Raw genomic sequence first — 112,521 nt, forward strand, 5'->3', positions numbered from 1 at the left:
TGACGCCCGACGACGTCGTGCTGCACAAGACGCCGTTCGGCTTCGACGTGTCGGTGTGGGAATTCGTGTGGCCGCTCGCGACCGGCGCGAAGCTCGCGATCGCCGCGCCCGGCGACCACCGCGATCCGGCCCGCCTCGCGGCCGCGATCCATGCGCACGGCGTGACGGTGCTGCACTTCGTGCCGTCGATGCTGGCCGCGTTCGCCGCGTATCTCGACGATTTTTCGGCCGCCACGCAATGCGACAGCGTGCGCCTGATCGTCGCGAGTGGTGAGGCGCTCGCGCCCGAACTCGTCGCGAAGGTCGCGCGCCTCGTGCCGAACGCGACGCTCGTGAACCTGTACGGGCCCACGGAAGCCGCGATCGACGTGTCGCACTGGACCTGCGGCCCCGACGACGTCAGCGCCGTCGCGGTGCCGATCGGCCATCCGATCGCGAACCTGCAACTGCACGTGCTCGACGCGGCCTGGCAGAGCGTGCCGGCCGGCGCGACCGGCGAACTGTATCTGGCGGGCGCGGGCCTCGCGCGTGGCTATCTCGGCCGCCCGGGGCTGACCGCCGAGCGTTTCGTGCCCGATCCGTTCGTGCCCGGCGCCCGCATGTATCGCACTGGCGACCTCGCGCGGCGTCGCGCCGACGGCGCACTCGACTACCTCGGCCGCGTCGACATGCAGGTGAAGCTGCGCGGCCAGCGGATCGAGCCGGGCGAGATCGAGGCGCTGCTGCGCGCCGCGCCCGGCGTGCGCGACGCGGTCGTGATCGTGCGCGACGAGCAACTGATCGGCTATGTCGCATGTGGCGACTCGGGGCCGCTCGACCGTGCCGCGTTACTGGATTCGCTGCGCGCGCAGTTGCCGGCTTACATGGTGCCGTCGCAGTTGATCGAACTCGACGCGCTGCCGGTCACGCCGAACGGCAAGTGCGACCGCCATGCGTTGCCCGCGCCGGTGCGCGAGGCGATCGCGGCCGTCGAGCTCGCGACCGACACGCAGCGCGCGCTCGCGGCGATCTGGCAGCGCGTGCTGCACGTGGACGCGATCGGACGCGACGACGATTTCTTCCTGCTCGGCGGCCACTCGCTGCTCGCGACTCAGGCCCATGCGCAGGCGAACCTGCACTGGGGCCTCGCGCTGCCGCTGCGCACGCTGTTCGACACCCGCACGCTCGCACGCTGCGCGGACGCGATCGACGCGGCCTGCGCGGCACGCGGCGAGACCGACGCGGCGAGCGCGATCGATGCGCTGCTCGGCGAACTGGAAGCCCAATAAGGATAACGAATGACGAAGGCTCAACCCGACTGGCTCGCGCTTGCGACGCGCTTCACGCAACTGCCGGACGCGCAGCGCGCGGTGTTCATCGACAAGCTCGGCGCGGCCGGCATCGACTTCCGCATGCTGCCGATCCCGCCACGCACGCCGCGCGCCGACCGCGTGCCGGCATCGTTCGCGCAGACGCGGCTGTGGTTGCACGCGCGGTTGATCGACGCGCCTCACGCGTATCACATTACCGAACGGCTCGCGCTGACGGGCCCGCTCGACGCGCATGCGCTGCGGCTCGCGTGCGACGCGCTGATCGCGCGCCATGAAGCGCTGCGCACGACCTTCGACGAAGCGGAGGACGGCGTCGCGCAGACGATCCATCCGCCGCTGCGCTGCCCCTGGCGCGAGACCGATCTCGAAGCGTTGCCCGACGCGCAGCGCGTCGCGCGCGCCGAAAGCGTCGCAATGGCCGATGAAGCCGAGCCGTTCGATCTCGGCGCGGCACCGCTCGTGCGCGCACACCTGATCCGCTTCGACGCGACGCAACACTGGCTCGCGCTGACCGTTCATCACATCGTGTCGGACGGCTGGTCGTCGGACGTGATGCTGTTTGAACTCGCGGCGTTCTATCGCGCGTATGCGTCGGGGGAACCCGTGCCGCTCGCGCCGCTGCCGATCCAGTACGCGGACTACGCGCTGTGGCAGCGCCGCTGGCTCGATGCCGGCGAGCGCGATCGGCAGCTGGCGTTCTGGCGCGAGCGGCTCGACCCGCAGCGCGGCGTGCTGACGCTGCCCGGCGCGGCCGCGCGGCCCGCTCGCCGCAGCGCGCGCGGCGCGCGTCACGTGTTTTCGCTCGACGCGCGCATCGGTGCGCGGCTGCGCGCGTTCGCAGCCGCGTCGGGCGCGACGCCGTTCGCGGTGTTGCTCGCGGCGCTCGACGCGCTGCTCGCGCGTGCGACCGGCGACGCCCGGGTCTGCGTCGGCGTGCCGGCCGCGAACCGCGAGCGCGCGGAAACGGCCGGCCTGATCGGCTTCTTCGTCAACACGCTCGCGATCGACGTCGACGTGCCCGCGCACGGCGATTTCTCGTCGCTGGTCGCGCGTACGCAGCGCGCGCTCGTCGATGCGCAGATGCACCAGGACGTGCCGTTCGAGCAGATCGTCGACGCGCTCGGCGTGCCGCGCAGCGCGAGCCACCATCCGCTGTTCCAGGTGATGGCCGCGTACGGCGAGCGCCGCGCGCTGCCGGCGCTGGGCGCGGCATCGGCAACCTTGCTGCCGTCCGGCACGCCGTCCGCCAAATTCGACCTGACGCTTTCCGTCGAGGCGACACCCGACGGCACGTTCGATGCCGCGTTCATCCATGCGCTCGACCTGTTCGACGGCGACGCGATCGCGCGGCTGGCCGCGCGCTTCGTCACGCTACTCGCCGATGCGCTTGCGCGCCCCGAGGTGCCGATCGGCGATCTCGACTGGCTGCCGGCCGACGAACGTGCGCAACTGTTCGCGTGGAACGCGCCGGCGGGCGCGGCCGAAGCCGAGCCATTCGTCCCGGTCCACGCGCGCATCGCCGCGCATGCGCACGTGCGGCCCGACGCGCGCGGTGTCGCCGACATCGATCGCGCGCTGACGCGCGGTGAGGTCGACGCGCGCGCGGCACGCATCGCGCGCAACCTCGTCGCGGCCGGCGTGCGGCCCGAAATGCGTGTCGGCGTCGCGCTGCGGCGTTCGGTCGACCTGCTGGTCGCGCTGATCGCGGTGCTGAAGTCGGGCGCCGCGTTCGTGCCGCTCGATCCGGCCCATCCGCGCGAACGCCTCGCGCAGATCGTCGACGACGCGGGCATCGCGCACGTGCTGACCGACGGCGCGAGCGCCGCATCGCTGCCCGAGCTGCCTGCACTGCGCGTCTGGCGCGCGGACGAAGTCGACGCACTCGACGAAGCCGCGGACGTTGCCCTGCCGGACGTGTTGCCCGGTCATGCGGCATACGCGATCTACACGTCGGGCTCGACCGGCAAGCCGAAGGGCGTGATCGTCGATCACGCGGCGTTCGCGCGGCATTGCGTGGCGATCGCCGAGCGCTATGGCGCGGGCGAGAACGACGTGTTCCTGCTGTTCCAGTCGGTCAACTTCGACGGCGCGCATGAAGGCTGGTTTTCGCAATACCTGTCAGGTGCCGCGGTGTCGGTGACGGCCGACGTGCTGTGGCCGCCCGCGCAGACCTGCGCGATGATGATTCGCGACGGCGTGACGATGACCTACGTGCCGCCCGGCTGCGCCGCGCAGCTCGCCGAATGGGCGCTCGTGCACGGCGCGCCGCCGACGTTGCGCTCGTTGACCGTCGGCGGCGAAGCCACCTCGCGCGAAGCGTTCGCGATGCTGCGCCGCGCGATGCCGAACGTGCGCGTGGTCAACGGCTACGGCCCGACCGAAACCGTGATCACGCCGACGCTGTGGATGTTCCGCCCCGGCGACGATCTCGCGAAGCTGGGTGACGCCGCGTATCTGCCGATCGGCACGCTGGTCGGCGCGCGCACCGCGCACGTGCTCGACGCGCGGCTCCATCCGCTGCCGGTCGGCGTGATCGGCGAACTGTACCTGGGCGGCGAGGGGATCGGCGTCGCGCGCGGCTACCTCGATCGTCCCGCGCTGACGGCCGAGCGCTTCGTGCCCGATCCGTACGGCGCGCCGGGCGCGCGCCTGTATCGCACGGGCGACCTCGTGCGGCGTCGCGCGGATGGCGTGTTCGACTTCATCGGCCGCGTCGATCATCAAGTGAAACTGCGCGGGCTGCGCATCGAGCTCGGCGAGATCGAGGCGCAGCTGGCCGCGCACGACGCGGTGCGCGAAGCGTGCGCGGTCGTGCACGGGCAGGGCGCGCAGGCGCAGCTCGTCGCGTACGTCGAGCTGACCGCCGACGCGCAGGCGGCCGCGCAACCGGTCGAAGCCGCGACGCTCGACGCGCATCTGCGCCGCACGCTGCCTGACTACATGGTGCCTGCGCAACTGATCGTGCTCGACGCGCTGCCGCGCAACGCGAACAGCAAGGTCGACCGTGCGCGGCTGCCGGCACCCGTACGCGTCGAACGCGCATACGAAGCGCCGCACGACGGCGACGAAACGGCACTCGCGGCGATCTGGCGCGACGTGTTGAACGTCGAAGGCGTCGGTCGCCGCGATCACTTCTTCGAACTCGGCGGCCATTCGCTGGCGGCGGTGCGCGTCGCGACGCGCGTCGCCGAGCGGCTCGGCCGCGACGTGCCGGTGCGCGCCTTGTTCGAAGCGCCGGTGCTCGCGCAATACGCACGCCACGTGGCCGATGCGCCGCGCGCCGCGCACGCCGGTGCCGCCGTACCGGGCATCGCGGTGGTCAAACCCGATGCGTTCGGCGTATGGCCGCTGTCGCCCGCGCAGCTCGGCCTGTGGTTCCTGTGGCGCGCGCAGCCGGACAGCGCCGCATACAACATTCCGGTCGCGCTGCGCGTGCGCGGCCCGCTCGACGTCGATGCACTGCGCGCCGCGTTCTCGGCTGCGGCGGCCGCGCACCCGGCGCTGCGCACGCGGCTCGTCGCGCGCGACGGCATGCCGCCGGGCCAGCGGATCGACACCGCGCCGCCCGTCGCGCTGCCGCTCGTCGACTTGTCCGAGCTGCCCGATGCGCTCGCCCGCGCGGCGGCGCTGACCGATGCCGACGCACTCGCGCCGTTCGATCTCGCGGCCGATGCGCTGTGGCGCGCACGCGTGCTGCGGCTCGGCGCGGACGATCACGTGTTGTCGGTGACGATCCATCACATCGTGTCGGATGGCGAATCGATCGAGCTGTGGCTCGACGCGGTGCGCGCAGGCTATGTCGATCTGGTGCGTGGCGGGGCGGAACCGGTGTCGACGCCGCCTCAAGACATGTCGCAGCTCGTGCTGCCCGGGCCGTGCCACCCGGCCCGCGTCGCGTACTGGCGCGACGCGCTGGCCGACCTGCCGCCGCCCGTGCTGCCACGGCGAGCCAATGCGCCGGCCGTCCCGCAATGGCGTGCGGCGCGCATCGCGTTCGAATTCGACGCATCGTTGATCCGTGCCGCGCGCGACGCCGCGTCGGCCGCGCACGCGACACTGCCGATGCTGCTGCACGCGGCGCTCAACACCGCGCTGTTCCGCGTGACCGGTGCGGCCGATCAGCCGGTCGGCGTCCTGGCATCGACGCGCGAGCTGACGGGTGATGCCGCGCGCGATGCGCTCGGTCTTTTCATCAATTCCGTGGTCGTGCGCACACGGCTCGACACCTCAGCCTGCCGCTCGGACGTGCTCGCGCAGGTGCGCGATACAGCGCTCGCCGCGTATGCGCACGCCGACGTGCCGTTCGCCGACGTCGTCGCCGCGCTGCGCGCGCCGCGTGCCGCGCAGGCCAATCCGCTGTTCCAGGTGATGTTCAACTACCTGCGCCCGACTGGTGCCGCCGCACGCGACTGGGCCGGCTTGTCGCTTGCCGAGTTCGATGACGTGCGTCATCGCGTCGTGTTCACGCTCGAGCTGGACGTCGTCGAGCATCCGGACGGCCGCGTGAGCGCTGCGTTCTCGTATGCGGACGAACTGCTCGACGGCGATTTCGTCGACGCGCTCGTCGACCTCTATCACGACGAGGTCGCGCGTTTCGCCGGCGCGCCGGAAGCGGCGCTCGGCGCGCCCGACGCGCTGTTCACCGCGCCGGCGGCGGTCGCAGCCGCACCGGCCGGCGGCGCGGCGATGCAGGTCATGACGACATCGTGCGCGCCGGACTCGGCAGCCGCGCTCGCCGCGCTGTGGTCGGACACGTTCGCGACGGCCGCGCCCGCACCCTGTGCCGATCTGTTCGAAGCGGGCGCGACTTCATTCGACGTGGTGCGCTTCGTCGATGCGGCCGGCCGCGCCGGGCTCGCGCTGACGGTGGCCGACGTATTCGCGTCGCCGACGCTCGCGGCGCTCGGCGCGCGTATCGATGCGTCGGCCGAAACGGAGCAGGAGGTGCGCGATGCTGGCTGAAGTGCGTCCGGACGGATTCACGATGCCGGATACGTGCCGACTCGCGTTCGCGGACGGCCTGTTCGCCGTACGCGACGACGCGGAGATCCGCGTCGCGCAGGGCGACGGCATCGGCGCACAGTTGCTGCGCGCGCAGCTCGCGGCCGACGGCACGCTGCGCCTCGTCGCGTACAACCATCGCGCGGCACCGGGCGACCAGCGCCGTGCGCTGCTGGCCGCGCTCGCCGCCGCGTTTTCCGACGACGCGCGCCGCGCGGCGATCCGGCTCGACCCGGCCGCGTGGCCGGCGGTCGCGCTCGATGCGCTGCGCGCGAGCGGCGTGCTCGGCGACGGCGGCCTGTGCATGCGTGAAGGCTGGGCGCAGCAAGCCGATCTGTGGCGCGTCGGCACGCCGCTGCCATGCGCGACGCTGCCGATGCTGACCGACGGCCGGCGGCATCCGCGCCGGCCACCCGCGCCGCGCGGTGACGTGTATGCGCGCGACCTGCCGGCACTCGGCGTGCGTTTCACGCTGCGCGGCTGGCAGCCGGGCGAGGACGCCACGCGCCTGGCGAACTGGTTCGACGCGCCGCGCGTGCGCGACGGCTGGCCGGGCACGCAGCCCGGCGCACACGGCACGGCGCCCGATGCCGATCCGCACGTGAGCCCGCTCGTCGGCTGCTTCGACGGCGAACCCTTCGCGTACGTCGAGGCGTTCTGGCTGAAGGAAGACCCGCTCGCGCCGCACGTCGGCGCGCGCGATTACGACCGCGGACTGCGGATGCTGGTCGGGGAATCGCGCTGGCGCGGCCCGCATTGCGTGGCGGGCTGGCTGCCGTCGGTCGTGCATTACCTGTTTCTCGACGATCCGCGCACCGAAGCGGTCGGCTGCGCGGTCCCGGCCGGCCGCGCGCGGGTCGTCGACACCCTCGCGCGGCACGGCTTCGCGCGGCAGCGCCGCCTGGCGCTTGCCGACGGGCAGCCGCTGTGGATGCGCACGCTGCGCGAGACCTTCTTCTCCGGCCGTCACGTCTGACGGGCCGGATTCACCGACAAGGGAGCTGAGAGACATGCAGAGAGAAACCGTATTCGACCTGATCGGCGTCGGCTTCGGGCCGTCGAACCTGGCGCTGGCCGTGCGCCTCGCGGAACGCAACGGCACGCGCCCGTTCGCGCATTGCTTCGTCGAACGCCAGCCGGAATTCGGCTGGCACCGCGGCATGCTGCTTGACGACTGCCGGATGCAGATCTCGTTTCTGAAGGATCTCGTCACGATGCGCGATCCGAAGAGCCGCTATACGTTCATCAACTACCTGTTCGAACGCGGCCGGCTGAACGAATTCGTCAACCTGAAGAACTTCTATCCGACCCGCATCGAATTCCACGACTATCTGAGCTGGGTCGCCGACGCGTTCGACGAGCACGTCCATTACAGCGAAACCGTCACGGCGATCGAGCCCGTGCGCGGCGACGGCGCGCGGATCGACGCGCTGCGCGTGCTGTCGCGCGATGCGGCCGGCCGCGAGCGCCAGCGCGTGACGCGCGCGCTGTCGGTCGGCGTCGGCGGCACGCCGGCTGTGCCGGACGCGTTCGCCGCGCTCGGCCGTGATCGCGTGATCCATTCGTCGTCCTACCTGACCGACATCGACCGGCTGGTCGCAGCGCCGGACGGCGAGCGCCGCCGCGTCGCGGTGATCGGCGCGGGGCAGAGCGCGGCCGAGGTGTTCATCGACCTCGCGCGCCGTTTCCCGCACGTCGACGCGAGCCTCGTGATGCGGGCAGGTGCATTGAAACCGGCCGACGACAGCCCGTTCGTCAACGAGATCTTCAGCCCCGAGTTCACCGACGTCGTCTACGCGCAGCCGCACGACGCGCGCCGCGCGCTGCTCGAGCGCTATCGCGACACCAACTACGCGGTGGTCGATCGGCCGCTGATCGAGCAGATCTACGAAATGCTGTACCTGCAGCGCATCGACGGCACGCCGCGCCATGCGCTGCTCGCGAACAGCGCGATCGAGGCCGCGGTGCGCACCGCCGACGGCCGCATCGAGCTGACGCTGCGCGACCGGATGAACGGCGCGACGCGCGTCGAACGCTTCGACGCGCTCGTGCTCGCGACCGGCTACCGGCGCGACACGCATTCGACGCTGCTCGAAGGGCTCGCGCCGCATCTGGGCGATGCGCTCACGCGCGGCGACGTCACGCGCGACTACCTGCTCGCCACGCCCGGGCACTTCGCGCCGCGCATCTACCTGCAAGGCTGCTGCGAAGACAGCCACGGCCTGTCCGACACGCTGCTGTCGGTCCTGGCGCGCCGCGCGGACGAGATCTGCGCGTCGCTCGAAGAAGGGACCGCGCCCGCCGATGACGATGGCGCGGCCCGGGCACTGCATGAACAACGACATCAAGACGGGGCGAGCGCGGGCCGCATGGCTTTCGCTCTTTGACAAAGGCGCGGTCGGAGACCGCATCGGAAAAGTGGAGCAGAGAAAGATGGAGTGGGCAACAGGCACGCGTGTGCGTGCGATCGCAGCCGCGGCGAGCGTGGCGTTCGGGATGGCGGCAGGGCACGCATACGCGCAGACGGCGCCGGCCGTGAACGCAGGCGCCGCCGCGTCGGCCGGCAATGTGCAGAACGGCGCGACGTCCGGCACGCTGCCGGCGATCAACGTCAACGCGGGCTCGGAGGGCGACGGCACGGTCGGGCTCGTCGCGAAGCGCAGCAGGACCGGCACCAAGACCGATACGTCGATCAACGAAATCCCGCAGACGATCAACGTCGTCACCGCGCAGCAGATCGAGATGACCGGCGCGACCGACGTGAACGCGGCGCTGCGCTACGTGCCGGGCTTCTCGTCGTACGGTTCGGACAACCGCTCCGACTGGTACGCGGCACTGCGCGGCTTCACGCCGACCGCGTACGTGAACGGCCTGCAGGTGCCGAACACGCTGAACCTGTCGAGTTGGCGCGTCGATCCGTACCTGATCGACAGCATCACCGTGCTGCGCGGGCCGACGTCGGTGCTGTACGGTGCCGGCGACCCGGGCGCGATCATCGACGTGCAGACCAAGACGGCCGACGGCGAACGCGTGCGCGAAGCCGGCGTGCAGTTCGGCAACTACGCGCGCAAGCAGTTCATGATCGATGTCGGCGACAAGCTCGACGCGGATGGCAAGTACGCGTACCGGTTCGTCGGCGTCGCCCGCGACGGCAACGCGCTGACGGGCCCGAACAACGACCAGCGCGTCGCGCTCGCGCCGTCGTTCCGCTGGCGCCCGGACGCGGATACGTCGCTGACGCTGTCCGCCACGTATCTGCAGGACTGGGGCGACATCTCGTCGAACTTCCTGCCGGCGCAAGGCACGGTGCTGCCGAACCCGAACGGTCAGCTCGACAAGGACGTCTATGGCGGCGACCCCGATTTCAACTACTACCGCAAGAAGCAGTGGTCGCTCGGCTACCAGTTCGAGCGGAACCTGAACGCGATGTGGACGTTCCGGCAGAACGTGCGCTGGATGCACCTGTCGCTCGACAACGGCTCCGTGTTCGGCGCGGGCTTCGCCGACGGCAGCCTGACCGACATCAACCGCTGGGCCGGCGTGTTCCAGACGAACTACAGCCGCTTCGACATCGACAACAACCTCCAGGGCCGCTTCGGCACGGGGCCGCTCGAGCACACGCTGCTGCTCGGCTTCCAGTACAACCGGCAGACCGCTACCGACAGCGAATGGCTGGCCGCCGCACCGACGCTGAACATCTACAACCCGGTCTATACGCCGGTCACGCTGTCCGTGTTCTCGCCGCCGAACACCACGTACCGCACCAACACGTACACGACGATGAACACGTTCGGGCTGTACGTGCAGGACCAGGTCAAGTGGAACCGCTGGACGCTGACGCTCGGCGGCCGCGAGGACTGGGTGAACCAGCGGATGGACGACCGCGAGGGCGGCACGCAGTCGAAGGCCGACATCACGGCGTTCACCGGCCGCGTGGGCCTCACGTACCAGGGCGACTACGGGCTGTCGCCGTACATCAGCTACGCGACGTCGTTCAACCCGCTGATCGGCGTGAACCTGTATGGCGGCGGGCTGCCGCAACCGACGCGCGGCAAGCAGATCGAGGCCGGCTTGCGCTGGCAGCCGCCCGGCAAGAACCTGATGCTGAGCGCGGCGATCTACCAGATCAACCAGACCAACGTGCTTACGTCGACGCCGCTCAATCTCGATCCGTCCGGCACGACGTCGGTCCAGACCGGCGAAGTGCGTTCGCGCGGGATCGAGCTGAACGCGACCGGCAAGCTCACGCGGAACCTGTCGCTGATCGCGTCCTACGTCTACCAGGACGTGAAGAACGTGAAGGCCAACGACGCATCGCTGAACAACTGGCCGGTCGACATTCCGCGGCCGCGTCAGATGGCGTCGCTGTGGGCGGACTGGACGTGGCACACGGGGCCGCTCACGGGCTTCGGCCTGGGCGGCGGCGTGCGCTACCAAAGTGCGTCGGCCGGTGCGGCGGACAACTCGCTCACGGTCGCGAGCTACACGCTGTTCGACGCGGGCGTGCATTACGACACACGCAACTGGCGCTTTGCCGTGAACGGGACGAACCTGTTCAACCGCCACTACATCAGCGGTTGCCAGTCGACGAGCGTCTGCATTTTCGGTACCGACCGCACGGTGATCGCCACCGCGAAATACAACTGGTGACGCCGCGCGCCGCGGCACGCCGGTCGGCCCTCGGGCCGGCGCGGGCGGGTCGCGGTGCCGTCGTCCGCTTTTCCATGACGCCTCCATGCCGAAGAAAAATCTCGTCTACATCCAGTCGCTGCGCAACGGCGCGGCCGATCGCGCCGGCCAGCCGGTCGCTTACCAGGGCGGCACGCGCTACATGAAGGCGCCGCTCGAATTCCTCGTCGAGCGCCTGAATGACTCATCGCTCGGCGAACGCTATGCGCTCCAGGGTGTGATCGTCGACGACGACGAAGGCTCGCCGTCCGATCGCGCGAAGGTTGCCGACTACGGCTTCGCGCGCACGCCCGGCCGCCCGTGGATCCTGCCCGATGGGCTGACCGTGCAGGGCCGGCCGGTCGACGAACTGTTCTGCACGATTGCATCGACGTACCGCCGGTTGCCGCGCGACGCGCGTGAGCGCGTGACGGGCAAGCAGGCGTTCGAGCGCCGCCTGCTCGAACGCCTGCTCGAACTCGACGCCGACGTGGTCGTGCTCGACGGGCTGCTCGTGATCCTCGACGAGCTCGTGCGTCCCGGCGCGCGCTTTCATCGTCGCATCGCGAACATCCATCCCGGCATCACGGCCGACGATTCGCCGTACCAGAGGCGCGGTGCGTGGGCGACGCTCGACGCGCTGCACGGCGCGCGCGGCGAACGGGTCGACTGGGCGACCGGCGCGACCTCGCGCGTCGAACCCGTGACGATGACGGGCGCTTCGTTCCACTACGTCGACAACGGCATCGATTCGGGCGAGGTGATCTGCGACGTGCTCGACACGCCGATCGCGCCGGACGACACGATTCTCGAACTGCGCTGGAACAACTTCCAGCGCAGCCTGTTTCCGGCGCTCGAGCGGGGGCTGCACATCCTCGCCGATCGCCACGACGCGGGAGCACTGTGATGGAAGACACGCTGACGAAACCGGCCGACAAGGAAGCGGACGCCGTCGAAGGCGAGGTCGCCGCGGCACTCGACGGCGCCGCGCACGGGCAGGAGCCGCCCGCCGCCGAGCGCACGCTCGAGACGTGGCGGCCCGACGATCCGCCGGCCGCGCTGCTCGCGGAGTTCGTCGCGCTGTTCAATACGGAAACGCGGCACGATGCGGCGACGGTGTCGGTGCCGCTTGGCGGCGCCGATCCGGCGGCTATCGCGTCGTACGTCGCGCGCGCGGTGCGCGACGGCGTGATCGATGACGCACGGATCGCGGGCGACCGGCTGCGCCTCGCCGCATCGCGTGCGACGTTCTGGCAGAATCCGCGGCCGTGGCTGAAGGCGCCCGCATCGGGCGGGATGCCGCTGCGCTACACGATCACGAACGGCCACCGGCATCCGGTGCGGCCGCCGTCGCCGGCCGGCGAGATCTATTCACGCTACATGCCGCAGGTCGGGATGACGTTCAGCCTGCGCACCGTCGACATCGCTACGCATGCGCAGTTGTTCAGCGACTGGATGAACCTCGATCGCGTCGCGCATTTCTGGGACCAGCGCGGCACGCTCGACGAACACGCCGCCTATCTCGCGGAGCGGCTCGCCGACCCGCACATGCATCCGATGATCGGCTATTTCGACGATACGCCGTTCGGCTATTTCGAGTTCTACTGGGCGAAGGAGGACCGGCTCGCGCCGTTCTACGACGCGCACGACTACGATCGCGGGTTGCACTTGCTGATCGGCGATTCACGCTTCCAGAGCGCGGGCAAGCTGCATGCGTGGTGGAGCGGGGTGCTGCACTACATGTTCGTCGACGAACCGCGCACGCAGCGGCTCGTGGGCGAGCCGCGCGTCGATCACGTGCGGCATATCGCGTACATGCACCGGCTCGGGTTCTACACGCTGAAGGAGTTCGACTTCCCGCACAAACGCGCGGCGCTCACCGTAATGGAGCGCGAAACATTCTTCGACACTTTCCGGTTGCCGTGACGGGATGGGATGGGCGCGCGAAGTGTCGATGCGTCGATTCGCACATGTCGACGTTTCGCGCGACTTGAAAGGGGGCACACATCGGCCGTTCGGGATATGGATCGGGCGGGCGGCATGAGGAAGAATGGATCGCTCCCTCAATGCAGACAGGTCGTGACGACATGGCAAGCACATCCGCAGCAACATCAAGCGCAATCCCCGGCTCGCATGCCTCGACGTTGACATATGCTGGCATATGTCTAGAATGGGCGCATCGTACTCCCATGGAGTGGCTCATGCGCACCGTATCCATTTTCAAGAACGCCAGGAACCAGGCAATCCGCATCCCGAAGGACATGGAATTCGAGGGTGTGACGGAACTCGAGATCCGTCGCGAGGGCGACACGCTGCTGCTGCGTCCGGTGCGGCCGACATGGCTGTCGTTGGCGAGTGAACCGCTGGCCGATGCCGACTTCCTCGTCGAGCGCCCGGCTGTCATCGAAGCCGGTCGTTTCGACCTGTCCGGCACGGATGGCGACGCACAAACGGAGTCGGGCCGGTGACCACGCTCTACATGCTCGATACGAACATCTGTTCGTTCATCATGCGCGAGCGGCCGCCCGCGGTGCTGTCCCGGCTGCAGTCGTGCGTCAACGCGCAGCACCGGATCGTCGTGTCGGCGATTACCTATGCCGAAATGCGATTCGGCGCGGTCGGCAGAAAGGCATCGCCGAAGCATGCGGAACTCGTGACGGCGTTTGTCGCGCGGCTGGACGGTGTGCTGCCGTGGGATACCGCGGCGGTCGATGCAACGGCTGCGATTCGTGCCGACCTTGCCACACGCGGGACACCGATCGGCGCGAACGATGCATCGATCGCCGGTCATGCGATCGCGGCCGGTGCCGTGCTCGTCACGAACAATGGTCGCGAATTCAGCCGCGTCGCGGGGTTGTCGCTCGAAGACTGGGCGGCCTCGGCCTAGGGCCGTGAATGTGCGATGGCGTTGCGGTCGCGCGGCCGCACGTCACGTCCGGGGAACGGGCGAATCGGTGAGAAAGGCGTCGCGGAATGCGTCGAGATACCGGTCGGCGTCATCGCTGAATTCGCCCGGCAGCAGCGCGAACGCGCGTGCCTGCAGATCCTGTCCGAGCGTCGCGTAGATCGCTGCGTCGGATAACAGCGCGCGGATCGCATCGTGCGTTTGCGGCGAAGCAATCCGCCTTGCATCGCGCGCCAGCAGCGCGGCCGCCGCCAGTTCAGGCTGGAAACCGTGCCGCTCGAGCAGGTCGGGCGCGACGTCCCAGATCCGCTCGCGATTACCCGCGTCGTGAAAATGCGTGAGCAGGAACAGCAAGTCGTACGCGTCGCTGTTCTGGCGTGCGCGCCGATCCTTCCACGCGAGCAACTTCAACACCGCAAGGGCCGGCAGGCTCGCCACCGGCACCTCGATGCCGGCCGCGATCGACACGACCAGCGCCGTATCGACCGCCTCCTGAAAGCCCAGCACGTTCAGCACGAAATCGCCGCCCGGTGGCCACGCGATTTCGCCGGGTGGCGCCTCGAGCGGCCCGAACGGCACGAGATCGAGCTCCGTGCGAAAGCCCTGCGTCCCGCTGTCGAACAGCAGTTTCTGCTGATGCTTCGGCGCGCGTGCGAATTGCTTCGTCGCGACGAGCGCATCGACGAGCCGTTCGTGAAACGGCCAGCTCACCGCGCACACCGCGACGTCGACGTCCCGCGTCGCACGCACCGGCCGGATGCCGTGGACATGCCACATCAGGATGTCGCGCGCGGTCGCGCCGGCGACGACGAATGCCGCGTCGAGCTGCGCGCAAGCCGCACGGACCGCCTGCAGCAACGCGACCGCCGCCGGCTCGAGCGGCCGGCGCGCGTCGACTTCAAGCGGGCGGGTGGGCGAGGTATCGGTCATGGATGTGTTCGGCGGCGGCAAGATTGCGGCTGTCTCCGGACGAGACGAGATCCGCGTAGATCAGCAGCGGCGGCACGAGCGGCACGTCCTGCTCGCGCCAGTCGAGCGCCGGCGACGGCGGCCAGAATGCTTCGAGCAGCTCGACGTCGCCGCGCTCGTCCGGGCGCAGGCGCGCCTGGAGCAGCAGGCGGTTCGACACGGCGCCGTGCGTATAGACGGTGACCGCGGCCGGCTTCAGCTCGTGCGTCAGCAGGTCGGCCGCAGGTTCGCCGCCGAGCCGCGCGTCGAATGCCGCGAAATCGAAACCGCGCCACCAGTCGGGCGCGAGCGCGGCAAACCGCCGGCTCGGCAATTTCGCGCGCAGGCGGCTCGGGTACAGTGCGACCCATTCCTGCACGAAGCGCGGCCAGTCGGTAAACGCGCGTTCGCCGTTGCGCCGCTGCGCGATGAGGCCGCGCGCGATCAGATCGTCCATTGCGAGATTGACCGTGCCGAGCGCGACGCCCGACGCGGCGGCGATCGCCCGGAGCGGTTGCGTGACGAGGCTCGGCTGCGTCGCGAGCGCGAACATCACGGCGAGCCCCTTGGGCGTCGTCGCGCGCGATGCCTGCCGGCGTGGCGTGCGTGCAGGTTTCGGCCGGCCGGAGATCATCACCGTCGCCTCCGGCTGGATCAGGCACGCGTTGCCGGCGGTATCGATAAACGGGATGTCGTGCCCGATCAGGCGGGCGGCCAGTTCGGCCGATAAATACGGCGCGACCAGCATCAGCGGCCGCTCGGCGGACGCTGGAGGAGCGCGGCGGCGCAACGCGGCGAGCGCGCCGTGCAGCGATTCGACGCCGACGCTCACAACCACAGGCATCTCGAATGTTTGCCCGGCAATGCCGAAGCGGATCATCGCGTCGGCATGCGCGTTGTATGCGGCCGGCATGCGCACGGGCCGTGCGTTGAAGCGCCGGGTCGCGCGTTCGAACGCGGCACAGGCTTCGTCGAGCACATGCTGTTCCGTTATCGGCAGGGTGGCGTGCTGGGGCATCGGGCGGATCGCTTGTTCACTTTTTCACGAGTGTATGCAAAAAATGTACATCCGTCAAAAAATGAACAAAGACGCTCAACCAGTTGATATGACGGAATTATTCCGGAATGACGAACGGCGATCAACGCGCACTCCAACCTGAAAAATCGAGACGGAACACGCAGTCTCGCGAATCCCGCTCGTGGGCGGCAGTCGCCCGCATGACCGTTTTCTTCCGCCGTGCGATTCGTCGTGCGTCCCGACGATTGACAGGCAACCTCAGGTTGTCGCCGTGACGACTTTCTGTCTTTTCGGTTGCCGTTCAACCGACTATCCTTGCCTGCACATTCCCCACGGAACCCAGGAGACGACACCGTGACGCACAGCGTGATCCCCGCAGGCCTCGCCGACGAAATGATCGAGATCCGGCGCCGCATTCATGCCCACCCCGAGCTGGGTTTCGAGGAATTCGCGACGAGCGACCTCGTCGCCGGGCAGTTGCAGGCGTGGGGCTATACGGTGCATCGCGGGCTCGGCGGCACGGGTGTCGTCGCGCAGCTGAAGGTCGGCAACGGTACCCAGCGCCTCGGCCTGCGTGCCGACATGGACGCGCTGCCGATCCACGAATCGACCGGCCTGCCGTACCAGAGCACGATCCCCGGCAAGATGCACGCGTGCGGCCACGACGGCCACACGGCGATGCTGCTCGCGGCCGCGAAGCACCTGGCGCGCGAGCGCCGCTTTTCCGGCACGCTGAACCTGATTTTCCAGCCGGCCGAGGAAGGGCTCGGCGGCGCGAAGAAAATGCTCGACGACGGGCTGTTCGAGCAGTTTCCGTGCGACGCGATCTTCGCGATGCACAACATGCCGGGTTTCCCGACGGGCAAGTTCGGCTTCCTGCCGGGGCCGTTCATGGCGTCGTCGGATACCGTGATCGTCGACGTGCAGGGGCGCGGCGGCCACGGCGCGGTGCCGCACAGGGCGATCGATCCGGTCGTCGTGTGCGCGCAGATCGTCGTCGCGCTGCAGACGATCGTGTCGCGCAACGTGTCGCCGCTCGACATGGCGATCGTCACGGTGGGCGCGATCCACGCGGGCGAGGCGCCGAACGTGATTCCCGACCGCGCGCAGATGCGCCTGTCCGTGCGCGCGCTGAAGCCGGAGGTGCGCGACCTGCTCGAGACGCGCATCAAGGAAGTCGTTCATGCGCAGGCGGCCGTATTCGGCGCGACCGCGACGATCGACTACCAGCGCCGCTACCCGGTGCTCGTCAACGACGCGGAGATGACCGCGTTCGCACGCGGCGTCGCGCGCGAGTGGGTCGGCGAGGCGAACCTCATCGACGGGATGGTGCCGCTCACCGGCAGCGAGGATTTCGCGTTCCTGCTCGAGAAGCGGCCGGGCTGCTACCTGATCATCGGCAACGGCGACGGGGAGGGCGGCTGCATGGTGCACAACCCCGGTTACGACTTCAACGACGCGGCATTGCCGACCGGCGCATCGTACTGGGTCAAGCTGGCCGAGACGTTCCTGGTGTGACGCCGCGGCACATCGATGCGGGCGCCGCCGCCCGTTGCATACCCGCGTGGCCGTGAAACCGGGCGCGCGGGATGCGCGCCAATTTGACGCTCCTTGACATCGACGACACGGTGCGCGTGCTACGCTGCGCGCGACGCCGGATCGGCTCGATGAATACAGGTGTGGACGACATGCGAAAACAGTTTCTGACCGTGCTGACGGCTTGCGCGGTCGGCGTTCTGGCGGCCGGGTGCGACGACCAGAAGGTGGCTGACGCGGTGAATGCGATCAAGCCCGATCCGATGGCGTTCGGCAATCTGCAGCCGGGCGTCTCGACGACCGAGGACGTGCTGCGCCAGGCTGGCAAGCCCGAGATGGTCAGGCAGGGCGAGGACGGCTCGCAGCGGTTCGAGTATCCGCGCGGCCCGTACGGCACGAGCACGTACATGCTCGATTTCGGGCCGGACGGCCGGCTCGTGTCGATCACTCAGGCACTGACGGCGGCGAACATCGCGAAGGTCGTGCCGGGGATGTCGAAGGACGACGTGCGGCAACTGCTCGGCAAGCCAACCGAGGTCGCGCAATACGCGTTGAATCATGAAGAAGTGTGGAGCTGGCACTGGGCCGAGGGCGGCGTATCGGGCGACGCGATGTTCAATGCGGATTTCTCGCCCGACGGCACCGTGATCCGGACTTCGCGCTCGGAAGCGCCGGGCCGCGAAACGCACTGACATCGCGGCTGCGCGGCATCGGCCGGTTTTTCGTCAGAATGCCGTGCCGCCGAACAGCGCGGCCGCCATTTCGGGATTCGACGGCCAGTACATGTGCATGTACGTCGCGACGATCGGGCCCGCGCGATAAACGGCTTCACCGCTGCCGGGCGCGCCGTCGGGCCGCGCAGCGGTCGCCACCGGTGCCAGCGGCGTATCGAGCCGCGAATAATGAAACGTATGACCGTGCATCGGCCCGGTGCGCGTGTCCAGCTGCTGCATCCCGAGCGCCGCGAACCGGCGCTGCATCGTCGCATGGCCCGACAGCAGGCCGAGCATCGGCGTCGTCGAGCCGTCCACGTCGGTCAGCGATTCGCACAGATACACCATCCCGCCGCATTCCGCGACGATCGGCCGGCTGGCCGCCGCGTGCGCGCGAATCGTCCGCGCGGTCACGGCATTCGCCGCGAGCGTCGCCGCATGCAGTTCCGGATAGCCGCCCGGCAGGAACAGCGCATCGCAATAGGCGGGCACGGGTTCGTCGGCGAGCGGCGAAAAGAACCGAAGCTGCGCACCGAGCGCATCGAGCAGCGCCAGATTCGCCGGGTAGATGAACGAGAACGCCGCATCGCGCGCGATCGCGATCCGCTTGCCGGCGAGTGCACGCGGCAGCGGAGCGCGGACGTCCGGAGCCGCGAACGAAACCGCGGGCGGCAATTCGGCGAGCGCCGTCTGCTCGAGCACGTCGGCCACGCGCTCGAGCCGCGCATCGAGGTCGTCGATGTCGGCCGGCTGGTGCAGGCCGAGATGGCGCTCCGGCAGCGCGATGCCCGCATCGGTCGGCACGTGCCCGAGCCAGCGCAAGTCGTCGGGCAACGCCTGCCGCAGCAGTTCCGCATGCCGCGGCGACCCGACGCGGTTTGCCAGCACGCCGTGAAACGGCACCTCGGGGCGAAACCGCGCGAGCCCGAACGCGATCGCCGCGAACGTCTGCGCCATCGACTTCGCGGCAATCACCGCGACGACCGGCACGCCGAACGCGACCGCGAGATCGGCGCTGCTCGGCGTGCCGTCGAACAACCCCATTACACCTTCGATCAGGATCAGGTCCGCGTCGCGTGCGGCATCCGCGAGCAGCGCACGGCAGCCGGCTTCCCCGACCATGCCGAGGTCGAGCGCATGCACGGGGGCGCCGCTCGCGCGTTCGAGCAACATCGGATCGAGAAAATCAGGCCCGGTCTTGAACACGCGCACGCGCCGGCCGAGCCGCCGGTGCAGCCGCGCGAGGCCGGCCGTCACCGACGTCTTGCCCTGGCCGGACGCGGGCGCGCTGACGAACAGCGCGGGGCAGGCCGGCATCGCTCAGAACTCCACGCCGGGCTGCGCCTTCACGCCTTGCTCCTTGTACGGATGCTTGACGAGCCGCATTTCGGTGACGAGGTCGGCCGCATCGATCAGTGCATCCGGCGCATGTCGGCCAGTGACGACGATGTGCACCGCATCCGGCCGCCCGACGAGCGTCGCGAGCACTTCGTCGAGCGGCAGATATTCGTACTTCAGCACGGTGTTCAACTCGTCGAGGATCACCATCCGGTACTCACCGCTTTCGATCATCCGGCGTGCCTCGTCCCAGCCTTTGCGCGCGGTCGCGATGTCGGCGTCGCGGTTCTGCGTGTTCCACGTGTAGCCGTCGCCCATCGTCACGAAGTCGCATTGCGCGACCGCGCCGAGGAAGTCGCGCTCGGACGTGTGCAGCGCGCCCTTGATGAACTGCACGACGCCGAGCCGCATGCCGTGGCCGAGCACGCGCACGGCCATGCCGAACGCGGCCGTGCTCTTGCCCTTGCCGTTGCCGGTGTTGACGATCAGCAGGCCCTTTTCCTGGGTGGCGGCGGCCTGCTTTTTTTCATGGCCGGCGCGGCGGCGTTCGGTCATCCGCTGATGGGATTCGGCATCGGTCTTCATCGGGAATCGTCCTGTCGAAAGCGAAACAAAGGGTTCAGAGCGGGCCGGCGAGCGCGACCGTCACGCCGCCCAGGATGGATTTGGGGCCGAGCAGCCGGCCCCGCGGCGCCGCGAGCCGAGCGCACGGCTCGGCCACGCCCGCGACGCCGAAACGCGCAAGCGCGGCAGCCGACGGGCCGCTCAACGCCGGTTCGGGGCACTGCGCGAGCTGCGCCGCGTCGAACGCGACGAGCGGCCAGCCGCGGCGGGCGCACAGCGTGCGCAGCGGCCGGGCACGCGCCTTGTCGGCAAGCGTCGCGACCATGGCCGGCTCGGCATCCGGGTAGTGCGCCAGCGCCGCGCGGATCGCGGCATCGAGTTGCGCGGCCGTCACGTCTGCGCGAAAACCGACGCCGAGCGCGACGCGCATCATGCACGGCCGCCGAGCGCCGCGCGCACTGCCGGATCGTCGGCGAGCGCCGCGACGCGGCCGATCACGACGATCGCGGGCGAACCGATACCGGTCGCGTCCACGCGTTCGACGACGGTGTCGAGCGTCGCGAGCACGTGCCGCTGCCCGTCACGCGTCGCGTTCTCGATCGCCGCGCACGGCATGTCGCCGGGCATGCCGCCGTCGCGCAGCGCGGCCACGATCGCGTCGAGCCGGCGTATGCCCATGTAGATCACGATCGTCATCCGCGTCGCGGCCAGCGCGCGCCAGTCGGGCTCGTCGGCACCCGCGCCGTGGCCCGTGACGAAGATCACGCCCTGCGCATCGCCGCGATGCGTGACCGGAATGCCGAGCGCGGCCGGGGCCGCGATACCGGCCGTGATGCCGTGTACGACCTCGACCGGGAAACCCGCCGCGCCGAGCGCGAGCAGCTCCTCGCCGCCGCGGCCGAACACGAACGGATCGCCGCCCTTGAGCCGCGCGACGCTGCGGCCTGCGCGCAGATGCGCGAGCATCGCGGCGACGATCGCTTCCTGCGGTGTCGACGCATGGCCGCCGCGCTTGCCGACGTGCTCGATGCGTGCGTCCGCGCGCGCATGGCGCAATACGTCGGGGTTCACGAGGTCGTCGACGAGCAGCACGTCGGCCGCGGCGATCGCTCGCACGGCCTTCAGCGTCAGCAGATCGGCGTCGCCGGGGCCGGCGCCGACGAGCCAGGCGCGGCTCATCGGACGCGGCACGGCGCACACCGTGTCGTGGCAGTGGAAAGGGGACGGCGAGCGGCGCATCGGCGGCCGGCGGACAGGCAAGGCATGATGGATCGGGCGAAGCCCACGCGAACGCGGGCGGGAAGCGCACCCCATCCGTCCCCCGCGGATCGGGCGTTCGGCGAGCAGCGGGCTCGCCCCTTGCGTCGGCCGGTATCCGGGCTGGCCGCTTGCCAGACCGCAGCCTTCCCGCCCGTTGAAGGGCAGTGGCATCGCGGGCGGCCTGGGCGCGTGCGGGGGGAACCGCGGCGCGCGGGCGGCGTACCGTTGCGGGGACAGCACAGGCCGGGCGGGCTTCCGCCTCCTGTTTCCCGTTTAACTGCGTGCGCGGAAATGCGCATGCGAGCACCGAACGCGGCGCATACGATAGCACAGCGGTCGGCCCGCGCGAACCCGCCCCGCGGGCGCCGCGAGCGCCCCGGCACGATGCCGCGGCCGTGCCGAACGCGCCGCGGCGGCCCGTTCCGCCTTGACGCTCCCCGCACCGCCGCCTACACTCGCACGCGTTTTGGTGCTCGCGCGCGCTCCTCCGGCGCGCGCAGTTAAACGGGAAACAGGGAGCCTGCCTGCACCGCAGTCGAGCCAACCTGTGCTGCCCCCGCAACGGTAAGCGAACGCATCACGCCCAGCGCGATGCAGCGCCGCTTCGCCGCATGCCTGCCGCATGCGGACGACAGCCACTGGATGCCGCGCATCCGGGAAGGCGAAGCGGCGTGTTCGTCAGCCCGGATACCGGCCAGAACGTGGGGTTCAGCGCCGCGGGGAGGCGGCGCATCGTCCACGGCCGCAGCACGCCCGACGCCCGAACGTTGCCCGCTTCCTCCGCCGAACCGTCAGCCGCAGCACGCGCGCGGGCCCGGGCGAGGAACGGCCAGCGGCGCAGGCGGGGCCGACGACGGCCGTGTTGGCATTCACCATGTCGACCGTTCGCAAAGGAGCATCATGCTCGACTCGTTCTTCCGCCTGTTCAACGACAGTCCATCCGGGCTGCGCGGCAAAATCGTCGCGATCTATTCATTGCTCGTCGCATTCAACGTCGGCGCGTGGATCTGGGCCTTCGTCGCGTTTCGCGACCAGCCCGTGCTGCTGGGTACCGCGCTGCTCGCCTACGTGTTCGGCCTCCGCCACGCGGTCGACGCCGACCACATCGCCGCGATCGACAACGTTACGCGCAAGCTGATGCAGGAGGGTCGCAGCCCGCTCGGCGCGGGCCTGTTCTTCTCGCTCGGCCATTCGACGGTGGTGATCGTGATGTCGGTTGTGGTCGCGCTGACCGCGGCGTCGCTCGCGCGCTTCGAGAGCATGAAGACCTGGGGCGGCGTGATCAGCACGAGCGTGTCGGCGTTCTTCCTGCTGGTGCTCGCGGCCGCCAACCTGCTGATCCTGATCTCCGTCTACCGGACGTTTCGCGCGGCCCGCCGCGGCGAGACGATCGTCGACGCCGACCTCGACATGCTGATGAACCAGCGCGGCGTGCTGGCCCGCCTGTTCCGGCCGTTGTTCCGCCTCGTGTCGCGCAGCTGGCACCTGTATCCGGTCGGCTTCCTGTTCGGCTTCGGCTTCGATACCGCGACCGAAATCGCGCTGTTCGGCATTTCGGCCACGCAGGTGCAGGGCGGTCTGTCGTTCTGGTCGGTGATGGTGCTGCCGGTGCTGTTCACCGCGGGCATGACGCTCGTCGACACGACGGACGGCATCCTGATGATGGGCGCATACCGCTGGGCGTACGTGCGGCCGATCCGCAAGATCTACTACAACATGACGATCACGTTCGTGTCGGTGCTGGTCGCCGCGCTGATCGGTGGCATCGAGGTGCTCGCGCTGCTCGCGGATAAACTGTCGCTGCAAGGACCCGTCTGGGATTTCTCCACGATGGTCGCATCGCATTTCGGGATGCTCGGCTACGTCGTGATCGGCCTGTTCCTCGCGTGCTGGATCGTGTCGGCCGCGATCTATCGCCTCAAACGCTACGACGAGATCGACGTGACGCTCTCGGCCTGACACCCTTTTCGACACAGGACCCACCATGACCTTACGCAAGCTTCCCGTCACGATCGTCACGGGCTTTCTCGGCAGCGGCAAGACCACGCTGATGCGCCACATCCTGCAGCACGCCGAAGGCCGCCGCATCGCGGTGATCGTCAACGAATTCGGCGAGCTCGGCATCGACGGCGAAATCCTCAAGGGCTGCGGCATCGGCTGCGAGGACGCAGACGGCGTGCAGGGCGAAGCGTCGGGCCAGCTGTACGAACTCGCGAACGGCTGCCTGTGCTGCACCGTGCAGGAGGAGTTCTATCCGGTGATGGAAGCGCTCGTCGAGCGTCGTGCCGACATCGATCACGTGTTGATCGAGACGTCGGGCCTCGCGCTGCCGAAGCCGCTCGTGCAGGCCTTCAACTGGCCGACGATCCGCAACAGCTTCACGGTCGACGCGGTCGTGACCGTCGTCGACGGTCCGGCCGCCGCGAGCGGCCAGTTCGCCGAGAACCCGCAGGCCGTCGACGCACAGCGCCGCGCCGATCCGAACCTCGACCACGAATCGCCGCTGCACGAACTGTTCGCCGACCAGCTGTCGTCCGCCGATCTCGTGATCGTGAACAAGGCCGACCTCGTCGCCGACGCGCAGTTTGCCGAGGTCGAAGCCGCGATCCGCGAGGAAATCCCGCCGCAGGTGAAGATCGTGCGCGCGACGCGTGGCGAACTGGACGTCGCGATGCTGCTCGGGCTCGAATCGGCGTCGGAGGAAACGATTCACCTGCGGCACGACCATCACGGCTCGGCCGACGACGGCGATCACGACCACCATCACGACGATTTCGATTCGGTGGTGGTGTCGGGCGATGCGGGCACGCGCGAAGCGACGATCGCCGCGCTGCAGCGTGTCGTCGAGACGCACACGATCTACCGCGCGAAAGGGTTCGCCGCGCTGCCCGATGCGCCGATGCGGCTCGTGATCCAGGGTGTCGGCCGGCGCTTCGACAGCTACTTCGACCGTCGCTGGCAGGACGGCGAAACGCGTGCGAGCCGCTTCGTGCTGATCGGCGAGGATCTCGACGCGGCCGCGCTGCAGCGCGCGTTCGACGCCGCGTGCGCGGCCGACCTGCAACAGGCGTAACGCGCGATGCATCTGCTGCGCACCACGCCGGGCGGGTTCGTCGACGATACGCAGGGCGTCGTCCGGATCGACCAGCAGCCGGCCGACATCGTGATCCTGAGCTCGGCCGACACGACGCTGTCGCTGCTGGCCAGCGTCGTGCCGAAACTGCCTGCCGGCTTTCCGAGCGTGCGGCTTGCGAACGTCACGTTCCTGCGGCAGCCGGCGTCGGTCGATTTCTATGTCGACGACGTGCTGCGTCACGCGAAGACGGTCGTGATCGATCATCTGGGCGGCGAAGCATACTGGCCGTACGGGATCGAGCAGGCCGTGTCGCTCGCGTCGAAACGGAAGCAGCAGCTGGCGATGTTCTCGGGCGACCTGCAGGAAGACCCGAACCTCGTCGCGAAGAGCACGGTTGCGCCCGACCTGTGCCGGCGGTGGTGGCGCTATCTGCGCGAAGGCGGAAGGCACAACGCCGAGGCCTTGCTGCGCAGCATCGCGTTCCATACGCTCGGATTCGGCGACGAGCCCGAGCTGCCGCGCCCGCTGCCGGCCGCCGCGCTGTACCACCCGGCGCGCGACCCGGCGAGCGTCGACGACTGGCGGGCGCACTGGACGCCCGGCGCACCCGTCGTCGCGATCCTGTTCTATCGCGCGCACTGGCAGGCCGCGAACACCGCGGTGTTCGACGCGCTGGCCGATGCGCTCGTGCGCGAGGGGCTCAATCCGTTGCCGATCGCGGTCACGTCATTGAAGGATGCGGTGAGTCGCGAGGTCATCACGCAGCTGTGCGACACGCACGATGTCGCGCTCGTGCTGAACACAACCGCTTTCGCGGCCGGCGCGATCGACAGCCCCGAGCCCGACGTGCTCGCCGGCGATGCACCGGTGCTGCAGGTGATCCTGTCCGGCGGCAACCGCGACGCGTGGGTGTCCGACAACCAGGGGCTGCATGCGCGCGACATCGCGATGCACATCGCGTTGCCCGAGGTCGACGGGCGCATCGTCACGCGCGCGGTGAGCTTCAAGGGGCTGGCATATCGTTGTCCGCACACCGAAGTCGACGTCGTGCGCTACCAGCCGGACGCCGAACGCATCGCGTTCGTCGCGGCGCTCGCGCGCGGCTGGTGCCGGCTGCGCACGCTCGACAATGCCGACAAGCGCATCGCGCTGATCCTCGCGAACTATCCGCAAAGCGAAGGGCGGATCGGCAACGGCGTCGGGCTCGACACGCCGGCGTCCGCACTGCATGTGCTGGCGGCGCTGCGCGATGCGGGCTATGCCGTGGCCGACCTGCCGGCCGATGGCGACGCGCTGATCGCGCGACTCACCGAAGGCGTCACCAACGACCCGGCCGTGCATGCGTTGCGCCCCGCATTCCAGAGCTTCGCGCTGGCCGATTACGTCGCGCGTTTCTCGCGTCTGCCGGCCGCCGTGCGCGACGCGCTGAACGCACGCTGGGGCCCGCCCGAAGCAGACCCGACGCTGCGGCAGGGGCGCTTCACGATTGCCGGCTGGCGCACGGGCAACGTGTTCGTCGGCATCCAGCCGTCGCGCTCGCGCGGCGAGAACGACTATGCGAGCTACCACGATGCGGATCTCGTGCCGCCGCACGCGTATCTCGCGTTCTACTTCTGGCTGCGCGATGCGTTCGGCATCGACGCGGTCATCCACCTCGGCAAGCACGGCAACCTCGAATGGCTGCCGGGCAAGAGCGTCGCACTGTCCGACGCGTGCTGGCCCGACCTGACGCTCGGGCCGCTGCCGCATCTGTATCCGTTCATCGTCAATGATCCGGGCGAGGGCAGCCAGGCGAAGCGCCGCGCGCAGGCCGTGATCATCGATCACCTGATGCCGCCGCTCACGCGCGCGGAAAACTACGGCCCGCTGCAGGATCTCGAACGGCAGGTCGACGAATACTACGAAGCGCTGATGGTCGACGCGCGCCGCGCGAAGCTGCTGCGCAAGACGATCCTCGCGACGATCGCCGAACACCGGCTGCACGACGAACTGAGCGTGTCGCCGCCGCGCGATGCGGGCGACGAGGATGCGCTGCTGACGCGCGTCGACGCGTGGCTGTGCGAATTGAAGGAAGCACAGATTCGCGACGGGCTGCACGTGTTCGGGGTGTCGCCCACCGACCGTCAGCGACGGGACACACTGCTCGCGCTCGCACGTTTTCCGGTCGGCGACGGCAAGGGCGAACGCGCGGGGCTGATCGGCGCGCTCGCGCGCGATCTCGCGCTCGGCGACGATTTCGATCCGCTCGCGGCCGACTGGGCCGCACCGTGGACGGGCCCGCGGCCGGCCGTTCTGCGAGCGCTCGACGCGTCGCCGTGGCGCCATGCCGGCGACACGCGCGAGCGGCTCGAACGGCTCGCGCAGCATTGGCTCGACGGCCTGTGCGTGACTGTTTCCGGCGCGACCGGCGCCGATGGGGACCCAACGCCGCCCGGCGACTGGCCGCACACGCGCGCCGTGCTCGAACGCGTGCGCTCGACGCTGCTGCCCGCACTCGACGCATGCGGCGGCGAGGAACTGCGCCAGCTGCTGCGCGGGCTCGACGGCTGCTTCGTGCCGCCGGGGCCGAGCGGCTCGCCGTCGCGCGGCCGGCCCGACGTGCTGCCGACGGGCCGCAACTTCTATTCGGTCGATACGCGCGCGGTGCCGACGCAGGCCGCCTGGTCGCTCGGACTGAAATCCGCGCAGCAGCTGATCGAACGCCATCTGCAGGATCACGGCGACTATCCGCGCGCGATCGGGCTGTCGGTCTGGGGGACGGCCACGATGCGCACCGGCGGCGACGACATCGCGCAGGCGTTCGCGCTCCTCGGCGTGCGGCCGAAATGGGCGCATGGCAGCCATCGCGTGACCGACTTCGAGATCCTGCCGATCGAGATCTTCGACCGGCCGCGCATCGACGTGACGCTGCGCGTGTCGGGCTTCTTCCGCGACGCCTTCCCGAACCTGATGCACCTGTTCGACGCGGCCGTGCAGGCCGTTGCCGCGCTCGACGAGCCCGAGGCACTGAACCCGATCCGCGCGCGCGTCGAACGCGAACGCGCGAAATGGATCGAGCAGGGCGTGGCGCCGGACGAAGCGCGGCGTCGTGCCGGCTGGCGCGTGTTCGGCGCGCGGCCGGGCAGCTACGGCGCGGGCCTGCAGGACCTGATCGACCAGCGCCGCTGGCAGACCGACGCCGATCTCGCCGATGCGTACCGCCAGTGGGGCGGCCATGCATACGCGCAGAACAGCGCCGGCGACGCCGCGCCCGACGTGTTCGGCGAACGGCTCGCGACGATCGACGTCGTCGTGCAGAACCAGGACAGCCGCGAACACGACATCCTCGATTCGAACGACTACTACCAGTTCCAGGGCGGGATGACGGCAGCCGTGCGGCACATGTCGGGGCAGCAGCCGAGCATCTACCACGGCGACCATGCGAACCCGGTCGCGCCGAAGATGCGCACGTTGCGCGAGGAAATCGCGCGCGTGATCCGTTCGCGCGTCGTCAATCCGAAATGGCTCGACGGCGTCAAACGCCATGGCTACAAGGGCGCGGCCGAAATGGCCGCGACCGTCGACTACCTGTACGGCTACGACGCGACCGCGCGCGTGCTGTCGGACCACCAGTACGCGCTCGTCGCCGACGCGTACCTGTTCGACGGCGACACGCGCGCGTTCCTCGAACGACACAACCCGAAGGCGCTGCACGGCATCTGCGAACGCTTCGTCGAAGCGATGCAGCGGGGGCTGTGGCAGCAGCCGGGCGACTATCGCGAGCGGATCGAAGCGGTCTGGCTCGACAGCGAACAATTTCAGGAAGGAGGACGGCGATGACCGATCCGACGACGCATCGCGCCCGCGCGGTATTCCCGTTCGCGGCGCTGGTCGCGCAGCAACCGCTGCAGCAGGCGCTGCTGCTCGCGGCGATCGACCCGTCGCTCGGCGGCGTGCTCGTCAGCGGGCCGCGCGGCACCGCGAAATCGACCGCCGCACGCGCGCTCGCCGAACTGCTGCCTGAAGGAGCATTCGTCACGCTGCCGCTGTCGGCGAGCGACGAACAGGTCACGGGCACGCTCGATCTCGCACATGCGCTCGCTGAAAACGGCGTGCGCTTCCGGCCGGGCCTGCTCGCGCGCGCACATCGTGGCGTGCTGTACGTCGACGAGGTGAACCTGCTCGCCGACGGGCTCGTCGATACGCTGCTCGACGTCGCCGCGAGCGGCGTGAACGTGGTCGAGCGCGATGGCGTGTCGCATGCGCACGACGCGCGCTTCGTGCTGGTCGGCACGATGAATCCCGAAGAAGGCGAACTGCGCCCGCAACTGCTCGACCGCTTCGGGCTGATGGTCGAGCTCGAGAACTGCTTCGATGCCGCGCAGCGCGAGCGGATCGTGAAGGCGCGCCTCGCGTTCGATCTCGACCCGGACGCGTTTCGTGCACGTCACGCGGCCGCGCAGCGCGAACTCGGCGACCGGATTCACGCGGCGCGGGCACGGTTGTCGACGCTGGATTTCGACGATGCGGTTCATGCGCGCGTCAGCGCGCTGTGCATCGACGCGGCCGTCGACGGCCTGCGCGCCGACCTCGTGATGCTGCGCGCCGCGCGCGCGCTCGCGGCGCTGGAGCAGGCCGACGCGGTGACGGTGTCGCACGTCGAACGTGTGGCCGACGCGGTGCTGCGGCATCGGCGTCATGCGGGTACGCCGCCGTCGTCGGACGCGACGCAGTCGAATGCAGAGGCCGGCGGCAACCGCGACGACGATACGCCGCCGGATATGCACCGGCAGCCCGAGCCTCCACCAGGCGCGGCCCGCAACGACGCGACTGCGGCGCAAGGCGACTGGGGCTACCTGCCGCCCGCGCCGGTCGGACTGCGTGACGTGAAGAGCGTGGTGCCGCTGCCGTTAAAAAAACGCTGAGCCATCGAGCCGACGCCGCCGCGAACGCCGTTCGCGGTCCTCGATGGCAACCAGGCGCTGCCGCGCGCGTGCCGGGCACGGTGCGTGCCGGCACGGCCGTCGCATGGCCGGCGACGCTCGCCGCGAAGCGCGGTGCCCCGCTGCACGCCGACCATCTGCGTTTCCGCAAGCGGGCCGGCACACCGCGCGCACTCCATTGTTTCGTGCTCGACTGTTCTGCGTCGATGCTGTCGCACGATCGGCTCGCGCTCGCGAAAGGCCTGATCGTCGCGTACTTCGATCAGGCCGCGCGCGACCGCGTGGAAACAGCGCTGATCTGCTTCGGCGGCAACGGCGCCGCGAAGCGCTTCGGCCCGGCCGTGCCGCGCTGGTGGAATGCGCGCTGGCTCGAACCGGTGGACGGCGGCGGCGGCACGCCGCTTGCCGACGGCATCGCGGCCGCCGCGCAATTGCTCGCGGGCGTCGCACGGCGTACGCCGGACCGGCAGCGCTGGCTATGGGTACTGTCCGACGGCCGCACGCGCGAAACGCCGTCGAGACCGGCGGCCGCCGATCACGTCATGTTCGTCGACTTCGACGACGCGGCCGTGCGAATCGGGCAGGGCAGGCGGCTCGCCGATGCATGGGACGCGCAATGGATGACGGCCGCATCACTGTGCCCCGGGCCGGCCGGCTGATCGCATGGTCAGCCGTGCGTGGCGATCGCCGGCGCTGCGCTATGATCGCCTTTTCTCCCCACCGGAATGCCTGCCATGCAAGTACTCGTCGATGCCGACGCCTGTCCCGCCGTCATCAAGGACATGCTGTTTCGCGCCGCGCGTCGTGCCGAGATCTGCGTGACGCTGGTCGCGAACCAGTTCCTGCGCACGCCGCCGTCTCCGTTCATCAAGGCGCTGCAGGTGCCGGCCGGCTTCGACGTGGCCGATGCGCGGATCGTCGAACTCGCGGAAGCCGGCGATCTCGTCATCACCGCCGACATCCCGCTGGCAGCCGCCGTCCTCGACAAGGGCGCGCATGCGCTCGACCCGCGCGGCAACTGGTTCAGCCGCGAGAACATCGAGGAACGGCTGTCGACGCGCTCGATGATGGAACAGCTGCGCAGCGCGGGCATCGATACAGGCGGCCCGGCCCCGTTCAGCGTACGCGACGGCAAGACGTTCGCGTCGCAATTCGATCGGTTCCTGGCACGCCACGGCAAACCGTGACATACCAGGTGTCGATCGCGTGATACGTCACCGGTTTCGCGTCGAAGCGTCGGCTACGGCAGAATACGGAGTTGCCCCGACATTGATGTCGTGGCGCGAACGCCTCATCGGAGAGCATGGATGTCACCGACCCAACTTCTCGTTCCGACCTTCACCCAGATGCTGCGCGCGCAATCCGCGTGGCTCGACAAGGCCGCCGCGCACCGGCAGGCCGAGGGCAACGCGCCCGATGCATTGCTGACGCTCAAGCTCGCGCCCGACATGTATCCGCTCGCCGCCCAGGTGAGGTTTTCGTGCTTCCAGGCAATGGAACCGGTCTATCGTCTGCGCGGCGAAGCGCTGCCGGACGCGCTGCTGGCGTTGCGGGAAGCCGGCTGGCATGCCGACGCGCAGCCCGGCACGCTGGGCGACGCGCAAGGGATCGTCGCCGGCACGATCGCATTCCTTGGCGAACTCGCGCCCGACGCACTCGATGGCGGAGCCGCGCTGCCGATCGCGCTCGAACTGCCGAACGGCATCGCGTTCGACATGACGGGCGAACAGTACGCGCGCGATTGGGCGCTGCCGCAGTTCTACTTTCACGCGATCGCCGCGTACGCGATCCTGCGCCATCACGGCGTCGAGCTCGGCAAGGCCGACTACGTGCCGCACATGCTGGCCTACGTGCGGCCCGGCACGATTCCGCAGGGTTGAACGGTTGAACGGACAATCCGGCCGTCGTGCACCGGCATGACACGGGCCCTGTTCATCTGTAGCCGCAACCGGCTGCGCAGCCCCACGGCCGAGGCGGTGTTCGCCGCGTGGCCGGGCGTCGAAACCGACTCCGCGGGCCTCGCGCCCGACGCGCAGACGCGCTTGTCCGCCGAGCAACTCGAATGGGCCGAGATCGTGTTCGTGATGGAGCGTGCACACAAGGCGAAGCTGTCCGCGCGATTCGGCATCCGGCTGAAGCACAAGAAGATCGTCTGCCTCGACATTCCCGACCGCTACGCGTACATGCAGCCCGAACTGGTCGCGCTGCTCGAGCGCAAGGCCGGTCCGTTGCTGCGCACCTGAGCCGCGCGGGCCGGTTCAGCGCTCGCGGAGCCGCCCGTCCGCAAGCGCGGGAAAGCGGTCGAGGTGCAGCAGTTCGATGATCTTGCGGGTCGGCACGCTGGCGCGCAGCGTCTCGAGCTGTTCGACGTCGAACCACTTGCAGCGCGCGATCTCGTTGCTCGCGCGCGGCGTCAGGTGTTTCGGCACGTCGGCCACGAACACGTGATGGAGCTTCGTGAGGCCGCCGAACTGCACCGCATAGTCGAGCGCGAGCCCCTCCAGCCGCGTTTCCTCCGCCAGTTCCCGATGCGCGGCCTCCAGCGGCGTCTCGCCGCGCCGGATCGTGCCGCCCGGCAGCGACCAGCGCGCCGCGGTGCGGGCGACCAGCAGCACGCTGCTGCGCTGGCGGCACACGATCGTGGCGCGTTCCTTGATGCTGGCGACGGTATCCGGCCCGATATTCATGTTCGGCAAAACAGGTGCTGAATCGTGGAGGAAATGTAGGTCGACCGGCGTTGCCGGCCTGTCGCCCGATCGTCGGGCACGACGGCATGCAAGCCGCCGCGCCGATCATACCGGGCGTTCGTGACAGTTCCGTGCGTTGTCGCGCGCAACGCGCATCGCATCACGCGTGCGTGTAGAGCCCCGTGCGTGCCGGCTTCCCGGACCGCCCACGACGCCGCTTGTGGATCGCACGCCGGTGCTGATGCGGTGGCGGCGTCACGTGCGGGCGCGTGGGCGCGGGCCGTGCCGTCGGCGCGGCGGCTCGCGGCTGTGATTGTCCCTCGCCAAAATGGAAGGTCTGGGTTTGCGCGCGGGCGACGCCCAGCGTCGACGCCAGCATGATGGCCGCGAGCAGCATGTGTTTCATGAAAGGTCCGCCTTTACTCAGTGAGCACCTTGCGCCAGCTTAACGAACCGCGGCCCGGCGCCGCAACCGGCCTGCGTTCGGTGTCGTCCCCACTTGCGGGCGGCCGCGTTCTTCACACGGCTGCCGGGCATATCCGGCTTGACAATAAAATTCCCGAGTGTGAATATAAATTCACATACAGGAATTATCGTTCGAGTCCGGGAACCCGTGCCGCCGCTGTCGGCACGACGGAACAGACGGTCCGATCAACCGGGAGCAGGAGCGAGACGCATGGCGGAGCTGGAGCAGCAGGGCGCGTTGGCGGGGTTGCGCATCATCGATCTGTCGCGGGTGCTGGGCGGCCCGTACGCGACGCAGATTCTCGCCGACCACGGCGCGGAGGTGATCAAGGTCGAACCGCCGTCGGGCGACGAGACCCGCACCTGGGGGCCGCCGTTCGACGGCGACACCGCGTCGTATTTCCTCGGCGTGAACCGCAACAAGCTCGGCATCGCGCTCGACCTGACGAAGCCGGAGGATCGCGAGCGGCTGCTCGGCCTGCTCGAGCACGCCGACGCGCTGGTCGAAAACTTCAAGATCGGCACGATGGAGCGCTGGGGCCTCGGCTTCGATACGCTGCACGCACGCTTTCCGCGTCTCGTCCATTGCCGCGTGTCGGGCTTCGGTGCGGACGGCCCGCTCGGCGGGCTGCCCGGCTACGACGCGGCCGTGCAGGCACTGGCCGGGCTGATGAGCGTGAACGGCGAGGCGGGCGGGGCGCCGCTGCGCGTCGGCGTGCCAATCGTCGATCTCGTCACCGGGCTGAACGCGGCGCTCGGCGTGCTGATGGCGCTTCGCGAACGCGATGCGAGCGGGCGCGGCCAATTCGTCGAATCGACGCTGTTCGACTGCGCGCTGTCGATCCTGCATCCGCATACGCCGAACTTCTTCCATTCGGGGCGGGCCCCGGTGCGCACCGGCAACGCGCATCCGAACATCACGCCTTACGACAGCTTTCCGACCGCGAGCGTCGACATCTTTCTCGCGGTCGGCAACAACGGGCAGTTCGCCGCGCTGTGCGACGTCCTCGGCACGCGCGAGTGGCCCGACGATCCGCGCTTCGTCGACAACCGCGCGCGCAGCGCGAACCGCGCCGCATTGCGCGCGCTGCTCGAAACGGCACTGGCCGAACACGACGGCGCGGCACTGGCCGAGCAGCTGATGCGCCGCGGCGTGCCGTGCGCGCCCGTGCTCGGGCTCGACGCGGCGCTCGACCATCCGCACGTCGCGCATCGCCAGATGAAGGTCGAACTGGGTCGGCATCGCGGCATCGCGTCGCCGATCAAGCTCGGCCGCACGCCGGCCACGTACCGGCGGCCGCCGCCCGCGCTGAACGAACACGCGGCGCAGGTGTTTGCCGACGACGCACGCGACGACAACGGCCCGCGTCGCAACTGACCCGCATCGCGGCCGGCGGCGTGCGGCACCGCACGCCCGCGCCCCTTTCGCACATCACACCGCGTCGCACCGGACACGCGCCGCTGCAAGAGGAGACACATCATGCTCGCATGGATCGGCGCGACCACGATCGTCGCGCTGTTCGGCCTGATCATCACGAAGCGGCTGTCGCCGCTCGTCGCGCTGATCGTCGTGCCGGTGGCCGCGTCGCTCGCGGCCGGCTTCGGACTCTCGACCGGCAAGTTCATCGTGCACGGCGTGCAGAATATCGGCCCCATCGCCGGGATGTTCGTTTTTGCGATTCTTTTTTTCGGTATCCTCACCGATGCGGGGATGCTCGACCCGATCATCGCGGGCGTACTGCGCGTGATCGGCTGCCATCCGCCGCGCATCGTGACGGGCTCGGCGCTGCTCGCGCTGCTGATCCATCTGGACGGCTCGGGTGCCGTCACGTTTCTCGTCACGCTGCCCGCGATGATGCCGCTCTACACACGGCTCGGCATGGACCGGCGGATCCTCGCGTGCGTCGCGTCGATGGCGGCCGGTGTCAACTTCCTGCCGTGGGTCGGGCCGATGCTGCGCGCGTCGGCGGCCTTGCACATTCCCGGTTCGGCAATCTTCATGCCGATGATCCCGGTGCAGATCGTCGGGCTCGCGTTCGTGTTCGGCACCGCCTACGTCCTCGGCGTGCGCGAGGCGAAGCGGCTCGGGCTCGATCGCGCCGGCGCGGCATCGCTCGCGATCGCGCCGCGCGAGCTGACCGACGCCGAACGCGCGCTGCGCCGGCCCGGCCGTTTCCGGATCAATCTGGCGCTGACGCTCGTCGTGCTCGGCACGCTGGTGTCGGGCATCATCGACCCGATGGTGATGTTCATGCTCGGCACGGTGGCCGCGCTCGTCATCAACTATCCGGACGTGCAGGCGCAGCGCGAGCGGATCGACGCGCATGCGAAGGCCGCGCTGATGATGGCGAGCGTGCTGCTCGCGGCCGGCGCATTCACCGGGATCATGTCGGGCACCGGGATGCTCAAGGCAATGGCCGAGGTCGTCGTCGCGCACGTTCCGGTCGAGCATGCGCGCCACATGCCGTTCGTGCTCGGCCTGCTGTCGATGCCGCTCAGCCTGCTGTTCGATCCCGACTCGTTCTACTTCGGCGTGCTGCCGGTGCTCGCGGAAAGCGCGAAGCTGCTCGGCGTGCCGCCGATCCAGATGGCGCAGGCCGCGCTGCTCGGCCAGATGACGACCGGTTTTCCGGTCAGTCCGCTCACGCCAGCGACGTTCCTGATCGTCGGCCTGACCGGCGTCGAGCTGGCCGAGCACCAGAAATTCACGATTCCGTTCCTGTTCGCCGCCACCGTGCTGATGGTCTTCGCCGCGGTCGCGACGGGCGTGTTTCCGTTGTGAGCGTCCGCGTATCCGTCGCGCCGGCCTCCACCAAGAAGGCCGCTCCGAAACCCGGCGTTGTCTCGCGCGCGGCGCGCCGCTCACGTTTTCCTGGAGGGCAATCCATGCAGTTCGACCTGACCGACGACCAGCGCGCGATCGAAAGCGCGATCGAGAAAATCTGCGAGCGCTTCGGCGACGACTACTGGCTCGAACGCGATCGCGCGGGCGGGTTTCCGTCCGACTTTCACGCGGCGCTCGCCGAGGCCGGCTGGCTCGGCATCGCGATGGACCCGGCCCATGGCGGCGCCGGGCTCGGGATGACCGAGGCTGCGCTCATGATGCGCACGATCAGCGCGTCGGGTGCCGGCCTGTCGGGCGCATCGGCCGTCCACATGAACATCTTCGGGCTGAACCCGGTGCAGGTGTTCGGCAACGACGCGCAGAAGGCGCGCTTCCTGCCGCCGCTGATCGCCGGACGCGACAAGGCCTGCTTCGCGGTGACCGAGCCCGATGCCGGACTCGACACGACGCATCTGACCACGCAGGCGCGTCGCGACGGCGACCACTACGTGCTGAGCGGCCGCAAGATCTGGATTTCGACCGCGCAGGTCGCGAACAAGATGCTGATCATCGCGCGCACGACGCCGCTCGACCAGGTCGCGAAGCCAACCGACGGCTTGAGCCTCTTCTACACTGACCTCGACCGTTCGTGCGTCGAGGTGCGCGAGATCGAGAAAATGGGCCGCAAGGCCGTCGATTCGAACATGCTGTTCATCGACAACCTGCGCGTGCCGCGCGACGACCTGATCGGCAATGAGGGCGACGGTTTCCGCTACCTGCTGCACGGGCTGAACCCCGAGCGGATCCTGATCGCCGCCGAGGCGATCGGCCTTGGTCAGGCCGCGCTGCGGCGCGCAACGCAGTATGCGTGCGAACGCGTCGTATTCGGCCGGCCGATCGGGCAGAACCAGTCGATCCAGCATCCGCTCGCGCAGGCATGGATGCAGCTCGAGGCCGCGTGGCTGATGGTGATGAAAGCCGCGACGCGCTACGACGCGGGGCAGTCGTGCGGCGCGGAGGCGAACGCCGCGAAGTACCTCGGCGCGGAAGCCGCGTTCCAGGCGTGCCAGACGGCGATCGCGACGCACGGCGGGATGGGCTATGCGAAGGAATACCACGTCGAGCGCTACCTGCGCGAGTGTATGATTCCGAGGCTCGCGCCCGTGAGTCCGCAACTGATCCTGTGCTACATCGCGGAGAAGGTGCTCGGGCTGCCGAAGTCGTACTGACGCGCGGCGGCCCGCCCGGCGCGCGATTTCCCGTTCCGAATCAAGCGCTCGTCATGGACGTCAAACTCGTTGCCCGCACGCTCGACCTGTTCGAGCTGTTCGCCGCCGAACGGCGGCCGCTGCCGCTCACCGAACTCGCGCGCCTGCTCAACGTGCCGGCGTCGAGCTGCCTGGCGATGGCGCGCACGCTCGTGAGCCGCGGCTATCTGTACGAGGCGCGCAAGCGCGGCGGCTACTATCCGACGCGACGCCTGCAGACGATCGCCGCCGCGATCGACGCGCCCGATCCCGTCGTCGACATCGTGCATCCGCATCTCGTCGCGCTGCGCGACGCGAGCCGCGAGACGGCCGTGCTCGGCAAGATCCAGGGCACGTCGGTCACGTATCTCGACGTCGTCGAGTCCGAGCAGGCGATCCGCTACACGCGCCAGCCGGGCGAGCTGCGTCCGCTGCATGCGAACTCGATCGGCAAGGCGATCTTCGCGGAGCTCGCGAGCGACGCGCAGCAGGCGCTCGGCGCGCAGCTGTCGTTCGAACGCTTCACCGATGCGACGGTGGCCGACCTGCCGGCGCTCGTCGCGCAGACCGCACGGTTTCGCGAACTCGGCTGGGCCGAAAACCTCGGCGAGAGCGCGCCCGAGCTGTCGGCGATCGCGGTCGCGCTGACGCTCGACGGCGACTGGTACGGGCTGTCGGTCGTCGGGCCGACCGAGCGGATCCGCCAGCATCGCGACATGCATGCGGCGCTGCTGGTCGACGCAAAGGCGCGGCTGCTGGCGGAGCAGGGGCGGGGCTAGCAAAAAACGCGAAGCAGGGCGGAGACGGTTTCGGCGGCCGTTCGCCGCGATGCCGGGCGGCATCCGGGAACGGCCGTGGCGCGTCACGCGCCGATGGTGCGCCGCGGCGTCATGACTTCACCCACACGCCGCCCGCGCTCGGGTTGTCGCCTTGCGTCCACCATTTCGCGCAGTATTTCGCGCCCTGGTACGTGACGCAGATGCCGAAACGCGAAGCGGGCGATTTTTCCGTCTGGTTTCGGCCGGATGGTCAACCGCGCGTTGCGCAGCGACGCTCAGCGATACCAGCGCGGCGTGTAGACCCACTCACGCCCGTCGCCGATTGCGAAACGCCGCGTCGTCGACGAGCCGACGATCACCATCGTGCGCATGTCCACTTGATCGCTGCGCAGCGCGCCGAGCGTCGTCGTCGTGAGCGTCGCGCCGGGCCGGCCAATATCGCGGCCGAGCACGACGACCGTGTCGGCCGCGCGATGCGCGCGCACCGCATCGAGCGCACGGTCGAGCTGCCACGGCCGCGCACGCGAGATCGGGTTGTAGAACGCCATCACGAGATCGGCTTGCGCCGCGTGCCGCAGGCGCGACTCGATCACGTCCCACGGCTTCAGGTTGTCCGACAGCGAGATCGCGCAGAAATCGTGGCCGAGCGGCGCGCCAGCCTGCGCGGCGGTCGCGAGGGATGCCGATACGCCGGGTTCGACGCGCAGTTCGACCGCGGCCCATCGCGGGTCGCGTGCTTCGTCGAGCGCTTCGAGCACGGCCGCGGCCATCGCGAAGACACCCGGGTCACCCGACGAGACGACCGCGACGCGCCGGCCTTCGGCCGCCAGTTCGAACGCATGGCGCGCGCGCTGCATTTCCTCGCGATTGTCCGTGCCGTGGACGCGTTGGTCGGCGCGGAACGGGCCGGCCATCGTCACGTAGGTCGTATAGCCGAGGATGTCGGTGGCTTGCGCGAGCGCGGTGCGCGCGGCGGGCGTGAGCCACGCCGCATCGCCCGGGCCGAGGCCGAGCACCGTCAGGCGGCCGCGTGCACGGCCGAGCGTCGCGGGATCGACGGGTTGCGTCGCGACCGCGCACGCGAGGCCGTCGGACGTTGCGCGCAGCGTGTGCGCCACGCGCAACGTCGAACCCAGCAGGGCAGCGGCATCGGCGCCTTCGTCGCCGTCGCCGTCGACATCGGCGAAGCGCAACGGCACGTCCAGCGTCCGTGCCGCCGCTTCGACGCGCGCATCGCCGAGCAACGACGCCGGGGCGACCAATGCGGCGAGCGCCAGCCGCGCGAGTCCGTGCGTATCGAGCAGCGCGTCGATGCGCCCGGCAAGCGATGGCGACGCATCGGCCTGCACGCCGCGTGCCGCGATGCCGACCACCACGCTGCGCGGATGGATCACGAGTTCGTCGCGCGCCCCGCGCCACGCATCGGGCGTCACGCGGATCGCATGCGCGGCCGCGTCGTCACGCGGCAGCGCGACGTCGTCGAGCCAGGGCGCCGCGCCGTCGATGCGCGTCGCCGCACCCGCGAGCAGATCGGACACGAAACGCTTGCCTTGCTGGAGATCGGCGAGCGCATAGCCGTCGGGCGGGTTGAGCACGCACGCGCCGAAGCGCAGCTCGCCGCTCGTCGTGATCGCGGGCGCGACGCGGAGGCATTCGGCGATTTCGCGCGCGATCACGTTGACGCCCGTCAGCCCGCCGAGCAGCGGCACGACGGCCGAACCGTCTTCCGCGACCGCGAGCACCGGCGGCTCGACACCCTTGTCGGCCAGCGCCGGCGCGACGCAACGGATCACGATGCCGGCCGCGCACAGCGCGACGATCGGCAGGCCGCGCGCGTAAAGCTCGCGCATGTGCGCGCCGAGTTCGTCGAACGGCACGTCGGCCTCGACGCGCGACGCGAGCCCGTGCACGACTGCGCCCGGATAACGCGCCTGGATGCGCCGCGCGGTATCGAGTGCACCCGCGCCGAGAATCACGATCGCGGGCGGAGTCGTCATCCTTGCCATTTTTCCCCCGGCACGACGAGCAGCGAGAAGTACGGCGACGCCATCGGATCGACTTCGTCGAGCGGCACGATGCGCTGCGCCGCCATCGTCGCGCGCTCGACGTACAGCGCGCGCTTCGCGAGCCCCAGTTCGTCGAGCACGCGCCGCACCTTGTCGAAGTTGCGGCCGAGCTTCATCACGACGGCCGCGTCGGCCTGCGCGAGTCGCGCGCGCAATTCGTCCGCCGGCAGCACGCCGGACAGCACCGACAGGCTCTGGTTGCGATAGACGAGCGGCTGGCCGAGCACGGCCGTGCCGCCGAGCATCGCGCACACGCCGGGGATCACTTCGGTGTCGTAGCGCGGCGCGAGGCGATCGTGCAGGTACATGTACGACCCGTAGAAGAACGGATCGCCTTCGCAGATCACCGCGACGTCGCGCCCGGCGTCGAGATGCGACGCGACGATCTCGGCGGCGGTGTCGTAGAAATCGGCGATCACGGTCTCGTAGCAGAGCGGCGGCGGCAGCGCCTCGGTCGTCACCGGATAGACGAGCGGCAGTTGCGTCTGCGCTTCGAGCAGGTGCGCCTCGACGATCCCGTAGGCATTGCCTTTCTTGCCCTTCGCGACGAAATACGCGACCACCGGCGCGGCCTGCAGCACGCGCAGCGCCTTGATCGTCATCAGTTCGGGGTCGCCGGGGCCGACGCCGACCCCGAACAGGCGTCCGCGCGGGGCCATCATTCTGCCTCCGTCGCGAGTGCGTTGACGGCGGCTGCGGCCATCGCGCTGCCGCCGCGACGGCCGAGCAGCGCGACGTACGGCACGCCGCGGCTGTCGGCGTCGAGTGCCGCCTTGGATTCGGCAGCGCCGATGAAGCCGACCGGAAAGCCGAGGATCAACGCGGGGCGCGGCGCACCGGCGTCGATCATGTCGAGCAGGTGGAACAGCGCGGTCGGCGCATTGCCGATCACGACGACGCTGCCGGCCAGATGCGGGCGCCACAGTTCGAGCGCCGCGGCCGAGCGCGTGTTGCCGAGATGCCGCGCAAGGTCGGGGACTTCCGGTTCGCCGAGCGTGCAGATCACGCGATTGCCGGCCGGCAGCCGCGCGCGCGTGATGCCTTCGGCGACCATGCGCGCGTCGCACAGGATCGGCGCGCCGGCCGTGAGCGCCGCGCGGCCCGCCGTGCCGGCGCCGGCCGAGAAGCGCAGGTCGTAGGCCACGTCGACCATCCCGCACGCGTGGATCACGCGCACTGCGAGCTTCTCGAGATCGGGCGGAATCTGCGACAGGTCGGCCTCGGCGCGGATCGTCGCGAACGACTGGCGGTAGATTTCCTGCCCGTCGCGAATATAGTCAAGCATCGGTGGTGTCCTGGCTGTGCCGCGCGCCCGTCAGTCGGTCCGCGGCCTGGTCAATCGTCAGATGGCGCGCGAGCGGGGCGCCGAGGCCCGCGGCGGCGTCGCGCCGGTAAAGGTCGTAGCGTCCGGGCGCGACCGCGACGAGGGTATGCATCGCGGGACGCGGCAGCGCGCAGTGGCGCTCGCAGCCGGTCAGGTGCACGTCGACCGGATGGCCGACGCGCGCGGCCAGCGCGAGCGCATCGTGTTTCGTATCGGCGCGCGACTTCGCGCAGCCCGCGCTGCCGGTGCAGGCGACCAGCGCCGCCAGCGGGTCGGACGTCGTGCACACGAGGCCGATCGACGCGAACGCGTCGAGCACGGCTGGCGTGCGTTCGTGCGGGACGCCGTGCACGAACACGCCCTGCCACGGGGTCATCGACAGCGTGCCGTCGCCTTCCGCGTCGGCGAGTGCCGCAAGCCGTTCCAGTTGTGTTGCGTCGAACCGGCCGAGCACGAACTGCGCGCCGACGCTGCAGCGATCCGCATCGCGCGACGGCCTTGCACCGAAACGCAGCGCGGCGTCCGCCTGCTTGCGCCGCCAGCCGGCCAGTGCCGGATCGGCTTCGAGCGGGAAGGGCGCGTAATACTGCGCGCGCGCGCGCAATGCGCATGCGCCGCAGGTCGCGAGCAAAGCGCGCATCCGCGTGACGTCGGCCGGTGCGAGATCGAGGAACGCGAGCAGCAGCGCGCGAACGAGCGCGACGGTCTGGTCCGGCGCGACGTCGAACGAAGCGGACGGATCACCGGGCGCGACCGGCGGGCAGCCTGCCAGGCCCGCGGCGATGCGGACCACACCGTCGCCTCGACGCCACGCGGCGAGCCAGATGTCGTGCGGATGATCGAGCGCCGCGACCGATTCGCCGCCGTCGAGCTGGATCGAGAATTTCGGCGACACCTCGCCGCGGCGCGGCTCGTGCGTCAGCATGTCGAGCAACGGCAGCGCGAGCGCGCGGCTGTCGAGCAGTGCGTCGGGATCGCGCCCCGCGAGCGGGCTGAGCATCAGGTTGCGGACGTCGTCGCGCGCGGCGAGCGCGGCCCGGTCGTCGGCGGCATCGGCGGCGCTCGCGCGCGGGCCCAGGCCCGCGTCGAGCAATGCGTCGGCCAGCGTATCGGCCGCGCCGTCGCGGATGCCGCGCAACTGGAGATTCGCGCGATTGGTCGCGTCGATCGCGCCGGAGCCGCAGGCGCGCGCGGCGGCGGCGATTGCACGCGCCTGCCGCGCGTCGAGCCGGCCGCCCGGCAGCTTGATCCGGCACAGCCCGCCGTCGGCGGCCGCGACGACGCGCACGAGCCCCGGGCAAGCCGACGGGCGCACGGCGGGCGACGCAGGAATGGAATCGGGGGCGGAACTCAACGGGATACCGGGGCAGTGTCACGCCGCGGCCAACGTATCGGTACACCCCGCCCGACGCCGACTGGCACGCACGCACTTTCATGCCGGCAGGTCTCCTGGCTGACAGGTCGGCGCCGGCTCCCGGCCTTCCCGGTGAAACCAGTGGCATGAGGGGGGAGATCGGCTCGCTGTCTACAGTTGCGGGGGCAGCCACAGCGGCGCGGTGCGCGCCCTGTGTTCCCTCTTCGGCCCCGAAGGGCACCGGCGAACGAACGGCCGTAGGATACCCGATTTCACCGGCGCTTCGCGACCGCCGAGCGGGCTTCGTGGCCGAAGCGAAATGCGGCCCGGCGTCGGCGGCCCCGCAGATGAAACGCGCGGTGGAACACGGTACCATGCCGACTTTCGCAATGCGGACAGCTGCACCGGCGCCATCACGGCCGCCGTGCGGCGACTCGATGGAACCGGACGATGGGGAAGGGTGCATGACGGCGTGGCTGACGGTAGTGGGCATCGGCGACGACGGCTACGCGGGGCTCGGGCGTAGCGCGCGGCGCGCGCTGCTCGAGGCGACGCAGGTCGTCGGCGCGAAGCGGCACCTCGACATGCTGCCCGCGCGGCTGCGGGCCGAACGCACCGCGTGGCCGTCGCCGTTCGACCTGTCGGGCCTGCTCGCGCGGCGCGGTTCGCCCGTCTGCGTGCTGGCGAGCGGCGACCCGATGCTGTTCGGCGTCGGCGCGACACTCGCGCGCGAACTATCTCCCGACGAATGGCGCGTGCTGCCCGCACCGTCATCGCTGTCGCTGGCGGCCGCGCGGCTCGGCTGGGCGTTGCAGGACGTCGGCGCGGTGTCGCTCGTCGGCCGGCCGCTCGCGACGCTCGCGCGCCATCTGCTGCCGGGCCGGCGCCTGTTCGTGCTGAGCGCCGACGGCCGCACGCCGGCCACGGTCGCGGCCGAACTCGCCGCGCGCGGCTTCGGTCCGACGCGCATCAGCGTATTCGAACACCTCGGCGGGCCGCTCGAACGGCGCATCGACGGTCTCGCGCAAGACTGGAACATCGACGAAACCGCCGCGCTCAATCTCGTCGCGCTCGACTGCCAGGCCGGCCCCGATGCGCCGCGCCGAGCACTCACGCCGGGCCTGCCTGACGACGCGTACCGCCACGACGGCCAGCTCACCAAGCGCGACATGCGCGCGCTGACGCTCGGACGCCTCGCGCCCGCACCCGGCGAACTGCTGTGGGACGTCGGCGCGGGTAGCGGCTCGATCGGCATCGAGTGGATGCGCACGCATCCGTCGTGCCAGTCGATCGCGATCGAGTCGCATGCGGAGCGGCAGCGCTTCATCGAACACAATCGCGACGCGCTCGGCGTGCCGGGCCTGCAACTCGTCGCGGGGCGCGCACCCGCAGCGCTTGCCGGGCTTGCGACGCCCGACGCGATCTTCATCGGCGGTGGCGCGACCGCGCCCGGCGTGCTCGCCGCGTGCTGGTCGGCGCTGAAGCCCGGCGGCCGGCTCGTCGCGAACGCGGTCACGCTGCAGGGCGAGCTGGCGCTCGCCGCGTGGCGCGATATTCACGGCGGCACGCTCACGCGCGTGTCGCTCGCGCACGCCGAACCACTCGGCCGCTTCGACACGTGGCGGCAGCCGTTGCCCGTCACGCTGTACGACGTGCGCAAACCCGATTCCACGGCAACGGACCTCGCGGACCCCACGTGATGCGCGACGAAACCCCCGAACAACCGGCGCCGCTGCGCTTCGGCTATACGACCGGCAGCTGCGCGACCGCGACGTCGCTCGCGGCCGCGCGCCTGTTGCTCGCGGGGGGCGCGATCGACGCCGTCGAGATCGTGCTGCCGAAGGGGCAGCACGTGATGATGCGGCTTGCGTTCTGCAGGACGACCGCAGACGGCGCGGAAGCCGGCACGATCAAGGATGCCGGCGACGATCCGGACGTCACGCACGGTGCGCTGGTCTTCGCGCGCGTCGCGCTCGCGGCGGTGCCCGGCGTGCGCTTTCACGCGGGGCCGGGTGTCGGCACCGTCACGCGCGCCGGACTCACGCTGCCGGTCGGCGAACCGGCGATCAATCCTGTGCCGCGCCAGATGATGACCACGCACCTCGACGCGCTCGCGGCCGAATTCGCCTACGCAGGCGGCTTCGACGTGACGATCGGCGTCGAGGGCGGCGAGGCGCTCGCGCTGAAGACGATGAACCCGCGTCTAGGCATCGTCGGCGGATTGTCGATCCTCGGCACGACCGGCATCGTGCGGCCGTTCTCGTGCTCGGCGTACATCGCGTCGATCCACCAGGGCATCGACGTCGCGCGCGCGAACGGGATCGCGCACATCGCCGCGTGCACCGGCAACGCGAGCGAGGATGCGATGCGCGCGCACTACGGCCTGCCCGACATGGCGCTGATCGAAATGGGCGATTTCGCCGGCGCTGTGCTCAAGCACCTGCGCCGCGCGCCGGTCGCCCGCCTGTCGATGTGCGGCGGGTTCGGCAAGCTCAGCAAGCTTGCGGCAGGCCATCTCGACCTGCACAGCCGCCATTCGAGCATCGACCTGCCACTGCTTGCGAAGTGGGCGGCCGAGGCGGGCGCGAACGCAGCGCTGCAGGCCGCGATGCGCGCGGCGAACACCAGCCAGGAAGCGCTGAAGCTCGCGCAGGCCGACGGCGTGCCGCTCGGCGACATCGTCTGCGCGCATGCGCTGCGGGTCGCGCGCGACATCGTGCCGCCATCGGTCTCGGTCGAGATGTTCGCGATCGACCGGCAGGGCCGCTTCGTCGGGACCGCACGATGAGCGCGCGCATCCTGCTGCTCGGCGGCACGGGCGACGCGCTGAAGATCGCACGCGCGCTCGGCCCGCAGCACGTCTACAGCCTCGCGGGCCTCGGCAAGGTGCCCGACGACTTGCGCTGCGAAGTGCGCGTCGGCGGCTTCGGCGGAGCGGCTGGGCTCGCCGCGTACCTGCATGGCGCCGGCATCGGCCTCGTGATCGACGCGACGCATCCGTATGCCGCGCGAATCAGTGCGAACGCGGCGGCCGCCGCGCGCGACGCGGGCGTGCCGGTGTGGGCGCTGCGACGCGCGCCGTGGGCGCCGCAACCCGGCGACGACTGGAGGATGGTCGACGACTGGGCCGGCATCGAGGCCGCGCTCGCGCCGTTCCGGCGGCCGCTGTTCACGCTCGGCCGCGAACCGCTCGCGCATCTCGACGAGATTCCGCCGCACCAGTTCTGGCTGGTGCGCTGCCTCGATGCGCATCCCGGCAACGCGCGCGCGCAGGTCCTCGCCGCGCGCGGGCCGTTCACGCTCGACGGCGAGCGCGCGCTGTTCGCGCTCGCGGGCATCGACGTCGTCGTCAGCAAGAACAGCGGCGGCGCCGCGACCGAGGCCAAGCTCGACGTCGCGCGTGAACGCAGGCTTCCGGTCGTGATGCTGCGCCGGCCGACGCTGCCCGACGCCGATCGCATGTTCGACTCGGCCGCCGCGCTGCTCGATGCGCTCGACCCGGCCGCGCGCGCGTGATGCCGCGCGACCGGCTGCCCCATGAATTGACGGAGATTTTTCGATGACGGTGTATTTCATCGGCGCGGGCCCCGGCGACCCGGAGCTGATCACGGTGAAGGGCCAGCGTCTCGTGCGCACGTGCCCGGTGATTCTCTACGCAGGCTCGCTCGTGCCGCCGGCCGTGCTCGACGGCCATCGCGCGGAGCAGGTCGTCAATACGGCCGAGCTCGACCTCGATGCGATCGTCGCGCTGCTCGCCGATGCGCACGCGAAAGGCCTGGACGTCGCGCGCGTGCATTCGGGCGATCCGTCGCTGTACGGCGCGATCGGGGAACAGATCCGCCGGTTGAAAGCGCTCGGGATTCCGTATGAAATCGTGCCCGGCGTGACGGCCACGGCCGCGTGCGCGGCGACGCTCGGCGTCGAGCTGACGCTGCCCGGTGTCGCGCAGACGGTGATCCTCACGCGCTTCGCGGGCAAGACGACGATGCCGGAAGGTGAAGCGCTCGGCGCGCTCGCCGCGCATCGCGCGACGCTCGCGATCCATCTCGGCGTGCGGCATCTCGCGCGGATCGTCGACGAAGTGCTGCCGCATTACGGGCCCGCGTGCCCGGTCGCGGTGATCTACCGTGCGAGCTGGCCCGACGAGGAACGCGTGACCGGCACGCTGGCCGACATCGTCGGCAAGGTGCAGGGCACGCGGATCGAGCGCACCGCGCTGATCCTGATCGGGCGCGTGCTCGATGCGGAAGGGTTTGCGGATTCGACGCTGTATGCGAGCGGCAGTTGATCGCGCGCACGGAACGCGAGGCACTTCGCATTTCGCGGCATCGCGACGACGGGTTTTCTCGCGAGCCGGCCCGCTGATCAACGCCCTCGGTCGAACGGCGCCAACCGTGCAATCCGGCGTGACTGAGCAACAACGGGCAACCGCGCGAAGGCCACGATCCGGGTCAACGCCTTCACGCGCAGCGTCCGACCCGCGCCAAGTCTGCGCTAAGCCCGCGCAACACGCCGCGCAAACTGCGGTGCGAACCCAGCCGCCAGCGCGAACAGCACGACGCACAGGCACGCCATCGCGACCCACGCGGGCGACAGATCCGCGAGATGCTGGCGCACGATGCCCGCCGCGAACGGAAACAGCCCAGCGATCAGATAGCCGACACCCTGCACGAACCCCGTCAACGACGCCGCATCGGCCGGTGTCGCCGCATGATCGACCGTGACGATCAGCGACAACGGAAACAGCGCGCCGATACCGGCCCCCATCAGCAGCGCAGCCGGCAACGCAAGTGCCTCCGGCGCGGCCAGCATCACCAGCAGCCCCGCGAGCAGCGACGCGATCGCCGCGTGCAGCGCGGGCCGGCGATCGGGCAGGCGGTCGATCGTCGCCGAGATCGCCAGCCCCGCGACGACTTCGGCGAGCGTTACGCCGCCGAGCAGGCTGCCGGCCGCGGTCGGCGACCAGCCGAGCCGCATGTAGTATGGCGGCAGCCATGCCAGCACGAGGGTATAGGCGCCCGTCGCGATCCCGAAGAACATCGCGAGCCGCCACGCGCGCGGCGAGCGCGACGGCCGCGCCTGCACCATCGACCCCGACGTCGGCCCGGACACCAGCGCATCACCGCCACGGCTGGCCAGCGGCCACGCGAGCGCTGCGACCGCGGCCGGCAGCGCCCAGCCCGCGAGCGCGACCAGCCAGCCCCAGCGGGCCGCGGCCAACGGCGCGACGACGCTCGCGAGCACCGCACCGCCCATGATCGACGTCGAATAGACGCCCATCGCGCCGCCGACCCGCGTCGCGAAATGCGCCTTCACGAATCCCGGCAGCAACGCCTGCACCATCGCGATTCCGAGGCCCGCGCAGCATGCACTCGCGAGCAACAGCCACGCGTGCTGCGCGCCGATTCGCGACGCGCACGCGAAGCCGATCAGCGCGACGCCCAGCCAGACGCCGCCCGTGATCCCCGTCACGCGCTGCAGCCGGCGCGCGCTCAGCGCGCCCAGCCCCATCAGCAGGATCGGGATCGTGGTCAGCAGGCTCGCCGCGCCGTCGCCGATGCCGGTCGCGCGCTGGATCATGTCGAGCAGCGGACCGATCGCGGCCAACGCCGGCCGCAGGTTCAGTCCGACCAGCACGATCGCGGCAAGCCGCCATCCGGGGGAAGTGAAGCGATTCATGGAGTGGCCCTCATTATCGGTGCACGACACCTCCGTCAGAGGGCCGCGCGTTTTCATGTAAAGTATCTCGATATCAAGATAAATGCGGATTTATCTCGACGTCAAGATAACTGGTGAGCCGAGGAGGGTTAATGGATCGAGCCGCGCATGCGCTCGCGCAATGGCGCATCGAGCGTCCGGATCTGGATGCGTCGTCGATGCTCGTGATGGGACGGCTGCAGGAGGCCGCGCTGGTGGTCGCACGCGACGGCCTCAATCCGTTGTTCGCGCGCTACGGGATGCAGCCGGGCGAATTCGACGTGCTGGCGACGCTGCGGCGCAGCGGCGCGCCGTTCGCGCTGACGCCGACTGCGCTGTACGACGCGCTGATGATGTCGTCGGGCGGGATGACCGCGCGCATCGACCGGCTGCAGAAGGCCGGTTGGGTCGAGCGCCGGCCGAACCCGGCCGACGGTCGCGGCACGCTCGTCGCGCTGACCGACGCCGGCCGCGCGCTGATCGACGATGCGGTGGTCGCGCACGTCGACAATCAGCGCGCGATGCTGGCCGCGCTGTCGGAGGCGGAGCAGGCACAACTTTCGGCGTTGCTGGAAAAGCTGCTGGCGGGATTGGGGGAAGGGGCGTCGGCGTCGGCGTCGGCGTCGGCGTCGGCCAAAAAATAGCGCCGCCGAATCGTCACGTCGAATGAACGCAGCGGGCGGAAAACGAAAACACCGAAAGGAAGCGGAAGAATCGCCCGCCGCGCGATGCGGCGGGCCACGCAGAGCGCGTCCGCAGGGTGCGCCCGCTGCGCGGCTCAGCCGCGTGCCGGGATGTTGAGCCCGCGCGCGACGGCCGGACGCGCGACGAACGCATCGAGCGCCCGCGCGACATGCTTGAATTCGGCGAAGCCGACCAGGTCGCCCGCTTCGTAGAAGCCGACGAGGTTACGCACCCACGGGAAGATCGCGATGTCGGCGATCGTGTACGTGTCGCCCATCATCCACTTGCGGTTCGCGAGATGCGCGTCGAGCACGGCGAGCAGACGCTTCGATTCGGCGACGTAGCGGTCGCGCGGACGCTTGTCTTCGTAATCGCGGCCCGCGAACTTGTGGAAGAAGCCCACCTGCCCGAACATCGGGCCGATGCCGCCCATCTGGAACATCACCCACTGGATCGTCTCGTACCGGCCCGCGGGATCCTTCGGGATCAACTGGCCCGTCTTGTCCGCGAGATAGATCAGGATCGCGCCGGATTCGAACAGCGGCAGCGGCCGGCCGTCGGGGCCGTTCGGATCGATGATCGCGGGGATCTTGTTGTTCGGGTTCAGCGACAGGAATTCGGGCGACAGCTGGTCGTCGGTGTCGAAGCGCACGAGGTGCGGCTCGTACGGCAGGCCGGTTTCCTCGAGCATGATCGACACCTTGACGCCGTTCGGCGTCGGCAGCGAATACAGCTGCAGACGGTCGGGATGCTGGGCAGGCCATTTCTTCGTGATCGGGAAGGCGGACAGATCGGGCATGGAGGTTCGCTCGTCAATGTGGAGGATCCGCGCTCCGCCGTCCTGCCGCGCATCGCTTACCGCCCGTGCCACCGCGGCAGCAACGGGACGAGCACTTCGACAGGCGGGCGGGGCGCGCCGAAAACGCCCACTGTAGCCGATCCCCGCGATCGCTGCAGACGGCGGCCGCGAGCCGTGCCCGGGCGCCGCCGCACGCGCATCGCGTCGCCGCGTCGTCAGAAGTTGTGCCGCAGCCCGAGCATCGCGGCGGTCGTGCCGACCCCGGGAGCGACCGGCTGCCCGTACACGAGCATCTGGTCCATCGTGCCGCGGTTGTTCACGTGGCCGACCTGCGCATACACCATCGTCCGCTTCGACAGGCTGTAGTCGGCCGTGAGCACGACGGCCGTCGACCGGTTCTCGGCGCGGTTGCGGTCCTTCAGGTAGTACAAGGCCGAGGCGACCTGCAGCGCGGGCGTGAAGCGATAGCCGATGCCGGCCGACAGCATGTCGAGGTTCACCTTGTCCGCATGCGACGGATTCCGGCCGTTGCCGTACGACGCCGACACCGAGAAATCGCGGATCGTGTATCTCGCGCCGAAGTAGACGAAGCGGTTGTTGTCGACGCCGGTCGGCGCGACACCCGGCGCCGGATTCGTGTCGTGGCCGTTGTAGTACACGGCCGACGCATTGAGCCCGTCGTTCGAATACCGCAGCACGACCGACTCGCGCGTGCCGCCCTGGAACTGCCCGGCGACGCCGCCGGGCGCGTATTCGAGCGCGATCGATGCGCCCGCGAACGTCGGCGACTGATAGACGAGCGCGTTGCTGTCGTACAGCGCGCCGATCGCGCCGTTGGTGCTCGTCCCGGGCCAGCCGGCCGCGGTGTTCAGGCCGAGCCACGCGGTCAGCACGCTGCCGAAGAACTGCGCGTTGCGCACGTCGGTGTCGGCCATCGCGTAGATCATCGGCACGATCTGGCGGCCGGCCGTGAATGTGCCGAACGGCCCCGACACGCCGAGCGACGCAACCTGGTTGAAGATCGCGGTGGCGCCCGGCGTGTCGCTCAGCTGCATCCTGCCGGTGCCGCTGTCGAACGAACCCTGCAGCTTGAAGTTGACCTTGTAGCCGCCGCCCAGGTCCTCGCTGCCCTTGATGCCCCAGAAGCTCGAATAGATGCCGCCGTCCTTCATGCGGAACACCTTGCCGGTGTTCGGCGCATTCGGGCTGAACGACGCGGCCGACGTGCTCTGGTACAGCAGGCCCGTGTCGACCACGCCGTACAGCGTGACGGAGGATTGCGCATGCGCGAGCGCCGAACAGCCGGCAAGCGCCGCGAGCGCGGCCAGTTTCGTCTTCATCGAAGTCTCCAGGATCGTAATGGACCGCACGGGATCGAGCCCGGGCGGGTGAAGCGGGGGAAGCATCGAGGCAGGCGGGAAGGCGCATGATGCGACGCCGGTGCGAGCCGTGCGGAAAGGTTACGCAACGGCGCGCGGCCGCTCCCCCCCATGCGCGGGGGGCAGGGTTGCGGAGAATCGAAGGGCGGCCGGCAGCGAGGCTGCTGTCAACGGCAGGGCCAGGCCGCTACAGAGGTGGTCAGGCGGAGTTCAAGGCGCGCTTTCGAGCAATCCGAGCACCAGCGCGCGGCGCACCGCGTGCTTGCGCGAACTGGCGTCGAGCTTGCCGAACAGGTTCTTCAGGTGCCACTTCACGGTTTCCTCGCCGACGGCGAGCGCCACCGCGATCTCCTTGTTCGAGAGGTTGCGCGCGAGCAGTTCGAGAATCGCGCGCTCCTTGGGCGTCAGCACGACGCTCGGCACCGCGCGCGGGCTTGCCGGGCCGCGCGGCGCGGGCGGCACGATGCGCGGCTGCGGCTGCGCGGGCCGCACGGGCCCGTCGCCGGCGGGCGCCTCGTCGCCGATGCGGCGCGCCCAGTCGGCGACGGCCGGATGCAAGTCGGCGAGCGTGCGCGTGAGGCCGAACATGTCCGCGAGGTTCATCGCCTCGTCGAGCAGCGCCCGGCCGCCGTGCCCGGACTGGTCGAGCGCGAACGCGCTGAGCGCCATGATCTCGATGCGCTCGCGTCCCATGCTCATCTCGCGCGCCAGCACGGCGGCTTCGTCGAGCGCCGCGCACGCATCGTCCCAGCGGCGCGCGGCCAGCGCGGCGCCCGCGTGCGCCGTCGCCTGCAGCAGCACGACGGGGCGCCGCCACAGCGGCCCGTGCGACGGAAACTCGGCCGCGGCGATCGCGTCGATGCGCTCGACGAGCGCATGGCAGGTCGCCTCGCGATAGCGCGCCGCGTGAATGCGCACCTGCTCGGCGAGACTCGCGACCGACAGGCGTGGCAGCCGGCGCGCGACACCCATCGCATCGAGCGCCTCGAGCAGGTCGATCGCGCGATGCTCGACGCCGCGCAGCAGCGCGATGCGCGCGGCGGTGCGATAGCCGAGCAGCACGGTATCGGGCGTGCCCGTGTGTTCGAGCACGTCGAGCCGGTTCGCGAGCAGCGCGGCGGCCTGGTCGACGCGGTCGGCCTCGTACGCGATCGCCGCGCACATCGCCGCGAGCATGCAGGTCAGCGGATGGCGGCGCCCGAGATCGGCTTCCGCGCGCGCCAGCGCCGGCGACAGTGCATCGTCCGCGAGCCGGATCTGGCCTTCGCGCAGGTAGCTCAGGCCCGTGATCAGCTCGCCCCAGCGCGCGACGTAGCCGAACCCGGCCGCCGTCTCGCCGCGCGGCGCGGCCTGCTGGAAGCGGCGCGCCTGCGCCGGTTCGCCGACGATGATCGCGCGCGCCGACAGCCGGTTCGCGTGCATCTGCGCGAGCCACGTCGCCGCCGGCGGCGTGAAGTCGGCCCACGGTTCGAACAGTTCGACGAAGCGATCGATTTCATCGGCGTAATACGCGGCCGCGCTGAGGATCAGCGCGCATTCGTAGCGCATCGCGGCCGGCGTGCCGGGGTCGGCCAGGATGCCCGCGATCTGGCGCTGCGCCTCGACATGGCGCTCGCCGAGCGCCAGTGCCCAGGCGACCGCGATCCGCAGCGTCGGGCGCTTGTCGAGTTCCGCGTCGGGCAGCAGCGCGAGCCAGTCGAGCACGTCGTTGATGCGGCCCTGCTTGATCGCGTCCTCGAGGCAGCGCTGCGCAAGCGCGTATGCCGTGTCGAACTGGCCAGCCGCATACGCGTGGCGCGCGGCTTCCTCCGTCATCCCGTGCGCGTCGAGCCACGCGGCCGCGCGTGCGTGCAGCGCGCTGCGCTCGGCGTCCGGCCTCGCCGCGAGGCGGTCGCGCAACGTATCGCGCACGAGCGGATGCAGCCGGCACCAGTCGGAATCGTCCGACGCGATGAACAGCGGCGTGTCGCGCGCGAGCCGCGCGAGCCGGTCGGGGGCGTCTGCGTCGTCGAGCAGCGCGGCGCACAGCGACGGATGCAGGCGGTCGGCGACGCTCGTGCGCGTGAGGAACGCGGTGTCGTCGGCCGACAAATTCGCGAGCAGCAGCTCGACGAGCCGGTCGCGGGTGCCGTCCATCCGTGCGGCAAGCGCGTCGACGGCCTGTCGCGGATCGGCCGAGCGAGCCATCGCGGCCATCGCGAGCTGCAGCCCGAGCGGCCAGCCGTCGACGCGTTCGAACAGGCGCGCGCACGCGTCGGCGTCGACCCGCTGCGCAAAGCGCGCGCCGACCAGCGCGATCGTCTCGTCGAGCGTGAAGCGCAGCCAGTCGGGGCCCGCGAGCGTGCATTGCCCGCCGGCGAGCAGGTCGCCGGCCGCGTGATCGAGCCCGCGCCGGGCCGCGACGACCACCCGCAGGTTCTGCGGCGCGTTGTGCAGCACATAGGTCAGCGCGTCGAGGCCGGCGGGTGGCAGCCGCTCCGCGTCGTCGACGATCAGCAGCGCGTCGATCGACAGTTGCGCGACTTCGGCCAGCCACGCGGTCAGCCCCTCCAGCGCGCGGGCGGCACCGTCCGGAATCAGGCGCCCGAAGCCGGGCCGCGCGCAACCGGTGCGCACCGCCTGCACGAGCCCCTGCAGCAGGCGCGGTGCGTCGTCGCGCTCGTCGGCGGACAGCCACACGACGGCGCGGCCCAGCGCAAGGGATTCGCGGCGCCATTGGGCGAGCAGCGAGGTCTTGCCGTAGCCGGCCGGCGCCTGCACGAGCGTGACGGGCCGCGCGTCGAACGCCGGCGCGGCAAGGCTCAGCCGCGCACGCGCGAGCAACTGCGCCGGCACGCGCGGCGCGGTCGTCTTCAGCACGAGTTCGGTGGGGGGCGCGTCGGCGCGATCGGGTGGGTGGGCCATCGGGGCAGGAGTGGGAATCCGGCGATGCCGTGCGGGCCAGCGTCCGGGGTGGGCGTGGGGGAAGGATCGACCGAACCGCGTTCGCGCGTCAATCCCCCCCGCGACGAGTGGGGCCGCACCGCCGTCCGGTCGATAGCATGGGTTCCGATGCGTGACGAACGCAACCGACGAATGCAACGAGGAGGGACCATGAACATCGTATCGACCGGCGCGCGACGCAGCGCACCGAGCGCCGGATAAGCGGAGCGGCACGATGTATCGCCATCTGCTCGTGACGGTCGACGGCGTGCCCGGCGGCATCGATGCGATCGGCCATGCGCTCGAACTGGCGCGTGCGGTCGGTGCGCGAGTCACGTTCGTGCTGTCCGCCGCCGCGCCGGACTCGCGTTTATCCGGAGCGCGGATGCCGGAACACGGTGCGAAAGTGGAAGCCGCCGCACGGGCGCAGGGCCTGTCCCATGCGATCGCGGCTGCCGGCGACACCTCACCCGCCACGCTCGCCGGCGAGCTCGGCTGCGACCTGATCGGCGTCGCGGCGCTGCCGCATGATTATGACGCCGCCGCAGCCGCGCAACGGCGGGTGCTGCTGGCGACGAGCGGCGTACCGGTGCTCGTGTGCCCGGCGCGGCGTGCGCCGGCCGAGGCACGCGTGATGGCTCGCTGTCTCGCGGCGCATCGCGCGCTCGGCGAGCGGCTGCAGGCACTGACGATGGCGAGCGAGGACCCGGACGTGGTCAGGCAGCCGACCGCCGACGCGCACGGCCCGCTGGCGGCGCTGGCATCCCTCGCGGCGCTGCAGAACGCGCGCTTCGGCGCGTCCGCAGAAGCACGACTGTTCGCGGCATTGCGCATGCGGGCGGAGAGCACCGCGGCCGAACTCGACGAGCTCGACCGCCAGCGGCGCCGCGATGCGCACGCACTCGACGCGCTGGCGCGGCTCGCCGCCGACGGGTTGCCGTCGGCCGCGTTCGATGCCGCGCTCGCCGACTACGCGCGCGGCGCGTTCGAGCAGATGGGCCGCATGGAAGGCGTGATTTTCCCGGCCGCGCGGCGCTACCTGGGCGACGCCGACTGGAACGAACTGGACACGCCCCCGGCGAGCGGCGCAGCCGCGACGAGGCCGGGCGCGGACGAACCCGACGATGCGTGACGCGCATCCGACTGAATACTTACGGAGAACAAGATGGCACATGCAGTGCGATTCCACGAAACCGGCGGCCCCGACGTGCTGCGCTGGGAAGCGGTCGAAGTCGGCGAGCCGGGCGCCGGGCAGGTTCGCCTGCGGCACGAGGCCGTCGGCCTGAATTTCGCCGACACGTATTTCCGCAGCGGCCTGTACCCGGTTCCGCTGCCGGCGGGCATCGGCGTCGAGGCGGCCGGTGTTGTCGAGGCCGTCGGCCCCGGCTTGACGAACGTCGCCGTCGGCGATCGCGTGACCTACACGGGCTTCCTCAACACGCTCGGCGCGTACAGCACCGAACGGCTGATTCCGGCCGCGCCCCTCGTGAAGCTGCCCGCCGGCATCGCATGCGAAACGGCCGCCGCGATGACGATGCGCGGGCTGACGTCGGCCTACCTGCTGCGCCGCATCCACGCGTTCGCGCCGGGCGACACGATCCTGCTGCATGCGGCCGCGGGCGGCGTCGGGCTGATCGTGTCGCAATGGGCGAAGCTGCTCGGGCTCACGGTGATCGGCACCGTGTCGAGCGAACACAAGGCCGCGGTTGCCCGCGCACACGGCTGCGACCACACGATCGACTACAGCCGCGAGGACGTCGCGAAACGCGTGCGCGAACTGACGGACGGCGTCGGCGTCGACGTCGTGTTCGACAGCGTCGGCCGCGACACCTTCGAAGGCTCGCTCGATTCGCTGAAGCGGCGCGGGCTGATGGTCTGCGTCGGCACCGCGTCCGGCCCGATCCCGCCGTTCGACCCGCAGCGCCTCGCGATGAAGGGCTCTCTGTACCTGACGCGTCCGGCGCTGGCCGACTACATTGCCGATCCGGCCGAGAAGAACGACCTGGCCGGCGAACTGTTCGCGCACGTCGCGGCCGGCCGCATCAAGATCGAGATCAACCAGCGCTATGCGCTGCAGGACGCCGCGCAGGCGCACCGCGATCTCGAATCACGCAAGACGACCGGTTCGTCGGTGTTCATCGTCTGAGGAGACGCGCATGCGAGTCGAACCCCTGACCTGCGCGATCGGCGCGGAACTGCTGGACGTGAGCCTGGCCGACGCCGTGCACGACGACGGCCTGTTCGCCGAGATCCGCGCGCAGCTGCTGCGTCATCGCGTGCTGTTCCTGCGCGACCAGGACATCACGCGCGCCGAGCACGTCGCGTTCGCGCGGCGTTTCGGCGAGCTCGAGGATCATCCGGTCGCCGGCAGCGATCCCGAGCACCCGGGGCTCGTGCGGATCTACAAGTCGCCCGACCAGCCGAACGACCGCTACGAGAATGCGTGGCACAGCGATGCGAGCTGGCGCGTGGCGCCGCCGCTCGGCTGCGTGCTGCGTTGCGTCGAGGGTCCGCCGGTTGGCGGCGACACGATGTGGGCGAACATGGTGCTCGCGTACGAGCGCCTGCCGGAGTACGTGAAGCAGCAGATCGACGACTTGCGCGCGCGCCACAGCATCGAGGCGAGCTTCGGCGCGGCGATGCCGATCGACAAGCGCCTCGCGCTGAAGGCGCAGTACCCGGACGCCGAGCATCCGGTCGTGCGCACGCATCCCGAAACCGGCGAGAAGGTGCTGTACGTGAACGCGTTCACGACGCACTTCACGAACTTCCACACACCCGCTCGCGTGCGTGTCGGGCAGGACGCGAATCCCGGCGCTGGCCACCTGCTGCAGTACCTGATCAGCCAGGCCTATATCCCCGAATACCAGGTGCGCTGGCGCTGGAAGAAGAACAGCGTCGCGATCTGGGACAACCGCAGCACGCAGCATTACGCGGTGATGGACTACCCGCCGTGCGTGCGCAGGATGGAGCGCGCGGGCATCGTCGGCGACGTGCCGTTCTGAGCGCGCCCGCACCGTAACCGATCCGCAACGACGCAACAACGCGCCGGGCCGCCCGCCCGGCGCGAGGGGATACGCACGCCCGTACACCCCGAACACAACGATTCCATCTGGAGGACGACATGCAATTTCTCGACGATTCGCTGCACCCGGAAAACCAGGACAAGGTAGTCATCACGGTCGCGCCGTACGGCCCCGAATGGATGCCCGCGGACTTTCCGGAAGACATTCCGGTGACGATGGACGAGCACGTGCAGAAAGCCGTCGACTGCTACAACGCGGGCGCGACGGTGCTGCACCTGCACGTGCGCGAGCTCGACGGCAAGGGCAGCAAGCGGCTGTCGAAATTCAACGAGCTGCTCGGCCGGCTGCGCGAGGCGGTGCCCGACATGATCCTGCAGGTCGGCGGCTCGATCTCGTTCGCGCCGGAAGGCGACGGCGCGGAAGCGAAATGGCTGTCCGACGACACGCGCCACATGCTCGCCGAGCTGACGCCGAAGCCCGACCAGGTGACGGTCGCGATCAACACCGTGCAGATGAACATCACCGAGCTGATGAACCGCAAGGACATCGCCGGCACGTCGCTGAACGAAGCCGCGTTGTGGGACGCGTACCGCGAGATGACCGTGCCGGCCGGCCCCGGCTGGGTCGACGAGCACCTGCGCCGGCTGCAGGCGGCCGGCATCCAGCCGCATTTCCAGCTCACCGGCATGCACGCGCTGGAAACGCTCGAACGGATCATCCGCCGCGGCGTCTATCGCGGCCCGCTGAACGTCACGTGGGTCGGCATCGGTGGCGGTTTCGACGGCCCGAACCCGTACAACTTCATGGAATTCGTGCGGCGCTGCCCGGACGGCGCGTGCATCACGCTCGAATCGCTGATGAAGAACGTGCTGCCGATCAACACGGTCGCGATGGCGCTGGGGCTGCATCCGCGCTGCGGGATCGAGGACACGATCATCGACCAGAAGGGCAACCGGATGACGTCGGTGCAGCAGGTCGAGCAGTGCGTGCGGATCGCGCGCGAACTCGGCCGCGACATCGCGACCGGCAAGGAGGCGAAGGCGATCTACCGGATCGGCGTGCAGTACGACGGCGTCGACGAGACGCTCGCGCAGCTCGGGATGGCGCCGAACCGCCGGCCGGGCCAGGTGAACGTGCCGCTGCGCGCGGCCTGACGCACCGCGCATCCGGGTGGCGCGCCAGCGCCGCCCGCCGATCGATGTGGCGCGGCACCCATCCTCGCGCGGTGCGCGAGGCAAGCTCCGACGAACGGGGCGGGGCCGCGCAAGCCGCGCCGGCGCATTGCCGCACCGGTGCCGGAGGAGACACGCATGCTGATTCATCACGTCGAGCCGTCGCTGCAGGACGTGGCGGCCACCGGGCGGCGCGCGCCGGCCTATGCCTGGCTCGTGTTCGGGCTGACCGTCGGTCTGCTGCTGTCGGACTACATGTCGCGGCAGGTGCTCAATGCCGTGTTTCCGCTGCTGAAGCACGCGTGGGGACTGTCGGACACGCAGCTCGGTTCGCTGTCCGGCGTCGTCGCGCTGCTCGTCGGGCTGTTGACGTTTCCGCTGTCGGTACTCGCCGACCGCTTCGGCCGCGTACGCAGCATCGTGCTGATGGCCGCGCTGTGGAGCGTCGCGACGCTCGGATGCGCGCTGTCGACCAACTACGCCGAAATGCTCGTGGCGCGCGGGCTCGTCGGCCTCGGCGAAGCCGCGTACGGCAGCGTCGGCGTCGCGCTGATCCTCAGCATCTTTCCGGCGCGCCTGCGCGCGACGCTGACCGGCGCGTTCATGGCCGGCGGCGCGTTCGGCTCCGTGTTCGGGATGGCGCTCGGCGGCCTCGTCGGCGCGCATCTCGGCTGGCGCTGGTCGTTCGGCGTGATGGCGGCGCTCGGCATCGTGCTGCTCGTCGCGTATCGCTGCGTCGTGACCGAACGGCGGCTCGCCGCTTATCGCATCGAACCGTGCCGGCGCGACGCCAGCGCGCCGCGCGACCTGCGCGGCAGCATGCGCGCGCTGATGTCGGGGTTGTTCGCATCCCGTTCGGTGATCTGCGCGTATGTCGGCAGCGGGCTGCACCTGTTCGTGCCCGGCGCGCTGTTCGCCTGGTTGCCGAGCTACCTGAACCGCTATTACGCGATGGCGCCGGACCGCGCCGCCGTGCTTGCGGCCGGCTTCGTGCTGCTGTCGGGCGTCGGGATGGTCGGCTGCGGGATCGTCACCGACCGCGTCGGCAAGACCGAAGGCAAGCGCAAGTGGCTGACCGCGATCGCGTATTGCGTGCTGACGGGAGTGTGCCTCGCGGTCGCGTTCCGGCTGCCGCCCGGGCCGCTGCAACTCGCACTGATCTGCGCGGGCATGCTGGTCGGCGCGGGTGCGTCGGGCGCATCGGGCGCGATGGTCGCGAACCTCACGCCGGCCGCGATCCACGCATCGGCGTTCGCAACGCTCACGCTCGCCAACAACCTGCTCGGCATGGCGCCGGGCCCGCTGCTGACGGGGTGGGTCGCCGATCGCACCGGCCTCGTCGGCGCATTGCAATGGATTCCCGCCGTGCCGCTCGCGGCCGCCGTGCTGTTCGCGATCGGACGCGCGAGCTACGCGGCCGATATCGCGCGCGTCGAACGCGAACGGCGCGCGTCACACCTTTCCTGAACCGAACCCTCCCGGAGGCAGCATGACCCTGGCGACCGCGCCCACCATCCTGATCGTGCCCGGCTTGCGCGATCACGTCGAAGATCATTGGCAGACGCATCTGCAACGGCGCCTGCCGAACGCTCGCGCCGTCGCGCCGCTCGAAGCCGACAAGCTGAGCCGCGCCGCGCGCGTCGCGGCGCTCGATGCGGCTTTGGCCGCGATCGACGGCCCCGTGATCCTCGTCGCGCACAGCGCGGGTGTCATGATCGCCGTACATTGGGCGCTGCAGGCCACGCGTGCCATCGATGGCGCGCTGCTCGCCGCGCCGGCCGATCTCGATACGCCGATGCCCGCAGGCTATCCGACACCGGATGCGCTCGACGCGCACGGCTGGACGCCGGTGCCGACCCGGCCGCTGCCGTTTCCGAGCATCGTGGCCGCGAGCCGCAACGATCCGCTCGCGCGATTCGAACGAACGCAGGCGCTGGCGGCGGGATGGGGCAGCCGGCTCGTCGATCTCGGCGAAGTCGGACACCTGAACCCGGCGTCCGGGTACGGCGAGTGGCGGGATGCGGAGCGGCTGATCGGGGAGGTGATCGCGCTCCGTGCGGCCTGAGCGCCGCCTGCAACGCGCCGCGCACGATTTCACACCGGCGCGTCCGTCGGAACCGATTTCGGTTCAGCGTCCGTTGATATACGACGTCCTAACATGCTACCTATCCGTCGCATCGGCCAATAAACAAATCCTCAACAAACGGAAGGTCTTTGTTAGGGAAATTCCCGCCCCGCGCGGGTCGGTTTTTTGTTGACCGACATCGTATAACGCCGTCATGATTTCCCGAAAGAACGGTCCCATCCACCGACCGAAGCGAGGAGACATGAACACCACCACGATCGCGCGCCGTGTCCGCCGGATCGCCCTGGCGCTGGGCCTGACGCTGTCGGCCGCGGCCGCCGTCGCGGCTCCCGTATCGCTGAATGTCGTCGACGTCGCGGGCAACCTGCAGCTCACGCAGAAGGCCATCGAGGCGTTCAAGGAGAAGAACCCGAATCTCGTCTCGAACGTGACGTTCACGAACGCGCCCGCGCCGCAGTTGCCGGGCAAGATCAAGGCGATGCAGGCGGCGGGACGCGCCGACATCGACCTCGTGCTGACGGGCACCGACGCGCTGGCCGCCGGCATCGAGCAGAACCTGTGGCTGAAGCTGCTGCCCGACAACGCGGGCGCGTTTCCCGGCGTGCTCGACAGATACGCGCCCGGCCCGCGCAAGATGCAGGACCTCGCGCAGGGCTTCGGTCTCGAAGTGACCTACATGCCGGCCGGCCCGCTGCTCGAATACAACCCGGCCAAGGTCAGCGATCCGCCGAAGACGCCTGACCAGCTGCTCGCGTGGTGCAAGGCGCATCCGAACAAGCTGATCTACGCGCGCCCGGCGAACTCGGGCCCCGGCCGCACCTTCCTGATGGGGCTGCCGTACGTGCTCGGCGACAAGAACCCGCAGGACCCGATCAATGGCTGGGACAAGACCTGGGCGTTCCTGAAGCAGCTCAACGACTGCGTGCCGTACTACCCGGGCGGCACGTCGGCCGTGATGAAGGAGCTCGGCGAAGGCACGCGCGACATGACGGTGACCGTCACCGGCTGGGACCTCAACCCGCGCGCGCTCGGCATCGTGCCGGCCGAGTTCAGGATCCAGGCATTCGACAACATGACGTGGGTCAACGATGCGCACTTCATGGTGATTCCGAAGGGCGTGGCGAAGGACAAGCTCGACGTGCTGTTCAAGCTGATGAACTTCCTGCTCGAACCGGCGCAGCAGGCGATGACCTACGACGACGGCTACTTCTATCCGGGCCCGGCGGTGAAGGGTGTGACGCTCGAGATGGCGCCCGCGCACAGCCAGGAGGTGATCAGGAAGTTCGGCCGCCCCGAATACGCGAAGCTGCTCGCGGATCGTCCGCACGTGCAGCCGCTCAACGCGCAGGCGATGGTCGCCGCGTTCCAGAAGTGGGACCGCGAGATCGGTTCGCAGAAGTCGAAATGACGCATGAACCCGCGGGCGCCGCGGCGCCCGCGCCGACGGAGTTCGCGTAATGAAGCACAGTTTCGAACGGTTGCGGCTCGACGGCGTGTGCCGCAGCTTCACAAATGCGGAGGGCGCGCAGGTCGCCGCACTGAACGGGCTCGATCTCGACATCAGGCGCGGCGAGTTCATCGCGCTGCTCGGCCCGTCGGGCTGCGGCAAGTCGACCGCGCTGAACTGCATCGCCGGGCTGCAGCCGCTCACGAGCGGCGGCATCTGGCTCGACGACACGCGCATCGACGTGTTGCCGCCCGAGCGCCGCGGCTTCGGCATGGTGTTCCAGAACTACGCGCTGTTTCCGCACATGTCGGTGCTCGAGAACGTCGGCTTCGGGCTGAAGATGCGCGGCGTGCCGAAGCAGGAAGCGCGGCGGCGCGCGCAGCAGGCACTCGAACTCGTGCAACTCGTCGGCCACGAGGGCAAGCTGCCCGGGCAGCTGTCGGGCGGGCAGCAGCAGCGCGTCGCGATCGCGCGCGCGATCGTCATCGAGCCGCCGCTCGTGCTGATGGACGAGCCGCTGTCGAACCTCGACACGAAGCTGCGCATCGAGATGCGTGCCGAGATCCGCCGCATCCACACGCAGCTCGAACGCGCGACGATCTACGTGACGCACGACCAGGACGAAGCGCTGTCGATGGCCGACCGGATCGTCGTGATGAAGGAGGGCGTCGTGCAGCAGGTGGCGTCGCCGAAAGACGTGTACACGCGCCCGCACAACCTGCACGTCGCACGCTTCATGGGCTATCGCAACGTGCTGCCGTTCACGCTCGAAGGGATGGCCGGCGACTACGTGAACGTCACCGCGGCCGGCGTGCGCATCACGGGTGTGCCGATGGCCGGTTTCGACGGCAAGGACGTCGTGGTCGCGCTGCGCCCCGACGACATCGAGCGTGCGGAAGAGGGCGCCGACAACGCATTCGACGCGACCGTCGAAACGGTCGAATACGGCGGCCGCGACTCACTCATCCGCGTGATCACGCCGTTCGGCCCGATCTGGGCGCGGGTCGCCGGCGAATTCGCCGAGGGCGAGCGGTTGCGGTTGCGCGTGGCGCCGGCGCGCACGCTCGTCTATGCGGGAGACGCGCCATGAACGGCCGCTGCGCCGCGTGCACGGCAGCGCGCTGCCCGGAGGCCGCATGAGCACGCTCGCGACAGGCGGCGCGCCGCGTGACGCGAAGGCGTGGCTCGTCACGCCGGCGATCGCGTTCATCGTCGCGCTGTTCATCTATCCGTTCGCGTACGGCCTCGTGTTGTCGTTCCAGCCGATGAACGGCGGCGGCGCGCTCGCAAACTACGTGCAGTTCTTCACCGACACCGCGATGTGGCCGACCGTGCTCGTCACGCTGAAGCTCGCGGTGCCGGCGACGCTGATCAACGTCGGCATCTCGGTGCCCGTCGCGTTTGCGCTGCGCCGCAACTCGCCGTACCAGAAGCTCGTCACGACGCTGCTCGTGATTCCGGTCACGCTCGGCACGGTGCTCGTCGCCGACGGGATGCTCACGTATTTCGGACCGAACGGCTGGTTTCCGCAGGCGCTTCAGGGGCTGCACCTGTACACGGACGAAGTGCGCCTCACGCACAATTATTGGGGCGTCCTGCTGTCGCTGATCGTGTCGGGCTTTCCGTTCGCGTTCCTGCTGATGCTGTCGTACATCAGCGGCATCGACCCGACGCTCGCGCGCGCCGCGGCCACGCTCGGCGCGAACCCGTGGCAGCAGTTCCGGCGGATCTACCTGCCGCTGCTCGTGCCGGGGCTGACGATGGCCGCGTGCCTGTCGTTCGTGCAGGCGTTCTCGGTATTCCCGTCGGCCGTGCTCCTCGGCGCGCCGGCCGGGCCGACGCGCGTGATCTCGATCGCGGCCGCCGAAGCCGCGTTCGAGAGCTACGACTATTCGCTCGCATCGGCGATCGCGATCGTGATGGGCTTCGTGCAGTTGCTGGTGGTCGCGTCGATGCTCGGCGCGCGCCGCTTCTTCTATACCGGTCCGGTCACGGGGGGCAAGGGCTGATGGCGACCGACAATCATGCGGCGCCGGCGTGGCCGCCGAAGCATAGCCCGCCCGGCGCGCAGCCCGTCAACGCGATGAAGCCGCGGAAACTACGCGACAGCCTCGCCGGCCGCGCGTGGAAGGCGCTCGTATGGGGGCTGATGGCATTCTTCCTGCTGAACGTGATGCTGCTGATCGCGACCGTCGCGGTGAACTCGGTCGCGACACGCTGGTTCGGCACGCCGCTGCCGCAGGGCTTCACGCTGCACTGGTATGCGAAGGCGTGGGAAGACTTCCAGCTCGCCAGCGTGCTGTGGGTGACCGTCGAAGTCGTCGGCGCGGTCGTGCTGCTGTCGGTCGCGCTCGGCGTGCCGGCCGCCTACGCGCTCGCGCGCGTGCAGTTTCGCGGCAAGCGCTTCGCGCTGCTGGTGTTCCTGCTGCCGCTGATGGTGCCGCCCGTCACGTACGGGATCCCGATGGCGACCGTGATGTACAAGGTCGGGCTCGCGGGCACGCTGCCAGGCGTGATCCTCGCGAACCTCGTGCCGGCGCTGCCGTTCGTGATCCTCGTGATGACGCCGTTCATCGAGCAGATCGATCCGAATCTCGAAGCCGCCGCGCGCATCTTCGGCGCGAACACGTGGCGCTATTTCCGCTACGTTCTGCTGCCGCTGCTGGTGCCCGGCATGCTCGCGGCGGGGCTGCTCGTGCTGGTTCGCACGATCGGGATGTTCGAGCTGACCTTCTTCACCGCGGGCCCCAGCACGCAGACGCTCGTCGTCGCGCTGTATTACGCGGTGTTCTCGACGGGCGTGCGCGCGCCGCAGTCGATCGACGCGATGGCGATGATCTACATGGCCATCACGCTCGTGTGGGTCGTGATCGCGCTGCAGTTCGTGAGCCCGACGCAGCTCGTGAGTCGCGTGAAGCAGGAGCGGCAGTAGGCGCGCACGAAAACGGCGGGACAGCGGGGCGTTCGCACCGATCACGCCGTTCACGCCGTCCGTGCAATTGGTTACAAATGGATACCGCGAACGACGCGTGGACGTTGCAGACTACGCGGCATACCGGCTCGGCGATGCGCTCACTGGCATCGCTGCGTGCCGCCCGACGTTCACCCGATTCGCGGAGTTCCATGAAGTTTCCCACGCTGCTGACGCTCGGCTGTGCCGCCACGCTGCTCGCCGCCTGCCACCTGCTCCACGACGGCCCCGGATCGAGCGACGTCGATGCCGCGGTGCGCCGCGCGCTCGAAGCGGAAAACCACGGCGGCTTGAACGCGCTGTTCGGCCAGCCGCTGCCCGTGTCGGCCGACGTGATCTCGGCGAAGCCCGCCGGCGACTGCAGGAAGGCCGGCGAACGCACCTACGCGTGCGACGTCGTGATCACCTGGCGCAACAGCGATTACACGCCGTCGCGCGCGAACCTGACCTTCGTGCAGGCCGCCGACGGTTCGTGGCAGACCTCGGGCGTCGACGCCGCCATCGCGACCGGCGCCGCCAAGTCGCTGATCGACAAGATCGGCAAGGCATGGCCTGGCAATGCGGCCAGCGGCGCGTCGGCACCGCAGTGACGCGCCGGCGACGGGCTTCGTCGCCGCTCCTGCCGAAATGCCGTGCGGAAGATGCGTGTTGCACCGTCGCCTGCCTTCCTTTGAAGGCAACCGTTATCCCGTCTTGTCCGATGCATGAACCCTGCGTAACGGCGAAAAAGGGCGCAAACACGGCCTGCCATCGGTCGAAGCCATCCTCGGTATGCGGACTGGAATATAGGGAAAACCCTTAATTCGAGATATAATCGCGGGCTAGAAGAAAGGTCGAACCATGCCCGAACGTTTCCAATCTCTCGAAAAATTTCTGTTCTCCCTGGTCGTGATGTCCGCGGTCTTCTGCTCCGCATTCCTCGCGTACGAGCGTCACCCCGAGATCAAGATCGCGCTGCACGAAGGCGAAGCGCTGATGCGCGAAAGCGCCAAGTATTCGGTCATCTGCTCGCCGTCCAAGGTCGATCCTTGCGTCGAGATGTCCGCTTACTGAGCCTCGTCTCCCGCTGACGCACCGCGCTGATTCCCGCCGACACGCGCCGGCGGCGCGCATCGCGCCCCCGCGCGCACCGGTTCCGGTCGCGCATCGCCTGAACTGAACCCCGCTTCCCCGATTCACGGATTCCGCTGCGGCGAGCGTCATGCCGCTTCATCACGCCGGTGCGCTCGTTCGCGCATGCGCCGGCACGATGCGCGTGCTGCTCGACAGTCCTCCGCCGAAAGCGGACAGGCGCACGCCGCCCCCCGCCGATTCCGGATAGCCGGCGCCTGTTGCGCTGCGCATAATGGTGCAACGGCGTCGGCCCGCCTGGCGCCTTCGTAGCGTGGCACCGCGACTGTCCCGCGCATCCGCAATCCGACCCGGCGCTTCCCGAATGACGATCCTCTATCGCGGCATGGACCGCGCGGCCCTCGACGCCGCCTACCTGAACACGAAGGCCATTCCCGATTTCCCCGCGGTGCTCGCGTCCTGCCAGGCACGCAGCGCAGCGCTTTACGATGCGACGCCCGGGCAGCGCGACCTGCGTTACGGTGCGCGTCCGGCGCAGCGCTTCGACTGGCTGCGCTGCGGCCGGCCCGACGCGCCGCTGTTCGTGTTCATTCACGGCGGCTACTGGCAGCACTGCGCGAAAGAGGATTTCGCGTACGCGGCCGCCGGGCCGCTCGCACGCGGCTTCGACGTCGTGCTCGCCGAGTACACGCTCGCACCGACCGCATCGATGACCGACATCGTCGGCGAGATCGGCGCGTTGCTCGACCATCTCGCGGCCGACCCCGACGGGATCGGCACCGCAGGACGACCGATCCACCTGAGCGGTCACTCGGCCGGCGGCCACCTGACGGCCATGCATCGCGCGCATCCGGCCGTCGTGTCTGCGCTCGCGATCAGCCCGCTCGTCGATCTCGAACCGATCTCGCTGTGCGTGCTCGACGACAAGCTGAAGCTCACCGCGCAAGAAATCACCGCATACAGTCCACTGCTTCACATCGGGCCCGGCGCACCGACCATCGTCGCGGTCGGCGCGGCCGAACTGCCGGAGCTCGTGCGCCACGCGCACGAATACGCGGACGCATGCGAAGCGGCCGGCGAACGGATCGCACGCGCATGGCTACCCGGCATGCAGCACTTCACGGTGCTCGACGATCTCGCGAAACCGGGGAGCGCGATGCTCGCTGCGTTGCAGGCGGTCGCGCCGCATTGACCGCGCCGTATTGCGTCGCGTCGCGTGATTTCGCGCCGCGCGCGGCCGGGTAGGGCCGCCGCATTGCTGCTCATTGCGACGCGCACGGATCAGGGCATCCGGCCGTCGCCGTCAGACCGGCATCGACATCGGGGGCAGGGGCGGCGTCGGCGCCTTGCTGGCGGACCGTATCCGACGCCACTGCCTGCAACCTTGCTGCCATGTCCGGCGCGATGCCGAGCTGCGCGGCCGCTTGCTCCCGCGGGCCAAACGTACGGACGTCGACACCGGCGATCTGTTGGAACAGCACGAGCGCGCTCAGGTAAGCGCCCAGCACGCCCGGATGCAGATAGTCTGGCCGCGAGATCGGCGGGTCGTTCTGCGCGCGCATCCCGTACCACAGCAGCGGCGCGCCGGACGGTGCGTACGGGTCGGGATCGGCGACGCCGGTCGTCCACGCGCGCTGCCACGCGCGGCCGACCGGCACGACGGCGGCGATGGACGGATCGCCCCGGCGCGCGCCATCGAACGCATCGCGATATGCGGCGACGAGCGCGGTGAGGCGATCGACGTAGCGCGCGTGAAAACCGACGCTATCCGGCTCGCCCGCCAGCGCTTTCGCGAGATCGGCACGTGGCCAGGTTTCATATAGATAAACACGCGCTTGCGGCGCCGCCGCGCGAATGCCGCGTGCGAGCTTCGCGACGCTCGCACGGAAACCGGCCGGATCGCTGGCGCGGCTGTGCGTGAGCGCGAACGGCAGAGGCTTCGCGCTCAGTTCCTGCAGGACCACCACATCCCACGTGGGCCGGTCGATCACGTCCGATGCGACGCGGTCATGTTTCGCGAGACTCGTCGCCGACATCGCTTCCAGATGAACCTCGAAGTCGAGTCCGGCTTCGGCGGCGAAGCGCGCGAAAATCCCCGGAATCCCGCCCCACGGGCCCGGCTCGCGTTCGGCGCGGGCCCCGGTCTGCCCGAAGTTTTCGTCGACGACCCGCGCAGTGCCGCCAACCTCCTTGCTGCCGGGCTGCATCGCGCCGTACGAACGCACGGGCGTGTAACGGCCGTGCGTGAGGCTGTCGCCGACGAACAGGATGCGTTGCGGCGTGCGCATTGCCGGTACGGGCGACCCGCCCGGCAAGTGCGTGGCTTCCGTGGCCGAGGTAGCCGTCGCCGGCCCGACGACCAGCAACGCCACGACGCACGTCAGTGCGGAACGCAAGATCGGGCAACAGAACGAGGGCATGGCGGGCATCTCAGTCATCGCAGGGGTTTCGGAGGACGCGTGGCCGCAGTATTTCACGAAGCGGCACAACGGGGCCGACCACGCATCGCGGGACGCGTACGGTAGACTGCTCGCTGGCTTTTTCCCGCCGCCAATGACACGACCACTCTCGCACGCTCACACGCCATGGACCGAATCGATGCGATGAAGGTGTTCGTCGCCACGCTGGACGAGGGCAGTCTCGCTGGCGCGAGCCGCCGTCTCGGCCGCTCGCCGGCGGCAGTCAGCCGCGCGATCGCGTTTCTCGAGGAGCACACGGGCACCGCGCTGTTGTACCGGACCACCCGGACGATTCGCCTCAGCGAAGCCGGTGAACGCTACGCCGCAGCGTGCCGCCGCATCCTCGCGGATCTCGAGGAAGCGGACATGCTGATCGCGGACGAACGCTCGGCGCCGCGCGGCCTGCTGACGATCACGGCACCGGTCGCCGCCGGCGAGGACGTGCTGCGCGCGCTCATCGACGAATTCATCGACCGCCATCCGGCCGTGTCGATTCGCCTGCAACTGCTCGACCGTCCCGTCAGCCTGATCGACGAAGGAATCGACGTCGCGCTGCGCATCGCACATCTGGCGGATTCGACGCTCGTCGCGATCCCGGTGGGCGCGGTGCGGCGTGTCGTCGTCGCGTCACCCGACTATCTGGCGAAGCATCCGCCGATCACCGCGCCGGCCGATCTCGCACGGCACCGGATCATCTCGATGACTCACTTCGGGCTCGATTCATGGAGCTTCCCGCCGTCGGGCCAGTCGGCGCTGCCGCAGGTGGTCCAGTTCGCGCCGCGCTTCATCGTCAACACGATCCGCGGCGCGCTTGCATCGGCGCTCGCCGGCCACGGCGTCACGCGCCTCTTCTCGTATCACGTCGCCGAGCAGGTTCGGGACGGCGCGCTGCGAATCGTGCTGCGCGACAGCGAACATGCGCCGCTGCCGATTCACGTCGTCACGCCTTACGGACGGCTGTCGGTGCCGAAAGTGCGGACGTTCGTCGATTTCGCCGCGCCACGATTGCGCGAGCACTTCGCACGGCTGGCCACCATCACCGACGACGATTGAACCGATCTGCGGAAGAATGGCTTCCGCAACGCGTGGATTCTCCCGAAACCCGGTTCAATCTAGACTTCCTTCAACCGTCGGGCGCGTATGCGTCCGCCCAGCGAATGGAGGTCCTTCAATGCAACAAGCGCTTCTCGACCGGCAGAACGCCCCCGCGTTCAACGTGTGGCGCGGCACGGTGTCCGGTGCCAGTGCGAGCCTGATCGGCATAGGTCTGGCACGATTTTCGTATACGCCGCTGCTGCCCGCGATCATCGGCGCGCACTGGTTTCCCGCGTCGACGGCCGCCTATCTGGGTGCGGCCAACCTCGGCGGCTATCTGGCCGGTGCGCTAGTCGCCGGCGCGCTCGCGCGCCGCGCCGGCTCGACCGCCGTGCTGCGCGCGATGATGCTGCTCGCGACGCTTGCATTCGTCGCGTGCGCGGTGCCCGTGTCGTTCCTGTGGTTCTTCGTCTGGCGCTTTGCGTCCGGCCTGTCCGGCGGCGCGCTGATGGTGCTCGCCGCGCCGGCGATCCTCACGCATGTGCCGCCGGCGCGCCGCGGTTTCGCGAGCGGCGGCATCTTCACGGGAATCGGTGTCGGCATCGCGGCGTCGGGCACGATCGTGCCGATCCTGCTGCGGCAGAGTCTCACCGCGACGTGGCTGGGGCTCGCGATCGTGTCGCTGCTGTTGACCGCCGTCGCGTGGCGCGGCTGGCCGGCTGACGATGCGCCGCCTGCGGCCGTCGCGTCGCCGGCCACGCACGCACGCAACCTCCCGACCGGCAGCCTGCGCGCGCTGTACGTCGAATACGGGCTCAACGCGATCGGGCTGGTCCCGCACATGATCTTCCTCGTCGACTACGTAGCGCGCGGACTCGACAAGGGCGTGGACGCGGGCGCGCAGTACTGGGTGCTGTACGGTCTCGGTGCGATCGTCGGGCCGCTCGCGTGCGGGCATCTCGCCGATCGAGCGGGATTCGGTCGCGCACTGCGTATTGCATTCGCGATCGAGGCCGTCGCCGTCGTGCTGCCGCTGCTCGGGATGGGATCCGCCGCGCTGATCGTATCGAGCGTGGTGGTCGGCGCGTTCACGCCCGGCATCGTACCGCTCGCACTCGGCCGCGTGAATGAACTGCTCGCACATCATCCGTCGGTTGCGAAACGCGCATGGCGCAGTGCGACGACCAGCTTCGCGATCATGCAGGCGATGGCTGCCTACGGCCTGTCGTACCTGTTCGCCTCGAGCGGCGGTCGATACGAAACGCTGTTCGCCGTCGGGGCCGCCGCGCTGCTGCTGGCGCTCGCGGTCGACGTCGTCGCATCGGCGAGGGCGCGATGAGCACGACCATCCAGACACCTGACACGGCGCGCGCCGGCCGGTCCGCCGCCAGCTATGCCGAACGGAACGCGCGCTACTGGCAGCGCAATCTCGCCGTGTGCGTGTTCGGCTCGTTCACGACGCTCGTCAGCCTGAGCATGCTGCTGCCGTTCCTGCCGCTGTACGTGCGGCAGCTCGGCGTCGATGCGCAGTCGGCGGTGATCGAGTGGTCCGGCGTCGCGTTCGGCGCGACGTTTCTCGGCACCGCAGTCACCGCGCCGCTGTGGGGCCGCCTCGCGGATCGCTTTGGCCGCAAACCAATGCTCGTGCGCGCTGCGCTCGGAATGGCCGTCGTGATGTCGCTGATCGGCGTTGCGCACAACGTTCAGGAACTCGTCGCACTGAGGCTCGTCGCCGGGCTCGTCGGCGGCTATGCGTCGGCATCGACCGTGATGGTGGGCACGCAGGCACCGCGCGAACGCGCGGGCTGGGCGCTCGGCATCCTGTCGACCGGTGCACTCGCGGGCAACCTCGTCGGGCCGCTCGTCGGCGGCTTGCTGCCGGGCTGGCTCGGCATCCGCGGGACTTTTTTCGCGGGTGGGGCGATGATCGCCGTCGCCGCGCTGCTGACGATCCTGCTCGTGAAGGAGGACTTTCACGCGGACACCGACGCACTGACGCGACACGCCCGCGCAACGACCGCGGACACGGCACGGCGCACCGATCTTGCGGCGGTCGCCGCGCTCCTGGTGACGGCAATGATGGTCCTGCTCGCGAACATGTCGATCGAGCCGATCATCACGGTATATATCGGCGGGCTCGGCGTGGATGGCAGCCACCTCGCGCGCGTCGCCGGCGTCGTGATGGCCTGTTCCGCACTGGGCAGCATGCTGACCGCCGCGCGGCTCGGCGCGCTCGCCGACCGGATCGGCAGCTGGAATGTCATCGTCGGCTGCCTGCTGCTGACCGCGCTCGCAATGGTGCCGCAGGCATTCGTCTCGCACTGGTGGCAACTCGCGGCACTGCGCGTGCTGATGGGGATGACGCTCGCCGGGCTGCTCCCGTCGATCGGCAAGCTGGTCCGGCAGTCCGTCGACGAGCGCGCGACGGGCCAGATGCTCGGCTACCTGCAATCCGCGCAGTTCGGCGGGCAGGTGATCGGCCCCGTGATCGGCGGACAGATCGGCGTCGCGCTCGGGCTGCATGCGGTGTTCTTCGTGACAGCCGCGCTGCTGACGGCCTGCGCGGGGCTCGCCTATCGGGTACGCAGGCGATAGAAGCAAGTTGGGCTGGCGCGCGGGCGGCAGGCCGGCGTAGCATGGGCGCGGTTGCCGGGGGCTGTTTCGCGCACCGTTCGGATGCGCCTCGCGCCGCGCGACGGCCGCGTCACTGCCCGATCGGCCGCCGGGTTCGACATCGCTTTCCCGTGACCGGCTCCGCGCGACGCGCCGTGAACATGCCGTATACCGGACCCGACCCAGCAGCTTCGGCCAGCACCTGGCCGCAGCATTCCGATCCCGGACGTTGCAGGAGGCAACGACATGAATCGACCGACCGACAACCGGACGCTGTTGCGCACGCTCGGCATCCGCACCCCGATCATCCAGGCGCCGATGGCCGGCGTCAGCACGCCCGCGCTGGCGGCCGCCGTGTCGAATGCGGGCGGGCTCGGCTCGCTGGGCGTCGGCGCGACGAACGCCGACGGCGCGCGCACGATGATCCGCGACACGCGCGCGCTCACCGACCGGCCGTTCAACATCAATCTGTTCTGCCACCGGCCGGCCCGCGCCGACGCAGCCGTCGAACGCGCGTGGCTCGACTGGCTCGCACCCGCGTTCCGCGAACAGGGCGCGACGCCGCCGGCGTCGTTGTCGGAGATCTACACGAGCTTCGTCGCGGACGATGCGATGCTCGCGATGCTGGTCGAAGAAAAACCGGCGGTCGTCAGTTTTCATTTCGGGTTGCCGTCCGATGAGGCCATCGCCGTGCTGAAGCGCGCGGGCATCACGCTGTTCGCGTCCGCGACGAATCCCGACGAAGCCCGGCAGATCGCCGCGGCCGGCATCGACGCGATCGTTGCGCAGGGCATCGAAGCCGGCGGGCACCGTGGCGTATTCGACTCGACGCCGCACGACGACCGGCTCGGCACATTCGCCCTGACGCGACTGCTGGTGCGCGAATGTGCGTTGCCGGTGATCGCCGCCGGCGGCATCATGGACGGCGACGGCATCGCCGCGGCGCTCGCGCTCGGTGCGCAGGCCGCGCAGCTCGGCACCGCCTTCGTCGCGTGCCCGGAGACGTCGATCGACGACGGTTATCGCCGTGCGATCCTCGGCGACGCAGCGCGCCGCACGACATTGACGACCGCGATCTCCGGACGGATCGCGCGCGGCATCGCGAACCGGCTGACCGCGCTCGGCGACGATCCGCACGCACCGGCCACGCCCGCCTATCCGATCGCATACGACGCGGGCAAGGCACTGCATGCGGCCGCGAAGGCGAACGGCGAGTTCGGCTACGGCGCGCAATGGGCCGGGCAGGCGGCGCCGCTCGTCCGGTCGCTGCCGGCGACCGAACTGTTCGCGACGCTCGAGCGCGAGACACGGGTGGCCATCGCACGGTTACAGCACGCACTTGACTGATTTCGCGGCCGCACGCGGTGCGCCGGCGTTCGGCGAATGCGCCGCAATGCGAATGGCCGGGTACGGAATTGCAACGTTCTGTATCCGCGCGCGGCGTGGATACAGCGTGATACACGGCGTCGGCGAAGGCCCGTTATAAAGCGGACATGACTTCTTGAGGAGCACGACATGTCTGCTACATGGTTCAACGGATCTTGCCACTGCGGCGCCGTGAAATTCCAAGTCCGGACCGCGCTTGCGCCGGCGGCTCGCTGCAACTGCAGCCTCTGCCGCCGTCGCGGCGCGCTGATGAGCCCGATGTTCGCCGCGGCCGACCTGAAGATCGTCGAAGGCGAGGGCGCGCTGACGCTCTACCGCTTCAACACGCACACGGCCCGTCACTATTTCTGCAGCCGCTGCGGCGTCTATCCGTTCCATCAGACGCGCAAGGATCCCGCGTGCTGGCGCGTCAATCTCGGCTGCCTCGACGGCGTCGATCCGTATGCGCTCGATGCGACCGTCGCCGACGGCGCAAGCCTTTCCGTCGTGGAGGACGCATGAAGCGCTGGCTGATGATCCTGCTGTTCGCCACGGGCGGCCTCGCGACCGAGATCGCGCACCCGGTGCAGTGTTCGCTGCTGTCGATCAGCCGCCAGCGGACCGGCGACCGACGGGGTCGGAATGACAGCGGACGAGATTGAGCAGGCGCCGCGGGCGTCGCATCGTGTTGATCGGAAGCGATAATCATGCCTCCGATAAGATCGCACGCGATATATAATGCGTTCGTCTGCGACACGAACCGCTGTCGCTGGAGAACGCTCATGAAACCGACCGAAGCACAATCGCCCGCCACACCGAAGCTGTCCGAGTTCCTGTGTTTTGCGATCTACTCGACGAATCTCGCGTTCGGCAAGGCATACAAACCGATCCTCGAAGAGCTCGGCCTCACGTACACACAATACATCACGATCATCGCGCTGTGGGAGGAGGGCAACCAGACGGTCGGACAGCTCGGCGAAAAGCTGTTCCTCGAATCGAACACGCTGACGCCGATCCTGAAGAAGCTCGAGGCGATGGGCTATCTGGAGCGGCACCGCGATCCGTCGGACGAGCGCCAGGTACTCGTGAGCCTGACGAAAAGCGGCCGCCGCGTGCGCGAGAAGGGACTCGACATGAACCTGGTCGAAGCCACCGGCCTGAAACCCGACGAATTCGCGAAGATGCAGAAGGCCATCGTCACGCTGCGCGGCAACCTGATCGATTCGATCAACGAATAGACGATCGAACGCAGGCTCGATGTCGAGCCTGCGATGCGATTGCCGCCGGCTCCCTCCGCCATTTCAGTACATTTTCCGCAGTCGGGACCGAGGCGCCGCCGCGACCGGTCCTTATGGCCGGCGCGCCGGCTGGCCCGTCCCGGTCTCCTCGCGCCCCAGCACCAGCAAATGCATGTCGCGACGCGTCGCGAAGCCGAGTGCGCGATAGCGCTCAATCGCACCGTGATTCGACGTGAGCACGTGCAGGAACGGCGTTTCCGCCCGCGCAAGGATGGTCGCGACCAGCGACCGGATCAGTCCGGCCGCGAGGCCCTGGCCCCGGAAAGCCGCATCCACGCACACGGCGCTGATCTCCGCATGACCGCCGGCCCTCAACCGCTGACCGGCCATCGCCACGAGCCGGCCTTGCCGGCGGACACCGATATAGCCGCCGAATTCGACCGTGCGCGTGCCGAACGGGCCTGGTTCCGTCGCCGCGATCAATTCGAGCATCTCCGGCACGTCGGCTTCGGTGAGCCGGACATGCTCCAGAGCAGGCGCGCCGTCGAGCGTTCCCTGCCAGATCATCTGATGCAGCATCGCACGCCAGACCACGGAAAAGCCGGGCGGCGTCGGGATCTCGTCCGGCGTGACGAGTGCCGCAGGCCCATGCGCGTCGATCAGTCCGCGCAGCGCGTCGAACGCCGTCGGGCTGCGGTCGGCCATGCCCGCAAACGGTGCGAGCGCAGGAGGAAATCGACGCGCAAGCAGGTCGCCGAGGGCGAAACGATGCTGCTCCCCGGTAAGCGCATGCCATACGGCATTGTCGAGCGGATGCGATCCGCCTCCTTCCTGCTCAGTCGTTCCTTCCCGCATCGCCTGCTCCTTGATCGAAGGCCGTTCGTCGCACAGCATAGACGCGATCGCCCAGGGCAGGTTGCGGACAAACGGACAAGCAAAAGCGCATGCGATTAGATCGCATGCGCTTTATTTGGCGGACGGTGTCGTCGATTTCGTCGCGACGCTCAACGACCGAAATAGATCGAGCGCTCGGCCGTGCGAATCGCCATGCGACTGCCGGATTGCGTCGCACCGTCGGCGTTGTTGCCGTAACCGGCCGTCTGGGTGTCGGCCGCCGTCGCCTCGTTGTCGCGCACCCGCTTCAGCGCTGCCTGCAGGTTGTCCGGATAGCTGGGATCGTTCGGGCGATTCGGCAGATAACCGGCCTGCTGGAGCGCGGCCAGTTCCGCCCGCACTTGCGCACGCGTCACGGTGCTCTCGGTTGCGAAGGCCGGTGCGGCAATGGAAGCCGACACGGCGACGAGCAGGGCTGCAATCAGTTGGGTCTTCATCATTTACCTCGACAGAAAAGAGTAATCGGAATGTGAACGCCGCGCGCCGGCAATCGGCGTCGATCGCGACTTCGTTCAATGGCCGAAGTAGATCGAGCGCTCGGCGATGCGCGTGACAGGACGGCTGCCCGATTGCGTGACGGCTGCGGCGTCGGCGCCATAACCGGACGTCGCCGTATCCGCTGCGACTGTGTCGTTCGCGTGGATACGCGTCAGCGCCGCCTGCAGGTCGTCCGGGTAGTGCGGATCGTTCGCGCTCCCCGGCACATAGCCGGCCTGCTGCAGCTGGACGAGTTCGGCACGCACTTGTGCACGCGTCACAACGGCATCACGGGCAAAAGCCGGCACGGCAGCAGCAGCGGACACGGCAACGAGAAGGGCAGCGATCAGTTGGGTTTTCATCATTCACCTCGACAAGAAAATGGCAGGACATTCGGGAAGGCAGCACGTGGCCGCCCGGGGCATTGCTCAGACGATGCGGATCTCGACGTCGATGTTGCCGCGCGTCGCCTTCGAGTACGGGCAGGTCTGGTGTGCGGTGTCGACAATGTGCTGCACGACGTCACGATCGAGCCCCGGCACGCTCACGTTCAGGCGAGCCTGCAGGAAGTACGCGTTGCCACCCGTGCCCAGGTCCACTTCGGCATCGACCGCGAGATCGGCAGGCAGCGTGACCTTCGCCGCGCGCGCCGCGAGCTGCATCGCGCCGATGAAGCAGGCCGACCAGCCGGCCGCGAATAGTTGTTCCGGATTCGTGCCGGTACCGGCACTGCCCGGCGACGACAGCTGGATGTCGAGGCGGCCGTCGGAACTGCGAGCCGCGCCGTCGCGGCCGCCGGAAGTCGTATGCGTCTTGCCCGTGTACAGCACTTTTTCGATCTTGCTCATCGTTCACTCCGTCAGGTAGGAAGGTTGTTGTCTGATGCGATTAAATCGCATGCGATGCAGTTTGATCGAGGCGACCAATCACGTCAAGCGCATTCGATTAACTCGCATACGATATTTTGTATTGCAATGTATCGGGATCGTGTCGAGCCTTGCCGGAAAAGGCTCTTCGATGATGCATCCCTTATATTGAAAAGGCACCTCGGATCGAAAGTTTCAGCGGTGGCAGGGCAGATGGCCGCCGGATTCGCGGCCGCCCGGGCTTGCGGCAACCCGGTCATGCCTAGCGGATCTCGGCGATCACGACCAGGACCACCGTCGCGTCGGCCGGCAACTGACGGTGGGAAAAGGCCGAGCGCGCGTGTCCGGCCTTGTTGCCCAGCACCTTGGCGAACAGGTCGGAGGCGCCGTCGATCACGGCCGGCTGACCGTGGAAGCCCTCGGCCGACGCGACGTGCCCCTCGACACGGACGATGTGATGCAGGCGGTCGAACCCGCCGAGGTGCTTTCTGATCTGCGCGAGCACGTTCAACGCCGCAAGCTGCGCCGCGTGCCGACCGTCATCGACATCCCGTTGTTCGCCGACGCGGCCCGTATAAGCCACCTTGCCGTCGACGAGCGGCAATTGCCCGGAAATGAACAACAGGTTGCCGGCCTCACTGACGGCCGTGTAGCTGCCGAGCGGTTGCGGCGGTTCGGGTAGCGTGAAGCCCAGTTCGGCCAGCTTCTGTTCGATCATCATGGCATTCTCCTTCGGGGATCGTTGATGAGTTGGCCGCGGTGTGGAGCGCAACTCGCCACGGCCTCTGTCGATCACTCTAGTGACGCGGTAGGGGCCGGTAAATATCGTTCGCGCAATTGACTCGACACACGGTGTAACGAATCGCCCGCGGTGCAACGCGGCGCGAACGCGTAACTCCGGTATCGCCGATCCGCTGGTTTCCCAGCGGGGATTCATGCACACTCGGGGCTTCGGCGTCCCGCCACGGAACAACCAGCGCTGGCGGGCCGGAAGCGTGATGCCTCGTTGCAGGCGCAAGCCGAATTCGCCGTTTTGCAACCGCTCAAGGCAGCACGAGGAAGCAGGAGCCGCCCCATGCAGAGAAAATTCGATGACCTCCTGCTCGGCAGCATCGAGCTGTTCTGCCTGGCAGCCGAACTCGGCAGCTTCACGCTCGCCGCAACGGCCGCGAGCGTCACGCCGGCCGCGGTGAGCCGGTCGGTCGCGCGGCTCGAGGAGCGTCTCGGTGTACGCCTGTTCATACGGACAACGCGCCAGATCCGCCTCACCGATTCGGGGCGGCGGTATTTCGAGCAGTGTCGTGATGCGCTGTCGCAGCTCGTCGACGCGGAGCGCGAAGCGACGGGGCAGCAGACAACACCGGCCGGCGTGCTGCGCATCAGCATGCCGACGCCATACGGACACTATCGCGTGCTGCCGCTGCTGCCCGCGTTTCGCGAGCGATACCCGGACGTACGCGTCGAAACGCATCTCAGCAACCGCAACATCGACTTCGCCGAGGAGGGTTTCGACCTTGCGATCCGCGGCCGCGCGCCAGCGGATTCGAGCCTGGTCGCACGCAAGCTCGAGGACGCCGAACTCGTCGTCGTCGCGACGCCCGGCTATCTGAAGCGCGCCGGCGTACCGCGCACGGCCGACGATCTGCACGCGCACGAATGCATCCAGTTCGAGCTCCCGAGCAGCGGGAGGCCGATTCCATGGCTGTTCAACGACGGAGCAGCGGAAATCGACGTCGCGACGACGGGTGGCTATGGCACGTCGGGCGACGTCCTCGCCGGCGTCACCCTCGCGCGCAGCGGTGCGGGCCTGTTCCAGACCTATCGCTTCATCGTCGAACGGGATCTGCGGGAAGGCACGCTCACCGAGGTGCTGTCCGCCCAGGGCGGGCGATCGCGGCCGTTCATGCTGCTGTATCCGCATGCACGTTATCTGTCGTCGCGCGTGCGCGTCTTCGTCGACTTTCTCGTCGAACATCTCGAGCAGGCACCCGGCAGGCGGACTCGCTAGCCGCGGCCTGCCATGCCGGCAACCGGGCAGAGCGGGGCGCGCAAGCCTCGCCTGCGCCGGCATCGGGGCGCCGCGCACCCTCCGCGCCGGCGCATGTTCACGACGTTGCCGCTCAGTGCCCGGCGCTCTGGCCGCCGTCCACGTGCAGGATCTCGCCGGTGACGAATGGCGCGGAATCGAGATACAGGATCGCGCCGACGATGTCGCTCATCTCGCCCATCCGGCCGACCGGATGCAGCGATGCGAGCGTCGCGTGCGTGTCGGGCGCGTGCATCGGCGACTTGATGATGCCGGGCGACACGGCGTTCACGCGGATGCCGGCCTTCGCATATTCGATCGCGAGCGACTTCGTCGCCGCATTGAGCCCGCCTTTCGTCAGCGATGCGAGCACTGACGGTACGTTGCTGTTCGCGTGGTCGACGAGGCTCGTCGTGATGCTGACCACATGACCGCCGCCGTTTCCGTTTCGCTGCATCGCCGCAATCGCGCGCTGCGTGACGTGGAAGAAGCCGTCCAGGTTCACGCGGGTGACAGCTGCGTAGTCGTCCGCCGTGTATTGCGTGAACGGCTTCGCGATGAAGATGCCCGCGTTGTTGACGAGCGTGTCGACCCGGCCGAAGCGCTCGATGGCGGCGTCGACCACGCGCCGCGCGACAGCCGGGTCGCCGATGTCGCCCGCGACGGTGACGAGATCGGGATCGTCCGACGGCCCGATCGAACGGGACGTCGCGACCACGCGATGGCCCTGGGCGCGGAATGCGTTGACCGTTTCGGCACCGATGCCTTGCGATGCGCCGGTGACGATGATGACTTTGGAAGTGCTCATGATATGCCTCGACAGGTGACTGGTTTTCGGCTTCAGCGCCGACCGGATTGATGAATCCGATGGACGCAACTCTAGGCGCGCCGGGCCGGAGTTCGAATACCCACCATGGACCAACAGTCTTGCGTCGCGGGAACAAATGCGGGGAAGAGCGGGGACCGACGCAGCGGCGAGGATGCCGGCGGAGATGAGTCAACGCGCCCCCAGTGCGCCGTCATTCACACAGGGCGACACGCGTCGATCGTTGCGAATTCGACGGTTTGCGTGGCGAAATGATGTGAATGCCGTATCTCGGATCGTGCGTCACGCGTCGGGCACTTCTGATTTTTATCAAAACTATCCGGATAACTTTTCTTATCACAATAGCGTTATTTTTCACCGAAACTCCCGGATGCGAAAACGCGCCTGATCTGACCGTCACACGCTTCGTCGAACGGCTCCCCAAGCGAATCAGGGCAGGGCGTGCCGTCGCACGTGGATGCTCGGTGCGCTAACCGGCACTCCGAACACGACCAAAACTGGCACAATCGTGCCCACAGCCGTAGATGCGGCCCGATATCGCCCGACGATTGCCCGGCAGCGAACACCGCCGATCCGCTTGTCCCGGACACTTGCTTCGGCCGGCGCAGCACCTGCACCAAGCGCAGGATCGCGCGAGCGCCGCCCAATAGCCGGCGCGGCATGCCGGATGTCGCGCGGCGCGGCGAACATGGCGAGCGGGCGGCTCGAAGCATCCGGTTTCGGGCTGCCAGGGCGACGCTCCGCGCCTGATGGCGCAGCTTCACGCCGCGTGAATCGCACGGTGAAGCAAGCCGCAATCAATACGATTTCCATGCACGCGTTGAACACACTGCACGAACAGGTCGAAAAATTCAGGGAATGGGCGGCGCTATACCCGGTCCACCAGCGAAGTACCGACTGGGAATGCGAGTACGGCCATTGGGAAGCCCTGTGGGACGCGTCGCTTGCCGTCGTCGACTCGCTTGCGCCGGACGCCTGGACCGTAACCGCGTGCGCCGATCTGCTTTACGCGATTGCCCGCGACCACGCGCTGGAACACATTTCGAGCATGCTCTGGACGCAACCCGACGCGTTGCTGGCACTTGCGCGCGCCTCGATCGACGCGTCGGAGCCGAACGCCAAATGGCAGTTGGCCGCGCGACTCGGCGGGCAGAGTTCGCATGCCGCAGAGGCCGAAGCACTGCTGTTGCGCCTGGTGAACGACGAGGACGAATACGTGCGCCGGCGTGCCTTGCTTGCGTTGGGCGCGCTGAAGTCCGCTTATGCCGAAACGCTCGCGGAACGCGCATGGGACACCGGACATGAATATCAGCGGATTGCCGCGTTGTGGGTGCTCAAGGACGTCAAATCCGGCAAGCTGGCGCAATACGTGAAGCTGGCCGAGGAAGACGGTCGCGAATACGTCGTCCGGAACGCGCGAGACGTCATGATGACGGGTTGAACGCCGCCGCATCGTGCGCAGCCTGCGGCTGGAACCCGGGAATCCGGTGGTTGGTCGGCAGACCGGCCGCAGAAGCGACATTTCTAAATGGCTAGAACACGACATTTCTAAAAAGCTACTACAATTTTTTTGTTGATAACTATGATTATGTCAAATATGAAATTCGCCCGACGACACCACTGAGATCCCGATGGGACGCCACCAGAATCCCGCCTCACCGGTCGCTCGCGGCACCGATTTCCGGCGTAAACGCAGCTGCGGCAAAACCGGCGAAACGCAACGTCCCTGACGGCCGCCCGCCAGACGCCGTCTCCAACCACCGCAAACTGCCCGCAACAGGACGATCAGGACAACCACATCCCCTGCATCTTGTGCGAGAAATGCGCGCGCTCGGCCGTCTCCATCAGCGACAGGAATTCGTCCTGCATCATGTGGATCAGCGCTTCGTGGTCGCCGGCCTCGAAATACACTTCCGGCTGCTGCGCGAGATGTTCCTCGAGGAACGTCTTCATCCCGTACGCCATGCACACCGGCGGCAACGCGCCGAGGTCGCAATCCTTGAACAGTTCGCGCAGTTCGATTTCCCTGGCAAGCACGAGATGACGACCGGTCTTGACCCAGAGATCCGACAGCCGCACTGCATGCGACGTCGGCAGCACGGCGGCGACGTAGCCTTCGTCGTCCTCGAGCAGCACGGTTTTCGCGAGGCGATCGCCGGGGATATGCGCCGCGGCGGCCGTCTCCATGCTGGTATGGCTATACGGGTGGTACACGACTTCGTACCGCGATGACTTCTGGCGCAGGCAATCCTGCAGGGTGGCTGACACAGGCATGGCACACCTCGTCTCGACGAATCGGGCGAACGAAGTTCGCTCCGGATTCGTTCAGCATAGGTCGCATTGCGGCCAATGGAAACGCCCTCGCACGACACCCGGACGGACGGCCCCGACACCTGGCTTCGGCCCCTTTTCCGGTCGGCGCGGCCGCCCTAGCCGCCCTTGCCGGTATGCGAAATCCGGGCCCGGAATACGCATGGAACATGCCGTCCGGACCCGCCTTTCCTGAAGACAAAACCGGCGATAACCGGTCAAATGCGATAACGCGAATCCATGCGATGGCGGATTCAGCCTAGACCGTTAGTTGCATTTTAGGGAAGGGCATCGAGACCTGAAAATCATCTTCGTGGTCGCCCGAAATCGGCCGGCCACGCGCCGACAAAGACCGAACCGCGCTCTATACTGAGCCAACCGCCCGCCATCCAGCGGCAACCGATTCCGGGAGCGACCATGCATTACCAGTTGATCTACGAACTCGTCGACGATTACCTGTCCCGGCGCGAGCAGTACCGCGCCGAGCACCTCGCACTCGCGCAGGCGGCAACCGAGCGCGGCGAACTCATGCTCGCCGGCGCATTGCAGGATCCAGCCGACCGGGCCGTGCTCGTCTTCGAAGGCGACTCGCCGGAAGCCGCCGAATCGTTCGCCCGCGCCGATCCGTACGTGCAGCACGGCCTCGTCAAATCCTGGTACGTGCGTCCGTGGCGCGTCGTGGTCGGCAAGCACGCCCCGCGCTAGCAGCGCCCGCGGCTACAGCCACCCCGCCCGCTTGAAGCGCCACCACAACGCGAGATCGGCGGCGACCATCACCCCGATGCAGCCGTAGAAGCCGTACTTGAGGTGCAACTCGGGCATGTTCGCGAAGTTCATCCCGTAGATGCCGGCAATCATCGTCGGTATCGCGAACAGCGCGGCGAACGAACCGAGCTGCTTGGTCACTTCGTTCTCCGCGAGCGAAATCATCCCGAGGTTGACCTGGATCGCGGTCACGACCATCTCGCGCCGCCCTTCGATCGTCTTCACGATCCGCTGCAGGTGGTCGTACACGTCGCGGAAGTAATGCTCCATCCCGCTACAGACCTGCGGAATGCGTCCGCCGGTGAGCTTCGCGAGCGGCTCGATCAGCGGCGCCGTGTGCTGGTGCAGCGTTACGAGCCGGCGTTTCAGCGAATAGAGATCCTCGATGATGACGCGCGACGACGCGGGCGAGGCCTTCGTGAAGATGCGGTCCTCGAGTTCCTCGAGCTCGAGGCCGAGCGTCTCGAGGATCGGGAAATAGCGGTCGACGACCTGGTCCATCAGCGCATAGAACACGAACGCCGACCCTTCCTGCAGCAGATGCGGCTCGCGCTCGCAGCGCTTGCGCACGTCGCGGAAGTCCTGCTCGGTATGGTTGCGGATCGACAGCACATAGTTCGGGCCGACGAACACGTTCAGCTCGCCGACCTTGAATTCGCCGTCGTCGTCGAGCTCGACCATATGCAGCACCGCGAACAGCGAATCGCCGTACTCCTCGATCTTCGGCCGCTGATGCCCCTTGCGGGCGTCCTCGAGCGCGAGCTCGTGCAACCCGAATTCCTCGCCCATCAGGTCGATCTCGTCCGGCGTCGGATCCTTCAGCGCGACCCACACGAAACACTCGGGCTTGGACACGTAGTCGCTGATGGCGTCGATATCGATTTCGGCCAGCTTGCGGCCGTCCTGGTATGCAGCACAATTGATCAGCATGTTGTCCGTCTTGTTGCAGTTTTCGCATCAGTTTACCGGTTTGACGCGCGGGCGGCCTGGCTTGCGCGACACGCCGATATTGGTCATGATCGGACTACGTGCGACGCGGCATGCGCACGGCATCGCTTCGACAGACGCACGGCATGGCCGTGCGGCCCAACCGTCAAGGAGACAGACCCATGTGGTATTTCTCGTGGATACTCGGCATCGGCGTGGCGCTCGGCTTCGGCATCATCAACGCGATGTGGCTGGAGGCGGAAGTCTTCTCGCGCGGCGACAAGCGCACCGACGCCTCGCGCGCGGATCCGGGGAGCCGGTATTCGTGACGCACCTGGTGTTCTTCTGCGGTCATGCCGGCACCGGCAAGACCACGCTCGCGAAGCGGCTGATCGGGCCGCTGATGCGTGCGACCGGCGAAGCCTTCTGCCTGCTCGACAAGGACACGCTCTACGGCCGCTACAGTTCGGCCGCGATGGGCGCCCTCACCTCCGATCCGAACGATCGTGACAGCCCGCTCTACCTGAAGCACCTGCGCGATCCCGAATACCAGGGCCTGCTCGACACAGCCCGCGAGAACCTCGCGCTCGGCATCGGCGTGCTGGTGGTCGGCCCGCTGTCGCGCGAAGTGCGTGATCGGCGCATCCTCGACCGCACGTGGCTCGGCATCGGGCCGGACGTCGTGCTGACGGTCGTTTGGGTCCATACCGCGGAAGACGTCGCGCACCAGCGGATCGTCGCGCGCGGCAATCCGAACGACGCGTACAAGCTCGCGCACTGGGATGAATACCGGCAACGCCGCTTCGTGCCGACCGGCCATGAATGCGACGGCATCGTGATGTTCGACAACACCGCGCCGTCCGACGCGGACATCGATGCTCTGCTGTACCGCATCGCACCGCCGGCGCCGCAGGCAACGATCGTCCCGCCGCTGCCCGCCTGAGCGGCAGGCATCGCCCTGCTCTTCCCCGCTTCGACACGCTTCGACACGCTCAAAAAAAACAACGCCGGAAGCGCTGTTGCGCTCCCGGCGTCGCACGGCCCTCGTGCCGGAGACCCGTCGTCAGGCGACTTCGTGCACGCGCTCCATCGTGCCGCCTTCGTACAGCTTGCCGAAGCGGTTCGCGAGGAACGCCTTCAGCGACACCTTCTCTTGCGGGATGAAACCGCTCTGCGGCAGCTTCTTCTCGCGGAACAGATCCAGCACCGCGCACATCGCGCCGGCCGTCGTGATCTGGATCGCGCTCATGTGCATCCCGCACACGTCCTTCGCGAAAATCTTGCGCGTGAACACGTCCTGCACGAGCTGGCCGTCCTTCACGCCCGTCACCGTGACGAACACGAGCACGACGTCCTGCTTCGTCGACGGCACCGCGCGGCGCATGATCGACTTCAGCGTGTCGCGGTCGCTCGACAGGCGCAGGTCCTCGAGCAGGAACTGCACGAGTTCGCGGTGACCCGGATAGCGCACCGACTTGTAGTCGAGCGTCTCGACCTTGCCCGACAGCGTCTCGCACAGCGTGCCCAGACCGCCCGACGTGTTGAACGCTTCGTATTCGGTACCGTCGAGCGAGAAATGCTCGAGGCCTTCGAGCGGCTGCACCCACTGCTTGCGGCCGTCACGGATCGCTTCGCACGGCTGGCAGTATTCGTTGATCAGGCCGTCGACGCTCCACGTCAGGTTGTACTTGAGCGCGTTGGTCGGATACTCGGGCAGCGCGCCGACGCGCATCTTCACGTCGCGCACTTCGCTGAAGCCGTTCACGAGCTCGTGAGCGGCGATGCCGATGAAGCCCGGCGCGAGGCCGCACTGCGGCATGAACGCACGGTCCGAACCATCCGCCAGTTCACGGATCGCGTGGGTCGCGCGCACGTCTTCGGTCAGGTCGAAGTAATGGACGCCGGCAGCCTTGGCCGCCGCGGCGACGTTGACCGCAAGGTAGTACGGCAGCGCGTTGACGAGCGCATCGAAGCCCTTCACGGCTTCACGGATCGCATTGGCGTCGGCCGAATCGACACGCTGCGTCGCGATGCCTTCACGCGACAGCTTGGCGAGCGCATCAGCGTCGCGGTCGAACGCGACCACTTCGTAGTCGCCCGTTTCACGCAGCATGTGAGCAATGGTGTGACCGATCAGACCTGCGCCGACGATGGCGATTTTCATGCGCTTATCTCCTGATGATGAGTTTGGTGTTGGTGTACGGCGTCGAGCCATGAACACAGTTTAGGGACGCGCAAAATCAGTTCCAAGACGAAGAATGATGCGAAACGACCGTTTAATTCGACGATATGACGACGCATTTCGTCACAACGACCAAATCGTCTAAAAATCACATATATGACGCGCTGCAAACGGCCCGCGATGGACGCGTTTGGACGGGCACGAAGGATCATGCACGGCGGAAGATGCGCACGCGAATGAATCGTTGCCCGCGCGCAAGCCGGCATTCGACGCAACGATGCGTGCTCGCGTCCAGATGCGCGACGCAACGCCCCGCGGCGAGTGCCGGCGGCGGGTATCAAGGGAAGGGAAAGGAGGAAAAACCGGCGCGACGATTCGAATCGCGCCGCGGTGTCACACGCGACACCGCATGCGATGCGTCATCCGCCGATCGTGCCGCGATCGATCTTGCGCGACAGGATGATCGACGTGGTCGTGCGTTCGACGCCTTCGAGCGTACCGATCTGGTCGAGCAGGTCGTTGAGCCGTTCGGGCGAATCGGCGCGCAGCCACGCCACGTAATCGTACTCGCCGCTCACCGCGCACAGCAGCTGCACCTCAGGCATCCGGTCGAGCTTGCGCAGCACGTCCTTGCCGAACTTCGGCGTGAGGATGATGCCGACGTACGCATAAATGCTTGCATCGAGCACGTCCTGTCCGAGCCGCACGCTGTAGCCGGCGATCACGTTGGTGCGCTCGAGCCGCGCAATGCGCGCGACGACCGTCGTGCGTGCGACGTCGAGTTGTCGCGCGAGATCGGCGACGCTTGCGCGCGCATCGGCTTGCAGCAGCGCGACGAGTTGCCGGTCGAGGTCGTCGAGTTGGTCGAGGCGAGGTGGACGCATGAGGCTGGGCCGGCGTGCAACGCGCCGGCGAAATGGAACGTGACGCGATGATAGCGCCGAACGCCGGTGCGCCCAAACGGCATCGCATGCGGTCACGGGCTTACGCGTTCGTCTCGCCTGCCTCGTTCGCGGGCGGCGTCCGAGGTGTCGATCGAACCCCGTCCGCCCACTATGTCCCTTTCAATTTCGATTCGTTTCGGATGTAAGCAAGTGTCGCATTCACTGCCGCGCCGCACGCAACGTGCTACTAATGGTGTGCGACGCGAGCGGCGCGCTTGCGGCAGTGGCCGCCGCGCCCGTTCGCAAGACACCACCCCGGAGAGCCAATCATGAAGAAAATCTCGCTCACCCTCGCTACGCTCGCCGTTGCAGCCAGCGCGTTCGCGCAAACGCCGACGCAGCCGCCGGCGCCCGCTCCGTCAATGGCGGCTGCGGCGTCGGCCCCGAGCGCCGAACAGCGCGCGGCGCGCCACGAAGCGCGCATCGAGCAGCGCATCAAGTACCTGCACGATCAACTGAAGATCACGTCGGCGCAGGAACCGCAATGGAAGACGTTCGCCGACACGATGCGTGAAAATGGCGACACGATGGGCCGCCTCTATCGCATGCGGATGGAAAGCCAGAACGTGTCCGCGGTCGACGACATGAAGCAGTACGCGGAACTCGCGCAGGCGAACGCGGACGGCGCGAAGAAGCTCGCCGACGCATTCGCGCCGCTCTACCAGAGCTTCCCGGCCGACCAGAAGGCACTCGCCGACACGACGTTCCGTAGCTGGCTGCATCACGGCGGCGAACACCGCGGCAAGGGCAAGGCCCGGAGCAAGGAAGGCAAGGCAGCCGCCGCGCCGGCCGCCAGCGCGCCCGCACAACCCTGACGTCCGCCTGCCGGCGCCACGGTGCCCGTCCGGGGCGAACGGCGTCGCGCATCCCGCAGGAATTCGGTGCGCCACACGGCGCGCCGGATTCGGGATAAGCTCCCGGCTTTTCCCGCACTTCCCCCCGCCATGCTCGAACTCAAGCACATCGATCTGCGTACCGACCCGCAGGCCCGTCGCGTCGTGAAGGACGAAACCGTCACGGTCGCCTTCGCGGAGGCCGACGGCGAACTGATGAGCCTCGAAGGCCCGAACCGCTATATCGCGGGCGACGCGCTGATCACCGGCTCGACCGGCGACCGCTGGGTCGTGTCGCGCGCACGCTTCGACGCGAAGTACCTGCCCGCCGATCCGGCGCTCGCGCACGGTGCGCCGGGCGCCTACCGGAACCGTCCGGCCGTCGTGCTCGCCCGCCGGATGGACGAACCGTTCACGATCGCCCGCTCGGAAAACGGCGACACGCTGCGCGGCATCGCCGGCGACTGGGTCATGCAGTATGCGCCCGGCGACTACGGCGTCGTCCAGGCGCAGCGTTTCGCGCAGGTCTACCGCGACGCGTAACGCGTAGCGCGCGACGCCGGCATCGCGCCGGCGCGCTCGCTCACGTCAAGGGTCAGGCAAAGTCTTCGTCGAGTTCGAGTTCCGCGTCGCGCTCGACGGCCTCGCCGGCCGCGTGCCGCTCCTCGAGCGAGCCCAGCATCGCTTCCGTGTACGCATGCAGCACCGCATGGCTGCGGGCGCGCTGCATCGGCCTGAGCGCCAGATAGCGCGCCAGCGCGGCCGGCACGATGCGGATGTCGAGCGTCATCCGTTTCGGCGTCGAACCGAAACGCATCGCCAGCCACTGCACTGACAGGAAGCGTCCGCGTTCGTCGCTGCTTTCGACAAAGCGCGTCTGTTCCGGAAAGAGATCGCAGATCACGCGCGCGAGCGCGTCGAATTCGGCGCTCCGGCATTCGATCAGATAGTCGTCCATTCCGCCCCTCCCGTCAGGCCGCCGCACGCGGCGACCGGCACGTCTTCGCCAGCACGGCGACCAGGATCGCGGCCAGCACGAAATACGCGGCCTCGAGCGATCCGGCCGGCAGCACGCGCACCTGATACAGCAGCGCCGGCGCGACCGCCAGCGCATGCAGCACGATCGCGAGCGGCAGCACGCCCGCGCGGCCGGCGCGCACGCCGCGCCAGACCAGCACCGACAGCGCGAGTTGCACCACGAACGCCGAGCAACGCTCGAGCAGCAACAGCAGGATCGACTGTGCCGACAGCGTCGCCAGCATCACGTGCAGCCGCACGACGGTATCGCCCGGCAGGTCCGCGAGCTGCGTCTCGAGCTGGCCGCGGCTCGCGAGCCACGCAAGATACGACCACTGGCCCCATATGAGCACGCCGACGAACCAGGCTTCGGCACCGGCATGGCCGATCCCGTAGCCGATGCCGCGCCCGTCGCCGGCGGACGCGCCGTAGCGGCGGTTCAGGAACCGGATCCCGAGATAGCGGCCGACTTCCTCAAACACGGCGGTCGCGAGCGCGCTGTACGCGACGAACGCGAGCGGCTGCGTGAGCCAGCCGCCGGCGGGCGTCTGGCTCAGCACGAGGCCATGGAATGCGCGTTCGACGATCATCGCGAACAGCGTGAAGACAGCGACTCCGACGATCGTGTCGCGGCGGTCGAGCGAAAGTGGCTTGCGCAGAATACGGAAGAGAACGAACGGCAGTAGCGCGATGATCAGCGTGGCGGCGATCAGCACCGCCAGCGTGACGGGAGCGACAGTCATGAATTTCCTTGTTCGGGGCAGCGCACCTGACGCGCGCCGTGCCCCGAATGATACTCAGCTTGCGGTCGACGCGCGCGCAATCAGCTCGCCCGGCAGCAACGCGACGCGCACGTCGCCGGCCGCGCCGTCGATGCGCTCGTGCACGAATTCGACCGCCTTGTAGCCGATCTCGTAGGTCGGCTGGCGAATCGTCGTGATGCCGATCAGTTCGGCCCATTCCGGATCGTCGATCGACAGCAGCGCGGCCTTTTCCTGCCACGCCGCGCCGAAACGCGCGCGCAGATGGCGCGCGATCGCGAGCGCGACCGGCGCGTTGGCGGCGAACAGCGCCGCACGCACGCCGCGCCGCACCGCGTCGTCGATGCGCGCGTCGAGGTCGGCAAGCGCCGCCGCAGCCGCGGCGGGCTCGTTCAGGTCGAGCACGACCGTCGGCGGCACCGGCAGCCCGCGCGCGTCGAGCGCCGCGCGAAACGCAGCCTCGCGCAGGCGCCGCGAGCTGACACGCTCGAACGGCTGCACGACGAAATGGATCGCATCGAAGCCGCGCGCGACCAGGTGCGCGATCGCCATCTCGATCGCATCGGTATTGTCGAGCCCGATCAGGTCGGCCTCGAAGCCCTCGACCGTCCGGTCGACGAGCACGGCCGGAATGCCGGCGCCGCGCAGCGGGCGCAGCACGTCTTCCTCCGCGCCGAGCGCGTTGACGATCAGCCCCTCGACCCGGTAGGTCGTCAGCAGCTGCAGGAAGCGCCGCTCCATCTCGACCTCGTTGGCCGCGTGACAGATGAGCGGCATGTAGCCGAGCGCGTGGCACGCGGCCTCGACGCCCTGCAGCACTTCGACGGTATACGGATTGGTCAGGTCGGCCGCGAGCATGCCGAGCAGCCGGTTGCGGCCGCGCTTCAGCCCGCGCGCCATCTGGTTCGGCCGGTAGTTGAGGCGCGCGATCGCCGTCTCGATCCGCTGGCGCAGATCGGCGGACAGCACGTGCGTCTCGCCGTTCAGATAGCGCGAAACGCTGGTCTTGCCCGTGCCGGCTTCGCGTGCGACGTCGCTGATCGTCGCCGGACGCTGCGTGGAAGGTTGCGAATCGCTCAAGTCGTGCCTCGCGACGTACGATCCGCGCCGCTTCGTGTGCGGACGGACCTTTGTTGTTGGATACGAAAGCCACCCGGCGGACGCCGCCGCTCCCCTGCTTCGCGGTCGATCGAAGCCGGCGCGTTCGCGCCTGCTCCGGTCGCCTGAAACGCACGGCGATCGGCCGCACCGGACCTGGCACGGATGCCCGCCGCCGAACGCCACCGGCCGCGTGGCCGGGTCGTCGATGCGACGAGCGGGCGATCATAACGCAGCCTGCCCTCCGGTACCAAGACCATCGCCTCTAACCCAGCCGGCGGCCCCGCCGGCTGACCGGCCCCGCTCAGGTGCGCGCGAGCGCGTCGGGATTGACGAGGTTCGTGCGCAGCGTCCCGGCCAGCGCGCCGACCAGGTTTTCCGCGGCGCAGCGCGCCATCGCATGGCGCGTCTCGTGCGTCGCCGAGCCGATATGCGGCAGCGCGACGACATTGCTCATCCGCAGCAGCGGCGAATCCGCCGGCAACGGCTCCTTCTCGAACACGTCGAGCCCCGCGCCGCGGATCGTGCCCGCGCGCAGCGCGTCGACCAGTGCGGCCTCGTCGACCACCTGCCCGCGCGATGCGTTGATCAGGATCGCGCCGCGCTTCATCTTCGCGAATTCGGCCGCGCCGATCAGGTGACGCGTTTCCGGCGACAACGGCACTTGCAGGCACACGAAATCCGACTGCGCGAGCAGTTCGTCGAGCGTCACGCGGCGGGCGCCGTACTGCGTCTCGGCTTCGGCGTGCGCGGAACGGTTCGTGTACAGCACCTGCATCCGGAAGCCGAGCGCCGCGCGGCGCGCGACCGCGCCGCCGATCCGCCCGAGCCCGACGATGCCGAGCGTCTTGCCCTGCACGTCGGTGCCGTACAGATCGGGGCCGATGCTGCGATGCCAGTGGCCGGCCTTCACCCATTCCGCCAGTTCGACCACGCGCCGCGCGGACGCGAGGATCAGCGAGAACACGGTATCGGCGGTCGATTCCGTCAGCACGTCGGGCGTATGCGCGAGCACGATGCCACGCCGAGTGAGATCCGCGACGTCGAAGTTGTCGTAGCCGACCGAGATCGTCGACCAGGCCTTCAGCCGCGGTGCGCGATCGAGCATCTGCGGCGTGACCTTCAGGCTCGCGCCGATCGCGCCGTCCGCGTCGCCGAGGGCATCGGCGAGCGCGTCGGCGCCGTCGGCCTGCACGACTTCCGCATGCTCGCGCAGGTACGCGAGCACGTCATCGGGTAGCGGCTTGTACGCGACGATACGAGGCTTCATCGTTTTCATTTTCCTTGCAGCGGCGTCGCGAGCGGGTGCGCATCGCGCGCCTGGGGTTTGACGGACAGCGTGAGGATCACCGCGGCCACGAGCGCGGCGCTCATGAACGCATACGATGCGACGGGCGACCCGGTCGCCCCGTTCAGGTAGCCGACGAAATACGAGCCGACGAACGAGCCGAGCGCGCCCATGCTGTTGATCAGCGCCATTGCGCCGCCGGCGACGTTCTTCGGCAGCAGTTCCGGGACGATCGCGAAAAACGGGCCGTACGGCGCGTACATCGCGGCGCCCGCGACGACCAGCAGCGCATACGAGATCCAGAAATGCGACGAGCCGAGCGCATACGACGCGGCGAACGCGGCCGCGCCGACCAGCAGGAACGGCCACACGAAGCCGCGACGCGAACCGACCTTGTCGGACGCCCACGACGCGACCAGCATCGCGATCGTCGCCGCGAGGTACGGCAGCGCCGACAGCCATCCGGTCGCGACCATGCCGAGCTCGGAGCCGTTCTTGACGATCGACGGCAGCCACAGCACGAAGCCGTACACGCCGATGCTCCAGCAGAAGTATTGCGCGCACAGCTTGATCACCGCTGGCGAACGGAATGCCTCGCCGTAGTTGCGCACGGGCTTGATCGCTGCCTGTTCGGCCGCGAGCGCGGCATCGAGGTCGCTCTTTTCCTGCGCGTTGAGCCACGGCGAATCGGCTGGCTTGTCCTGCACGAGGAACCACCAGCACACGGCCCAGATGATGGCCGGCACGCCTTCGGCGATGAACATGTGGCGCCAGCCGAATTCGTGCACGAGATAGCCTGACACGATCGACATCCACAGCACGGTGACCGGATTGCCGAGGATCAGGAACGTGTTCGCGCGCGAGCGTTCGTTCTTCGTGAACCAGTTGCTGATATAGATGAGCATCGCCGGCATCACGGCCGCTTCGACCACGCCGAGCATGAAGCGGATCGCCATCAGCGACGGGATGTTGGTGACGACGCCCGTGAGCGCGGCGCACGCGCCCCACAGGACGAGGCTGGCGAACACGAGCTTCTTGACGCTGCGGCGCTCCGCATAGATTGCGCCCGGAATCTGGAAGAAGAAGTAGCCGAGGAAGAACAGCGCGCCGATCAGCGACGACAGGCCCTTGCTGATCCCGAGGTCCTGGTTGATGCCGGCCGCTGCCGCGAACCCGTAGTTTGCGCGGTCGAGATAAGCGAGGCTGTAGGTGATGAAGACGATCGGCATGATCGTCCACCAGCGTCGTGCTGCGAGATTGGCTGCCATCAGTGTGTCTCCTGTGTCGACGGGAGTTGGCGCTTTAGCGCCTACTCCCGTCCCATGCCGCTGTTGGCAGGAGTTAGCGCTTCAGCGCTTACTCCTCCCCTGCGGCGGTCGACGGGAGTTGGCGCTTTAGCGCCTACTCCCGTCCCATGCCGCTGTTGGCAGGAGTTGGCGCTTCAGCGCTTACTCCTGCCCTGCGGCGGTCGACGGAAGTTCGCGCTTTAGCGCCTACTCCCGTCCCATGCCGCTGTTGGCAAGAGTTGGCGCTTCAGCGCTTACTCCTGCCCTGCGGCGGTCGACGGGCGCTGGCGCTTTAGCGCCCACTCCCGTCCCGTCCTTTCGGGAATCGACCGGTGTCGGCGCATCGGCGCCTGCTCCGGCCTCATGCAAAACCGTGCACGAAGCACGAAATGGGTCCGCGGATTGTGCCGTGTCCGGCCTCTCATTGCGCGGTGACGCTTTCCTCTAAGCGATCGGCGCGATTGCTGACGTTTTCGAGCCGATCGAGTGCCTCGCGGGTCGGCAAGCCTTCCGAATCGCCGATCACCTGGATCGCGAGCGCTCCGATGCGGTTGCCGCGCGCGACCGCGTGCTCGACGGACCGGCCTTCCAGCAGCGCGCTGACCACGCCGACCGCGAAGCCGTCGCCGGCGCCGACCGTGTCGACCACGTTCGCGACGCGCTCGCCCGCGACCACGCCCTCGCGGCCGTCGGCCGTGCGGAAGTACGCACCCTCGGCGCCCAGCTTGATCACTACGCCGCGCGCACCCTGTGCCAGGTAGAAGCCCGCGATATCGGCCGGCGTGTCGTGCCCGGTGAGCTGCTGCCCTTCGGCGAGGCCCGGCAGCACCCAGTCGGCGAGCGTCGCGAGCGCGTTCAGCGTCTTCGCCATCACGTCGGCGGACGGCCACAGCGTCGGGCGCAGGTTCGGATCGAACGAGATCGTCTTGCCGGCCGCACGCATCTCGCGCGCCAGCTGGAAAGCGAGTTCGCAGGACGTCGCGGAGATCGCCGGCGCGACGCCCGTCAAGTGCAGGTGACGCGCGCCGAGTACGTAGTCGGCCACGTAGTCGTCGCACGACAGGTGGCTCGCGGCCGAGCCCTTGCGGAAATATTCGACGGTCGGGTCGCTGCCGTCGTCATTGCGCGACTTCAGCTGAAAACCGGTCGGATAGCGCGGATCGACGGTCACGCACGATGCGTCGATGCCTTCGCGCGCAAGCGTGTCGAGCACATAACCGCCGAACGAATCACGGCCCACCCGGCTCATCCAGCCGACCCGGAAGCCAAGCCGCGACAGGCCGATCGCGACGTTCAGGTCCGCGCCCGCGATCCGCTTCGTGAATTGCGCCGCGTGCGCGAGGTGGCCGGGTTCGGCGGCGACGAACATCGCCATCGCTTCACCGTAGGTCACGACATCGAGTACTGCCTTCATGAATGAATTCCTCCGTATCCTTCCTGCGTCACGCGGCGGCGAGCCACGCCACGCGCCGGCCGGCATCGCCCGCCAGGTCATTGGCATCGAATGGGAATTCGATGCCGCGCGGCGCCGCTTGCGGCAGGGCCGCGAGCACGCCCGTGACGAGCGTGTCGCCCGGCGCCGGCGCCACCGCGAAACGGCGTGCGCCCTCGCCAGCGACAGCCTTGCAATGAATGTATTCCACATGCGGCGCGAGCGCGTGCGCGCACGCGAGCGGCGCTTCGCCCGGCCACTGCCAGTTGCCGATATCGAACGTCATGCCGAGCGCATCGGGCATGCCCGCTTCGGTCAAAGCGGCGAACAGCCCGCTGAATTGAGCGAGCGTGCCACCCACCGGCAGTTGGCCGTTCTCGACCACCACGCGGGCACGCGCGCCGCGCGACAGCGCGACGATCTCGGACGCATGCGCGTCGCCGGCGAAACCGCCGAGCTGGAACTTGACGAAGCGCGCCCCGAGCGCGTCGGCTTCCATGAGCGTGTCGCGCAATGCGTCGGCATCGAGCGCCCCGGTTTCCGTGTACAACGTGGCCGGCGTCGAATAGACCGACCAGAGCCCGTGCGTGGCGAGTGCCGTGCCGAGCGCGGCCAGCGCGCCGGGCGTCGCATCGTCGTCCGATACGAACAGCTCGCGCCGTACCTCGAAGCCGGTCGCCCCGGATGCGGCCGCGGTCGCGATGAATGCACGGTGGCCCTCCTGACGCACGCGGTCCATCCCGAATGCGCTCGCCACGATCACGATGTCTGCCATTTCTGCCCTTTTTTCACTTGAATGGAACCGGTTCCATTTGCTTGAGACGGATGGTGCGCTTCGCGTCCGGTGCACGCCATAGAGGAAATCCCTAGGACGGGCCGCCGCCCGCCTGGGCATGCGCATCCGGCGTTCCGGGACCCGCGTCGGCGCCTATTTCTCGTCGTGCGTGATGCACATGTCGAGGAACTGGGCAGCCACGCGCGACGGCGCGGCGCCGTGCGGCACGAGGATCGAGAAATGGCGCGTGAGCGGCGCGGGAGCCAGCGAGCGCGGCACGAGCGCCGCGTCCTCGTGGCGCAGCGACATCGCGGAGACGAATCCGACGCCCATCCCCGCGCGCACGGCCTCCTTCACGGCCTCGACGCCCGCAATCTCGAACGCGACGCGCATCGGCGCGCCGCCATGCGCGAACGCGCGTTCGACGAGCTGGCGCACGCCGGAACCCTCCTCGCGCAACACGAGCGGATGCGCGGCGAGTGCGTCGAGCGTGACGCCGGCTTCGTACTCCGGCGCGGCGAGCGGATGTCCGGCCGGCACGACCGCGACGATCTCGTCCTCGTGCCACGCATGCACGGCGGTGCCGGGCGGCAGCGCCTCGCCGGGCGGCCCTTCGATCATCGCGACGTCGAGCGACGCCAGCGCCGCAACCACGTCGGCCGTATTGCCGCTCATCGTGTGAATCGCCACCCGCGGCACGCGCGGCTGGAACGCCGCGATCAGGTACGGCAGCAGGTAGCTGGCGGGCGTCGTGCTCGCGCCGATCCGCAGCGTGCCGGCCTCGAGCCCGCGCACGGCGTCGCGAAACGCGCGCGCCTGCGCGAACGTGTCGCGCTGCGCCTTGGCATACTGCGCGAGCTGCTCGCCGACCGGCGTCAGGCGGATGCCGCGGCCCTCGCGCTGGTACAGCGGCTCGCCGAACTCGTCCTGCAGCAGGCGCAGCTGGCCCGACACGGCCGGCTGCGACAGATGCAGCGCCAGCGCAGCGCGGCTGATGTTCAGGTGTTCGGCGACGGCCGCGAACGTTATCAGTTGATCCGGGGTCATGGGAATTAATTATCGGCTTTCCGGATAGTTTACGTCACAAATCACAATTTCTCATATCGATATAACCAATTTAGGATTAGGCCATCGCAACCTGTTTCATCACGGTGCCCCATGTCCACTGCTCCGACTCCCCATCTCAACCACGCCGCTCCGTCGACGCGCGGCCAGTTGAACGGCGTTCTGTTCGTCGCGCTGTTCGCCGCCGCCGTCACCAGCCTGTCGCAACTTCCGGCGATCGCCGGGCTCGGCCTGTCACCGCTGATCGTCGGCATCGTCGCAGGCGCGCTGTACGGCAACGCCCTGCGTGACGGCATGCCCGCGAGCTGGGCGGCCGGCGTCAACTTTTCAGCGCGCAAGCTGCTGCGCATCGCGGTCGCGTTCTTCGGCCTGCGCGTGAGCCTGCAGGAGATCGCGCAGGTCGGCCTGCCGGGCCTGACGGTGTCGGTGCTGGTCGTCGTGAGCACGCTCGCGATCGGCACCTGGGTCGGCATGAAGGTGATGAAGCTCGATCGCGACGCGGCGCTCCTGACCGCCGCCGGCAGCGCGATCTGCGGCGCGGCCGCCGTGCTCGCGTTCGAGTCGACGCTGCAGTCGAAGCCGCATCAGAGCGCGATGGCCGTGGGCAGCGTGGTGCTGTTCGGCACGCTGTCGATGTTCCTCTACCCGCTCGCATATCACGCCGGCCTGCTCAATCTCGACCCGACCGGCCTCGGCCTGTTCTTCGGCGGCACGATCCACGAGGTCGCGCAGGTGGTCGGCGCGGCGAGCGACATCAGCCCGCAGGTCGCGCACGTCGCGACGATCGTGAAGATGACCCGCGTGATGCTGCTGGTGCCGGTGCTGCTCACGCTCGGCTGGTGGCTCGCCCGCTCCGCACGCTCGGCCGGTGCGCGCGCCGACGGCGCGCAAGGCAAGCGCAAGGTGGCGGTGCCGTGGTTCGCGCTCGGCTTCCTCGGCTTCGTGATCGTCAATTCGCTGAACGTACTGCCCGCCGACGTCACGCACACGCTGAACGTGCTCGACACCTTCGCGCTGACGATGGCGATGACCGCGCTCGGCATCGAGACCCGCGTGTCGCAGATCCGCGAGGCCGGCCCGCGGGCCCTGACCACCGGCCTGATCCTGTACGTCTGGCTGATCGCCGGCGGCTACGGGATCACCTGGGCCGTGCAGCACTGGCTTGGCTGAGCCGCGCATCCGTGCCGCAACACGCGCCGCGCCCGACGGGAAGGTCCCGCGGGCGCGGCGCAGTGCTATGCTTCGCGTCGTTTTCCTTCGTCCTCTTCATCACCCTCTTTCAGCCGTGCTCTCGTTCCTGCTGAAGCTGCGCACTCGCGCCCAGACGCTGTTCCGCCTGTCGGACGCCCATACGATGCTGATCTGGTCGGCCATCGTCGGCGTCGGCGGCGCCTTCGCCACCATCGCGTTTCGCGAAGGCATCGACCTGATGCAGCGCCTGATCTCCGGACACAGCGGCAGCTTCGTGCAGATGGCGAGAAGCCTGCCGTGGTACGTGCGGTTCTGGATGCCGGCCGCGGGCGGCTTCCTGGCCGGCTGCGTGCTGCTGCTCGCGACGCGCGGCGTCCGGAAATCCGGCAACACCGACTACATGGAAGCCGTCGCGCTCGGCGACGGCGTCGTGCCGGTGCGGCAGAGCCTGTGGCGCAGCGTGTCGTCGCTGCTGACGATCGGCAGCGGCGGCTCGATCGGCCGCGAAGGCCCGATGGTGCAGCTCGCGGCGCTCACCGCGTCGCTGGTCGGCCGCTTCGTGCACTTCGACCCGCCGCGCCTGCGGCTGCTCGTCGCGTGCGGCGCGGCAGCCGGCATCACGTCCGCGTACAACGCGCCGATCGCCGGCGCGTTCTTCGTGTCCGAAATCGTACTGGGCACGATCGCGATGGAGAGCTTCGGGCCGATGGTCGTCGCATCCGTCGTCGCGAACATCGTGATGCGGGAATTCGCCGGCTACCGGCCGCCATACGAGATGCCGGTGTTTCCGGCCGTGACGGGCCCCGAGGTGCTGCTGTTCGTCGTGCTCGGCGCGCTGTGCGGCGTGCTCGCGCCGCAGTTCCTGCACCTGCTCGATGCATCGAAGAACCAGTTCAAGCGGCTGCCTGTGCCACTGCCGGTGCGGCTCGCGCTCGGCGGCCTCGTGGTCGGCGTGATCTCGGTGTGGATTCCGGACGTGTGGGGCAACGGCTATAGCGTCGTGAACCAGATCCTGCATTCGCCGTGGACCTGGCAGGCGCTCGTCGCGGTGCTGGTGTTCAAGGTGATCGCGACCGCCGCGACGGCCGGCTCGGGCGCGGTCGGCGGCGTGTTCACGCCGACGCTGTTCGTCGGGGCCGTGTTCGGCTCGCTGTTCGGGCTCGCGATGAACGCGCTGTGGCCCGGCCACACGTCCGCGTATTTCGCGTATGCGATGGTCGGAATGGGGGCGTTCATGGCCGGCGCCACGCAGGCGCCGCTGATGGCGATCCTGATGATCTTCGAGATGACGCTGAGTTACCAGGTCGTGCTGCCGCTGCTGGTGTCATGCGTGTTCGCGTATTTCGTCGCGCGTGCGACCGGCACGACGTCGATGTACGAGATCACGCTGCGCCACCACCAGGACGCGCAGGAACGGCTGCGGCTGCGCACCACCCAGATGCGCGAGCTGATCCAGCCCGCGCAGACGGTCGTGCCGCTCACCGCGAGCGTTGCCGACATGACGCGCGTGTTTCTCGAGTATCCGGTGAAGTACCTGTACGTGACCGACGACGCCGGGCGCTTCCGCGGCGCGGTCGCATTGAAGGACATCACGTCCGACCTGCTCGACAAGCGCGACACGACCGACAAGACGGCCGCGCACTACGCGCATACGCCGTTTCCGCTGCTCACGCCCGACATGCCGCTCGCGACCGCGCTCGAACGCTTCATGACGTTCCAGGGCGAACGGCTGCCGGTGATTGAAAGCGAGGCCGAGCCGACGCTCGCCGGTGTCGTCTACAAGACATCGCTGCTCGACGCGTATCGGCGAATGACCGGCGAGCGCTGACAGATACGGGGTGCGGCGCGCGATACGGCGCGCCGCATCCTCGCTCGCGGCGCCGTCGGCGCCGACCGACTGCCGGATCGTTCAGTCCGGCGCGCGCCCCAGCACGACCCGTGCGAAAAACCCCGCGAGCACCGATTCGGCCACGTCGCCCGACACGTGCTGCGGATCGGCCGTATAGTACGACTGCACGCCGTCGCACAGGCACATCAGCCCGAACGCGAGCGTCTCGGCCGGCAGCAGCAGCGGCGTACCCGCGCGCTCGGCGAAGCGCTGGATGAATTCGGCCATCTGCAGCCGCTTGCCATGCAGGAACTGGTTGAAGCGCACGCGAAACTTCGCGTCGCGCGCCGCCTGCAGCTTCGCCTCGCCCCACAGCAGCGAATATTCGTCGTCGCGAAACAGCGTGCGGTAGTACGCGAGCGCCATCGACTCCATCTGCTCGCGCGGGCCGCCTACCTCGAAGATCGCCTCGAAATCGGCCCGCACCGAATCATGGTCGCGCTCGAGCAGTTCGAGCAGCAGTTCCGACTTGCTGCGGAAATTCGAATAAAACGCGCCGCGCGTATAGCCGGCCGCCGCCGCGATGTCCTCGACGCTCGCGGCGACATAGCCTTTCTTCAGAAAAATCCGATGCGCGGCATTCAGCAGACGTTCGCGCGTCTGGTCCCTGCTCTGCTCGCGAGTTAAGCGCTGTGGTTTCATGGCGCGCAGTCTAGCACCAACTCCCTTTCGGATTCATCTTTGCATTCAGATACAGGTGTGTATTAGAATCCGCCACAGTTTCCGAACGACCTTGTTCGGCTGTGTTCGTGGGCGCCGGGCCGGCGCCACTCGGGGCAAGCGCCCGCCGCGCTTGCCGGCTTCGTTCTGCTCTCACCTCATCTGGGGGTTTCGTGAATCGCTCCGGTTCCCGCGCCGTGCTGCTGATCGGCACCGCGCTCGTCCTCGCCGCCTGCCACCCGAAGGAAGCCGCGCCGCCGGCGCCGCGCCCGGTCGTCGCGCTGCCTGCGCACGCCGACGGCGCCGCGGCTGCCGCCACGCTGCCCGGCGAGATCCAGCCGCGTTACGCGACGCCGCTATCGTTCCGCATCACGGGCAAGATCGTCGAACGCAAGGTGCGGCTCGGCGATACGGTCAAGGCCGGCCAGGTCGTCGCGCTGCTCGATCCGTCCGACGTCGAGAAGAACGCCGCGAGCGCGCAGGCGCAGCTCGATGCCGCATCGCACAGCCTCGCGTTCGCGAAGCAGCAGCTCGACCGCGATCGCGCGCAAGCGCGCGAGAACCTGATCGCGACCGCGCAGCTCGAACAGACCCAGAACAGCTACACGTCGGCGCTCGCGCAGCGCGACCAGGCGCAGCAGCAACTCGCGCTCGCGAAGAACCAGCTCCGCTATGCGACGCTCGTCGCCGATCACGCGGGCACCATCACCGCCGAACAGGCCGACACCGGCCAGAACGTTTCCGCCGGCCAGGCCGTCTACCAGCTCGCGTGGTCGGGCGACGTCGATGTCGTCAGCGACGTGCCCGAAGCCGCGCTCGCATCGCTCACGCCCGGCCACGCGGCGAGCGTCACGCTGCCGTCGCTGCCGGGCCGGCAGTTCGCCGCGAAGGTTCGCGAAATCGCGCCGGCCGCCGATCCGCAAAGCCGCACTTACCGCGTGAAGCTCACGCTCGCCGCCCCCGATCCGGCCGTGCGCCTCGGAATGACCGCAAACGTCGCGTTCGACGGCGCGCCGGCTGCCGGCAACGCGCCGAGCATCACGCTGCCCGCGACCGCGCTGTTCCACGACGGCCCGCATCCGGCCGTGTGGGTCGTGCGCACGAAGGACGACACGCTCGAACTGCGTCGCGTCGACGTCGCGCGCTTCAACGAACGCACCGTCACCGTGTCGAGCGGGCTGCAGCCTGGCGAGCGCGTCGTGCTGCAAGGCGTGCATACGGTCAGCGCGGGCGAGAAGGTGCGGCCGATCGCACCGCTGCATCCGGAGGACTTCGCGTCATGAGCGGCCCCCGCGAAGAAGGTCGGTTCAACCTGTCGGCATGGGCGCTGCGCCACCAGGCGCTGGTCGTCTACCTGATCGCGCTCGCGACGCTCGCGGGCATCCTCGCGTACACGCGGCTCGCACAATCCGAAGACCCGCCGTTCACGTTCCGCGTGATGGTGATCCGCACGTTCTGGCCCGGCGCGAGCGCGCGGCAGGTTCAGGAACAGGTCACCGACCGGATCGGCCGCAAGCTGCAGGAAACGCCGGCCATCGACTTCCTGCGCAGCTATTCGCGGCCCGGCGAATCGCTGATTTTCTTCACGATGAAGGACTCGGCGCCCGTGAAGGACGTGCCCGAGACCTGGTACCAGATCCGCAAGAAGGTCGGCGACATCGGCTATACGCTGCCGCCAGGCGTACAGGGCCCGTTCTTCAACGACGAGTTCGGCGACGTCTACACCAACATCTGGACGCTCGAAGGCGACGGCTTCACGCCCGCGCAACTCCACGACTATGCGGACCAACTGCGCACGGTGCTGCTGCGCGTGCCGGGCGTCGGCAAGGTCGACTACTTCGGCGACCCCGACCAGCGGATCTTCATCGAGGCCGACAACACGCAGCTCACGCGTCTCGGCATCTCGCCGCAGCAGCTCGGGCAGGCGATCAACGCGCAGAACGACATCTCGTCTGCCGGCGTGCTCACGACCGCCGACGATCGCGTGTTCGTGCGGCCGAGCGGCCAGTTCGACAACGTCGCCGCGATCGCCGACACGCTGATCCGCATCAACGGCCGCACGTTCCGGCTCGGCGATCTCGCCACCGTGAAGCGCGGCTACGACGATCCGCCCGTCACGCAGATGCGCGCGAAAGGCCATGCCGTGCTCGGCATCGGCGTGACGATGCAGCCGGGCGGCGACGTGATCCGGCTCGGCAAGGCGCTCGACGCCCAATCGAAGGACCTGCAGGCGCAACTGCCGGCCGGCCTCAAGCTGACGCTGGTGTCGAGCATGCCGCATGCGGTGGCGCATTCGGTCGACGACTTCCTCGAAGCGGTTGCCGAAGCCGTTGCGATCGTGCTGGTCGTGAGCCTCGTGTCGCTCGGCCTGCGCACCGGGATGGTCGTCGTGATCTCGATCCCGGTCGTGCTCGCGGTGACCGCACTCTTCATGTACCTGTTCGACATCGGGCTGCACAAGGTGTCGCTCGGCACGCTCGTGCTCGCGCTCGGGCTGCTCGTCGACGACGCGATCATCGCCGTCGAGATGATGGCCGTGAAGCTCGAACAGGGCTACAGCCGTGCGCGCGCCGCCGCGTTCGCGTACACGAGCACCGCGTTCCCGATGCTGACCGGCACGCTCGTCACGGTGTCGGGCTTCCTGCCGATCGCGCTCGCGAAATCGAGCACCGGGGAGTACACGCGCTCGATCTTCGAGGTGTCGGCGATCGCGCTGATCGCGTCGTGGTTCGCGGCCGTCGTGCTGATTCCGCTGCTCGGCTATCACCTGCTGCCCGAACGCAAGAAGCACGCGCACGAAGCTCACCTGCCGGACGATCACGAGCACGACATCTACGACACGCGCTTCTACACGCGCTTGCGCGGCTGGATCGACTGGTGCATCGAGCGCCGCTTCGTCGTGCTGCTGATCACCGGCGCGCTCTTCGTCGTCGCGCTGATGGGTTTCTCGCTCGTGCCGCAGCAGTTCTTCCCGAGCTCCGATCGCCCCGAGCTGCTGGTCGACCTGCGGCTGCCCGAGGGTGCGTCGTTCGCGGCGACGCTGCGCGAGACCGAACGCCTCGAAAAGGTGCTCGACAAGCGGCCCGAGATCGACCATTCGGTGAATTTCGTCGGCAGCGGCGCGCCGCGCTTCTACCTGCCGCTCGACCAGCAGCTGCAGTTGCCGAACTTCGCGCAGTTCGTCGTCACCGCGAAATCGGTCAAGGATCGCGAGAAGCTCGCCACCTGGCTCGAAACCACGCTGCGCGACCAGTTCCCGGCCGTGCGCTGGCGCCTGTCGCGGCTCGAGAACGGGCCGCCAGTCGGCTACCCCGTGCAGTTCCGCGTGAGCGGCGACGACATCGCGACAGTACGCTCGATCGCCGAGAAGGTCGCGGCGACGATGCGCGGCGACGCACGCACGGTGAACGTGCAGTTCGACTGGGATGAGCCGGCCGAGCGCTCGGTGCGCTTCGAGCTCGACCAGAAGAAGGCGCGCGAGCTGAACGTCACGTCGCAGGACGTGTCGAGCTTCCTCGCGATGACGCTGTCCGGCACGACCGTCACGCAGTATCGCGAACGCGACAAGCTGATCGCGGTCGACCTGCGTGCGCCGCGCCCCGATCGCGTCGACCCCGCGAAGCTCGCGGGCCTGGCGATGCCGACGCCGAACGGCCCCGTGCCGCTCGGCTCGCTCGGCCGCTTCACGCCCACGCTCGAATACGGCGTGGTGTGGGAACGCGATCGCCAGCCGACCATTACCGTGCAGTCCGACGTACGCGCCGGCGCGCAAGGCATCGACGTCACGCATGCGATCGACGGCAAGCTGAATGCGTTGCGCGCGCAACTGCCGGTCGGCTACCAGATCAACATCGGCGGATCGGTCGAGGAAAGCGCGAAGGCGCAGGCGTCGATCAACGCGCAGATGCCGCTGATGGCGATCGCGGTGTTCACGTTGCTGATGATCCAGCTGCAGAGCTTCTCGCGCGTGCTGATGGTCGTGCTGACCGCACCGCTCGGGCTGATCGGCGTGGTCGGCACGCTGCTGCTGTTCGGCCAGCCGTTCGGCTTCGTCGCGATGCTGGGCGTGATCGCGATGTTCGGGATCATCATGCGCAACTCGGTGATTCTCGTCGATCAGATCGAGCAGGACATCGCGGCCGGCCACGGACGCTTCGACGCGATCGTCGGTGCGACCGTGCGGCGCTTCCGTCCGATCACGCTCACGGCCGCGGCCGCCGTGCTCGCACTCATTCCGCTGTTGCGCTCGAACTTCTTCGGGCCGATGGCGACCGCGCTGATGGGCGGGATCACGAGCGCGACCGTGCTGACCCTGTTCTACCTGCCCGCGCTGTACGCCGCGTGGTTCCGGGTGAAGCGCGACGAACGCGACCCGCGCGACGGCCCGCCGCCAGGCGGCAGCGCACCGGCCGCGCCGTCGGGAGCCTGACCATGGATGGATCGATGAACCTGAAAACGAAAGCCATGCGTGCGTTTGCCGTGGCGAGCCTCGCCGGCCCGCTCGCGGGCTGCGCGTGGTTCGCGCCGAGCGGCGAGCCGCCCGCGATGCCGTCGCCCGCGCACTACGGCACCGTGCCGCAAGTGCAGCAGACCGTCGCCGCGCAAGGCGTCGCGCAACAGTTCGAAGTCGGCGCGCAGCCCGTGCCCGACTGGTGGAAGCAGTACCGCTCCGAGGCGCTGAACGCGCTCGTCGACGAAGGCCTGCGCAACAGCCCGACGCTCAGCGCGGCGTCGCATTCGCTGGATGCCGCGCGCGAGCAGCTGCGCGGACAGATCGGCAGCTCGATGCTGCCGTCGATCGACGCGGGCGGCCAGGCCACGCGCCAGCGCGCGCTCGGCGTGCCGATCCCCGCGCTCGGCGCGCCGACGCTGCTGTACGACACGTTCGTCGGGCAACTGCAGGCGAGCTACACGATCGACCTGTTCGGCGCGGCGCGCTTCGCGAACCGCGCGCTCGCGAAACGCGTCGACGTCAGCGCGTTCCAGCTCGAATCGGCGCGCCGGGCACTCGCCGCAAACATCGTCACGGCGTCGATCACGGTGTCGGTGCTCAATGCGCAGATCGCGACGACCGAACGTCTCGTCGCGCTCGCGAACGACCAGGCCCACGACGCGCAACGCCGCTACGCGCTCGGCTCGGCGTCGCACAGCGACGCGCTGAGCGCGCAGCAAAGCGCGGACACCTTCGCCGCGAGCCTGCCCGCGCTGCGCCAGCAGCGCGACTCGGCGCGCCATGCGCTGGCGGTGCTGGTCGGCCGCACGCCCGACCGGCCGCCCGCCGACCTCACGCTCGCCGACCTGAACCTGCCCGCGCAGGTGCCCGTGGTCGTGCCGTCGGACCTGCTGCAAAGTCGCCCCGACATCCAGGCCGCCGACGCGGGGCTGAAGGCGGCCGCCGCCGAAGTCGGCGTCGCGACCGCGCAGCTGTTCCCGCAGCTGTCGCTGTCGGCGGCCATGGGCAAAGGCGGCTTCAGCTGGCCGACGATGCTGTCGGGTGCCGGCGCGATCTGGAACGTCGGCGCGTCGCTGAGCCAGCCGCTGTTCCACGGTGGCGCGCTGCTCGCGCAGCGGCGTGCGGCGAAGGCGACCTACGAGGCCGCGGTCGACCAGTACAGGCAGACCGTGCTGAGCGCGTTCCAGAACGTCGCCGATTCGCTCGCCGCGCTCGAGCACGATGCGGAGGCGCTTGATGCGTCGTCGCGGGCCGCGCTGTCCGCACGCGGCGCGTACGACGACGCGGCCGCCCGCGTGCGGCTCGGCGCGTTGCCGCCATCGGCCGCGCGCGCGAGCGAGCTGCAGTACCGCAACGCGCGGCTCGACGAAATTCGCGCGACCGGCGCACGGCTCGCGGATACCGCGCGGCTCTATCAGGCAATGGGCACGCCGCCGGTCGAACCGACCGGCAACGCAGCGACGGCCGGGAACGTCGACACGGCAGGCCGCGCCGGCAACGAGGGCCAAGGCGCCCTCGCCGCCCAGGCACGCGCGGCCACGCCCGACGCGCCGCCGTCACCGCCGTCGCCACAATAGCGCGCCCCTTGCCCGGGACGCACGGCGCGCGGGACCACCCCGCGCGCCGATCCGCGATCTTCCGCTTGACCCTCACGTAGCGTAACGTTCGAGACTCCAGCGTGCGCACCGAACGGAGGACACCATGCGGCTGAAAGTGGGAGAACTGGCGAAACGCAGCGGCCTGACCGTCCGCACGCTTCATCACTATCACGCGATCGGCCTCCTGAAGCCTTCGGCGCGTGCCGACAACGGCTACCGGCTGTACGACCGCGACGACATCGCCCGGCTCCACCAGATCCAGGCCCTGCGTCGCTTCGGACTGTCGCTCGCCGAAATCGGCGACTACCTGAACCAGCCCGGCACCCCGCTCGTCGAGATCGTCGCGAAGCAGATCGCGTTGCTCGACCACCAGCTCGCGCAGGCCGCGCAGCTGCGCGAGCGGCTCGTGCACCTGCACGCGCAACTCGCCGCGGGCACCGAGCCGGAACTGGCCGATTGGCTCACCACACTGGAGTTGATGACCGTGTACGACAAATACTTTTCCGAGGAAGAACTCGCGCGCCTGCCGATGTACCGCAAGAGCCAGGCGGGCGACGCCGAATGGATCGCGCTCGTCGCCGACGTGCGCGCGCTGCACGACGCGGGCGTGCCGCCCGAGGACGAGCGCGTCCGTGCACTCGCCGGCCGCTGGATGACAATGCTCGTGCGCGACACGAACAACGATCCGCGGCTGCTCGCGAAACTGAACCTGATGCACGAGCGCGAACCGGCGATGCAGTCGAAGATCGGCATTTCGACCGCGCTGCGCGACTATGTGCTGCGCGCGACCGCCGAAACGAAGATGCGGATCTTCGAGAAGTATCTCGCGCCGGACGAGATCCGCTTCATGCGGGCACACTACGGCGCACGCGCGATGGAATGGCCGCAACTGATGGGCGACGTGCGCGACGCGATCGATGCGGGCGCAAGGCCCGATTCGCCGGAAGGCCGCGCACTCGCGCAACGCTGGCTCGACCTGTTCCGCAGCTATGCGGGCAACGACCCGGCCACGCACGCGAAATTCCGGGATGCGATGATGACCGAGCCGGCGCTGACGAAGGATTCGTGGGTCGACGACACGCTGCTCGCTTTCATCCGCGAGGCAATGGCCCAGTTGGCGCCGGCGCGTTGATGGCGTAGCGCCCGCGGGCGGTGCATGTCGATTTCATGCGCTGCCCGCGCGAGCGGTCCGGCTCTCGCTCACCGGTCGCGTACCCTGAGCCCGAGCGCCTTCATCCGCCGGTACAGCGTGCGCTCGCTCATCCCGACGTGCTCGGCTAGCTGCTTGCGCGTACCGTCGAACGTGCCCGCAATCCGCACGAGTTCCGCATCCGACACGCCGCGCGTGTCCGCCGCATGCGCGTGCGGTGTGGCCGACGCCGCGACCAGTTCGGCCGGCAGATGTTCGACGCGGATCGTCCCGTCGTCCGCGAACAGGCATGCACGTTCCAGCACGTTGCGCAGCTCGCGGATATTGCCCGGCCATGCATACGCGTCGAGGCACGCACGCGCCTGCTCGCTCAGCACGAACGGCCGGGCCGCGAACGGTCGCGCGCTCGCATCGCCCGCGCCGGCACGCGCGTTCGCGATGCGCCGCAGGATCGATTCGGCCAGCAGCGCGACGTCGCCGCGCCGCTCGCGCAGCGGCGGCAGCGGAATCGGAAACGCGTTGATCCGGTAGTAGAGATCTTGCCGGAACCGGCCATCGTCGATCATCTCGCGCAGCGGCTTGTGCGTCGCCGCGACGAGCCGGAAATCCGCGCGCAGCGCCTCGACACCGCCGACGCGCCGGAACGTCCCCGACTCGATCAGCCGCAGCAGCTTCACCTGCATCGGCAGCGGCACGTCGCCGATCTCGTCGAGAAACAGCGTGCCGCCCTGCGCGGTCTCGACGAGGCCCGGCTTGCGCTGGTTGGCGCCGGTAAACGCCCCCTTCTCGTAGCCGAACAGTTCGCTCTCGAACAGCGTTTCGGCGATACCCGAACAGTCGACGACCACGAACGGCCCCATCGCACGTTCGCTCGCCTCGTGCAGCGCCCGCGCGAACAGCTCCTTGCCGGTACCCGATTCGCCGAGCAGCAGCACGGGCAGCATCGACGGCGCAACGCGCTGCAGTGCGCCGAGTGCCGCATTGAACGCATCGGCGCCGCCGACGAGCCCTTCCGCGCTCGGCTGCGCGGACGCGCTGCGCACCGTCGTCAGCCGCTCGACGTACGCGATCACGTCGCCGCGCGCGTCGAAGATCGGCCGCAACTCCACGTCGACGTGCTCGGGGCCGCGCGGCGTATGGTGAATGTGCAACACGCGGTTCAGGCTGCGCGACTCGAGTGCCTGCTTCATCGGGCAATGCTCGCCGGCCTGGTCGCACGGCACGTCGTAGTGATGCGAGACCTGGAAGCAGCGCCGGCCGACGTGCTCGACACCCGCCACGCCGAACTGGCGCCGGTACGCATCGTTCGCCGCGAGGATGCGGTAGTCGGGATCGACGACGATCATCGGCTGCGGGTCGTGCTCAAGATACGCGACGAGCGCACGCACGTCGGGCATGACGTCGCGCGACGGCGCGGGAACGATCGGAATGGTGTCGTGCGGATTCATGAGAACGCTCGTGAACGGATGGGCAGTCAGACTGACAGACCGACTGCCAATTCTGCCATAACACTGCCAAATATGGCAGTCGACATCAACGACGCCCCGCAGGCGGTGCTCGCGGCGCACCGCGATCAGGCCAGAAATCCGAGCCGAATCAAGTACCTGCCACATCGTCCGGCATCGCGGCGCGAGCTGGCATGCTTCTTGTGAATGTAATCCCCGATTGCCGATGCAGAACCCGATCGAGGACATCCCGTGAGCCATGCCCCCAAGCTGTCGGTCGAAGGTTTTTTCGACCCGGCGACCCATACCGTCAGCTACCTGTTGCTCGACACCGCGAGCCGCGCGTGCGCGCTGATCGACAGCGTGCTCGACTACGACCCGAAATCCGGCCGCACGCGCACCGCCAGCGCCGACCGGCTGATCGCCCGCGTCGCAGAACTCGGTGCGACCGTGCACTGGCTGCTGGAAACGCACGTGCACGCCGACCATCTGTCGGCCGCGCCGTACCTGAAGGCGCATGTCGGCGGGCAGATCGCGATCGGCTCGCACGTGTGCCGCGTGCAGCACGTGTTCGGCTCGCTGTTCAACGCCGGCCCGGGCTTCGCGCAGGACGGCAGCCAGTTCGATCGCCTGCTCGACGACGATGACACGCTTGCGCTCGGCGGGCTGACGATCCGCGCGCTGCACACGCCGGGCCACACGCCCGCGTGCCTGACCTACTGCATCGACGACGCGACGCAGCGTGCCGCGTTCGTCGGCGACACGCTGTTCATGCCCGACTACGGCACCGCCCGCTGCGATTTCCCGGGCGGCGACGCACGCACGCTGTACCGCTCGATCGCGCGCGTGCTCGCCCTGCCGCCCGACACGCGTCTGTACCTGTGCCACGACTACCAGCCGGGCGGCCGCGATGTGCAGTTCGTGACGACCGTGGCCGAGCAGCGCCGCGCGAACGTACACGTGAAGGACGGCGTGACCGAGGACGATTTTGTCGCCATGCGCACCGCGCGCGACGCGACGCTCGACATGCCCGTGCTGATGCTGCCGTCCGTGCAGGTCAACATGCGCGCCGGCCACCTGCCCGAGCCCGAAAACAATGGCGTGCGTTACCTGAAGATCCCGCTCGACGCGATCTGAGCCGCCGCCCCGACCGGAGACCCCCCGACATGACCATCCGCACGCTGACCGACCTGCTGTCGGTCTCGCCCCAGATCGCCGCGAACGACCTGCCCGCGCTCCGCGCGGCCGGCATCCGCACGATCGTCTGCAACCGCCCGGACGGCGAAGGCGCGGACCAGCCGACCGTCGACGAGATTCGCGCCGCCGCTGCGCCGCTCGGCATCGCCGTCCATTACCTTCCGGTCGATACCGGCAAGGTCACCGACGATCAGGCCAGGCAGTTCGACGCGCTCGTCGCGTCGCTCGCCGGCCCGGTACTCGCATACTGCCGCAGCGGCACGCGTTCGGCGACGCTGTGGGCGCTGTCGCAGGCCGACAGGCGTCCGGCCGGCGACATCGTCGCGATCGCCGCCGCGGCCGGTTATGACCTCGGCGCGCTCGCGCCGCGCCTCACACGAGGTGCCTCGCAAGGACTCGCGCAGGACGACCGCCAGGCCGCGCCAGCCATCGACGCGCGGCACGACATCGTGATCGTCGGCGCGGGTGCGGCCGGTGTCGCGGTCGCGTCGAGCCTGCTTGCGCGCGACGCATCGCTCGATATCGCGGTGATCGACCCGGCCGATACGCACTACTACCAGCCCGGCTGGACGATGGTCGGCGCGGGCGTGTTCCGGCCCGACACGACCGCGCGCCGGATCGTCGACCTGCTGCCGCGCGGCGTGAAATGGATCCAGGCCGCCGTCGCCGGCTTCGAGCCCGACGCGCACACGGTGGTGCTCGACGGTTGCCGGCGTATCGGCTACCGCAAGCTTGTTGTGTGCCCGGGGCTCAAGCTCGACTGGCACGCGATCGACGGCCTCGCGGAAACGCTCGGCCGCAACGGTGTCACGTCGAACTATCGCTACGACCTCGCGCCGTACACGTGGGAACTGGTGCAGGCGTTCCGCGGCGGCAACGCGCTGTTCACGCAGCCGCCGATGCCGATCAAGTGCGCCGGCGCGCCGCAGAAGGCGATGTACCTGTCGTGCGATCACTGGCGGCGCGCGGGCCGCCTGGGCGCCGCGAACGTCGAGTTCCTGAATGCGGGCGCCGCGCTGTTCGGGGTCGCCGACTACGTGCCCGCGCTGATGGAGTACGTGAAAAGCTACGACATCGCGCTGTCGTTCGGCCACAACCTCGTCGCGATCAACGGGCCCGCGCGGCGCGCGACGTTCCGGCGCACCTTGCCCGACGGCGGCACGGAAACCGTCGAACGCGCGTTCGACATGATCCACGTCGTGCCGCCGCAGAAGGCGCCCGATTTCGTGCGCGCGAGCCCGCTCGCCGATGCAGCCGGCTGGATCGACGTCGATCCGGCGACGCTGCGGCACAAGCAGTTCGCGGACATCTTCGCGCTCGGCGACGTCACCAACACGACCAACGCGAAGACCGCCGCGGCCGCGCGCAAGCAGGCGCCGGTCGTCGCGCACAATGTGCTCGCGTCTCTGGGCCGCGCGCACGGCGACGCCGCGTACGACGGCTACGGGTCGTGCCCGCTCACCGTCGAGCGCGGCAAGATCGTGCTCGCCGAATTCCTGTACGGCGGCAAGGTCGCGCCGACGTTCCCCGCGTGGCTGATCGACGGCCGGCGTCCGTCCCGGCTCGCGTGGCTGCTCAAGGAGCGCCTGCTGCCGCCGCTCTACTGGAAGGCGATGCTCAAGGGCCGCGAATGGCTCGCGAAGCCCGCGATCGCACGTTGACCGGAACCCGATGACACCATGCTGATTTCCCTCGTACTCGGCAGTCTCGTCGGCGCCGTGCTGGGCCTCACCGGCGCAGGCGGCGGCATTCTCGCGGTGCCCGCGCTCGTCGTCGGGATGGGCTGGCCGATGCAGCAGGCCACGCCCGTCGCGCTCGTCGCTGTCGCGGGCAGCGCCGCGCTCGGCGCGCTCGAAGGGTTTCGTCGCGGGCTCGTGCGCTATCGCGCGGCGCTGTTGATGGCCGTAGCGGGCGTGCCGCTCACGACGCTCGGCGTGAAGCTTGCGCACGTGCTGCCGCAACGCGTGCTGCTGGCGTTGTTCGCGCTGACGATGCTGATCGTCGCGGGCCGCCTGCTGCGGCAGGCACTGCGCCACGCGCCCGGCGACGCGGATGAGTCGCGGTTGTGCGTCGGCCGCGTGAATCCCGATACGGGCCGGCTCGTGTGGTCCTGGCCGGTCGGGCTCGCGCTTGCGTCGACCGGCGCGGTGACGGGGCTGATGACGGGCTTGCTCGGTGTCGGTGGCGGCTTCGTGATCGTGCCGATGCTGCGCAAGTTCACGAACGTGTCGATGCACGGCGTAGTCGCGACGTCGCTGATGGTGATCGCGCTGGTCGGCACCGGCGGCGTGCTCGCGACGCTCGTGTCGGGCACGCGCGCACCGCTCGACATGATGCTGTGGTTCACGGTCGCGACCGCGATTGGCATGGCGATCGGGCGCAATGCCTCCCGGCACCTGTCCGCGCGGCATGTGCAGGCCGGCTTCGCTGCCGTGCTCGTCTGCGTCGCGCTCGGGCTGCTCGCGAAGGCGGCGTTCGGCGCATAAGCCACCGCGGCGCACACCCCGAAGCAAAACGCCCGGCCCGACTCGTCGTCGGCACCGGGCGTTTTTCGTTGCGTCGGCAACCTGTGCGTGATGACGTCAGGTCGCGAATGCGGCCGTCCGCTTGCGCTCCTGGCGCAGCATCACGAAGTTCGCGATCACCACACCGGCCGTCACCGCGACGATGAACAGCGTCGCGAGCGCGTTCATCTCCGGGTTCAGGCCGAGGCGCACGCGCGAGAACACGACGAGCGGCAGCGTCGTCGAGCCGGGGCCCGACAGGAACGCCGACAGCACGAGGTCGTCGATCGACAGCGTAAACGAGAGCAGCCAACCCGCGATCAGCGCCTGCGAGATCAGCGGCAGCGTGATCGTGAAGAACACCTTCAGCGGCGTCGCGCCCAGATCGAGCGCGGCTTCCTCGAGCGACGGGTTCAGTTCGCGCACGCGCGACTGCACGATGATCGCGACGTACGAAATGCACAGCATCACGTGGCCCAGCCAGATCGTGAACACACCGCGCTCGGCCGGCCAGCCGATCCACTTCGCCAGTTCGATGAACAGCAGCAGCAGCGAGATCCCCTGGATCACCTCCGGAATCACCAGCGGTGCGTTGATCATCCCGCTGAACAGCGCGAAGCCGCGAAAGCGCCCCATCCGCGCGAGCACGAAGCCGGCCCACGTGCCGATGAACACCGACGCGAACGCGGTCAGC

Annotated in this window: 102 protein-coding genes, 1 pseudogene and 3 riboswitches (2 of these 106 cut by a window edge); of the genes and pseudogenes, 64 read left to right on the top strand and 39 right to left on the bottom strand. The window is 68.9% G+C overall.

Annotated features, from left to right (window positions below; genetic code table 11):
* The 9 genes from BTE28158_RS07990 to BTE28158_RS08030 form a co-directional block, all read left to right on the top strand.
* Positions 1-1,268, top strand: partial view of a non-ribosomal peptide synthetase gene (locus BTE28158_RS07990; protein WP_174919785.1) — the 3' portion only. It extends 8,425 nt beyond the left edge of the window; the window shows 1,268 of its 9,693 coding nt (coding positions 8,426-9,693); its start codon lies off the left edge, out of view; its stop codon occupies positions 1,266-1,268.
* A 9-nt stretch (positions 1,269-1,277) separates the two neighbouring features.
* A complete protein-coding gene (locus tag BTE28158_RS07995; RefSeq protein ID WP_174919787.1) occupies positions 1,278-6,272 on the top strand; it encodes a non-ribosomal peptide synthetase in 4,995 nt (1,664 codons plus the stop codon).
* A complete protein-coding gene (locus BTE28158_RS08000; RefSeq protein ID WP_174919789.1) occupies positions 6,262-7,287 on the top strand; it encodes a GNAT family N-acetyltransferase in 1,026 nt (341 codons plus the stop codon). Before BTE28158_RS07995 ends, BTE28158_RS08000 begins: the two co-directional genes overlap by 11 nt.
* Before the next feature lie 34 nt (positions 7,288-7,321).
* On the top strand, positions 7,322-8,698 hold the full coding sequence (locus tag BTE28158_RS08005; protein WP_174919791.1) for a lysine N(6)-hydroxylase/L-ornithine N(5)-oxygenase family protein: 1,377 nt from the start codon (positions 7,322-7,324) through the stop codon (positions 8,696-8,698).
* Positions 8,699-8,744: 46 nt separating this feature from the next.
* A complete protein-coding gene (locus BTE28158_RS08010; RefSeq protein WP_151051437.1) occupies positions 8,745-10,961 on the top strand; it encodes a TonB-dependent siderophore receptor in 2,217 nt (738 codons plus the stop codon).
* An 85-nt stretch (positions 10,962-11,046) separates the two neighbouring features.
* Positions 11,047-11,886: a formyltransferase family protein gene (locus BTE28158_RS08015; RefSeq protein ID WP_151051439.1), complete on the top strand. Its 840-nt coding sequence runs from the start codon at positions 11,047-11,049 to the stop codon at positions 11,884-11,886.
* Positions 11,886-12,905 (top strand): GNAT family N-acetyltransferase, encoded by a 1,020-nt coding sequence (locus tag BTE28158_RS08020; RefSeq protein WP_151051441.1) that lies wholly within the window; start codon positions 11,886-11,888, stop codon positions 12,903-12,905. The genes BTE28158_RS08015 and BTE28158_RS08020 overlap by 1 nt, the downstream gene beginning before the upstream one ends.
* Before the next feature lie 275 nt (positions 12,906-13,180).
* Positions 13,181-13,447 carry a type II toxin-antitoxin system VapB family antitoxin gene (vapB, locus tag BTE28158_RS08025; protein WP_059606948.1) on the top strand — a complete coding sequence of 89 codons (267 nt, stop codon included), beginning with the start codon at positions 13,181-13,183 and terminating at the stop codon, positions 13,445-13,447.
* The gene (locus tag BTE28158_RS08030) at positions 13,444-13,866 is read left to right on the top strand and encodes a PIN domain-containing protein (protein WP_082729046.1); all 423 of its coding nucleotides are present in this window, start codon (positions 13,444-13,446) and stop codon (positions 13,864-13,866) included. Before vapB ends, BTE28158_RS08030 begins: the two co-directional genes overlap by 4 nt.
* Positions 13,867-13,908: 42 nt before the next feature.
* Here the strand turns inward: BTE28158_RS08030 and BTE28158_RS08035 are convergent, their stop codons facing one another.
* Positions 13,909-14,814 carry a nucleotidyl transferase AbiEii/AbiGii toxin family protein gene (locus tag BTE28158_RS08035; protein WP_059606737.1) on the bottom strand — a complete coding sequence of 302 codons (906 nt, stop codon included), beginning with the start codon at positions 14,812-14,814 and terminating at the stop codon, positions 13,909-13,911.
* Positions 14,783-15,850: a type IV toxin-antitoxin system AbiEi family antitoxin gene (locus BTE28158_RS08040; protein ID WP_151051443.1), complete on the bottom strand. Its 1,068-nt coding sequence runs from the start codon at positions 15,848-15,850 to the stop codon at positions 14,783-14,785. The genes BTE28158_RS08035 and BTE28158_RS08040 overlap by 32 nt, the downstream gene beginning before the upstream one ends.
* A 354-nt stretch (positions 15,851-16,204) precedes the next feature.
* On the opposite strand from BTE28158_RS08040, the gene BTE28158_RS08045 reads away from it, so the two are divergent.
* Both BTE28158_RS08045 and bamE read left to right on the top strand, forming a co-directional pair.
* Positions 16,205-17,368, top strand: a complete 1,164-nt coding sequence (locus BTE28158_RS08045) for a M20 aminoacylase family protein (RefSeq protein WP_059606738.1) — start codon at positions 16,205-16,207, stop codon at positions 17,366-17,368.
* Between the two features lie 170 nt (positions 17,369-17,538).
* Entirely contained in the window at positions 17,539-18,078 is a 540-nt protein-coding gene (gene bamE, locus BTE28158_RS08050) for an outer membrane protein assembly factor BamE domain-containing protein (RefSeq protein WP_151051445.1), read from the top strand.
* 33 nt (positions 18,079-18,111) lie between these two features.
* On the opposite strand, the gene BTE28158_RS08055 is transcribed toward bamE, so the two are convergent.
* Genes BTE28158_RS08055 through cobA form a run of 4 tightly spaced genes read right to left on the bottom strand, consistent with a single transcriptional unit; the run spans position 18,112 to position 21,240 of the window.
* Positions 18,112-19,416 carry a cobyrinic acid a,c-diamide synthase CobB gene (locus BTE28158_RS08055; protein WP_151051447.1) on the bottom strand — a complete coding sequence of 435 codons (1,305 nt, stop codon included), beginning with the start codon at positions 19,414-19,416 and terminating at the stop codon, positions 18,112-18,114.
* 3 nt (positions 19,417-19,419) lie between these two features.
* Positions 19,420-20,022 carry a cob(I)yrinic acid a,c-diamide adenosyltransferase gene (cobO, locus tag BTE28158_RS08060; protein ID WP_151051449.1) on the bottom strand — a complete coding sequence of 201 codons (603 nt, stop codon included), beginning with the start codon at positions 20,020-20,022 and terminating at the stop codon, positions 19,420-19,422.
* A gap of 34 nt (positions 20,023-20,056) precedes the next feature.
* Complete coding sequence (locus BTE28158_RS08065; protein WP_174919793.1) at positions 20,057-20,434, bottom strand: cobalamin biosynthesis protein; 378 nt, start codon at positions 20,432-20,434, stop codon at positions 20,057-20,059.
* Entirely contained in the window at positions 20,431-21,240 is an 810-nt protein-coding gene (gene cobA, locus BTE28158_RS08070) for a uroporphyrinogen-III C-methyltransferase (RefSeq protein WP_082729047.1), read from the bottom strand. Before cobA ends, BTE28158_RS08065 begins: the two co-directional genes overlap by 4 nt.
* 110 nt (positions 21,241-21,350) lie before the next feature.
* Positions 21,351-21,588: riboswitch (cobalamin riboswitch) on the bottom strand.
* Between the two features lie 123 nt (positions 21,589-21,711).
* Positions 21,712-21,974, top strand: a riboswitch (cobalamin riboswitch).
* 187 nt (positions 21,975-22,161) lie between these two features.
* On the opposite strand from cobA, the gene BTE28158_RS08075 reads away from it, so the two are divergent.
* The 8 genes from BTE28158_RS08075 (at position 22,162) to BTE28158_RS08110 (ending at position 31,502) form a co-directional block, all read left to right on the top strand.
* Positions 22,162-23,220 carry a HoxN/HupN/NixA family nickel/cobalt transporter gene (locus BTE28158_RS08075; RefSeq protein WP_124626179.1) on the top strand — a complete coding sequence of 353 codons (1,059 nt, stop codon included), beginning with the start codon at positions 22,162-22,164 and terminating at the stop codon, positions 23,218-23,220.
* A 25-nt stretch (positions 23,221-23,245) separates the two neighbouring features.
* A complete protein-coding gene (gene cobW / locus BTE28158_RS08080) occupies positions 23,246-24,334 on the top strand; it encodes a cobalamin biosynthesis protein CobW (RefSeq protein ID WP_151050743.1) in 1,089 nt (362 codons plus the stop codon).
* A gap of 6 nt (positions 24,335-24,340) precedes the next feature.
* On the top strand, positions 24,341-28,156 hold the full coding sequence (gene cobN / locus BTE28158_RS08085) for a cobaltochelatase subunit CobN (protein WP_151050741.1): 3,816 nt from the start codon (positions 24,341-24,343) through the stop codon (positions 28,154-28,156).
* A complete protein-coding gene (locus BTE28158_RS08090; protein WP_151050739.1) occupies positions 28,153-29,241 on the top strand; it encodes a magnesium chelatase ATPase subunit I in 1,089 nt (362 codons plus the stop codon). The genes cobN and BTE28158_RS08090 overlap by 4 nt, the downstream gene beginning before the upstream one ends.
* A 68-nt stretch (positions 29,242-29,309) precedes the next feature.
* Positions 29,310-29,918 (top strand): vWA domain-containing protein, encoded by a 609-nt coding sequence (locus BTE28158_RS08095; RefSeq protein ID WP_151050737.1) that lies wholly within the window; start codon positions 29,310-29,312, stop codon positions 29,916-29,918.
* 75 nt (positions 29,919-29,993) lie between these two features.
* A complete protein-coding gene (locus BTE28158_RS08100; RefSeq protein WP_151050735.1) occupies positions 29,994-30,446 on the top strand; it encodes a YaiI/YqxD family protein in 453 nt (150 codons plus the stop codon).
* A gap of 120 nt (positions 30,447-30,566) precedes the next feature.
* Complete coding sequence (locus BTE28158_RS08105; protein ID WP_151050733.1) at positions 30,567-31,139, top strand: DUF1993 domain-containing protein; 573 nt, start codon at positions 30,567-30,569, stop codon at positions 31,137-31,139.
* A 36-nt stretch (positions 31,140-31,175) separates the two neighbouring features.
* Positions 31,176-31,502: a low molecular weight protein tyrosine phosphatase family protein gene (locus BTE28158_RS08110; RefSeq protein WP_059683377.1), complete on the top strand. Its 327-nt coding sequence runs from the start codon at positions 31,176-31,178 to the stop codon at positions 31,500-31,502.
* A 15-nt stretch (positions 31,503-31,517) separates the two neighbouring features.
* On the opposite strand, the gene BTE28158_RS08115 is transcribed toward BTE28158_RS08110, so the two are convergent.
* Both BTE28158_RS08115 and BTE28158_RS08120 read right to left on the bottom strand, forming a co-directional pair.
* Complete coding sequence (locus BTE28158_RS08115) at positions 31,518-31,946, bottom strand: NUDIX hydrolase (protein ID WP_124626193.1); 429 nt, start codon at positions 31,944-31,946, stop codon at positions 31,518-31,520.
* Positions 31,947-32,106: 160 nt separating this feature from the next.
* Positions 32,107-32,352 carry a hypothetical protein gene (locus BTE28158_RS08120; protein WP_059606767.1) on the bottom strand — a complete coding sequence of 82 codons (246 nt, stop codon included), beginning with the start codon at positions 32,350-32,352 and terminating at the stop codon, positions 32,107-32,109.
* A 270-nt stretch (positions 32,353-32,622) separates the two neighbouring features.
* Here BTE28158_RS08120 and BTE28158_RS08125 point away from each other — a divergent pair, with 270 nt between their 5' ends.
* The 4 genes from BTE28158_RS08125 to BTE28158_RS08140 all read left to right on the top strand — a co-directional run bounded on the left by BTE28158_RS08125 (position 32,623) and on the right by BTE28158_RS08140 (position 37,261).
* On the top strand, positions 32,623-33,789 hold the full coding sequence (locus tag BTE28158_RS08125) for a CaiB/BaiF CoA transferase family protein (RefSeq protein WP_124626195.1): 1,167 nt from the start codon (positions 32,623-32,625) through the stop codon (positions 33,787-33,789).
* Positions 33,790-33,891: 102 nt separating this feature from the next.
* Positions 33,892-35,193 (top strand): CitMHS family transporter, encoded by a 1,302-nt coding sequence (locus BTE28158_RS08130; RefSeq protein WP_151050732.1) that lies wholly within the window; start codon positions 33,892-33,894, stop codon positions 35,191-35,193.
* A gap of 104 nt (positions 35,194-35,297) precedes the next feature.
* On the top strand, positions 35,298-36,464 hold the full coding sequence (locus BTE28158_RS08135) for an acyl-CoA dehydrogenase family protein (RefSeq protein WP_151050730.1): 1,167 nt from the start codon (positions 35,298-35,300) through the stop codon (positions 36,462-36,464).
* A 53-nt stretch (positions 36,465-36,517) separates the two neighbouring features.
* Entirely contained in the window at positions 36,518-37,261 is a 744-nt protein-coding gene (locus BTE28158_RS08140) for an IclR family transcriptional regulator (protein ID WP_151050728.1), read from the top strand.
* 109 nt (positions 37,262-37,370) lie between these two features.
* On the opposite strand, the pseudogene BTE28158_RS08145 reads toward BTE28158_RS08140, so the two are convergent.
* From BTE28158_RS08145 to cobG, 5 genes and pseudogenes are all read right to left on the bottom strand, one after another.
* Positions 37,371-37,466: pseudogene (locus tag BTE28158_RS08145) on the bottom strand (carbohydrate-binding protein); the annotation flags it as partial.
* 70 nt (positions 37,467-37,536) lie between these two features.
* Positions 37,537-39,258, bottom strand: coding sequence for a precorrin-3B C(17)-methyltransferase (gene cobJ, locus BTE28158_RS08150; RefSeq protein ID WP_151050726.1), 1,722 nt, complete (start codon positions 39,256-39,258; stop codon positions 37,537-37,539).
* Positions 39,255-39,989, bottom strand: a complete 735-nt coding sequence (locus BTE28158_RS08155; protein ID WP_151050724.1) for a precorrin-2 C(20)-methyltransferase — start codon at positions 39,987-39,989, stop codon at positions 39,255-39,257. The genes cobJ and BTE28158_RS08155 overlap by 4 nt, the downstream gene beginning before the upstream one ends.
* On the bottom strand, positions 39,986-40,612 hold the full coding sequence (locus tag BTE28158_RS08160) for a precorrin-8X methylmutase (RefSeq protein WP_059606783.1): 627 nt from the start codon (positions 40,610-40,612) through the stop codon (positions 39,986-39,988). The genes BTE28158_RS08155 and BTE28158_RS08160 overlap by 4 nt, the downstream gene beginning before the upstream one ends.
* Positions 40,605-41,966: a precorrin-3B synthase gene (gene cobG / locus BTE28158_RS08165; RefSeq protein ID WP_174919807.1), complete on the bottom strand. Its 1,362-nt coding sequence runs from the start codon at positions 41,964-41,966 to the stop codon at positions 40,605-40,607. The genes BTE28158_RS08160 and cobG overlap by 8 nt, the downstream gene beginning before the upstream one ends.
* A gap of 107 nt (positions 41,967-42,073) precedes the next feature.
* Positions 42,074-42,265: riboswitch (cobalamin riboswitch) on the bottom strand.
* A gap of 204 nt (positions 42,266-42,469) precedes the next feature.
* Between cobG and cbiE the strand changes: the two genes are divergently transcribed.
* From cbiE to cobM, 4 genes are read left to right on the top strand one after another with little or no spacing between them, the layout of a single operon-like run.
* A complete protein-coding gene (cbiE, locus tag BTE28158_RS08170; RefSeq protein ID WP_174919809.1) occupies positions 42,470-43,705 on the top strand; it encodes a precorrin-6y C5,15-methyltransferase (decarboxylating) subunit CbiE in 1,236 nt (411 codons plus the stop codon).
* Positions 43,705-44,793 (top strand): cobalt-precorrin-5B (C(1))-methyltransferase, encoded by a 1,089-nt coding sequence (locus BTE28158_RS08175; RefSeq protein WP_151052634.1) that lies wholly within the window; start codon positions 43,705-43,707, stop codon positions 44,791-44,793. Before cbiE ends, BTE28158_RS08175 begins: the two co-directional genes overlap by 1 nt.
* Positions 44,790-45,521 (top strand): cobalt-precorrin-6A reductase, encoded by a 732-nt coding sequence (locus BTE28158_RS08180; RefSeq protein ID WP_174919795.1) that lies wholly within the window; start codon positions 44,790-44,792, stop codon positions 45,519-45,521. The genes BTE28158_RS08175 and BTE28158_RS08180 overlap by 4 nt, the downstream gene beginning before the upstream one ends.
* A 43-nt stretch (positions 45,522-45,564) precedes the next feature.
* Positions 45,565-46,293, top strand: coding sequence for a precorrin-4 C(11)-methyltransferase (cobM, locus tag BTE28158_RS08185; protein ID WP_151052652.1), 729 nt, complete (start codon positions 45,565-45,567; stop codon positions 46,291-46,293).
* A 206-nt stretch (positions 46,294-46,499) separates the two neighbouring features.
* On the opposite strand, the gene BTE28158_RS08190 is transcribed toward cobM, so the two are convergent.
* A complete protein-coding gene (locus BTE28158_RS08190; protein WP_174919797.1) occupies positions 46,500-47,684 on the bottom strand; it encodes an MFS transporter in 1,185 nt (394 codons plus the stop codon).
* A gap of 131 nt (positions 47,685-47,815) precedes the next feature.
* On the opposite strand from BTE28158_RS08190, the gene BTE28158_RS08195 reads away from it, so the two are divergent.
* Positions 47,816-48,346, top strand: coding sequence for a MarR family winged helix-turn-helix transcriptional regulator (locus BTE28158_RS08195; RefSeq protein WP_151052491.1), 531 nt, complete (start codon positions 47,816-47,818; stop codon positions 48,344-48,346).
* 134 nt (positions 48,347-48,480) lie between these two features.
* On the opposite strand, the gene BTE28158_RS08200 is transcribed toward BTE28158_RS08195, so the two are convergent.
* The 3 genes from BTE28158_RS08200 to BTE28158_RS08210 form a co-directional block, all read right to left on the bottom strand.
* The gene (locus BTE28158_RS08200; protein WP_059606798.1) at positions 48,481-49,185 is read right to left on the bottom strand and encodes a glutathione S-transferase N-terminal domain-containing protein; all 705 of its coding nucleotides are present in this window, start codon (positions 49,183-49,185) and stop codon (positions 48,481-48,483) included.
* Between the two features lie 215 nt (positions 49,186-49,400).
* Positions 49,401-50,525, bottom strand: coding sequence for a porin (locus BTE28158_RS08205; protein WP_151052489.1), 1,125 nt, complete (start codon positions 50,523-50,525; stop codon positions 49,401-49,403).
* Between the two features lie 249 nt (positions 50,526-50,774).
* Positions 50,775-53,468: a winged helix-turn-helix domain-containing protein gene (locus BTE28158_RS08210; protein WP_174919799.1), complete on the bottom strand. Its 2,694-nt coding sequence runs from the start codon at positions 53,466-53,468 to the stop codon at positions 50,775-50,777.
* A 253-nt stretch (positions 53,469-53,721) separates the two neighbouring features.
* Here BTE28158_RS08210 and BTE28158_RS08215 point away from each other — a divergent pair, with 253 nt between their 5' ends.
* The 13 genes from BTE28158_RS08215 (at position 53,722) to BTE28158_RS08275 (ending at position 66,451) form a co-directional block, all read left to right on the top strand.
* Positions 53,722-54,618 carry a universal stress protein gene (locus tag BTE28158_RS08215; protein ID WP_151048891.1) on the top strand — a complete coding sequence of 299 codons (897 nt, stop codon included), beginning with the start codon at positions 53,722-53,724 and terminating at the stop codon, positions 54,616-54,618.
* Positions 54,619-54,651: 33 nt separating this feature from the next.
* On the top strand, positions 54,652-55,632 hold the full coding sequence (locus tag BTE28158_RS08220) for a quinone oxidoreductase family protein (protein ID WP_151048890.1): 981 nt from the start codon (positions 54,652-54,654) through the stop codon (positions 55,630-55,632).
* Between the two features lie 10 nt (positions 55,633-55,642).
* Positions 55,643-56,491 carry a TauD/TfdA dioxygenase family protein gene (locus BTE28158_RS08225; RefSeq protein WP_151048889.1) on the top strand — a complete coding sequence of 283 codons (849 nt, stop codon included), beginning with the start codon at positions 55,643-55,645 and terminating at the stop codon, positions 56,489-56,491.
* Between the two features lie 119 nt (positions 56,492-56,610).
* Entirely contained in the window at positions 56,611-57,666 is a 1,056-nt protein-coding gene (locus BTE28158_RS08230; RefSeq protein ID WP_059606809.1) for a beta-keto acid cleavage family enzyme, read from the top strand.
* A gap of 156 nt (positions 57,667-57,822) precedes the next feature.
* Positions 57,823-59,151, top strand: a complete 1,329-nt coding sequence (locus BTE28158_RS08235) for an MFS transporter (protein WP_124902425.1) — start codon at positions 57,823-57,825, stop codon at positions 59,149-59,151.
* A gap of 22 nt (positions 59,152-59,173) precedes the next feature.
* On the top strand, positions 59,174-59,749 hold the full coding sequence (locus tag BTE28158_RS08240) for an RBBP9/YdeN family alpha/beta hydrolase (protein ID WP_124626230.1): 576 nt from the start codon (positions 59,174-59,176) through the stop codon (positions 59,747-59,749).
* A gap of 262 nt (positions 59,750-60,011) precedes the next feature.
* The gene (locus BTE28158_RS08245) at positions 60,012-61,178 is read left to right on the top strand and encodes an ABC transporter substrate-binding protein (protein WP_059606816.1); all 1,167 of its coding nucleotides are present in this window, start codon (positions 60,012-60,014) and stop codon (positions 61,176-61,178) included.
* 49 nt (positions 61,179-61,227) lie between these two features.
* Positions 61,228-62,307: an ABC transporter ATP-binding protein gene (locus tag BTE28158_RS08250; RefSeq protein ID WP_124902424.1), complete on the top strand. Its 1,080-nt coding sequence runs from the start codon at positions 61,228-61,230 to the stop codon at positions 62,305-62,307.
* 46 nt (positions 62,308-62,353) lie between these two features.
* Positions 62,354-63,226: an ABC transporter permease gene (locus BTE28158_RS08255; protein ID WP_059606956.1), complete on the top strand. Its 873-nt coding sequence runs from the start codon at positions 62,354-62,356 to the stop codon at positions 63,224-63,226.
* The gene (locus BTE28158_RS08260) at positions 63,226-64,149 is read left to right on the top strand and encodes an ABC transporter permease (protein WP_059606820.1); all 924 of its coding nucleotides are present in this window, start codon (positions 63,226-63,228) and stop codon (positions 64,147-64,149) included. The genes BTE28158_RS08255 and BTE28158_RS08260 overlap by 1 nt, the downstream gene beginning before the upstream one ends.
* 191 nt (positions 64,150-64,340) lie before the next feature.
* Positions 64,341-64,778 carry a hypothetical protein gene (locus BTE28158_RS08265; RefSeq protein WP_124626236.1) on the top strand — a complete coding sequence of 146 codons (438 nt, stop codon included), beginning with the start codon at positions 64,341-64,343 and terminating at the stop codon, positions 64,776-64,778.
* A 250-nt stretch (positions 64,779-65,028) separates the two neighbouring features.
* Positions 65,029-65,241 carry a hypothetical protein gene (locus BTE28158_RS08270; RefSeq protein ID WP_059606822.1) on the top strand — a complete coding sequence of 71 codons (213 nt, stop codon included), beginning with the start codon at positions 65,029-65,031 and terminating at the stop codon, positions 65,239-65,241.
* A gap of 382 nt (positions 65,242-65,623) precedes the next feature.
* A complete protein-coding gene (locus BTE28158_RS08275) occupies positions 65,624-66,451 on the top strand; it encodes an alpha/beta hydrolase (RefSeq protein WP_151048888.1) in 828 nt (275 codons plus the stop codon).
* 70 nt (positions 66,452-66,521) lie between these two features.
* On the opposite strand, the gene BTE28158_RS08280 is transcribed toward BTE28158_RS08275, so the two are convergent.
* Complete coding sequence (locus BTE28158_RS08280; RefSeq protein WP_239007078.1) at positions 66,522-67,547, bottom strand: SGNH/GDSL hydrolase family protein; 1,026 nt, start codon at positions 67,545-67,547, stop codon at positions 66,522-66,524.
* A 297-nt stretch (positions 67,548-67,844) separates the two neighbouring features.
* On the opposite strand from BTE28158_RS08280, the gene BTE28158_RS08285 reads away from it, so the two are divergent.
* From BTE28158_RS08285 to BTE28158_RS08315, 7 genes are all read left to right on the top strand, one after another.
* On the top strand, positions 67,845-68,771 hold the full coding sequence (locus BTE28158_RS08285; RefSeq protein ID WP_151048886.1) for a LysR family transcriptional regulator: 927 nt from the start codon (positions 67,845-67,847) through the stop codon (positions 68,769-68,771).
* A gap of 118 nt (positions 68,772-68,889) precedes the next feature.
* Positions 68,890-70,092: a YbfB/YjiJ family MFS transporter gene (locus BTE28158_RS08290; RefSeq protein WP_151048885.1), complete on the top strand. Its 1,203-nt coding sequence runs from the start codon at positions 68,890-68,892 to the stop codon at positions 70,090-70,092.
* On the top strand, positions 70,089-71,348 hold the full coding sequence (locus tag BTE28158_RS08295; RefSeq protein WP_108064709.1) for an MFS transporter: 1,260 nt from the start codon (positions 70,089-70,091) through the stop codon (positions 71,346-71,348). Before BTE28158_RS08290 ends, BTE28158_RS08295 begins: the two co-directional genes overlap by 4 nt.
* Before the next feature lie 264 nt (positions 71,349-71,612).
* The gene (locus BTE28158_RS08300) at positions 71,613-72,713 is read left to right on the top strand and encodes an NAD(P)H-dependent flavin oxidoreductase (protein ID WP_151048884.1); all 1,101 of its coding nucleotides are present in this window, start codon (positions 71,613-71,615) and stop codon (positions 72,711-72,713) included.
* A 168-nt stretch (positions 72,714-72,881) separates the two neighbouring features.
* Positions 72,882-73,253 (top strand): GFA family protein, encoded by a 372-nt coding sequence (locus tag BTE28158_RS08305; RefSeq protein ID WP_059606833.1) that lies wholly within the window; start codon positions 72,882-72,884, stop codon positions 73,251-73,253.
* Positions 73,250-73,393 (top strand): hypothetical protein, encoded by a 144-nt coding sequence (locus BTE28158_RS08310; protein WP_170296424.1) that lies wholly within the window; start codon positions 73,250-73,252, stop codon positions 73,391-73,393. The genes BTE28158_RS08305 and BTE28158_RS08310 overlap by 4 nt, the downstream gene beginning before the upstream one ends.
* Before the next feature lie 120 nt (positions 73,394-73,513).
* A complete protein-coding gene (locus BTE28158_RS08315; RefSeq protein WP_059606835.1) occupies positions 73,514-73,969 on the top strand; it encodes a MarR family winged helix-turn-helix transcriptional regulator in 456 nt (151 codons plus the stop codon).
* A 111-nt stretch (positions 73,970-74,080) separates the two neighbouring features.
* On the opposite strand, the gene BTE28158_RS08320 is transcribed toward BTE28158_RS08315, so the two are convergent.
* The 5 genes from BTE28158_RS08320 to BTE28158_RS08340 form a co-directional block, all read right to left on the bottom strand.
* Positions 74,081-74,824 carry a GNAT family N-acetyltransferase gene (locus tag BTE28158_RS08320; protein WP_151048883.1) on the bottom strand — a complete coding sequence of 248 codons (744 nt, stop codon included), beginning with the start codon at positions 74,822-74,824 and terminating at the stop codon, positions 74,081-74,083.
* Positions 74,825-74,973: 149 nt separating this feature from the next.
* Entirely contained in the window at positions 74,974-75,303 is a 330-nt protein-coding gene (locus BTE28158_RS08325; protein WP_151048882.1) for a DUF4148 domain-containing protein, read from the bottom strand.
* Between the two features lie 72 nt (positions 75,304-75,375).
* On the bottom strand, positions 75,376-75,702 hold the full coding sequence (locus BTE28158_RS08330) for a DUF4148 domain-containing protein (RefSeq protein WP_151048881.1): 327 nt from the start codon (positions 75,700-75,702) through the stop codon (positions 75,376-75,378).
* Positions 75,703-75,768: 66 nt separating this feature from the next.
* Positions 75,769-76,188: an organic hydroperoxide resistance protein gene (locus BTE28158_RS08335; protein ID WP_124626258.1), complete on the bottom strand. Its 420-nt coding sequence runs from the start codon at positions 76,186-76,188 to the stop codon at positions 75,769-75,771.
* A gap of 280 nt (positions 76,189-76,468) precedes the next feature.
* Positions 76,469-76,927 (bottom strand): RidA family protein, encoded by a 459-nt coding sequence (locus tag BTE28158_RS08340; protein ID WP_151048880.1) that lies wholly within the window; start codon positions 76,925-76,927, stop codon positions 76,469-76,471.
* 354 nt (positions 76,928-77,281) lie between these two features.
* On the opposite strand from BTE28158_RS08340, the gene BTE28158_RS08345 reads away from it, so the two are divergent.
* Complete coding sequence (locus BTE28158_RS08345; RefSeq protein WP_151048879.1) at positions 77,282-78,214, top strand: LysR family transcriptional regulator; 933 nt, start codon at positions 77,282-77,284, stop codon at positions 78,212-78,214.
* Positions 78,215-78,326: 112 nt separating this feature from the next.
* Here the strand turns inward: BTE28158_RS08345 and BTE28158_RS08350 are convergent, their stop codons facing one another.
* Complete coding sequence (locus BTE28158_RS08350; protein WP_124626264.1) at positions 78,327-79,040, bottom strand: SDR family NAD(P)-dependent oxidoreductase; 714 nt, start codon at positions 79,038-79,040, stop codon at positions 78,327-78,329.
* Between the two features lie 685 nt (positions 79,041-79,725).
* On the opposite strand from BTE28158_RS08350, the gene BTE28158_RS08355 reads away from it, so the two are divergent.
* On the top strand, positions 79,726-80,499 hold the full coding sequence (locus tag BTE28158_RS08355) for a HEAT repeat domain-containing protein (RefSeq protein ID WP_170296423.1): 774 nt from the start codon (positions 79,726-79,728) through the stop codon (positions 80,497-80,499).
* 344 nt (positions 80,500-80,843) lie between these two features.
* On the opposite strand, the gene BTE28158_RS08360 is transcribed toward BTE28158_RS08355, so the two are convergent.
* The gene (locus tag BTE28158_RS08360) at positions 80,844-81,332 is read right to left on the bottom strand and encodes an aminoacyl-tRNA deacylase (protein WP_044848239.1); all 489 of its coding nucleotides are present in this window, start codon (positions 81,330-81,332) and stop codon (positions 80,844-80,846) included.
* 453 nt (positions 81,333-81,785) lie between these two features.
* Between BTE28158_RS08360 and BTE28158_RS08365 the strand changes: the two genes are divergently transcribed.
* Positions 81,786-82,073 carry a YciI-like protein gene (locus tag BTE28158_RS08365; RefSeq protein ID WP_059606847.1) on the top strand — a complete coding sequence of 96 codons (288 nt, stop codon included), beginning with the start codon at positions 81,786-81,788 and terminating at the stop codon, positions 82,071-82,073.
* A gap of 12 nt (positions 82,074-82,085) precedes the next feature.
* On the opposite strand, the gene corA is transcribed toward BTE28158_RS08365, so the two are convergent.
* On the bottom strand, positions 82,086-83,063 hold the full coding sequence (gene corA, locus BTE28158_RS08370) for a magnesium/cobalt transporter CorA (protein ID WP_151048877.1): 978 nt from the start codon (positions 83,061-83,063) through the stop codon (positions 82,086-82,088).
* A 179-nt stretch (positions 83,064-83,242) separates the two neighbouring features.
* On the opposite strand from corA, the gene cydX reads away from it, so the two are divergent.
* Positions 83,243-83,389 carry a cytochrome bd-I oxidase subunit CydX gene (gene cydX, locus BTE28158_RS08375; RefSeq protein WP_082729050.1) on the top strand — a complete coding sequence of 49 codons (147 nt, stop codon included), beginning with the start codon at positions 83,243-83,245 and terminating at the stop codon, positions 83,387-83,389.
* On the top strand, positions 83,386-84,003 hold the full coding sequence (locus BTE28158_RS08380; protein ID WP_059524280.1) for a P-loop nucleotide/nucleoside kinase family protein: 618 nt from the start codon (positions 83,386-83,388) through the stop codon (positions 84,001-84,003). The genes cydX and BTE28158_RS08380 overlap by 4 nt, the downstream gene beginning before the upstream one ends.
* 120 nt (positions 84,004-84,123) lie before the next feature.
* Here the strand turns inward: BTE28158_RS08380 and BTE28158_RS08385 are convergent, their stop codons facing one another.
* Positions 84,124-85,224 carry a saccharopine dehydrogenase family protein gene (locus tag BTE28158_RS08385; protein ID WP_040144221.1) on the bottom strand — a complete coding sequence of 367 codons (1,101 nt, stop codon included), beginning with the start codon at positions 85,222-85,224 and terminating at the stop codon, positions 84,124-84,126.
* 437 nt (positions 85,225-85,661) lie between these two features.
* Complete coding sequence (locus tag BTE28158_RS08390) at positions 85,662-86,126, bottom strand: Lrp/AsnC family transcriptional regulator (RefSeq protein ID WP_006481526.1); 465 nt, start codon at positions 86,124-86,126, stop codon at positions 85,662-85,664.
* A 329-nt stretch (positions 86,127-86,455) separates the two neighbouring features.
* On the opposite strand from BTE28158_RS08390, the gene BTE28158_RS08395 reads away from it, so the two are divergent.
* Positions 86,456-87,001: a Spy/CpxP family protein refolding chaperone gene (locus tag BTE28158_RS08395; protein ID WP_151048876.1), complete on the top strand. Its 546-nt coding sequence runs from the start codon at positions 86,456-86,458 to the stop codon at positions 86,999-87,001.
* 129 nt (positions 87,002-87,130) lie between these two features.
* On the top strand, positions 87,131-87,562 hold the full coding sequence (locus BTE28158_RS08400; RefSeq protein ID WP_124629430.1) for a PGDYG domain-containing protein: 432 nt from the start codon (positions 87,131-87,133) through the stop codon (positions 87,560-87,562).
* A gap of 52 nt (positions 87,563-87,614) precedes the next feature.
* On the opposite strand, the gene BTE28158_RS08405 is transcribed toward BTE28158_RS08400, so the two are convergent.
* The 8 genes from BTE28158_RS08405 to BTE28158_RS08440 form a co-directional block, all read right to left on the bottom strand.
* Positions 87,615-87,977 carry a DUF3022 domain-containing protein gene (locus BTE28158_RS08405; protein ID WP_059606858.1) on the bottom strand — a complete coding sequence of 121 codons (363 nt, stop codon included), beginning with the start codon at positions 87,975-87,977 and terminating at the stop codon, positions 87,615-87,617.
* 13 nt (positions 87,978-87,990) lie between these two features.
* The gene (locus BTE28158_RS08410) at positions 87,991-88,779 is read right to left on the bottom strand and encodes a YhfC family intramembrane metalloprotease (RefSeq protein WP_151048875.1); all 789 of its coding nucleotides are present in this window, start codon (positions 88,777-88,779) and stop codon (positions 87,991-87,993) included.
* A gap of 54 nt (positions 88,780-88,833) precedes the next feature.
* Complete coding sequence (locus tag BTE28158_RS08415) at positions 88,834-89,877, bottom strand: LacI family DNA-binding transcriptional regulator (RefSeq protein WP_059606862.1); 1,044 nt, start codon at positions 89,875-89,877, stop codon at positions 88,834-88,836.
* Between the two features lie 322 nt (positions 89,878-90,199).
* The gene (locus tag BTE28158_RS08420; protein WP_151051657.1) at positions 90,200-91,165 is read right to left on the bottom strand and encodes a 2-hydroxyacid dehydrogenase; all 966 of its coding nucleotides are present in this window, start codon (positions 91,163-91,165) and stop codon (positions 90,200-90,202) included.
* Between the two features lie 5 nt (positions 91,166-91,170).
* Positions 91,171-92,451 carry an MFS transporter gene (locus BTE28158_RS08425; protein WP_059606864.1) on the bottom strand — a complete coding sequence of 427 codons (1,281 nt, stop codon included), beginning with the start codon at positions 92,449-92,451 and terminating at the stop codon, positions 91,171-91,173.
* 439 nt (positions 92,452-92,890) lie between these two features.
* The gene (locus BTE28158_RS08430) at positions 92,891-93,883 is read right to left on the bottom strand and encodes a sugar kinase (protein WP_151051655.1); all 993 of its coding nucleotides are present in this window, start codon (positions 93,881-93,883) and stop codon (positions 92,891-92,893) included.
* Positions 93,884-93,911: 28 nt separating this feature from the next.
* Positions 93,912-94,676, bottom strand: coding sequence for a TIM barrel protein (locus BTE28158_RS08435; protein WP_151051653.1), 765 nt, complete (start codon positions 94,674-94,676; stop codon positions 93,912-93,914).
* A gap of 153 nt (positions 94,677-94,829) precedes the next feature.
* Positions 94,830-95,723, bottom strand: a complete 894-nt coding sequence (locus BTE28158_RS08440) for a LysR family transcriptional regulator (protein WP_151051651.1) — start codon at positions 95,721-95,723, stop codon at positions 94,830-94,832.
* A 111-nt stretch (positions 95,724-95,834) separates the two neighbouring features.
* Here BTE28158_RS08440 and BTE28158_RS08445 point away from each other — a divergent pair, with 111 nt between their 5' ends.
* The gene (locus BTE28158_RS08445) at positions 95,835-96,911 is read left to right on the top strand and encodes a YeiH family protein (protein WP_124629423.1); all 1,077 of its coding nucleotides are present in this window, start codon (positions 95,835-95,837) and stop codon (positions 96,909-96,911) included.
* Positions 96,912-97,026: 115 nt separating this feature from the next.
* The gene (locus BTE28158_RS08450) at positions 97,027-98,760 is read left to right on the top strand and encodes a ClcB-like voltage-gated chloride channel protein (protein WP_203249521.1); all 1,734 of its coding nucleotides are present in this window, start codon (positions 97,027-97,029) and stop codon (positions 98,758-98,760) included.
* 81 nt (positions 98,761-98,841) lie between these two features.
* On the opposite strand, the gene BTE28158_RS08455 is transcribed toward BTE28158_RS08450, so the two are convergent.
* The gene (locus tag BTE28158_RS08455; protein WP_059606875.1) at positions 98,842-99,462 is read right to left on the bottom strand and encodes a TetR/AcrR family transcriptional regulator; all 621 of its coding nucleotides are present in this window, start codon (positions 99,460-99,462) and stop codon (positions 98,842-98,844) included.
* 191 nt (positions 99,463-99,653) lie between these two features.
* On the opposite strand from BTE28158_RS08455, the gene BTE28158_RS08460 reads away from it, so the two are divergent.
* The 4 genes from BTE28158_RS08460 (at position 99,654) to BTE28158_RS08475 (ending at position 106,663) form a co-directional block, all read left to right on the top strand.
* Positions 99,654-100,763, top strand: coding sequence for an efflux RND transporter periplasmic adaptor subunit (locus tag BTE28158_RS08460; RefSeq protein ID WP_174919801.1), 1,110 nt, complete (start codon positions 99,654-99,656; stop codon positions 100,761-100,763).
* On the top strand, positions 100,760-103,909 hold the full coding sequence (locus BTE28158_RS08465) for an efflux RND transporter permease subunit (protein WP_151052302.1): 3,150 nt from the start codon (positions 100,760-100,762) through the stop codon (positions 103,907-103,909). The genes BTE28158_RS08460 and BTE28158_RS08465 overlap by 4 nt, the downstream gene beginning before the upstream one ends.
* A gap of 2 nt (positions 103,910-103,911) precedes the next feature.
* Positions 103,912-105,510 carry an efflux transporter outer membrane subunit gene (locus BTE28158_RS08470; protein ID WP_174919803.1) on the top strand — a complete coding sequence of 533 codons (1,599 nt, stop codon included), beginning with the start codon at positions 103,912-103,914 and terminating at the stop codon, positions 105,508-105,510.
* 124 nt (positions 105,511-105,634) lie between these two features.
* Positions 105,635-106,663 (top strand): MerR family transcriptional regulator, encoded by a 1,029-nt coding sequence (locus tag BTE28158_RS08475; RefSeq protein WP_151051156.1) that lies wholly within the window; start codon positions 105,635-105,637, stop codon positions 106,661-106,663.
* A 68-nt stretch (positions 106,664-106,731) separates the two neighbouring features.
* On the opposite strand, the gene BTE28158_RS08480 is transcribed toward BTE28158_RS08475, so the two are convergent.
* A complete protein-coding gene (locus tag BTE28158_RS08480; protein WP_151051158.1) occupies positions 106,732-108,129 on the bottom strand; it encodes a sigma-54 interaction domain-containing protein in 1,398 nt (465 codons plus the stop codon).
* 249 nt (positions 108,130-108,378) lie between these two features.
* On the opposite strand from BTE28158_RS08480, the gene BTE28158_RS08485 reads away from it, so the two are divergent.
* Genes BTE28158_RS08485 through BTE28158_RS08495 form a run of 3 tightly spaced genes read left to right on the top strand, consistent with a single transcriptional unit; the run spans position 108,379 to position 111,809 of the window.
* Complete coding sequence (locus BTE28158_RS08485; protein WP_151051160.1) at positions 108,379-109,263, top strand: MBL fold metallo-hydrolase; 885 nt, start codon at positions 108,379-108,381, stop codon at positions 109,261-109,263.
* A gap of 29 nt (positions 109,264-109,292) precedes the next feature.
* The gene (locus BTE28158_RS08490) at positions 109,293-110,984 is read left to right on the top strand and encodes a bifunctional protein tyrosine phosphatase family protein/NAD(P)/FAD-dependent oxidoreductase (RefSeq protein WP_151051163.1); all 1,692 of its coding nucleotides are present in this window, start codon (positions 109,293-109,295) and stop codon (positions 110,982-110,984) included.
* Positions 110,985-111,002: 18 nt separating this feature from the next.
* Positions 111,003-111,809 (top strand): sulfite exporter TauE/SafE family protein, encoded by an 807-nt coding sequence (locus tag BTE28158_RS08495; protein ID WP_124902393.1) that lies wholly within the window; start codon positions 111,003-111,005, stop codon positions 111,807-111,809.
* Between the two features lie 96 nt (positions 111,810-111,905).
* Here BTE28158_RS08495 and BTE28158_RS08500 read toward each other — a convergent pair whose 3' ends face one another.
* A protein-coding gene (locus tag BTE28158_RS08500; protein WP_059606893.1) for an ABC transporter permease subunit crosses the window boundary here: on the bottom strand, positions 111,906-112,521 show its 3' portion. The gene runs 206 nt beyond the window's last position; 616 of the gene's 822 nt are visible here — the last part of the coding sequence; the start codon falls outside the window, past its right edge; it ends in the stop codon at positions 111,906-111,908.

It is taken from the genome of Burkholderia diffusa (genome assembly GCF_902499115.1).
In the GTDB taxonomy this organism is placed as follows: Bacteria; Pseudomonadota; Gammaproteobacteria; order Burkholderiales; family Burkholderiaceae; genus Burkholderia; species Burkholderia diffusa.

What these genes read in the sequence shown, in the direction of transcription:
- BTE28158_RS08390 (WP_006481526.1), bottom strand. Translation starts at nt 86,126, where the DNA reads ATGCGTCCACCTCGCCTCGACCAACTCGACGACCTCGACCGGCAACTC.
- BTE28158_RS08385 (WP_040144221.1), bottom strand. Translation starts at nt 85,224, where the DNA reads ATGAAAATCGCCATCGTCGGCGCAGGTCTGATCGGTCACACCATTGCT.
- BTE28158_RS08255 (WP_059606956.1), top strand. Translation starts at nt 62,354, where the DNA reads ATGAGCACGCTCGCGACAGGCGGCGCGCCGCGTGACGCGAAGGCGTGG.
- BTE28158_RS08430 (WP_151051655.1), bottom strand. Translation starts at nt 93,883, where the DNA reads ATGAAGGCAGTACTCGATGTCGTGACCTACGGTGAAGCGATGGCGATG.
- BTE28158_RS08335 (WP_124626258.1), bottom strand. Translation starts at nt 76,188, where the DNA reads ATGAGCAAGATCGAAAAAGTGCTGTACACGGGCAAGACGCATACGACT.
- cobM (WP_151052652.1), top strand. Translation starts at nt 45,565, where the DNA reads ATGACGGTGTATTTCATCGGCGCGGGCCCCGGCGACCCGGAGCTGATC.
- BTE28158_RS08440 (WP_151051651.1), bottom strand. Translation starts at nt 95,723, where the DNA reads ATGACCCCGGATCAACTGATAACGTTCGCGGCCGTCGCCGAACACCTG.
- vapB (WP_059606948.1), top strand. Translation starts at nt 13,181, where the DNA reads ATGCGCACCGTATCCATTTTCAAGAACGCCAGGAACCAGGCAATCCGC.
- cobO (WP_151051449.1), bottom strand. Translation starts at nt 20,022, where the DNA reads ATGAAGACCGATGCCGAATCCCATCAGCGGATGACCGAACGCCGCCGC.
- BTE28158_RS08205 (WP_151052489.1), bottom strand. Translation starts at nt 50,525, where the DNA reads ATGAAGACGAAACTGGCCGCGCTCGCGGCGCTTGCCGGCTGTTCGGCG.
- BTE28158_RS08110 (WP_059683377.1), top strand. Translation starts at nt 31,176, where the DNA reads ATGACACGGGCCCTGTTCATCTGTAGCCGCAACCGGCTGCGCAGCCCC.
- BTE28158_RS08260 (WP_059606820.1), top strand. Translation starts at nt 63,226, where the DNA reads ATGGCGACCGACAATCATGCGGCGCCGGCGTGGCCGCCGAAGCATAGC.
- BTE28158_RS08455 (WP_059606875.1), bottom strand. Translation starts at nt 99,462, where the DNA reads ATGAAACCACAGCGCTTAACTCGCGAGCAGAGCAGGGACCAGACGCGC.
- BTE28158_RS08040 (WP_151051443.1), bottom strand. Translation starts at nt 15,850, where the DNA reads ATGCCCCAGCACGCCACCCTGCCGATAACGGAACAGCATGTGCTCGAC.
- BTE28158_RS08160 (WP_059606783.1), bottom strand. Translation starts at nt 40,612, where the DNA reads ATGCTTGACTATATTCGCGACGGGCAGGAAATCTACCGCCAGTCGTTC.
- BTE28158_RS08175 (WP_151052634.1), top strand. Translation starts at nt 43,705, where the DNA reads ATGCGCGACGAAACCCCCGAACAACCGGCGCCGCTGCGCTTCGGCTAT.
- BTE28158_RS08065 (WP_174919793.1), bottom strand. Translation starts at nt 20,434, where the DNA reads ATGATGCGCGTCGCGCTCGGCGTCGGTTTTCGCGCAGACGTGACGGCC.
- BTE28158_RS08330 (WP_151048881.1), bottom strand. Translation starts at nt 75,702, where the DNA reads ATGAAAACCCAACTGATCGCTGCCCTTCTCGTTGCCGTGTCCGCTGCT.
- BTE28158_RS08310 (WP_170296424.1), top strand. Translation starts at nt 73,250, where the DNA reads ATGAAGCGCTGGCTGATGATCCTGCTGTTCGCCACGGGCGGCCTCGCG.
- BTE28158_RS08200 (WP_059606798.1), bottom strand. Translation starts at nt 49,185, where the DNA reads ATGCCCGATCTGTCCGCCTTCCCGATCACGAAGAAATGGCCTGCCCAG.
- BTE28158_RS08020 (WP_151051441.1), top strand. Translation starts at nt 11,886, where the DNA reads ATGGAAGACACGCTGACGAAACCGGCCGACAAGGAAGCGGACGCCGTC.
- cobN (WP_151050741.1), top strand. Translation starts at nt 24,341, where the DNA reads ATGCATCTGCTGCGCACCACGCCGGGCGGGTTCGTCGACGATACGCAG.
- BTE28158_RS08190 (WP_174919797.1), bottom strand. Translation starts at nt 47,684, where the DNA reads ATGAATCGCTTCACTTCCCCCGGATGGCGGCTTGCCGCGATCGTGCTG.
- BTE28158_RS08405 (WP_059606858.1), bottom strand. Translation starts at nt 87,977, where the DNA reads ATGGACGACTATCTGATCGAATGCCGGAGCGCCGAATTCGACGCGCTC.
- BTE28158_RS08320 (WP_151048883.1), bottom strand. Translation starts at nt 74,824, where the DNA reads ATGCGGGAAGGAACGACTGAGCAGGAAGGAGGCGGATCGCATCCGCTC.
- BTE28158_RS08410 (WP_151048875.1), bottom strand. Translation starts at nt 88,779, where the DNA reads ATGACTGTCGCTCCCGTCACGCTGGCGGTGCTGATCGCCGCCACGCTG.
- BTE28158_RS08135 (WP_151050730.1), top strand. Translation starts at nt 35,298, where the DNA reads ATGCAGTTCGACCTGACCGACGACCAGCGCGCGATCGAAAGCGCGATC.
- BTE28158_RS08215 (WP_151048891.1), top strand. Translation starts at nt 53,722, where the DNA reads ATGTATCGCCATCTGCTCGTGACGGTCGACGGCGTGCCCGGCGGCATC.
- BTE28158_RS08115 (WP_124626193.1), bottom strand. Translation starts at nt 31,946, where the DNA reads ATGAATATCGGGCCGGATACCGTCGCCAGCATCAAGGAACGCGCCACG.
- BTE28158_RS08395 (WP_151048876.1), top strand. Translation starts at nt 86,456, where the DNA reads ATGAAGAAAATCTCGCTCACCCTCGCTACGCTCGCCGTTGCAGCCAGC.
- BTE28158_RS08100 (WP_151050735.1), top strand. Translation starts at nt 29,994, where the DNA reads ATGCAAGTACTCGTCGATGCCGACGCCTGTCCCGCCGTCATCAAGGAC.
- BTE28158_RS08055 (WP_151051447.1), bottom strand. Translation starts at nt 19,416, where the DNA reads ATGCCGGCCTGCCCCGCGCTGTTCGTCAGCGCGCCCGCGTCCGGCCAG.
- BTE28158_RS08005 (WP_174919791.1), top strand. Translation starts at nt 7,322, where the DNA reads ATGCAGAGAGAAACCGTATTCGACCTGATCGGCGTCGGCTTCGGGCCG.
- BTE28158_RS08425 (WP_059606864.1), bottom strand. Translation starts at nt 92,451, where the DNA reads ATGGCAGCCAATCTCGCAGCACGACGCTGGTGGACGATCATGCCGATC.
- BTE28158_RS08400 (WP_124629430.1), top strand. Translation starts at nt 87,131, where the DNA reads ATGCTCGAACTCAAGCACATCGATCTGCGTACCGACCCGCAGGCCCGT.
- cobJ (WP_151050726.1), bottom strand. Translation starts at nt 39,258, where the DNA reads ATGACGACTCCGCCCGCGATCGTGATTCTCGGCGCGGGTGCACTCGAT.
- BTE28158_RS08325 (WP_151048882.1), bottom strand. Translation starts at nt 75,303, where the DNA reads ATGATGAAGACCCAACTGATTGCAGCCCTGCTCGTCGCCGTGTCGGCT.
- cobW (WP_151050743.1), top strand. Translation starts at nt 23,246, where the DNA reads ATGACCTTACGCAAGCTTCCCGTCACGATCGTCACGGGCTTTCTCGGC.
- BTE28158_RS08015 (WP_151051439.1), top strand. Translation starts at nt 11,047, where the DNA reads ATGCCGAAGAAAAATCTCGTCTACATCCAGTCGCTGCGCAACGGCGCG.
- BTE28158_RS08180 (WP_174919795.1), top strand. Translation starts at nt 44,790, where the DNA reads ATGAGCGCGCGCATCCTGCTGCTCGGCGGCACGGGCGACGCGCTGAAG.
- BTE28158_RS07995 (WP_174919787.1), top strand. Translation starts at nt 1,278, where the DNA reads ATGACGAAGGCTCAACCCGACTGGCTCGCGCTTGCGACGCGCTTCACG.
- BTE28158_RS08130 (WP_151050732.1), top strand. Translation starts at nt 33,892, where the DNA reads ATGCTCGCATGGATCGGCGCGACCACGATCGTCGCGCTGTTCGGCCTG.
- BTE28158_RS08290 (WP_151048885.1), top strand. Translation starts at nt 68,890, where the DNA reads ATGCAACAAGCGCTTCTCGACCGGCAGAACGCCCCCGCGTTCAACGTG.
- BTE28158_RS08445 (WP_124629423.1), top strand. Translation starts at nt 95,835, where the DNA reads ATGTCCACTGCTCCGACTCCCCATCTCAACCACGCCGCTCCGTCGACG.
- BTE28158_RS08470 (WP_174919803.1), top strand. Translation starts at nt 103,912, where the DNA reads ATGGATGGATCGATGAACCTGAAAACGAAAGCCATGCGTGCGTTTGCC.
- corA (WP_151048877.1), bottom strand. Translation starts at nt 83,063, where the DNA reads ATGCTGATCAATTGTGCTGCATACCAGGACGGCCGCAAGCTGGCCGAA.
- cbiE (WP_174919809.1), top strand. Translation starts at nt 42,470, where the DNA reads ATGACGGCGTGGCTGACGGTAGTGGGCATCGGCGACGACGGCTACGCG.
- cydX (WP_082729050.1), top strand. Translation starts at nt 83,243, where the DNA reads ATGTGGTATTTCTCGTGGATACTCGGCATCGGCGTGGCGCTCGGCTTC.
- BTE28158_RS08465 (WP_151052302.1), top strand. Translation starts at nt 100,760, where the DNA reads ATGAGCGGCCCCCGCGAAGAAGGTCGGTTCAACCTGTCGGCATGGGCG.
- BTE28158_RS08035 (WP_059606737.1), bottom strand. Translation starts at nt 14,814, where the DNA reads ATGACCGATACCTCGCCCACCCGCCCGCTTGAAGTCGACGCGCGCCGG.
- BTE28158_RS08315 (WP_059606835.1), top strand. Translation starts at nt 73,514, where the DNA reads ATGAAACCGACCGAAGCACAATCGCCCGCCACACCGAAGCTGTCCGAG.
- BTE28158_RS08235 (WP_124902425.1), top strand. Translation starts at nt 57,823, where the DNA reads ATGCTGATTCATCACGTCGAGCCGTCGCTGCAGGACGTGGCGGCCACC.
- BTE28158_RS08435 (WP_151051653.1), bottom strand. Translation starts at nt 94,676, where the DNA reads ATGGCAGACATCGTGATCGTGGCGAGCGCATTCGGGATGGACCGCGTG.
- BTE28158_RS08295 (WP_108064709.1), top strand. Translation starts at nt 70,089, where the DNA reads ATGAGCACGACCATCCAGACACCTGACACGGCGCGCGCCGGCCGGTCC.
- BTE28158_RS08475 (WP_151051156.1), top strand. Translation starts at nt 105,635, where the DNA reads ATGCGGCTGAAAGTGGGAGAACTGGCGAAACGCAGCGGCCTGACCGTC.
- bamE (WP_151051445.1), top strand. Translation starts at nt 17,539, where the DNA reads ATGCGAAAACAGTTTCTGACCGTGCTGACGGCTTGCGCGGTCGGCGTT.
- BTE28158_RS08300 (WP_151048884.1), top strand. Translation starts at nt 71,613, where the DNA reads ATGAATCGACCGACCGACAACCGGACGCTGTTGCGCACGCTCGGCATC.
- BTE28158_RS08280 (WP_239007078.1), bottom strand. Translation starts at nt 67,547, where the DNA reads ATGCGCACGCCGCAACGCATCCTGTTCGTCGGCGACAGCCTCACGCAC.
- BTE28158_RS08495 (WP_124902393.1), top strand. Translation starts at nt 111,003, where the DNA reads ATGCTGATTTCCCTCGTACTCGGCAGTCTCGTCGGCGCCGTGCTGGGC.
- BTE28158_RS08105 (WP_151050733.1), top strand. Translation starts at nt 30,567, where the DNA reads ATGTCACCGACCCAACTTCTCGTTCCGACCTTCACCCAGATGCTGCGC.
- BTE28158_RS08010 (WP_151051437.1), top strand. Translation starts at nt 8,745, where the DNA reads ATGGAGTGGGCAACAGGCACGCGTGTGCGTGCGATCGCAGCCGCGGCG.
- BTE28158_RS08120 (WP_059606767.1), bottom strand. Translation starts at nt 32,352, where the DNA reads ATGAAACACATGCTGCTCGCGGCCATCATGCTGGCGTCGACGCTGGGC.
- BTE28158_RS08090 (WP_151050739.1), top strand. Translation starts at nt 28,153, where the DNA reads ATGACCGATCCGACGACGCATCGCGCCCGCGCGGTATTCCCGTTCGCG.
- BTE28158_RS08350 (WP_124626264.1), bottom strand. Translation starts at nt 79,040, where the DNA reads ATGAGCACTTCCAAAGTCATCATCGTCACCGGCGCATCGCAAGGCATC.
- BTE28158_RS08155 (WP_151050724.1), bottom strand. Translation starts at nt 39,989, where the DNA reads ATGATGGCCCCGCGCGGACGCCTGTTCGGGGTCGGCGTCGGCCCCGGC.
- BTE28158_RS08250 (WP_124902424.1), top strand. Translation starts at nt 61,228, where the DNA reads ATGAAGCACAGTTTCGAACGGTTGCGGCTCGACGGCGTGTGCCGCAGC.
- cobA (WP_082729047.1), bottom strand. Translation starts at nt 21,240, where the DNA reads ATGCGCCGCTCGCCGTCCCCTTTCCACTGCCACGACACGGTGTGCGCC.
- BTE28158_RS08195 (WP_151052491.1), top strand. Translation starts at nt 47,816, where the DNA reads ATGGATCGAGCCGCGCATGCGCTCGCGCAATGGCGCATCGAGCGTCCG.
- BTE28158_RS08230 (WP_059606809.1), top strand. Translation starts at nt 56,611, where the DNA reads ATGCAATTTCTCGACGATTCGCTGCACCCGGAAAACCAGGACAAGGTA.
- BTE28158_RS08245 (WP_059606816.1), top strand. Translation starts at nt 60,012, where the DNA reads ATGAACACCACCACGATCGCGCGCCGTGTCCGCCGGATCGCCCTGGCG.
- BTE28158_RS08075 (WP_124626179.1), top strand. Translation starts at nt 22,162, where the DNA reads ATGCTCGACTCGTTCTTCCGCCTGTTCAACGACAGTCCATCCGGGCTG.
- BTE28158_RS08345 (WP_151048879.1), top strand. Translation starts at nt 77,282, where the DNA reads ATGCAGAGAAAATTCGATGACCTCCTGCTCGGCAGCATCGAGCTGTTC.
- BTE28158_RS08220 (WP_151048890.1), top strand. Translation starts at nt 54,652, where the DNA reads ATGGCACATGCAGTGCGATTCCACGAAACCGGCGGCCCCGACGTGCTG.
- BTE28158_RS08285 (WP_151048886.1), top strand. Translation starts at nt 67,845, where the DNA reads ATGGACCGAATCGATGCGATGAAGGTGTTCGTCGCCACGCTGGACGAG.
- BTE28158_RS08490 (WP_151051163.1), top strand. Translation starts at nt 109,293, where the DNA reads ATGACCATCCGCACGCTGACCGACCTGCTGTCGGTCTCGCCCCAGATC.
- BTE28158_RS08270 (WP_059606822.1), top strand. Translation starts at nt 65,029, where the DNA reads ATGCCCGAACGTTTCCAATCTCTCGAAAAATTTCTGTTCTCCCTGGTC.
- BTE28158_RS08140 (WP_151050728.1), top strand. Translation starts at nt 36,518, where the DNA reads ATGGACGTCAAACTCGTTGCCCGCACGCTCGACCTGTTCGAGCTGTTC.
- BTE28158_RS08240 (WP_124626230.1), top strand. Translation starts at nt 59,174, where the DNA reads ATGACCCTGGCGACCGCGCCCACCATCCTGATCGTGCCCGGCTTGCGC.
- BTE28158_RS08365 (WP_059606847.1), top strand. Translation starts at nt 81,786, where the DNA reads ATGCATTACCAGTTGATCTACGAACTCGTCGACGATTACCTGTCCCGG.
- BTE28158_RS08000 (WP_174919789.1), top strand. Translation starts at nt 6,262, where the DNA reads ATGCTGGCTGAAGTGCGTCCGGACGGATTCACGATGCCGGATACGTGC.
- BTE28158_RS08210 (WP_174919799.1), bottom strand. Translation starts at nt 53,468, where the DNA reads ATGGCCCACCCACCCGATCGCGCCGACGCGCCCCCCACCGAACTCGTG.
- BTE28158_RS08265 (WP_124626236.1), top strand. Translation starts at nt 64,341, where the DNA reads ATGAAGTTTCCCACGCTGCTGACGCTCGGCTGTGCCGCCACGCTGCTC.
- BTE28158_RS08305 (WP_059606833.1), top strand. Translation starts at nt 72,882, where the DNA reads ATGTCTGCTACATGGTTCAACGGATCTTGCCACTGCGGCGCCGTGAAA.
- BTE28158_RS08275 (WP_151048888.1), top strand. Translation starts at nt 65,624, where the DNA reads ATGACGATCCTCTATCGCGGCATGGACCGCGCGGCCCTCGACGCCGCC.
- BTE28158_RS08125 (WP_124626195.1), top strand. Translation starts at nt 32,623, where the DNA reads ATGGCGGAGCTGGAGCAGCAGGGCGCGTTGGCGGGGTTGCGCATCATC.
- BTE28158_RS08480 (WP_151051158.1), bottom strand. Translation starts at nt 108,129, where the DNA reads ATGAATCCGCACGACACCATTCCGATCGTTCCCGCGCCGTCGCGCGAC.
- BTE28158_RS08420 (WP_151051657.1), bottom strand. Translation starts at nt 91,165, where the DNA reads ATGAAGCCTCGTATCGTCGCGTACAAGCCGCTACCCGATGACGTGCTC.
- BTE28158_RS08225 (WP_151048889.1), top strand. Translation starts at nt 55,643, where the DNA reads ATGCGAGTCGAACCCCTGACCTGCGCGATCGGCGCGGAACTGCTGGAC.
- BTE28158_RS08355 (WP_170296423.1), top strand. Translation starts at nt 79,726, where the DNA reads ATGTCGCGCGGCGCGGCGAACATGGCGAGCGGGCGGCTCGAAGCATCC.
- BTE28158_RS08360 (WP_044848239.1), bottom strand. Translation starts at nt 81,332, where the DNA reads ATGCCTGTGTCAGCCACCCTGCAGGATTGCCTGCGCCAGAAGTCATCG.
- BTE28158_RS08340 (WP_151048880.1), bottom strand. Translation starts at nt 76,927, where the DNA reads ATGATGATCGAACAGAAGCTGGCCGAACTGGGCTTCACGCTACCCGAA.